The sequence below is a fragment of the Nocardioides sp. LML1-1-1.1 genome (assembly GCF_040676175.1).
Taxonomy (GTDB): Bacteria; Actinomycetota; Actinomycetes; order Propionibacteriales; family Nocardioidaceae; genus Nocardioides.
The window spans coordinates 444,966-554,406 of sequence record NZ_JBEGHK010000002.1 but is presented as its reverse complement, the minus strand read 5'-3'; the positions used below and the strand labels follow the sequence as shown (position 1 = coordinate 554,406).

117 protein-coding genes (2 of these 117 only partly in view) are annotated in these 109,441 nt (G+C 72.5%); 64 read left to right on the top strand and 53 right to left on the bottom strand.

Features of this window, described 5'->3' with window-relative positions; all coding sequences use genetic code 11:
• Together MRBLML1_RS09420 and MRBLML1_RS09415 are read right to left on the bottom strand one after the other, a co-directional pair.
• A protein-coding gene (locus MRBLML1_RS09420) for a hypothetical protein (RefSeq protein ID WP_364514734.1) crosses the window boundary here: on the bottom strand, positions 1–41 show its start. 181 nt of this gene lie to the left of the window's left edge; 41 of the gene's 222 nt are visible here — the first part of the coding sequence; it begins with the start codon at positions 39–41; its stop codon lies beyond the left edge, outside the window.
• Positions 38–817: an exodeoxyribonuclease III gene (locus tag MRBLML1_RS09415; protein ID WP_364514731.1), complete on the bottom strand. Its 780-nt coding sequence runs from the start codon at positions 815–817 to the stop codon at positions 38–40. The genes MRBLML1_RS09420 and MRBLML1_RS09415 overlap by 4 nt, the downstream gene beginning before the upstream one ends.
• Before the next feature lie 141 nt (positions 818–958).
• Here MRBLML1_RS09415 and MRBLML1_RS09410 point away from each other — a divergent pair, with 141 nt between their 5' ends.
• From MRBLML1_RS09410 to MRBLML1_RS09385, 6 genes are all read left to right on the top strand, one after another.
• On the top strand, positions 959–1,774 hold the full coding sequence (locus MRBLML1_RS09410) for a M57 family metalloprotease (RefSeq protein WP_364514728.1): 816 nt from the start codon (positions 959–961) through the stop codon (positions 1,772–1,774).
• A gap of 26 nt (positions 1,775–1,800) precedes the next feature.
• A complete protein-coding gene (locus tag MRBLML1_RS09405; protein WP_364514725.1) occupies positions 1,801–2,028 on the top strand; it encodes a hypothetical protein in 228 nt (75 codons plus the stop codon).
• A 38-nt stretch (positions 2,029–2,066) separates the two neighbouring features.
• Complete coding sequence (ychF, locus tag MRBLML1_RS09400; protein WP_364514722.1) at positions 2,067–3,140, top strand: redox-regulated ATPase YchF; 1,074 nt, start codon at positions 2,067–2,069, stop codon at positions 3,138–3,140.
• A gap of 136 nt (positions 3,141–3,276) precedes the next feature.
• Positions 3,277–3,582: a hypothetical protein gene (locus MRBLML1_RS09395; RefSeq protein WP_364514719.1), complete on the top strand. Its 306-nt coding sequence runs from the start codon at positions 3,277–3,279 to the stop codon at positions 3,580–3,582.
• A gap of 67 nt (positions 3,583–3,649) precedes the next feature.
• Positions 3,650–3,955: a DUF7677 family protein gene (locus tag MRBLML1_RS09390; protein WP_364514716.1), complete on the top strand. Its 306-nt coding sequence runs from the start codon at positions 3,650–3,652 to the stop codon at positions 3,953–3,955.
• Between the two features lie 69 nt (positions 3,956–4,024).
• Positions 4,025–4,399: a hypothetical protein gene (locus MRBLML1_RS09385; protein ID WP_364514714.1), complete on the top strand. Its 375-nt coding sequence runs from the start codon at positions 4,025–4,027 to the stop codon at positions 4,397–4,399.
• Here the strand turns inward: MRBLML1_RS09385 and MRBLML1_RS09380 are convergent.
• Positions 4,363–4,758 (bottom strand): hypothetical protein, encoded by a 396-nt coding sequence (locus MRBLML1_RS09380; RefSeq protein ID WP_364514711.1) that lies wholly within the window; start codon positions 4,756–4,758, stop codon positions 4,363–4,365. The genes MRBLML1_RS09385 and MRBLML1_RS09380 overlap by 37 nt on opposite strands.
• 22 nt (positions 4,759–4,780) lie before the next feature.
• On the opposite strand from MRBLML1_RS09380, the gene MRBLML1_RS09375 reads away from it, so the two are divergent.
• Positions 4,781–5,398, top strand: coding sequence for a VOC family protein (locus MRBLML1_RS09375; protein ID WP_364514708.1), 618 nt, complete (start codon positions 4,781–4,783; stop codon positions 5,396–5,398).
• Between the two features lie 15 nt (positions 5,399–5,413).
• Here the strand turns inward: MRBLML1_RS09375 and MRBLML1_RS09370 are convergent, their stop codons facing one another.
• From MRBLML1_RS09370 to MRBLML1_RS09350, 5 genes are read right to left on the bottom strand one after another with little or no spacing between them, the layout of a single operon-like run.
• Positions 5,414–5,665, bottom strand: coding sequence for a cytochrome C oxidase subunit IV family protein (locus MRBLML1_RS09370; RefSeq protein WP_364514705.1), 252 nt, complete (start codon positions 5,663–5,665; stop codon positions 5,414–5,416).
• Positions 5,666–5,676: 11 nt separating this feature from the next.
• Complete coding sequence (locus MRBLML1_RS09365) at positions 5,677–6,243, bottom strand: cytochrome c oxidase subunit 3 (protein WP_364514702.1); 567 nt, start codon at positions 6,241–6,243, stop codon at positions 5,677–5,679.
• A complete protein-coding gene (locus tag MRBLML1_RS09360) occupies positions 6,240–6,938 on the bottom strand; it encodes a hypothetical protein (RefSeq protein ID WP_364514699.1) in 699 nt (232 codons plus the stop codon). The genes MRBLML1_RS09365 and MRBLML1_RS09360 overlap by 4 nt, the downstream gene beginning before the upstream one ends.
• Before the next feature lie 47 nt (positions 6,939–6,985).
• Positions 6,986–7,600 carry a TetR/AcrR family transcriptional regulator gene (locus tag MRBLML1_RS09355; protein ID WP_364514696.1) on the bottom strand — a complete coding sequence of 205 codons (615 nt, stop codon included), beginning with the start codon at positions 7,598–7,600 and terminating at the stop codon, positions 6,986–6,988.
• Between the two features lie 20 nt (positions 7,601–7,620).
• Complete coding sequence (locus tag MRBLML1_RS09350) at positions 7,621–8,235, bottom strand: LysE/ArgO family amino acid transporter (protein ID WP_364514693.1); 615 nt, start codon at positions 8,233–8,235, stop codon at positions 7,621–7,623.
• A 78-nt stretch (positions 8,236–8,313) separates the two neighbouring features.
• Between MRBLML1_RS09350 and MRBLML1_RS09345 the strand changes: the two genes are divergently transcribed.
• From MRBLML1_RS09345 to MRBLML1_RS09335, 3 genes are read left to right on the top strand one after another with little or no spacing between them, the layout of a single operon-like run.
• Positions 8,314–9,210 (top strand): ArgP/LysG family DNA-binding transcriptional regulator, encoded by an 897-nt coding sequence (locus MRBLML1_RS09345; RefSeq protein ID WP_364514690.1) that lies wholly within the window; start codon positions 8,314–8,316, stop codon positions 9,208–9,210.
• A gap of 9 nt (positions 9,211–9,219) precedes the next feature.
• On the top strand, positions 9,220–9,846 hold the full coding sequence (locus tag MRBLML1_RS09340) for a maleylpyruvate isomerase family mycothiol-dependent enzyme (RefSeq protein WP_364514687.1): 627 nt from the start codon (positions 9,220–9,222) through the stop codon (positions 9,844–9,846).
• A 16-nt stretch (positions 9,847–9,862) separates the two neighbouring features.
• The gene (locus MRBLML1_RS09335; protein WP_364514684.1) at positions 9,863–10,207 is read left to right on the top strand and encodes a VOC family protein; all 345 of its coding nucleotides are present in this window, start codon (positions 9,863–9,865) and stop codon (positions 10,205–10,207) included.
• A 145-nt stretch (positions 10,208–10,352) separates the two neighbouring features.
• On the opposite strand, the gene MRBLML1_RS09330 is transcribed toward MRBLML1_RS09335, so the two are convergent.
• Positions 10,353–10,679 carry a hypothetical protein gene (locus MRBLML1_RS09330; RefSeq protein ID WP_364514682.1) on the bottom strand — a complete coding sequence of 109 codons (327 nt, stop codon included), beginning with the start codon at positions 10,677–10,679 and terminating at the stop codon, positions 10,353–10,355.
• 54 nt (positions 10,680–10,733) lie between these two features.
• Here MRBLML1_RS09330 and MRBLML1_RS09325 point away from each other — a divergent pair, with 54 nt between their 5' ends.
• Both MRBLML1_RS09325 and MRBLML1_RS09320 read left to right on the top strand, forming a co-directional pair.
• On the top strand, positions 10,734–11,723 hold the full coding sequence (locus MRBLML1_RS09325; RefSeq protein WP_364514680.1) for an SDR family NAD(P)-dependent oxidoreductase: 990 nt from the start codon (positions 10,734–10,736) through the stop codon (positions 11,721–11,723).
• Between the two features lie 55 nt (positions 11,724–11,778).
• Entirely contained in the window at positions 11,779–12,429 is a 651-nt protein-coding gene (locus MRBLML1_RS09320) for a LysE family translocator (RefSeq protein ID WP_364514677.1), read from the top strand.
• A 29-nt stretch (positions 12,430–12,458) separates the two neighbouring features.
• Here MRBLML1_RS09320 and MRBLML1_RS09315 read toward each other — a convergent pair whose 3' ends face one another.
• From MRBLML1_RS09315 to MRBLML1_RS09300, 4 genes are read right to left on the bottom strand one after another with little or no spacing between them, the layout of a single operon-like run.
• A complete protein-coding gene (locus MRBLML1_RS09315; RefSeq protein ID WP_364514675.1) occupies positions 12,459–13,271 on the bottom strand; it encodes an ABC transporter permease in 813 nt (270 codons plus the stop codon).
• Positions 13,268–14,077, bottom strand: a complete 810-nt coding sequence (locus tag MRBLML1_RS09310) for an ABC transporter permease (RefSeq protein WP_364514672.1) — start codon at positions 14,075–14,077, stop codon at positions 13,268–13,270. The genes MRBLML1_RS09315 and MRBLML1_RS09310 overlap by 4 nt, the downstream gene beginning before the upstream one ends.
• The gene (locus tag MRBLML1_RS09305) at positions 14,074–14,859 is read right to left on the bottom strand and encodes an ABC transporter ATP-binding protein (protein ID WP_364514670.1); all 786 of its coding nucleotides are present in this window, start codon (positions 14,857–14,859) and stop codon (positions 14,074–14,076) included. The genes MRBLML1_RS09310 and MRBLML1_RS09305 overlap by 4 nt, the downstream gene beginning before the upstream one ends.
• A gap of 26 nt (positions 14,860–14,885) precedes the next feature.
• Positions 14,886–15,989: an ABC transporter substrate-binding protein gene (locus MRBLML1_RS09300; RefSeq protein ID WP_364514667.1), complete on the bottom strand. Its 1,104-nt coding sequence runs from the start codon at positions 15,987–15,989 to the stop codon at positions 14,886–14,888.
• A 165-nt stretch (positions 15,990–16,154) separates the two neighbouring features.
• Here MRBLML1_RS09300 and MRBLML1_RS09295 point away from each other — a divergent pair, with 165 nt between their 5' ends.
• The 6 genes from MRBLML1_RS09295 to MRBLML1_RS09270 all read left to right on the top strand — a co-directional run bounded on the left by MRBLML1_RS09295 (position 16,155) and on the right by MRBLML1_RS09270 (position 23,972).
• The gene (locus MRBLML1_RS09295) at positions 16,155–17,534 is read left to right on the top strand and encodes a xanthine dehydrogenase small subunit (protein WP_364514665.1); all 1,380 of its coding nucleotides are present in this window, start codon (positions 16,155–16,157) and stop codon (positions 17,532–17,534) included.
• Positions 17,531–19,795 (top strand): xanthine dehydrogenase molybdopterin binding subunit, encoded by a 2,265-nt coding sequence (locus MRBLML1_RS09290; protein ID WP_364514662.1) that lies wholly within the window; start codon positions 17,531–17,533, stop codon positions 19,793–19,795. The genes MRBLML1_RS09295 and MRBLML1_RS09290 overlap by 4 nt, the downstream gene beginning before the upstream one ends.
• On the top strand, positions 19,795–20,607 hold the full coding sequence (xdhC, locus tag MRBLML1_RS09285; protein WP_364514660.1) for a xanthine dehydrogenase accessory protein XdhC: 813 nt from the start codon (positions 19,795–19,797) through the stop codon (positions 20,605–20,607). Before MRBLML1_RS09290 ends, xdhC begins: the two co-directional genes overlap by 1 nt.
• Before the next feature lie 86 nt (positions 20,608–20,693).
• Positions 20,694–21,311: a hypothetical protein gene (locus MRBLML1_RS09280; RefSeq protein ID WP_364514658.1), complete on the top strand. Its 618-nt coding sequence runs from the start codon at positions 20,694–20,696 to the stop codon at positions 21,309–21,311.
• Between the two features lie 71 nt (positions 21,312–21,382).
• Positions 21,383–23,410 carry a transglutaminase domain-containing protein gene (locus tag MRBLML1_RS09275; RefSeq protein WP_364514655.1) on the top strand — a complete coding sequence of 676 codons (2,028 nt, stop codon included), beginning with the start codon at positions 21,383–21,385 and terminating at the stop codon, positions 23,408–23,410.
• 19 nt (positions 23,411–23,429) lie between these two features.
• The gene (locus MRBLML1_RS09270; RefSeq protein WP_364514652.1) at positions 23,430–23,972 is read left to right on the top strand and encodes a hypothetical protein; all 543 of its coding nucleotides are present in this window, start codon (positions 23,430–23,432) and stop codon (positions 23,970–23,972) included.
• Between the two features lie 20 nt (positions 23,973–23,992).
• On the opposite strand, the gene MRBLML1_RS09265 is transcribed toward MRBLML1_RS09270, so the two are convergent.
• The 11 genes from MRBLML1_RS09265 to MRBLML1_RS09215 all read right to left on the bottom strand — a co-directional run bounded on the left by MRBLML1_RS09265 (position 23,993) and on the right by MRBLML1_RS09215 (position 34,104).
• Positions 23,993–24,463: a nucleoside deaminase gene (locus MRBLML1_RS09265; RefSeq protein WP_364514649.1), complete on the bottom strand. Its 471-nt coding sequence runs from the start codon at positions 24,461–24,463 to the stop codon at positions 23,993–23,995.
• Positions 24,460–25,266, bottom strand: a complete 807-nt coding sequence (locus tag MRBLML1_RS09260; protein ID WP_364514647.1) for a MurR/RpiR family transcriptional regulator — start codon at positions 25,264–25,266, stop codon at positions 24,460–24,462. Before MRBLML1_RS09260 ends, MRBLML1_RS09265 begins: the two co-directional genes overlap by 4 nt.
• Positions 25,263–26,498, bottom strand: coding sequence for an allantoate amidohydrolase (locus tag MRBLML1_RS09255; protein ID WP_364514644.1), 1,236 nt, complete (start codon positions 26,496–26,498; stop codon positions 25,263–25,265). Before MRBLML1_RS09255 ends, MRBLML1_RS09260 begins: the two co-directional genes overlap by 4 nt.
• Entirely contained in the window at positions 26,495–27,712 is a 1,218-nt protein-coding gene (locus tag MRBLML1_RS09250; protein WP_364514642.1) for a pyridoxal-phosphate-dependent aminotransferase family protein, read from the bottom strand. Before MRBLML1_RS09250 ends, MRBLML1_RS09255 begins: the two co-directional genes overlap by 4 nt.
• Complete coding sequence (allB, locus tag MRBLML1_RS09245) at positions 27,712–29,022, bottom strand: allantoinase AllB (protein ID WP_364514639.1); 1,311 nt, start codon at positions 29,020–29,022, stop codon at positions 27,712–27,714. The genes MRBLML1_RS09250 and allB overlap by 1 nt, the downstream gene beginning before the upstream one ends.
• On the bottom strand, positions 29,019–29,894 hold the full coding sequence (gene pucL / locus MRBLML1_RS09240; protein ID WP_364514636.1) for a factor-independent urate hydroxylase: 876 nt from the start codon (positions 29,892–29,894) through the stop codon (positions 29,019–29,021). Before pucL ends, allB begins: the two co-directional genes overlap by 4 nt.
• Positions 29,894–30,211, bottom strand: coding sequence for a hydroxyisourate hydrolase (gene uraH / locus MRBLML1_RS09235; protein WP_364514633.1), 318 nt, complete (start codon positions 30,209–30,211; stop codon positions 29,894–29,896). Before uraH ends, pucL begins: the two co-directional genes overlap by 1 nt.
• On the bottom strand, positions 30,208–30,723 hold the full coding sequence (gene uraD / locus MRBLML1_RS09230; protein ID WP_364514630.1) for a 2-oxo-4-hydroxy-4-carboxy-5-ureidoimidazoline decarboxylase: 516 nt from the start codon (positions 30,721–30,723) through the stop codon (positions 30,208–30,210). Before uraD ends, uraH begins: the two co-directional genes overlap by 4 nt.
• A gap of 69 nt (positions 30,724–30,792) precedes the next feature.
• Complete coding sequence (locus tag MRBLML1_RS09225) at positions 30,793–31,941, bottom strand: amidase (protein ID WP_364514627.1); 1,149 nt, start codon at positions 31,939–31,941, stop codon at positions 30,793–30,795.
• Positions 31,938–33,011: an acetamidase/formamidase family protein gene (locus MRBLML1_RS09220; RefSeq protein WP_364514624.1), complete on the bottom strand. Its 1,074-nt coding sequence runs from the start codon at positions 33,009–33,011 to the stop codon at positions 31,938–31,940. Before MRBLML1_RS09220 ends, MRBLML1_RS09225 begins: the two co-directional genes overlap by 4 nt.
• A gap of 52 nt (positions 33,012–33,063) precedes the next feature.
• A complete protein-coding gene (locus tag MRBLML1_RS09215) occupies positions 33,064–34,104 on the bottom strand; it encodes a hypothetical protein (protein ID WP_364514621.1) in 1,041 nt (346 codons plus the stop codon).
• A 50-nt stretch (positions 34,105–34,154) separates the two neighbouring features.
• Here MRBLML1_RS09215 and MRBLML1_RS09210 point away from each other — a divergent pair, with 50 nt between their 5' ends.
• A complete protein-coding gene (locus MRBLML1_RS09210) occupies positions 34,155–34,439 on the top strand; it encodes a hypothetical protein (RefSeq protein ID WP_364514618.1) in 285 nt (94 codons plus the stop codon).
• Here the strand turns inward: MRBLML1_RS09210 and MRBLML1_RS09205 are convergent.
• The gene (locus MRBLML1_RS09205; RefSeq protein WP_364514615.1) at positions 34,436–35,389 is read right to left on the bottom strand and encodes a hypothetical protein; all 954 of its coding nucleotides are present in this window, start codon (positions 35,387–35,389) and stop codon (positions 34,436–34,438) included. The genes MRBLML1_RS09210 and MRBLML1_RS09205 overlap by 4 nt on opposite strands.
• A gap of 25 nt (positions 35,390–35,414) precedes the next feature.
• On the opposite strand from MRBLML1_RS09205, the gene mshB reads away from it, so the two are divergent.
• Entirely contained in the window at positions 35,415–36,338 is a 924-nt protein-coding gene (mshB, locus tag MRBLML1_RS09200) for an N-acetyl-1-D-myo-inositol-2-amino-2-deoxy-alpha-D-glucopyranoside deacetylase (protein WP_364514612.1), read from the top strand.
• A 13-nt stretch (positions 36,339–36,351) separates the two neighbouring features.
• Complete coding sequence (locus tag MRBLML1_RS09195) at positions 36,352–36,699, top strand: hypothetical protein (protein WP_364514610.1); 348 nt, start codon at positions 36,352–36,354, stop codon at positions 36,697–36,699.
• Positions 36,700–36,709: 10 nt separating this feature from the next.
• On the opposite strand, the gene MRBLML1_RS09190 is transcribed toward MRBLML1_RS09195, so the two are convergent.
• Together MRBLML1_RS09190 and MRBLML1_RS09185 are read right to left on the bottom strand one after the other, a co-directional pair.
• Positions 36,710–38,125, bottom strand: a complete 1,416-nt coding sequence (locus tag MRBLML1_RS09190) for a M28 family metallopeptidase (RefSeq protein ID WP_364514607.1) — start codon at positions 38,123–38,125, stop codon at positions 36,710–36,712.
• A gap of 122 nt (positions 38,126–38,247) precedes the next feature.
• Complete coding sequence (locus MRBLML1_RS09185; protein WP_364514605.1) at positions 38,248–38,751, bottom strand: SRPBCC family protein; 504 nt, start codon at positions 38,749–38,751, stop codon at positions 38,248–38,250.
• A 106-nt stretch (positions 38,752–38,857) separates the two neighbouring features.
• Here MRBLML1_RS09185 and MRBLML1_RS09180 point away from each other — a divergent pair, with 106 nt between their 5' ends.
• From MRBLML1_RS09180 to MRBLML1_RS09160, 5 genes are read left to right on the top strand one after another with little or no spacing between them, the layout of a single operon-like run.
• Positions 38,858–40,648 (top strand): VanW family protein, encoded by a 1,791-nt coding sequence (locus tag MRBLML1_RS09180; RefSeq protein WP_364515628.1) that lies wholly within the window; start codon positions 38,858–38,860, stop codon positions 40,646–40,648.
• Positions 40,649–40,702: 54 nt separating this feature from the next.
• Positions 40,703–41,533 carry an esterase/lipase family protein gene (locus MRBLML1_RS09175; protein ID WP_364514602.1) on the top strand — a complete coding sequence of 277 codons (831 nt, stop codon included), beginning with the start codon at positions 40,703–40,705 and terminating at the stop codon, positions 41,531–41,533.
• Positions 41,534–41,565: 32 nt separating this feature from the next.
• Entirely contained in the window at positions 41,566–42,003 is a 438-nt protein-coding gene (locus tag MRBLML1_RS09170) for a Zn-ribbon domain-containing OB-fold protein (protein WP_364514599.1), read from the top strand.
• On the top strand, positions 42,000–43,184 hold the full coding sequence (locus MRBLML1_RS09165; protein ID WP_364514596.1) for a lipid-transfer protein: 1,185 nt from the start codon (positions 42,000–42,002) through the stop codon (positions 43,182–43,184). Before MRBLML1_RS09170 ends, MRBLML1_RS09165 begins: the two co-directional genes overlap by 4 nt.
• 8 nt (positions 43,185–43,192) lie before the next feature.
• Positions 43,193–44,554, top strand: a complete 1,362-nt coding sequence (locus tag MRBLML1_RS09160) for a serine hydrolase domain-containing protein (protein WP_364514593.1) — start codon at positions 43,193–43,195, stop codon at positions 44,552–44,554.
• Here MRBLML1_RS09160 and MRBLML1_RS09155 read toward each other — a convergent pair.
• Positions 44,551–45,381: an adenylate/guanylate cyclase domain-containing protein gene (locus MRBLML1_RS09155; protein ID WP_364514591.1), complete on the bottom strand. Its 831-nt coding sequence runs from the start codon at positions 45,379–45,381 to the stop codon at positions 44,551–44,553. The genes MRBLML1_RS09160 and MRBLML1_RS09155 overlap by 4 nt on opposite strands.
• Before the next feature lie 54 nt (positions 45,382–45,435).
• On the opposite strand from MRBLML1_RS09155, the gene MRBLML1_RS09150 reads away from it, so the two are divergent.
• Genes MRBLML1_RS09150 through MRBLML1_RS09125 form a run of 6 tightly spaced genes read left to right on the top strand, consistent with a single transcriptional unit; the run spans position 45,436 to position 51,288 of the window.
• Entirely contained in the window at positions 45,436–46,848 is a 1,413-nt protein-coding gene (locus MRBLML1_RS09150) for a magnesium chelatase (RefSeq protein ID WP_364514589.1), read from the top strand.
• A complete protein-coding gene (locus MRBLML1_RS09145) occupies positions 46,845–48,854 on the top strand; it encodes a vWA domain-containing protein (RefSeq protein WP_364514587.1) in 2,010 nt (669 codons plus the stop codon). The genes MRBLML1_RS09150 and MRBLML1_RS09145 overlap by 4 nt, the downstream gene beginning before the upstream one ends.
• A 50-nt stretch (positions 48,855–48,904) precedes the next feature.
• A complete protein-coding gene (locus MRBLML1_RS09140) occupies positions 48,905–49,684 on the top strand; it encodes a TSUP family transporter (RefSeq protein ID WP_364514584.1) in 780 nt (259 codons plus the stop codon).
• Between the two features lie 16 nt (positions 49,685–49,700).
• A complete protein-coding gene (locus MRBLML1_RS09135; protein ID WP_364514581.1) occupies positions 49,701–50,078 on the top strand; it encodes a pyridoxamine 5'-phosphate oxidase in 378 nt (125 codons plus the stop codon).
• Positions 50,075–50,803: a VOC family protein gene (locus MRBLML1_RS09130; RefSeq protein WP_364514578.1), complete on the top strand. Its 729-nt coding sequence runs from the start codon at positions 50,075–50,077 to the stop codon at positions 50,801–50,803. Before MRBLML1_RS09135 ends, MRBLML1_RS09130 begins: the two co-directional genes overlap by 4 nt.
• Positions 50,800–51,288, top strand: coding sequence for a DinB family protein (locus tag MRBLML1_RS09125; protein ID WP_364514575.1), 489 nt, complete (start codon positions 50,800–50,802; stop codon positions 51,286–51,288). Before MRBLML1_RS09130 ends, MRBLML1_RS09125 begins: the two co-directional genes overlap by 4 nt.
• Here MRBLML1_RS09125 and MRBLML1_RS09120 read toward each other — a convergent pair.
• Both MRBLML1_RS09120 and MRBLML1_RS09115 read right to left on the bottom strand, forming a co-directional pair.
• Positions 51,285–52,619 carry an ABC1 kinase family protein gene (locus MRBLML1_RS09120; RefSeq protein WP_364514572.1) on the bottom strand — a complete coding sequence of 445 codons (1,335 nt, stop codon included), beginning with the start codon at positions 52,617–52,619 and terminating at the stop codon, positions 51,285–51,287. The two genes, MRBLML1_RS09125 and MRBLML1_RS09120, sit on opposite strands and share 4 nt — an antisense overlap.
• Positions 52,620–52,661: 42 nt before the next feature.
• Positions 52,662–52,889, bottom strand: coding sequence for a YiaA/YiaB family inner membrane protein (locus MRBLML1_RS09115; RefSeq protein WP_364514569.1), 228 nt, complete (start codon positions 52,887–52,889; stop codon positions 52,662–52,664).
• Between the two features lie 72 nt (positions 52,890–52,961).
• Here MRBLML1_RS09115 and MRBLML1_RS09110 point away from each other — a divergent pair, with 72 nt between their 5' ends.
• Together MRBLML1_RS09110 and MRBLML1_RS09105 are read left to right on the top strand one after the other, a co-directional pair.
• Complete coding sequence (locus MRBLML1_RS09110; protein WP_364514566.1) at positions 52,962–54,227, top strand: low temperature requirement protein A; 1,266 nt, start codon at positions 52,962–52,964, stop codon at positions 54,225–54,227.
• On the top strand, positions 54,224–54,439 hold the full coding sequence (locus MRBLML1_RS09105) for a hypothetical protein (RefSeq protein WP_364514563.1): 216 nt from the start codon (positions 54,224–54,226) through the stop codon (positions 54,437–54,439). Before MRBLML1_RS09110 ends, MRBLML1_RS09105 begins: the two co-directional genes overlap by 4 nt.
• Positions 54,440–54,461: 22 nt before the next feature.
• Here the strand turns inward: MRBLML1_RS09105 and msrA are convergent, their stop codons facing one another.
• The gene (msrA, locus tag MRBLML1_RS09100) at positions 54,462–55,106 is read right to left on the bottom strand and encodes a peptide-methionine (S)-S-oxide reductase MsrA (protein WP_364514560.1); all 645 of its coding nucleotides are present in this window, start codon (positions 55,104–55,106) and stop codon (positions 54,462–54,464) included.
• Positions 55,107–55,137: 31 nt separating this feature from the next.
• Positions 55,138–56,079 (bottom strand): DUF5995 family protein, encoded by a 942-nt coding sequence (locus MRBLML1_RS09095; protein WP_364514557.1) that lies wholly within the window; start codon positions 56,077–56,079, stop codon positions 55,138–55,140.
• A gap of 101 nt (positions 56,080–56,180) precedes the next feature.
• On the opposite strand from MRBLML1_RS09095, the gene MRBLML1_RS09090 reads away from it, so the two are divergent.
• Together MRBLML1_RS09090 and MRBLML1_RS09085 are read left to right on the top strand one after the other, a co-directional pair.
• On the top strand, positions 56,181–57,350 hold the full coding sequence (locus MRBLML1_RS09090; RefSeq protein ID WP_364514554.1) for a cystathionine gamma-synthase: 1,170 nt from the start codon (positions 56,181–56,183) through the stop codon (positions 57,348–57,350).
• A 22-nt stretch (positions 57,351–57,372) separates the two neighbouring features.
• Entirely contained in the window at positions 57,373–58,728 is a 1,356-nt protein-coding gene (locus MRBLML1_RS09085; RefSeq protein WP_364514551.1) for an AI-2E family transporter, read from the top strand.
• Here MRBLML1_RS09085 and greA read toward each other — a convergent pair.
• Positions 58,716–59,222, bottom strand: coding sequence for a transcription elongation factor GreA (gene greA / locus MRBLML1_RS09080; protein ID WP_364514548.1), 507 nt, complete (start codon positions 59,220–59,222; stop codon positions 58,716–58,718). The two genes, MRBLML1_RS09085 and greA, sit on opposite strands and share 13 nt — an antisense overlap.
• Positions 59,223–59,279: 57 nt before the next feature.
• Positions 59,280–59,690, bottom strand: coding sequence for a DUF4307 domain-containing protein (locus tag MRBLML1_RS09075; protein WP_364514545.1), 411 nt, complete (start codon positions 59,688–59,690; stop codon positions 59,280–59,282).
• Positions 59,691–59,731: 41 nt separating this feature from the next.
• Between MRBLML1_RS09075 and mca the strand changes: the two genes are divergently transcribed.
• From mca to MRBLML1_RS09060, 3 genes are read left to right on the top strand one after another with little or no spacing between them, the layout of a single operon-like run.
• Positions 59,732–60,631: a mycothiol conjugate amidase Mca gene (gene mca / locus MRBLML1_RS09070; RefSeq protein ID WP_364514542.1), complete on the top strand. Its 900-nt coding sequence runs from the start codon at positions 59,732–59,734 to the stop codon at positions 60,629–60,631.
• Positions 60,632–60,656: 25 nt separating this feature from the next.
• Positions 60,657–60,887: a hypothetical protein gene (locus MRBLML1_RS09065; RefSeq protein ID WP_364514539.1), complete on the top strand. Its 231-nt coding sequence runs from the start codon at positions 60,657–60,659 to the stop codon at positions 60,885–60,887.
• A 4-nt stretch (positions 60,888–60,891) separates the two neighbouring features.
• A complete protein-coding gene (locus tag MRBLML1_RS09060; RefSeq protein WP_364514536.1) occupies positions 60,892–61,533 on the top strand; it encodes a LysE family translocator in 642 nt (213 codons plus the stop codon).
• A gap of 188 nt (positions 61,534–61,721) precedes the next feature.
• Here the strand turns inward: MRBLML1_RS09060 and MRBLML1_RS09055 are convergent, their stop codons facing one another.
• Positions 61,722–62,315 carry a TetR/AcrR family transcriptional regulator gene (locus tag MRBLML1_RS09055; protein ID WP_364514533.1) on the bottom strand — a complete coding sequence of 198 codons (594 nt, stop codon included), beginning with the start codon at positions 62,313–62,315 and terminating at the stop codon, positions 61,722–61,724.
• Between the two features lie 60 nt (positions 62,316–62,375).
• Between MRBLML1_RS09055 and MRBLML1_RS09050 the strand changes: the two genes are divergently transcribed.
• Positions 62,376–63,632, top strand: a complete 1,257-nt coding sequence (locus MRBLML1_RS09050; protein WP_364514530.1) for an oxygenase MpaB family protein — start codon at positions 62,376–62,378, stop codon at positions 63,630–63,632.
• Here MRBLML1_RS09050 and MRBLML1_RS09045 read toward each other — a convergent pair.
• From MRBLML1_RS09045 to MRBLML1_RS09030, 4 genes are read right to left on the bottom strand one after another with little or no spacing between them, the layout of a single operon-like run.
• Positions 63,622–64,599, bottom strand: a complete 978-nt coding sequence (locus MRBLML1_RS09045; RefSeq protein WP_364514527.1) for a hypothetical protein — start codon at positions 64,597–64,599, stop codon at positions 63,622–63,624. The genes MRBLML1_RS09050 and MRBLML1_RS09045 overlap by 11 nt on opposite strands.
• A complete protein-coding gene (locus MRBLML1_RS09040; RefSeq protein ID WP_364514524.1) occupies positions 64,592–65,119 on the bottom strand; it encodes a SigE family RNA polymerase sigma factor in 528 nt (175 codons plus the stop codon). The genes MRBLML1_RS09045 and MRBLML1_RS09040 overlap by 8 nt, the downstream gene beginning before the upstream one ends.
• Before the next feature lie 51 nt (positions 65,120–65,170).
• Positions 65,171–65,698: a hypothetical protein gene (locus MRBLML1_RS09035; protein ID WP_364514521.1), complete on the bottom strand. Its 528-nt coding sequence runs from the start codon at positions 65,696–65,698 to the stop codon at positions 65,171–65,173.
• A complete protein-coding gene (locus tag MRBLML1_RS09030; RefSeq protein ID WP_364514518.1) occupies positions 65,695–65,910 on the bottom strand; it encodes a hypothetical protein in 216 nt (71 codons plus the stop codon). Before MRBLML1_RS09030 ends, MRBLML1_RS09035 begins: the two co-directional genes overlap by 4 nt.
• Positions 65,911–65,995: 85 nt before the next feature.
• On the opposite strand from MRBLML1_RS09030, the gene MRBLML1_RS09025 reads away from it, so the two are divergent.
• Positions 65,996–66,379, top strand: coding sequence for an MmcQ/YjbR family DNA-binding protein (locus MRBLML1_RS09025; protein WP_364514515.1), 384 nt, complete (start codon positions 65,996–65,998; stop codon positions 66,377–66,379).
• 20 nt (positions 66,380–66,399) lie between these two features.
• Positions 66,400–67,164, top strand: a complete 765-nt coding sequence (locus MRBLML1_RS09020; protein WP_364514512.1) for an enoyl-CoA hydratase-related protein — start codon at positions 66,400–66,402, stop codon at positions 67,162–67,164.
• Here the strand turns inward: MRBLML1_RS09020 and MRBLML1_RS09015 are convergent.
• Positions 67,161–68,036 carry an alpha/beta hydrolase fold domain-containing protein gene (locus MRBLML1_RS09015; protein WP_364514509.1) on the bottom strand — a complete coding sequence of 292 codons (876 nt, stop codon included), beginning with the start codon at positions 68,034–68,036 and terminating at the stop codon, positions 67,161–67,163. The two genes, MRBLML1_RS09020 and MRBLML1_RS09015, sit on opposite strands and share 4 nt — an antisense overlap.
• Before the next feature lie 54 nt (positions 68,037–68,090).
• Here MRBLML1_RS09015 and MRBLML1_RS09010 point away from each other — a divergent pair, with 54 nt between their 5' ends.
• Complete coding sequence (locus MRBLML1_RS09010) at positions 68,091–68,720, top strand: hypothetical protein (RefSeq protein WP_364514507.1); 630 nt, start codon at positions 68,091–68,093, stop codon at positions 68,718–68,720.
• 15 nt (positions 68,721–68,735) lie between these two features.
• On the opposite strand, the gene MRBLML1_RS09005 is transcribed toward MRBLML1_RS09010, so the two are convergent.
• Positions 68,736–69,071 (bottom strand): TraR/DksA family transcriptional regulator, encoded by a 336-nt coding sequence (locus MRBLML1_RS09005; protein ID WP_364514504.1) that lies wholly within the window; start codon positions 69,069–69,071, stop codon positions 68,736–68,738.
• A gap of 81 nt (positions 69,072–69,152) precedes the next feature.
• Between MRBLML1_RS09005 and MRBLML1_RS09000 the strand changes: the two genes are divergently transcribed.
• Entirely contained in the window at positions 69,153–69,635 is a 483-nt protein-coding gene (locus tag MRBLML1_RS09000; protein WP_364514501.1) for a nuclear transport factor 2 family protein, read from the top strand.
• 168 nt (positions 69,636–69,803) lie between these two features.
• On the opposite strand, the gene MRBLML1_RS08990 is transcribed toward MRBLML1_RS09000, so the two are convergent.
• Complete coding sequence (locus MRBLML1_RS08990; RefSeq protein WP_364514495.1) at positions 69,804–70,202, bottom strand: carboxymuconolactone decarboxylase family protein; 399 nt, start codon at positions 70,200–70,202, stop codon at positions 69,804–69,806.
• Positions 70,203–70,245: 43 nt separating this feature from the next.
• Entirely contained in the window at positions 70,246–72,423 is a 2,178-nt protein-coding gene (locus tag MRBLML1_RS08985; protein ID WP_364514493.1) for an MMPL family transporter, read from the bottom strand.
• A 128-nt stretch (positions 72,424–72,551) separates the two neighbouring features.
• Between MRBLML1_RS08985 and MRBLML1_RS08980 the strand changes: the two genes are divergently transcribed.
• The gene (locus tag MRBLML1_RS08980; protein ID WP_364514490.1) at positions 72,552–72,950 is read left to right on the top strand and encodes a DUF302 domain-containing protein; all 399 of its coding nucleotides are present in this window, start codon (positions 72,552–72,554) and stop codon (positions 72,948–72,950) included.
• Position 72,951: 1 nt separating this feature from the next.
• Positions 72,952–73,212, top strand: coding sequence for a metal-sensitive transcriptional regulator (locus MRBLML1_RS08975; RefSeq protein WP_364514487.1), 261 nt, complete (start codon positions 72,952–72,954; stop codon positions 73,210–73,212).
• Positions 73,213–73,257: 45 nt separating this feature from the next.
• On the opposite strand, the gene MRBLML1_RS08970 is transcribed toward MRBLML1_RS08975, so the two are convergent.
• Positions 73,258–76,782, bottom strand: a complete 3,525-nt coding sequence (locus MRBLML1_RS08970) for an indolepyruvate ferredoxin oxidoreductase family protein (RefSeq protein WP_364514484.1) — start codon at positions 76,780–76,782, stop codon at positions 73,258–73,260.
• Between the two features lie 169 nt (positions 76,783–76,951).
• Here MRBLML1_RS08970 and MRBLML1_RS08965 point away from each other — a divergent pair, with 169 nt between their 5' ends.
• Entirely contained in the window at positions 76,952–77,401 is a 450-nt protein-coding gene (locus MRBLML1_RS08965) for an Lrp/AsnC family transcriptional regulator (protein ID WP_364514481.1), read from the top strand.
• A 469-nt stretch (positions 77,402–77,870) separates the two neighbouring features.
• Here the strand turns inward: MRBLML1_RS08965 and MRBLML1_RS08960 are convergent, their stop codons facing one another.
• Together MRBLML1_RS08960 and MRBLML1_RS08955 are read right to left on the bottom strand one after the other, a co-directional pair.
• Positions 77,871–78,428, bottom strand: a complete 558-nt coding sequence (locus MRBLML1_RS08960) for a hypothetical protein (RefSeq protein WP_364514478.1) — start codon at positions 78,426–78,428, stop codon at positions 77,871–77,873.
• Positions 78,429–78,737: 309 nt separating this feature from the next.
• Entirely contained in the window at positions 78,738–79,742 is a 1,005-nt protein-coding gene (locus MRBLML1_RS08955) for an abortive infection family protein (protein WP_364514476.1), read from the bottom strand.
• A 249-nt stretch (positions 79,743–79,991) separates the two neighbouring features.
• Here MRBLML1_RS08955 and MRBLML1_RS08950 point away from each other — a divergent pair, with 249 nt between their 5' ends.
• Positions 79,992–81,224, top strand: coding sequence for a DUF5677 domain-containing protein (locus MRBLML1_RS08950; RefSeq protein WP_364514473.1), 1,233 nt, complete (start codon positions 79,992–79,994; stop codon positions 81,222–81,224).
• A gap of 565 nt (positions 81,225–81,789) precedes the next feature.
• On the opposite strand, the gene MRBLML1_RS08945 is transcribed toward MRBLML1_RS08950, so the two are convergent.
• Positions 81,790–82,614: an AbiV family abortive infection protein gene (locus MRBLML1_RS08945; RefSeq protein ID WP_364514470.1), complete on the bottom strand. Its 825-nt coding sequence runs from the start codon at positions 82,612–82,614 to the stop codon at positions 81,790–81,792.
• Between the two features lie 654 nt (positions 82,615–83,268).
• Between MRBLML1_RS08945 and MRBLML1_RS08940 the strand changes: the two genes are divergently transcribed.
• The 4 genes from MRBLML1_RS08940 to MRBLML1_RS08925 are packed head-to-tail and all read left to right on the top strand — an operon-like array spanning position 83,269 to position 88,461.
• Entirely contained in the window at positions 83,269–85,296 is a 2,028-nt protein-coding gene (locus MRBLML1_RS08940) for a thioredoxin domain-containing protein (RefSeq protein ID WP_364514469.1), read from the top strand.
• On the top strand, positions 85,289–86,038 hold the full coding sequence (locus MRBLML1_RS08935) for a matrixin family metalloprotease (protein WP_364514466.1): 750 nt from the start codon (positions 85,289–85,291) through the stop codon (positions 86,036–86,038). The genes MRBLML1_RS08940 and MRBLML1_RS08935 overlap by 8 nt, the downstream gene beginning before the upstream one ends.
• 17 nt (positions 86,039–86,055) lie before the next feature.
• Entirely contained in the window at positions 86,056–86,949 is an 894-nt protein-coding gene (locus MRBLML1_RS08930; RefSeq protein ID WP_364514464.1) for a DUF1353 domain-containing protein, read from the top strand.
• A 27-nt stretch (positions 86,950–86,976) separates the two neighbouring features.
• Entirely contained in the window at positions 86,977–88,461 is a 1,485-nt protein-coding gene (locus MRBLML1_RS08925) for an aldehyde dehydrogenase family protein (protein WP_364514461.1), read from the top strand.
• Here the strand turns inward: MRBLML1_RS08925 and MRBLML1_RS08920 are convergent.
• Complete coding sequence (locus MRBLML1_RS08920) at positions 88,418–89,353, bottom strand: DMT family transporter (protein ID WP_364514458.1); 936 nt, start codon at positions 89,351–89,353, stop codon at positions 88,418–88,420. The genes MRBLML1_RS08925 and MRBLML1_RS08920 overlap by 44 nt on opposite strands.
• On the opposite strand from MRBLML1_RS08920, the gene MRBLML1_RS08915 reads away from it, so the two are divergent.
• Positions 89,352–90,773, top strand: coding sequence for a PLP-dependent aminotransferase family protein (locus tag MRBLML1_RS08915; protein WP_364514455.1), 1,422 nt, complete (start codon positions 89,352–89,354; stop codon positions 90,771–90,773). The genes MRBLML1_RS08920 and MRBLML1_RS08915 overlap by 2 nt on opposite strands.
• Here MRBLML1_RS08915 and MRBLML1_RS08910 read toward each other — a convergent pair.
• From MRBLML1_RS08910 to MRBLML1_RS08900, 3 genes are all read right to left on the bottom strand, one after another.
• On the bottom strand, positions 90,759–92,033 hold the full coding sequence (locus tag MRBLML1_RS08910) for a cation:proton antiporter (protein ID WP_364514453.1): 1,275 nt from the start codon (positions 92,031–92,033) through the stop codon (positions 90,759–90,761). The genes MRBLML1_RS08915 and MRBLML1_RS08910 overlap by 15 nt on opposite strands.
• Before the next feature lie 71 nt (positions 92,034–92,104).
• Positions 92,105–93,043, bottom strand: coding sequence for a hypothetical protein (locus MRBLML1_RS08905; RefSeq protein ID WP_364514450.1), 939 nt, complete (start codon positions 93,041–93,043; stop codon positions 92,105–92,107).
• An 85-nt stretch (positions 93,044–93,128) separates the two neighbouring features.
• Positions 93,129–93,854, bottom strand: a complete 726-nt coding sequence (locus MRBLML1_RS08900; RefSeq protein WP_364514447.1) for a hypothetical protein — start codon at positions 93,852–93,854, stop codon at positions 93,129–93,131.
• A gap of 25 nt (positions 93,855–93,879) precedes the next feature.
• Here MRBLML1_RS08900 and rlmC point away from each other — a divergent pair, with 25 nt between their 5' ends.
• Positions 93,880–95,061 carry a 23S rRNA (uracil(747)-C(5))-methyltransferase RlmC gene (gene rlmC, locus MRBLML1_RS08895; RefSeq protein WP_364514444.1) on the top strand — a complete coding sequence of 394 codons (1,182 nt, stop codon included), beginning with the start codon at positions 93,880–93,882 and terminating at the stop codon, positions 95,059–95,061.
• Here rlmC and trhA read toward each other — a convergent pair.
• Positions 95,046–95,786 carry a PAQR family membrane homeostasis protein TrhA gene (trhA, locus tag MRBLML1_RS08890; protein ID WP_364514442.1) on the bottom strand — a complete coding sequence of 247 codons (741 nt, stop codon included), beginning with the start codon at positions 95,784–95,786 and terminating at the stop codon, positions 95,046–95,048. The genes rlmC and trhA overlap by 16 nt on opposite strands.
• Positions 95,787–95,886: 100 nt before the next feature.
• Positions 95,887–96,894: an AIM24 family protein gene (locus MRBLML1_RS08885; protein ID WP_364514439.1), complete on the bottom strand. Its 1,008-nt coding sequence runs from the start codon at positions 96,892–96,894 to the stop codon at positions 95,887–95,889.
• A gap of 156 nt (positions 96,895–97,050) precedes the next feature.
• Between MRBLML1_RS08885 and MRBLML1_RS08880 the strand changes: the two genes are divergently transcribed.
• From MRBLML1_RS08880 to MRBLML1_RS08835, 10 genes are all read left to right on the top strand, one after another.
• Positions 97,051–97,824, top strand: coding sequence for an isoprenyl transferase (locus MRBLML1_RS08880; protein ID WP_364514436.1), 774 nt, complete (start codon positions 97,051–97,053; stop codon positions 97,822–97,824).
• A gap of 15 nt (positions 97,825–97,839) precedes the next feature.
• Entirely contained in the window at positions 97,840–98,601 is a 762-nt protein-coding gene (locus MRBLML1_RS08875; protein ID WP_364514434.1) for a siderophore-interacting protein, read from the top strand.
• Positions 98,598–99,047 carry a DUF3817 domain-containing protein gene (locus MRBLML1_RS08870; protein WP_364514431.1) on the top strand — a complete coding sequence of 150 codons (450 nt, stop codon included), beginning with the start codon at positions 98,598–98,600 and terminating at the stop codon, positions 99,045–99,047. The genes MRBLML1_RS08875 and MRBLML1_RS08870 overlap by 4 nt, the downstream gene beginning before the upstream one ends.
• Positions 99,048–99,082: 35 nt before the next feature.
• A complete protein-coding gene (locus MRBLML1_RS08865) occupies positions 99,083–100,402 on the top strand; it encodes a serpin family protein (RefSeq protein WP_364514428.1) in 1,320 nt (439 codons plus the stop codon).
• Between the two features lie 258 nt (positions 100,403–100,660).
• The gene (gene pstC / locus MRBLML1_RS08860; RefSeq protein ID WP_364514425.1) at positions 100,661–101,584 is read left to right on the top strand and encodes a phosphate ABC transporter permease subunit PstC; all 924 of its coding nucleotides are present in this window, start codon (positions 100,661–100,663) and stop codon (positions 101,582–101,584) included.
• Positions 101,581–102,774, top strand: a complete 1,194-nt coding sequence (gene pstA / locus MRBLML1_RS08855) for a phosphate ABC transporter permease PstA (RefSeq protein WP_364514422.1) — start codon at positions 101,581–101,583, stop codon at positions 102,772–102,774. The genes pstC and pstA overlap by 4 nt, the downstream gene beginning before the upstream one ends.
• A complete protein-coding gene (locus tag MRBLML1_RS08850; RefSeq protein ID WP_364514419.1) occupies positions 102,774–104,396 on the top strand; it encodes a phosphate ABC transporter substrate-binding protein PstS in 1,623 nt (540 codons plus the stop codon). Before pstA ends, MRBLML1_RS08850 begins: the two co-directional genes overlap by 1 nt.
• On the top strand, positions 104,393–106,984 hold the full coding sequence (locus MRBLML1_RS08845; RefSeq protein WP_364514417.1) for a hypothetical protein: 2,592 nt from the start codon (positions 104,393–104,395) through the stop codon (positions 106,982–106,984). Before MRBLML1_RS08850 ends, MRBLML1_RS08845 begins: the two co-directional genes overlap by 4 nt.
• A complete protein-coding gene (locus MRBLML1_RS08840; RefSeq protein WP_364514414.1) occupies positions 106,984–107,931 on the top strand; it encodes a class E sortase in 948 nt (315 codons plus the stop codon). Before MRBLML1_RS08845 ends, MRBLML1_RS08840 begins: the two co-directional genes overlap by 1 nt.
• Positions 107,932–107,993: 62 nt before the next feature.
• On the top strand, positions 107,994–109,441 hold the 5' portion of the coding sequence (locus tag MRBLML1_RS08835) for a substrate-binding domain-containing protein (RefSeq protein WP_364514412.1). It continues 1,276 nt past the right edge of the window; 1,448 of the gene's 2,724 nt are visible here — the first part of the coding sequence; it begins with the start codon at positions 107,994–107,996; its stop codon lies off the right edge, out of view.

Here is a 109,441-nt window from a genome sequence, read left to right as displayed (position 1 = left end):
CCGGCGGCGGCCTGCCCCGCGGTGGGGGTGCTCGCGCTCATCGGGGCGCGTCCGTCAGGTCGACGACGACCGGCGCGTGGTCGGACGCGCCCTGGCCGGCACGCTCGTCACGGTCGATGAACGCACCGGTGACCCGCTCGGCGAGGCCCGCCGAGCCGAGCACGAAGTCGATCTTCAGCCCGCGGTCGCGCTCGAAGCGCTGCCGGTAGTAGTCCCAGTAGGTGTAGCCCGGCGCGTGCGCCCGGGTCACCTCTGCCCAGCCGTCGTCGAGGAAGCGCTGGAAGGCGGCCCGCTCGGGTGGCGTGACGTGGGTGGAGCTCTTGAACTGCGCCACGTCGAAGACGTCGTCGTCGGTGGGGCAGATGTTCCAGTCGCCGACGAGCGCGGTCGGGGTGTCCAGCCACTGCGCCGAGGCCTCCCTCAGCCGGGAGAGCCAGTCGAGCTTGTAGACGTAGTGCGGGTCGTCGGGCTTGCGGCCGTTGGGCACGTAGAGGCTCCAGATCCGGATCCCGCCGCAGGTGGCGCCCAGTGCCCGCGCCTCCACCACGCCGGGATCGCCCCAGCCCGGCTGCCCGGGGAAGCCGACGCTCACGTCCTCCAGCCCGACCCGGCTGATGAGCGCCACGCCGTTCCACTGGTCGAGGCCGTGGGCCGCGACGTCGTACCCGCGCGCCTGCAGGCCCATCAACGGCAGCTGGTCCTCACGGGCCTTGGTCTCCTGCACCGCGAGCACGTCGACGTCGTGGCGTTCGAGGAAGGCCTCGACGCGGTCGATCCGTGAGCGCAGCGAGTTCACGTTCCAGGTGGCGATCCGCACCCGAAGAGGCTAGAGGGCCTGCCTTCCTCATGTTCATGCAGCCTCCAGAGGTGCGGATTTGTGAGCCGCAAGATCTCTTGTCGACCACCTTCTGGTGCCACTTCGATATGACGAACCCGGTCTCCGATGAAAGGTTCTTGAATGTTGTCCTCCAAGACCAGCAGGATCTCTGTGGGCGTCGCGTGCCTGGTGGCGGCGATCGCCGGCGCCAGCGCCTCGGCTGTGGCGGCCGAGAGCGACACCGCGGTCCCGTCGTACCAGGAGTTCAAGGCGTCGACCTACCAGGACGTCGACGGCGCCTACGTCGTCAACGGCGACGAGATCGTCTCCGGCAACAAGCAGCTCAAGGAGTTCTACGACAAGGTCGTGGCCCCCCAGTCGATGCACGACGGCCTCATCGTCAACACCGTCGGCGGCGTCGACGACAAGTGGAGCGCCTCGCAGGTCGCCAACCTGACCTACTGCGTCAGCACCAAGTTCGGCACCCGGCACGACGACATCGTGGCCGCGATGGCGACCGGTGGCGGGCTCTGGGAGGCCGCGTCGTCGAAGGTCAACTTCGTCTACGTCCCCGCTCAGGACGGCAAGTGCACCACCCGCAACAAGAACGTGCTCTTCTCCGTCGAGCCGGTGCAGACCACGCAGTACATCGCGCGGGCGTTCTTCCCCAGCAGCCCGAAGAGCCAGCGCAACGTCCTCGTCGACGACTCGATCTGGTCCTCGGGCAGCTGGACGCCCGGTGACGTGCTGGGCCACGAGCTCGGCCACACGCTCGGCTTCCGCCATGAGCACACCCGCCCGGAGTCGGGCACCTGCTTCGAGGACAACAACTGGCGCCCGCTCACGCCGTACGACTCCTCCTCGATCATGCACTACCCGCAGTGCAACGGCGGCTCGGCCAACCTGAAGTTCCAGGCCTCCGACGCCGAGGGAGTGCGCGCGCTCTACGGTTCGTGACGATCCCGGCGGGGTAGTCGTCCCCTGTGGCGCCCTCCCACCCCGTCGCCAGCGCGCTGGCGACCACGCTCCTCGTCGTGGTCGTCAGCGCGCAGCTCTTCCTGCTCGCCGCCGTGCTGGGCGCGGTGCTCGGACCCGAGTCGCGCGACCCGCACGGCTACACGGCCATCTTCGGCGTCGTCCTGATCGTGGTGCTCAGCCCGGCGACGCTCCTCCTGCTCGCCGTACGACGCTGGGCGCGGGCCCGGCGCTGATTCGGGCCGCCCGTCGTACGGACCTAGACTCAGCGCCCGTGGCACTCACCATCGGCATCGTCGGTCTCCCCAACGCGGGCAAGTCGACGCTCTTCAACGCGCTCACCAAGAACGACGTCCTCGCGGCGAACTACCCGTTCGCCACCATCGAGCCGAACGTCGGCGTGGTCGGCGTGCCCGACCCGCGGCTCGCGCAGCTCGCCGAGATCTTCTCCTCCGAGCGGCAGCTGCCCGCGACCGTCGAGTTCGTCGACATCGCCGGCATCGTCCGCGGCGCCTCCCAGGGTGAGGGCCTCGGCAACAAGTTCCTCGCGCACATCCGCGAGTCCGCCGCGATCTGCCAGGTGACGCGCGTCTTCCGCGACGAGGACGTCACCCACGTCGACGGTGAGGTCAACCCCGGCAACGACATCTCGACCATCCAGACCGAGCTGATCCTCGCCGACCTGGAGACCGTCGAGAAGGCCGCCGTACGGCTGGAGAAGGAGGCGCGCAAGAACAAGGAGCTCGCCGCCAACCTCGACGCCGCCAAGGAGGCCAAGGAGGCGCTCGAGGCCGGTACGCCGATCATCGCCACCTCGATCGACCGCTCCCTCCTGCGCGAGCTCTCCCTGCTGACCGCCAAGCCGTTCATCTACGTCTTCAACTGCGACGCCGACGAGCTCCACGACGACGAGCTCAAGGCCAAGATGAGCGAGCTCGTCGCGCCCGCCGAGGCGATCTTCCTCGACGCCAAGTTCGAGTCCGAGCTGATCGAGCTCGACGACGACGAGGCCGCCGAGTTCCTCGCCGAGGCCGGCGTCACCGAGCCCGGCCTGGAGGTGCTGGCCCGGGTCGGCTTCGCCACCCTCGGCCTGCAGACCTACCTCACCGCCGGCCCCAAGGAGTCGCGCGCCTGGACCATCCCGCAGGGCGCCACCGCCCCGCAGGCCGCCGGCGTCATCCACACCGACTTCGAGAAGGGCTTCATCAAGGCCGAGATCGTCTCCTTCGACGACCTCCTCGCCGCCGGCTCGATGGCGAAGGCCAAGGAGGCCGGGAAGGTGCGGATGGAGGGCAAGGACTACGTCATGGCCGACGGTGACGTGGTGGAGTTCCGCTTCAACGTCTGAGACCGGCCGCCGCGCGAGTCGACCTCAACCCGGAGCAATCGGTCAGTCGCTCTGGTGTGATGGTGTCGTGCGCTCTCTCTTTGTCTTTCCGGCTCTGGATCACAGCGAGGCGTTGCGGCGGCTAGCGGTCTCCAACGTGAGCACGGATCGCCCCATCGGCGTCAACGAGCCTCATCAGCGGGTTCTGGTCTGGGCCGAACTGATCGAGCACCTTCATGCGGCCGACTTCACGTCCGAGGACATCGACGAGCTGGAGCTCGTTGCGGGCTGCCGTCCGGAGTGGGGCATCGAGATCGCCATCTCAGGGCACTTCGAGGACGAGCGGCAGCGTGACTTGCGAACGCTCACGACTTGGCTTCTCTCGGAGGGCGGGTGCGCGACGTCCATCGAGCTGGATGAGTTCAAGACCGCGGAACAATGGGGCGCGCAGTGGGCTGGCTGACCCCTTGCCCATGGCCCTTCGGGACGGAGCCCGGTGCGGTTCCGCTTCAACGTCAGAGGAGCGAACGTTGACCGAGCTCGGTGCGGGGGCGTCCGGAGCCCTGCGAAGGTTTGCGGGTTGGGTCGCCCGTGGCTCGCTCGGGTATCCCCTTCTTGAGGGCATTGACTACTGGGACGACCTCCGGGAGTCGCCGTCCCAGATGGAGACGCTCTTCGCGATCTTCGCCAACAACCTGCGTCTGGACGACTCGGGAGAACCGACGAACGAGAAGTACGCCGAACGGCGGGCGGCGCTCTGGTTGCACGAGTACTGCACTGGCTCTCCGGTCGCGGGCGAGCCCCCGTTGGAGCCCTGGGAGATCGAGCTCTACTGATGGACCTCCGAAACGGCCAACGCCGGGAAGCGCTCGCCCGGCGTGGCGGCGCGCTGAGATGATCCGGCCATGGCCTGGTTCGCGGTACGCAGCATCTTCCTCTTCGACGCCCGTGCCGAGGGTGAGGACGACACGTACGAGGAGCGGGTGCGTCTGTTCGACGCCGCCGACGCGGACGCCGCGATCGCGCGGTCCGAGGTCGAGGCGGCGGAGTACGCCGCCGACCACGACGACTGCACGGCGCTCGGCTTCCACCAGTCCTTCCACCTCTTCGACCAGCCCGGCGACGGCGCCGAGGTGTTCTCGCTGATGCGGGACAGCGACCTGGAGCCGGACGGACCGGTTCTTCGACACCGGGGCCGAGCGGGAGCGCCGGGCCGAGTGAGCCGGCCTCCTCCGCGCCGCGCTCAGACAGCGGTGCGCAGGTGCGCGGTGGGCAGGTAGTCGATCTTCCAGTCGGCGTAGCAGCCAAGGTTCCCGTCGGTGGTGCAGCGCAGGCCGAGGTAGACCCAGCGGACCTCGCCGTCCGCGTGGTCGGCGAAGCCGACGGCGACCTCGAAGACCTCCCCGCCGCAGGGGCACTCTGCGGGCTCGAGGTCGGCCTCGTCGGCGTACTCGGCGGAGTCGAGCATCAGCACGACGGCGCCGCAGGCGACGCAGGTGCGCTCGGCGCAGCCCTCCTCGTCGTCGACCCGGAGGCGGAAGGCGGCGCCGCCGCAGGAGCAGCGGGCATGCACGACGGAGGTGACCGGGTAGCCATCCGCGCTGAAGTGGGCGAGCGCGCCGTCGATGTCGGTGACCACGGGCACAGCGTAGGGTCGCCGCGTGCCCGTGACCATCGCCGAGATCCTGGTCGCCGATCCGCCCGAGGCGTGGCGGGCGGCGGGGTTCGCCGTGGACGACGACGGCGGGTGCCGCATCGGCACGGTCCGGATCGGGCTCGGGGTCGAGGGCAGGGGCGTGGTGGGCTGGAGCCTCCGCGACCTCCCGGCCGGTACGACGGACCTCGACGGCGTCCCCACGACCGGCTCCGCGGACCAGCCGGCTGAGCCCGCGAGGCACCCGAACGGCACCACCCACGTCGACCACGTCGTGCTGCTCACCCCGCACCTCGCGCGGACGGTCGCGGCGCTGGAATCGATCGGTCTCGACGTACGACGGGAGCGGGACGGCGCGCTGGGTGGGGCGCCGATGCGCCAGGTGTTCTTCCGCCTCGGCGAGGTGGTCCTGGAGGTCGTGGGCTCGCCGGACGCGACGGGTGAGGGGCCGGCGAGCATCTGGGGGCTGACCCATGCGGTGGCCGACATCGACGCGGCGGCGGCGCTGCTCGGCGAGCACACGACGCCGGTCAAGGACGCCGTCCAGCCGGGTCGGCGGATCACCACCGTGCGCACGCGGGAGCTGGGGATCTCGGTGCGCACTGCCCTGATCTCGCAGCGCTGATCTCGCAGCGCTGAGTCAGGCCGTCAGCAGCACGGCCAGCCCGCCGAAGGTGACGACCAGCCACCCGCAGCAGACGGCGCGCAGCCACGTCGGTGCGTTCCCGACCTCCATGTAGACGCCGATCACGAGCGCCGCCTTGACCGCGGCCAGGGCGAGCAGGCCGAGGGTGGCGGCGGTGCCCGAGACGGAGCCGTCGGCGAAGGCGGCCAGGGTGGCGGCGACGAGGGCGGCCCAGACGAGCCAGGTACGGCGGAGCGTGGTCTCCACGGGAGGCCTCCTCAGGCGAGGTACAGCAGGACGAAGAGCACGATCCAGAGCAGGTCGACGAGGTGCCAGTAGACGCCGAGTCCCTCCAGCAGCCGCTCGGACGGCTCGTCCCACCGCGCGGCGAGGCCGCAGCGCCGGGCGGCGACCGCGAGGCAGACCAGGCCGGCGAGGACGTGGGCGAGGTGGATGCCGGTGAAGACGTAGTAGTACGAGAGGAACTCGTCGACGGGCTCGCCCGCGTGACCGGCGTACTCGACGGCCTTGACCGCCACGAAGCCCAGCCCGCAGGCGATGGCGAGCAGGTAGCCACCGCGCGCGGCCACCCAGTGCCCGGCGCGGGCGCGGGTGAGCGCGCTCGCGACGAGCGCCGACCCGGTGAGCAGGAGCAGCGTGTTGAGCAGGCCGAGCCCGGTGGCGAGCCCGGCCTGCCCGTCGGCGTACGACGCCGGGTGGGTGTGGTGCTGCCAGCCGAGCACCCCGAAGAACACCGTGAACACGGCCAGGTCGCCGAGGACCAGGATCCAGAGCTCGGCCTCGCCGGGGACGTGCCGGCGTCGTACGACGGCCGTGGTGGTCATGCGAGGAAGTGGCGCCGGACGACCGGACGCAGCACGAACGGGCTGGCCAGGAAGAAGGCGATGAAGAGGATCGCCGGGATCCAGAAGCCGATCAGGCCGTCCCAGGCGAAGACGCCGTCGTCGAAGAAGAAGACGAGCAGCTCGGGCAGGTAGAGCACGGCGATCCAGAGGTTGGCGTAGCCGACCCAGCGCGGCAGCACCGGGTCCTCGCGGGAGTCGGTGACGAGGACCGCGTACGCGAGCAGGACCCACGCCATGAGGAACATCGGGATCCCGCCCATGAACTGCAGGAAGCCCCAGTCGTTCGCGTACTGCACGAGGTCGGGGGCGCGATCGCTGCGGAAGGCCGCCGTGGCGAAGGAGAAGCCGGAGTAGAAGTTCAGCACCAGGAAGGTCGCGAGGGTGAAGCCCATCATCAGCGTCAGCATCCCGGCACCGCGCTCGATCAGCGCGACGATCCGCACCAGGAGAGCGGAGACGGGCAGCGCGGCGACCGTGGACACCATGATGCAGACGGCGGCCAGCATCAGGGTCAGGTGGTGCTCGCGGTAGCGCTCGGCAACGGCGGCGGCGTCGGCGGAGGGCTCGATCGGCGGGAAGAAGTGCGCGAGGACGAGCCAGCCGGTGCCGAACACCAGCAGGTAGGCCAGCCCGGACCAGGCGCCGGCGCGCAGGAGGAAGCGGTCTTCGTTCATGCGGGGAGGCTAACCCCGAATATGACCGACTGGTTATATGTCCTTCGTCACGGTCCGAGAGGTACGCCGAAGACGGCGCCGATCACGCGACCGGTCCGTGCCGTCATCTCCTCCACCGAGCGCTCGGGGTGCTCGATCCACCAGCCCACGGTGGCGGCGACCGCGTGCATCCAGATCCGGGCGAGCACCTCGAGGTCGTCGGGACCGTCCAGCGCGTTCAGGCCCGCGGCCAGGCCGACGCCGCGCCCCGCCTGCTCGGCGATCCGGTTCCGCGCGGCCCGCGCCGCAGCCCGCGCCGGTCCCTCCGGGGCCGAGCGGTCGACGAGCAGGTTCCAGTCGTAGGGGCGATCGCGCAGCGCCGTGAAGATCGCCGACAGGGTCGCCTGGGCCATCGCCGGCGCCGTGCCGGCGCGGGCCAGGACCGGTTCGATGTGCTCGGCCAGGTTGCGCCCGGCCTCCTCGGCACAGGCGGCGAAGAGCTCCTCCTTGGAGCGGAAGTAGCTCAGCACCATCGCCTTGGAGATCCCCGACTGCTCGGCGATCCGGGCCAGCGACGCGGCGGCGAAGCCGGCCCGACCGAACTCGGTCGCGGCGACCGCCAGCACCTCGCGCTCGCGCTGCTCGCGCGGCATCCGCTTGGTCCCTCGCCCCGCACTCGCCACGGGCCCATCCTAGGGAGGACTCAGCCGAGCGCGAGCTTGACCGCGACGAGGACCATCGTGGCCGCCACCGCGACCTCCACCACCTGCCAGGCGCGCGGCCGGGCCAGCAGGGGAGCAAGCATGCGGGCGCCGAAGCCCAGGCTGGTGAACCACAGGACGCTGCCCAGCGCCGCGCCCACGCCGAACCACCACCGTCCGGCCACCGCGCCGCCGTCGTGGGCCGCGGCCACCGAGCCGATCAGCAGCACGGTGTCGAGGTAGACGTGGGGGTTGAGCCAGGTGAGCGCGACCGTGCGGGCCAGCACGCTCCGACGGGACTCGGCGGGCAGGCCGTCCTCCGGCGCGAGCGACGCGGGGTGCCACACGCGGCGCAGGGACAGGGCGGCGTACCCGAGCAGGAAGACGACCCCCAGCCAGCGCACCACCTCGATCACCCAGCCGGCGCGGTCGACGAGCGTGCCGATGCCCGCGATGCCCGCGGCGATGAGCACGGCGTCGGACAGGGCGCACACGGCGACGACCGGACCCACGTGGGAGCGCAGCAGGCCCTGGCGCAGGACGAAGGCGTTCTGCGCGCCGATGGCGACGATGAGGGAGAGCGCGGTCAGCAGACCCGCCACGGCCGGGGCGAACACGGGTCAACGCTAGAGGTGGCACGGGGTGTAGAACAGCGAATGTTCCTTCAGAAGGTGAAGCAGTGCTTAACTCACGTCGTGCGCTTCGATCCCAGCCAGCTGGAGACCCTGCTCGCGATCAGCGAGGAGGGCACCTTCGACGCCGCCGCGCGCCGGCTGCACCTGACGCCGAGCGCCGTGAGCCAGCGGGTCAGGGCGCTGGAGCAGGCGGCGGGCCAGGTGCTCGTCCGTCGTACGGCGCCCGCGGTCGTCACACCCGCCGGCGAGCCGTTGCTGCGCCTGGGCCGGCAGCTGCGGCTGCTCGCCGCCGAGGCGGCCGTCTCGCTCGGCGAGCCGGAGGTGGCCGAGCTCGCCGTGGCGGTCAACGCCGACACGCTCGCCACCTGGTTCCGTCCGGTGCTCGACGCCGTCGCCTCCCGGCCCGGTACGGCGCTGCGGCTCCACGTGGAGGACCAGGCCTACTCCCACGACCTGCTCCGCCGCGGCGACGTCCTCGCGGCGGTCACCAGCGAACCGCGGCCGGTGCAGGGCTGCGTCGTCGAGCCGCTCGGCTGCCTGCGCTACAACCCGGCGGCCGCGCCGGGCTTCGTCGAGGCCCACCGGCGCGGCCGCGGGCTGGCCTGGGACCGTGCACCGATGGTGGTCTTCAACGAGAAGGACCACCTGCAGGACGAGGTGCTCGCCGCGCACGGCGCGACCCGGCCGCCGGTCGTGCACCGGGTGCCCAGCACGGCCGACTTCCACGAGGCGGTACGACGTGGCCTGGGCTGGGGGATGATCCTCGACGCCCAGCTCGGGCCGGACCTGGCCGCGGGCGCGCTGGTGCGCCTGCCGGGCTCGCGCCCGGTCGACGTACCGCTCCACTGGCAGCGGTGGCGCCTCGACAGCCCGGTCCTCGCGGCTCTCACCGCGGACGTCCGGCGCGAGGCCCGGGCGCTGCGGCGGATGCGGCCCGCTGTCGGGGCCGTCCGGTAGGAAGGGCGCATGAGCGATGTGTGGCCCTTCGTGCACGCCGAGCGCCGCGCCCTGGTCGAGGACCTGGCGCCGCTGAGCGACGAGCAGTGGCGCACCCCCTCCCTCTGCGCGGGCTGGACCGTCGAGGACGTGGTCGCGCACGTCGTGGACACCGCGCGCACCTCGCGGCTGCGCTTCGCGCGGGAGATGCTGCGCCACCGCTTCGACTTCGACCGGCAGAACGAGCGTGGGATGCAGCGCTTCCGCGGCACCACGCCCGCCGAGACCCTCGACGGCCTGCGCGCCGCCGTCGACCTGCGGCTCACCCCGCCCGCGCCGCTGGACACCCGGCTGGTCGAGGCGATCGTCCACGGCGAGGACGTACGACGCCCGCTCGGCCTGGTCCGCGACTACGACACCGAGGCGGTGGTCGCGGCCTTCCGGTGGCAGGCCCGCACGTCGCCCGCGATGGGCGGGGCGAAGGCGTGGTTCGAGGGGCTGAGCCTGCGGGCGACCGACGCGGACCTCGTCCACGGCTCCGGGCCGGAGGTCGCCGGACCGGCGCTGGAGCTGCTGCTCGCCTCCTGCGGGCGGGCCGTCGCGCTGGACGCGCTGTCGGGCCCCGGGGTCGCGACCCTGGCCGAACGGATCGCCTGAGACCTATCGTCAGGGCATGGTCGACCTCTTCGCCGGCATCCCGGTCACCGACCACGACCGGGCGCTGGCCTGGTACGAGCAGCTCCTCGGCGAGCCGCCGTCGTTCCTGCCCAACGACGTCGAGGCGGTCTGGGAGCTGGCCGAGCACCGCTACGTCTTCACCGAGCTGCTGCCCGAGCACGCCGGCCACGCGCGGCACACGCTCTTCGTCGACGACCTCGACGCCTGGGTCAGCTCGATCGAGGCGCGGGGGATCGAGCCCGCCGACGACGAGACCTACGGCAACGGGGTGCGCAAGGTGACCTACCGCGACCCGGACGGCAACGAGATCGGGTTCGGGGGAGAGCAGCTCTCCGCCTGATCGCCGCGCTCTCCGGCGCCTGTCGCGGGTGGCCGGTCCCGTGGCGCGCGACGCCGCTCCGGGCATCTACCGGGTGTTGTGGCCTCTACCCGGGTGGTCTACCACCCTGGTAGAGGTCTGGACACGTAGTTACAAGTGCGCTGCGCTACGACGCCGAGCGGGCGTGCGCCTCGCGGACCAGGTCCACCACCGAGCGGTCGACGGTGGTGCCGAGCCGGCCCTGGCGGTCCATCCACATCGCGGCGTCGAGGGCGTCGGTGGCCAGGTGGCGCAGCTCGTCGGCGCCGAGCTCGCCGGCCTCGTCCAGCGCGTCGACGAGGGTGGCGCTGAAGACCGGTGCGGGCCCGTCGAGGTACCAGGTCCGGAGCAGGCCGAAGGTGGGGCCTTCGTGCAGCCAGGCGCCGGCGTCGTCGTACTCGTGCTCGGCGGCGCTGGTCACGCACCACGGCGGGCAGGGGTGCGGTTCCTCCATGCCCGTCCCATCGGCAGGCGGAGCGGCTTGCTGAACGGCTCTAGGGTCGGGTCCATGGGAATCGGTACGACGCTCGCGCGCGCGGTGGACGCGTCCATCGACCGCACCGTGGTGCTCGGCTACACCCGACTCGGCAGCGGGCTCCGCGCCCGGTGGTGGCCCGCCGACCCCGAGCCCGGCGCGCTGGCCGGGCGGCGGGTGCTGGTCACCGGCGCGACCTCGGGCATCGGCACGGCAGCGGTCGAGGGTTACCTCCGCCTGGGGGCCGCGGTCCACGTGCTGGGGCGGAACGAGGCCAAGGTGGCCGCGACGGTCGACCAGGCTCGCTCCCTGGTGCCCGGTGGGGAGGTCGTGGGGGAGACCTGCGACGTCGGCGACCTGGCCGCCGTACGGCGGTGGGCGGCCGGCTTCGGTGAGCGGTGCGACCGCCTCGACGCGGTCCTGCACAACGCCGGCACGATGACCGGGGAGCGGCGCGAGACGAGCCCGCAGGGCCACGAGCTGACGCTCGCCGTGCACGTGCTCGGCCCCCACCTGATGACGGCGCTCCTCGGCGACGCGCTCCGGGCCGCCCCGGCCCCGAGCGTGGTCTGGATGAGCTCCGGCGGCATGTACGGCGCGCGGCTGCACGCGGACGACGCCGACGACATCGAGTACCGCCGGGGGACCTACGACGGCGTGCGCGCCTACGCCCGGACCAAGCGGATGCAGGTGGTCCTCGCACAGGAGTGGGCCCGGTGCGACAGCACGGGGCGCGCGCTCGTGGCGAGCATGCACCCCGGCTGGGTGGCCACGCCCGGGGTCCAGGAGCACCTCCCGCGTTTCGAGCGGCTGACCCGGCCGCTGCTGCGCCGCGAGGACGACGGTGCCGACACGGCGGTGTGGCTCGTCGCGACCCGGCCGGAGTCGCGGGCGCCGCACTTCTGGCACGACCGGGCCCAGCGGCCGGTGACCCTCCCCGGCCAGCGGGAGCCCTCGGCCGAGGCCGTGACGCGGCTGGTCGACCACGTCGTGAAGGCGACGGGCGCCGGCATCGGGCTCTGATCCCGCGGGTCGAATCCGCTCGCGCGGGGGCCGGTCGCTGCCGGATACTGCCCCCATGCCGTCGACCAGCCAGCTCGCCGCCTTCGCGGTCGCCTCGTTCCTGTTCATCCAGGTGCCGGGCCCCAGCCTGCTGTTCACGATCGGCCGTGCCCTGACCGTCGGTCGCCGGGACGCGCTGCTGTCGGTCGTGGGCAACGGTCTCGGCCTGGTCGCCCAGGTCGTCCTCGTCGCCGTGGGCCTCGGTGCGGTCGTGGCCGCGTCGGCGACCGCGTTCACCGTGCTCAAGATCGCCGGGGCGGCCTACGTCGCCTACCTCGGGATCCAGGCGATCCGCCACCGCGGCGACGCCCGCGCCGCGCTGGCCGCCTCCGACGCGGGCGGTGACGCTCCCGCGCGCAGCGGCCTGGCGTCGGTCCGGACCGGCTTCCTCGTCGGCGCGACCAACCCGAAGACGATCGTGTTCTTCGTCGCCTTCCTGCCGCAGTTCATCGACGACGGTGCGGCGGCCGCCCCCCAGCTGCTGCTGCTCGGCGTGCTCTTCGGTGTGATGGCCGTGTGCTCCGACGCCTGCTGGGCGCTGGTCGCCGGCCGGGCGCGGGACTGGTTCGCCCGCAAGCCGCAGCGCCTCGACGGCCTCGGCGCGGCCGGCGGCGGGATGATGGTCGGCCTCGGCGTCACGCTGGTGACCGCCGGCAACACCCACTGAGCAGTCCGCGGACGGCGGCGCCGACCTGGTCAGGCCTGCTGCTGGGTCATCCCCATCCGGGCCAGTACGACGTTCTCCAGCAGCTGGACGAGGTTGTAGAGCAACAGCGTGATCGCGGTGATGATCGCGACCGAGGCCCACAGGTCGTCGAAGCGCGCCGCCGCGCTGAACTTCTGGATCGACCCGCCGATGCCCTTGCCCGTCGAGAGCCACTCGGCGAGCAGAGCACCGGTGACCGCGCCGGGGACCGAGACCCGGGCCGCCGCGAAGAGCGAGGGCAGGGCACCCGGGACCGCGACCTTGCGCAGGGCCATGGCGCTGCCGCCGCCGTAGACGCGGACCAGGTCGAGGCTCTCCCGGCTGGCCCGCCCCAGCCCGAACAGCGCGGAGGCGAGTGCGGGGAACAGCACGACGATGCTGCCGATCACCGCGACCGACGCGGTGGTGCCGCGCCCGGTGATCAGGATGATGACCGGGGAGATCGAGACCAGGGGGACGCTGCGCAGCAGCAGGGCCAGGGGCAGCACCCCGGCCTCGACCGTCTTCGACAGCGAGAACGCCAGGGCGAGCAGGACGGCGATCGTCAGGCCGACGGCGAACCCGAGCCCGGCGTCCTGCAGGGTCTGCACAGTCAGCGGCCGCAGCGCCGCCCGGTGGTCGGCGGCCAGCCGCCCGGCCGCCGCCCCGGCGTCGTCGACGAAGAGGAACCGGAAGACGTCGGCGGGTCCCTTGGCGACGTACGGCGAGACGCCGGCGAAGCTCACCACCGCCTGCCACAGGCCGAGCACGACCAGCAGGGTGAGGAGCGCGTTGAGCAGCGAGCGCCCGATCGCGCGGCTCATGCGGCGCTCCGGCCCGAGACCCACGGAGTGACCAGGCGGGCGAGCAGCCCGAAGACGGCGTAGCCGGCCAGGGCCACCAGCGCGCACAGCAGGAACACCGCCCACACCCGCACCGAGTCGAGCTGGCCCTGCAACCGGATCAGCGTGATCCCGACGCTGCGGTCGGTGGCGCCCATGTACTCGCCCAGCACCGCACCGAGCAGGGAGGTGGGCACCGCGACCTGGAGCGCGTTGAGGATCGCCGGCAGCGCCGCCACCAGGCGCACGGTGAACAGCTGGCGGACCCGGCCGCCGCCGAAGACCCGCACCACGTCGAGGCTCGCCCTGTCGGCCGCCTTGAAGCCGAGCAGAGCCCCCACCACGGTGGTGAAGAAGACCGACAGGGCCGCCAGGAAGACGGCCGTCGCCGACGGGTCGCCGGGCTCGGTGGCGCCGCCGAGCGCGACGATCGAGATGCCACCGACCGCGACGAGGGGCAGGCAGTAGGTCACCACCGCCACCTGCACCACCACCGGCTCGAGGCGCGGGGCGAGCAGCACCGTCGCGGCCAGCAGCAGGGCCAGCCCGTTGCCCCAGGCGAAGCCGATCACGGCCTCGTGGATGGTGACGGAGAAGAAGTCCCAGTAGGCCGAGAAGCCGTCGTCGAGGATCTGGCGACCGACCGCGAGCGGCGAGGGCACCGGGTCGTACGTCGTGCCGGGGTCCGGCCGGAAGGCGAGCACCGAGAACAGCCACCAGGCCAGGACCAGGCCGGCCGTGCCGAGGAGGCCCGCCAGCCAGGCCGGGACGCGGCGCGCCGGGCTCACGACTCGGCGTCCGCGCGGCCGTCGGCGCCGAACAGCAGCTCGGACGCCCGGTCCACCAGGGCGTGGAACTCCGGGGTGCGCATCAGGTCCGGCGTTCGCGGACGGGGCAGGTCCACGTCGATGACCGCCTTGATCCGGCCCGGTCGCGGCGACATCACCGCCACCTGGTCGGAGAGGAAGATCGCCTCCGAGATGCCGTGGGTGACGAGCAGCGTCGTGGCCGGCTTCTCGGTCCAGATCCGCAGCAGCTCCAGGTTGAGGTTCTGCCGGGTCATGTCGTCGAGGGCGCCGAAGGGCTCGTCGAGCAGCAGCACCGACGGCTTCAGCGCCAGCGCCCGGGCGATCGAGACCCGCTGCCGCATGCCGCCGGAGAGCTGGGCCGGCTTGCTGTCCTCGAAGCCGCGCAGGCCGACCAGGTCGATCAGCTCCTCGACGTACTCCTTGTCGACGGGGCGGCCCGCGACCTCGAAGGGGAGCCGGATGTTCCTGGTGACGCTGCGCCACGGCAGCAGGGCGTGGTCCTGGAAGGCGATGCCCAGCTCGCTGTCGCGGCGCAGCTGTGCCGGGGTGCGGCCGTCGACCAGGGCGGTGCCGGAGGAGGGGTGCTCCAGGTCGGCGAGGATCCGCAGGATGGTCGACTTGCCGCACCCCGAGGGGCCCAGCAGGGCGAGGAACGAGCCCTGCGTGCTGTGCAGGTCCGTGTCCTCCAGGGCGGTCACCGAGCGACCGCGACCCGCCGAGAAGGTCTTGGTCAGCCCGGTGACCTGGATGCCGGTGCTCATGCCCGTGCTCATGCCCGTGCTCACCGTCAGGGGAGGTAGTCCTTGAGGTCCGGCTGCTCCTGGTAGATCTCGTCGATGATGCTGGTGTCGAACAGGTCGTCGACGCTGACCTCCCAGCCCGCTGCCTTCAGCGAGGCGACGGTCTGCTCCTTGAGCTCGTCGGTGATCGTGAAGAGCCCGTTGGCCTCGGTGTCCGGGGTGGAGATGAGCTTCTTCTCCGCCTCCAGGCCCAGGCCGGTCTTCTTCGGGTCGAGTGCGCCGAAGGTCGCCTCCAGGCCGTCGCTGTTGTCGGAGGCGGCCTTGTTGTAGAACTTCGTGATCAGGCCGACCGTGTCGTCGGCGCTGTTCTTGAAGACGTCGGTCCAGCCCTTGATCTCGGCGACGAGGAAGTCCTTGAGGAGCTCCTTGTTCTCGGCGAGGTACTGGTCGGTGACCGAGAAGGTCTCGGCGACGTAGGGAACGCCGTTGTCGGCGTAGGGCAGGTTGGTGACCTCGTGCCCGGCCAGCTCCACGGTGATCGCCTCGTTGGTCAGGTAGGCCATGAAGCCGTCGACCTTGCCCTCCATGAGCGGGGTGGGGTCGAAGTCGACCGGGACGATCTCGACGTCGTCCTTGGAGATCCCGTTGGCGTTGAGGATCGCCTCGAAGACGCTGGCGTTGGAGTCCTGGACGCCGATCTTCTTGCCCTTGAGGTCCGCCGGCGTCTTGATGTCCGCGCCGTCCTTGAGGGAGAGGATGGTGAAGGGGTTCTTCTGGAAGGTCGCGCCGATGATCTTCAGGGGCGCCTCCTCGTTGGCGATGGCGGCACCGATCGAGGCGGCGTCGCTGAGCGCGACCTGGACCGAGCCGCTGAGCAGCTTGGCGACCCCGGTGTCCGGGCCGGAGATGCCGTTGACCTTCGTGAAGCCCGCCTCGTCGTAGTAGCCCTTGTCCTCGGCGTAGAACTCTCCGGCGAACTCCTCGTTCTTGATCCAGGAGTACTGCACGCTGATCGTGCCGTGGCCGCTGCCGCCGTCGTCCCCGGCGTCGTCGCTGCCGCAGGCGGTCAGGCCGAGCAGGCCGACGGAGGTGGCCAGGCCGGCGGCGGCGAGGCGGAGCCCGCGGCGAGGTCGGTGGGAGGCGTGGGTCATCGGGTCTCCTGGTGCACGGATGTCGGTGGCTCCGAGACGCAACGGGCGTTGCTGGACGGCGACGCTATGAGACCGGCGTTTCAGGGGCGGGTCGCTCGGTTTCCACCTCGTTAATTCCGCGCGGACGCTCCCGGAAGGCCGGTGAGCAGGCCTACGGTGGCGGTGATGAGCACCTCTCCGGACCTCGAACCGACCGCCGTCGTCAACGGCTCCGCGCGCTCGCTGGCGGGCGTCCGGGCCGAGGACAACGCGCTGGACTGGCTGCGTGCCAGCGGCCTGACCGGTGCGAAGGAGGGCTGCGCGGAGGGAGAGTGCGGCGCCTGCTCGGTCCTGCTGGCGCGGCCCGGCACCGGCACCGCCACGGAGTGGACCGCCCTCAACGCCTGCCTCCTCCCGGCCGCCGCACTGGCCGGTCAGGAGGTCGTCACGGCCGAAGGACTCGGCACGGCCGAGGGCCTGCACCCGGTGCAGGAGGAGCTGGCCGTGCGCGGCGGCTCGCAGTGCGGCTTCTGCACGCCCGGCTTCGTGTGCAGCATGGCCGCGGAGTACTACCGGCCCGGGCGCACGTCGTTCGACCACCACGCGCTGTCGGGCAACCTGTGCCGCTGCACGGGATACCGTCCGATCCTGGAGGCGGCCCAGGCGCTCGGGACGCCGGCCGCCGACGACCCCCTCGCCGCCCGTACGACGGCCCCTGCGCCGCCCCAGGTCCCGCGTCGCGCCGACCGCTGGCTCCGCCCCGCCTCGCTCGACGAGGCGCTCGCCGCGCTCGGCGAGCCCGGCGCGGTCGCCGTCGCCGGCTCGACCGACCTCGGCGTCGAGGCCAACCTGCGCGGCACCCGCCCGGCGCTGCGCGTCGCGATCGACCGGCTGCCCGAGCTGCGCTCGCTCGACGTGGAGGAGAGCGCGGTGGAGATCGGTGCGGCGCTGACCCTCACCGAGGTCGAGCGTCTGATGGCGGGCCGGATCCCCTTGCTGGACGCGGTGTTCCCGCAGTTCGCCTCGCGGCTGATCCGCAACGGCGCGACCATCGGCGGCAACCTCGGCACCGGCTCGCCGATCGGGGACCTGGCGCCCGCACTGCTCGCGCTCGACGCCACCGTCGTGCTGGTCTCGGTCACGGGGGAGCGCGAGGTCGCGCTCACCGACTACTTCACCGGCTATCGCGAGAGCGTGCGCGCGCCCGGCGAGCTGATCGGCCGAGTGCGGGTGCCGCTCCCGCTCGCCGGCACCACCGCCTTCCACAAGATCGCCAAGCGCCGCTTCGACGACATCTCCTCGGTGGCGCTCGCCTTCGCGGCGGAGGTGGACGACGGCGTGGTGACGCGGGCGGCGATCGGCCTCGGCGGGGTGGCGGCGACACCGCTGCGCGCCACCGCGGCCGAGGACCTGCTCACCGGCGCCGCCTGGACGACCGCCGGCGTCGCGCCCGCCGCCGAGGCGTTGGCCGCGACCGGGACGCCGATCGACGACCACCGCGCCAGTGCCGCCTACCGGCGGGCCATGCTCGGCCAGGCCCTGCCCCGACTGGTGGCCGGACGATGAGCGGCCTGGCCCGCCGCCCCGCCCACGCCGACGTCGGCCGGGCGAGGCCGCACGAGGCCGCGGCGCTGCACGTCACCGGGCGCGCCCTCTACACCGACGACGTCGCGCTGCGCACGCCCGGCCTGCTGCACGCGCACCCGGTGGCGTCTCCGCACGCCCACGCCCGGGTCGTCGCGCTCGACCCCCGGCCGGCGTACGACGTCCCGGGGGTGGTGCGGGTGCTGACGGCCGCCGACGTGCCGGGCGTCAACGACGCCGGGGTGAAGCACGACGAGCCGCTGTTCCCCGGCGAGGCGATGTTCCACGGGCACGCGGTGGCCTGGGTGCTGGGGGAGACCCTCGAGGCCGCCCGGCTCGGGGCCGCCGCCGTCTCCGTGTCCTGGGAGCCGCTGCCGTCGGTGCTCACGCTGACCGAGGCGATCGCGCAGGGGAGCTTCCAGGGGGCCCGGCCGCGGCTGCAGCGGGGATCGGTCGACGACGGCTTCGCCGCGTCCACCCGGGTCGTCGAGGGCGAGCTCGAGATGGCCGGTCAGGAGCACTTCTACCTGGAGACGCACGCCTCGCTGGCCCTGGTGGAGGACGACGGCCAGGTGTTCGTCCAGTGCAGCACCCAGCACCCCACCGAGACCCAGGAGATCGTGGCGCACGTGCTGGGCCTCGACAGCCACCAGGTCACCGTGCAGTGCCTGCGGATGGGCGGCGGCTTCGGCGGCAAGGAGATGCAGCCGCACGGCTTCGCCGCGGTGGCGGCGCTCGGGGCCCGGCTGACCGGGCGGCCGGTGCGGGTGCGGCTCACCCGGCAGCAGGACATGGCGATGACCGGCAAGCGGCACGGCTTCCACGCGGTGTGGAGGGCCGGCTTCGACGACGACGGCAGGATCCAGGCGCTCGAGGCCACGCTCACCGCCGACGGCGGCTGGAGCCTCGACCTCTCCGAGCCGGTGCTCTCCCGGGCGCTGTGCCACGTCGACAACGCCTACTGGATCCCGCACCTCGCCGTCGCGGGCCGGATCGCGCGGACCCACAAGACCTCGCAGACCGCCTTCCGGGGCTTCGGCGGTCCGCAGGGGATGCTCGTCATCGAGGACATCCTCGGCCGGTGCGCACCCCTGCTCGGGCTGCCCGCCGAGGAGCTGCGGCGGCGGAACCTCTACGTCGAGGGCCAGGCCACGCCGTACGGCCAGCCGGTGCGCCACGCCGAGCGGCTGCACCGCGCCTGGCAGCAGGTCCTCGACTCCTCCGACTTCGCCGCCCGCCGGGCCGCGGTCACCGCCGCCAACGCCGGGGACCCGCACCGCAAGCGGGGCCTGGCGATCACGCCGGTGAAGTTCGGCATCTCCTTCAACTTCACCGCCTTCAACCAGGCCGGCGCGCTCGTGCACGTCTACAAGGACGGCTCCGTGCTCGTCAACCACGGCGGCACCGAGATGGGGCAGGGCCTGCACACGAAGATGCTGCAGGTCGCCGCGACCGCGCTGGGGCTGCCGATCGAGCGGGTGCGGCTCGCGCCCACCCGCACCGACAAGGTGCCCAACACCTCCGCGACCGCGGCCAGCTCGGGAGCCGACCTCAACGGCGCCGCGGTCAAGGACGCCTGCGACCAGGTCCTCGCCCGGCTGGCGCCGGTGCGGGAGCGGCTCGGCGAGGGAGCGTCCTGGGAGGAGGTCGTCCGGGCGGCGTACCTCGATCGGGTGCAGCTGTGGGCCGCCGGCTTCTACCGCACCGAGGGACTCAGCTGGGACGCCGCCGCGATGCGCGGCAGCCCGTTCAAGTACTTCGCCTACGGCGTCGCCGCCGCCGAGGTCGAGGTCGACGGCTTCACCGGGGCCTACGACGTCACCCGGGTCGACATCGTCCACGACGTCGGCGACAGCCTCTCGCCGATGATCGACATCGGGCAGGTGGAGGGCGGCTTCGTGCAGGGCATGGGCTGGCTGACCCTGGAGGACCTGCGCTGGGACCAATCGGACGGCGCGACGCGCGGCCGCCTGGCGACGGCGTCCGCGTCGACGTACAAGATCCCGAGCCTGTCGGAGCTGCCCGGCACGATGCGGATCGCGCTGCTGGAGCAGGCCGGTGAGGACGGCGTCGTCTACGGCTCGAAGGCCGTCGGAGAGCCGCCGTTGATGCTGGCGTTCTCGGTGCGCGAGGCGATCCGCGAGGCCGTCGCGGCGTTCGGCCCGGCCGGCCACGTCGTCGACCTGCCCTCGCCCGCGACGCCGGAGGCCGTGTGGTGGGCCGTCGAGGAGGCACGAGGCTGATGGACTGGCTCCGGGCGCTGCAGCACCTGCGCGCGAACCGCGCACCGGCGGTGCTCGTCACGGTCGCCGAGGTGGCCGGCCACGCCCCCCGCGAGGCCGGCGCGAAGCTGGTCGTGGGCGCCGACGAGGTCTGGGGAAGCGTGGGTGGCGGCAACCTCGAGGAGTCCGCCGTACGACGGGCGCGGGCCCTGCTGGGCGAGGGCGCCACCGCCGCGGTGACCGAGCGGCACGACCTGTCCGACAGGGCGCCCGCCGAGCACGGCGTGCAGTGCTGCGGCGGCCGGGTGACGCTGCTGTACGAGCCCCAGCCCGTGCGTCCGGCGATCGCGGTGTTCGGGCTCGGCCACGTGGGATTCGAGCTGGCCCTGCTGCTGAGCCGGCACGACCTCGACCTCCACCTCGTCGACTCGCGCGCCGACCAGCTCGGCGACGACCGGCTCGCGCCCCTGCTGAGCGGCCCGGCCGTCGTACGGGTGCACCGCGAGCCGGTCCTGCCGGAGCTGGCGATCGCCGCGCTCCCCGCCGGCGTGCAGGCGTTGGTCCTCACCCACGACCACGCCGAGGACCTTGCCCTGCTCGACGCGCTGCTCCGCTCCGGCGTACCGGGGTCGGTGGGGGTGATCGGCTCCTCCGCCAAGTGGACCCGCTTCCGCGCCCGGCTCGCCGAGCTCGGGCACCGGCCGGAAGCGATCGACCGGGTGCGCACACCGATCGGCGATCCCGCCGTCACCGGCCTGGCCGGCAAGCAGCCCGCCGCGATCGCGCTGTCGGTGGCCGTAGAGCTGCTCGGTGTGACGACCGCGCGCGTTTGAATCCTCGGGCAGTGGCTAGGTTCCTGGCCTGAGACGGCTCGCCAAGACTGCGAGCGCGCCCGCCGAACGTGAGGAACCACCCCCTGATGAGCCAGCCCCCGCCACCGCCCGCGCCGCCGCCGTACCCCCAGGGCTGGCCGGCACCCGTGGGCCCGCCCCCGCCGCGGCGTCGTACCGGGCTGACGCTCGCGCTGCTCGGGGCCGGGCTCGTCGTGGTCCTCATGGTCATCGGCCTCGTCGCGCTGTTCGTGAACGAGGGGTCGGAGAAGCCGGACGACAAGGCCGGCGGCGCCCACGAGGCGTCGTGCCAGGTCTACGCCGACGTGGTGCTGAGCAGCGAGCTGTGGTCGGCCACCGAGTTCGACCCCGACAAGCTCCAGGAGATGTACGACGCCGCGCTCGCCGACATCACCGACGACGAGGTCGGCGGACTCGTGGAGAAGGAGTCCGCGGCCGTCGTGTCCTACTACCGCGCGCTGGCCGCGTGGAAGCAGTCGGTGGACGACGCGGTGGCTCGGGGTGAGTACCCCGACAGCGCGATCCCGGCGGAGGTCACCGCGCAGCGGGCCGAGATCCCCCGCACCCAGGCCGCCGTCGCCGAGGCCTGCTCGGACGTCCTGCCCGGGCGCGGCGACGAGCCCGCCCCGAGCATCACCGCGCCCACGCTGCAGAGCCCGTCGCCGTCCGGGCTGGGCGCCCCGTGAGGACAGGTCCGCGCCGCCCTTTCCCGTGGCTGGCGGTCGGAGGGTCGCTCGCCCTGGCACTGATCCTCGTCGTGGGCGTCGTCTCCGTGCTGGTCCTGGGCGGCGACGAGGCTCCCGAGGAGCGGCCTAGCAAGGCCGACGAGGTCCGGGAGAAGCTGCTCGGCGAGGGACGGTCCGAGCTGCCCACGACCGCTGACGTCGAGGAGGCCGTGCCCGGCTACGACTACACGAGCGTCGTGACCGGCGTCGGGACCGACGACGACCTGACGATCCCGGCGACCTACGACGCCGACGTCTCCGATCCCTGGCGGGGAGCCCCCGGGGTGATCGAGGTCTACGCCGACGCGGCCCTCACCCGGCCCGTGCCGTTCTCCCTCCTGCCGGACCCGGCCGCGCCCGCCTCGGACCCGCGCCTCGCCCTCATGCCGGTGAAGGTCCGTCGCACCCACGTCACGCGCGAGGGCGGACAGGTCAAGGGGACGCTTGCCGACCTGGGCACCTACTGGAACCTCAGCCCCCATGTCTACGTCGTCCAGCACCTCACCCCCGACGGGACCAAGCGGCCGCGCCCGCTCGTCACCCAGGTCGACTTCGCGGCCGCGACGCCCGCGCCGGCCCAGGTCTCCTCGTCGGTGAGCGCCGACGGCGACGCGCTGCTGGAGTGGTCGCCGGTCGAGGGCGCGAGCGAGTACCTGGTGGTCCTGCAGCAGCGTCGCGACAGCCTCGATGACACCGTCCGTGTCGTCGGGCGCACCACCGAGCCGACCTGGTCGTCGGCCGCCACGGCGCGCTGCCACCGCGCCGCGTGCACGCAGAACGACGCGATGAGGCTGACCACCGTGGACGCCTCGCTGATGGCCTCGCTGCCCCGGCTGACGTCCCGGAAGGTCGATGCCCGTCTCGGCGTGATCGCCGTCGCCGACCGGAAGGCGTCGGTCATGACGCCGATCGGCTTCACCGGCCTGGAGACCCTTCCCGTGCGCTCGGACCGGAAGTGGGACGCGGGCGCCGACCTCGCGGGCAGCGGGCTGGCGGCGCTGCCGAGCCGCTTCCTCTTCGTCTCCGTCGACGGATCGACCCGGGCGACCGGCGCCTTCGTCGATCGCCAGGAGGTACGCCGCCAGGGGGCCAGCTGGGTGGTGCCGTTGCGCGGGCAGGGGACCCGACTGGTGGACCCCGTGCGCGTCCCCGTCGCCGCGGTCGACGACATCGACGCGGCGGTCGCAGCGTTCAACGAGAGGGCGAAGCGGGACTACCCGGCCGCCGGGCTGCTCGACACCGAGGTCGTGATCGACGTGGACGCGCCGCAGCAGCCGAGCCCCGAGCTGCCGCCGCCCGACTACCCGGTCTTCGGCAGCAACGAGCTGACGAGGTTCATCGCCGGGCAGCTGATCGCGGGCTCCACCGCGATCGACGTCTCCGATCTCGCCGAGCGCCCGGGTCTTCCCGAGGTCGGCGACGCCCTGGACGAGGCCGTCTACCAGAACCCCTACGCCGTCGCGTACTTCGACCGCTTCTCCATCGACGGCGGTGTCATCCACGTGCAGTCGGCGTTCTCCCTCGCCGAGAAGCGGGCGCACCAGAAGGCCGTCGCGGACGCCGCCGAGGCGGCGGTCGCGGAGGTGGTCACGGGCGGGATGAGCGTGGCCGAGAAGGTCAGCGCTCTCAACCGCTACCTGGTCGACCGCGCCGACTACGACCACGACGCGCTCGACTCGTCGAAGGGGGAGTACCGCTCGGACATTCCCGCGAGGTTCCGCTACGCCTGGGAGACCCACGGCATCCTGGTGGACCGCCGCGGCGTGTGCATGAGCTATGCCTATGCCTTCCAGGCGGTCGCCGAGGAGGCCGGTCTCGAGACCGTCGTGGTCACCGGCGAGCTCGCCGACGGCGGCGGGCACGCGTGGAACAAGGTGCGGACCGGCGGCAGCTGGCGCGCGGTGGACGTGACGTGGAACGACCCACGCGGCGCGTGGACGTCAGCGACGGGCACGCGGTACCTGATGATCCGGGACTCCGGGTTCACCGGCAACGCGCTGCGCTCGGAGCGCGACGACTGGATGTCCGACGCCTACCTCAGCCGGTACGCCACCCGCTGATGCCGATCCGGAGGCGATGATGAGCAGTCCGTACGCCGCGCGCTGGCAGGCACGCGGCGCCTTCCAGGGGTACTGGACGCCGCCGGGTGCCGGCGGCGCCGTGCCCGTCCGGCTGGTCGTCGAGGACGGCGTGGTCGCGCTGCTCGCGCCAGGACAGGGGCCGGCCGGCCACGTCGACGTCTTCCGGGTCCCGGTCCACCAGGTGACGGTCTCCTCGGCCGCCCAGCGGATCACCGTGACCGCGGCCGGCCGGTCGCATGTGGTGCTGGCCCGCCCGATCGGACCGGTGATCGGCCCGGCGCTCGGCATAGCCGGCACTGCGGCCCACCTCGCCGGGGCCGAGGGTCTCCGGGTGGCCGGGACCGCCGCGCGCGCCGGCAACGTCGCGGCCGATGCCTCCGCGTTCGCTCGGCAGGGCGGACCGGCCTTCCTCGCCGCGGCCCGACAGGCGGGGGTGCGCGTGCGCCGGGTCGGCTACGGAGCGCTGCTGGGCGTGGGCTTCGCGATCGGCCTGCTGGTCGTGCTGCTGGTCACGGTCGTCACGGTCGCCGTCCTGGCCTGAGGGCACGCCGGGGCGGTGCGTCAGTAGGCCGTCCGGGCCCCGTTCGCGAGCCAGGTGTCGAAGGGGTGGGCGGAGGAGTCGAGGCGGAGGTTCTCGATCGCCATCGACCACTCCGAGCGGGGTCGCTCGAAGAGCTCGTAGAAGGCGCGGTCGTCGAACCCGCCGCGGGCGGCGTCCTCGCGGTCGGCGGCGTAGACGACCCGGTCGAGACGGGCCCACAGGGCCGAGGACAGGCACAGCGGGCAGGGCTCGCAGGAGGTGTAGAGCGTGCACCCCGCGAGGCTGAAGTCGCCGGCCTCCCGGCAGGCCGCCCGGATCGCCACCACCTCGGCGTGGGCGGTGGGGTCCAGGTCGCGGGTGACCCGGTTCTGCCCGGTGGCCAGCAGGGCGTCGTCGCGCACGATCACCGCGCCGAAGGGCCCGCCTCCGTCGGCCACGTTGGCACTCGCCAGGTCGACGGCCCGGCCCAGCCAGGTGCTGTCGTCGCTCACTCGACTTCTCCCAGTCGCTCGTAGGTCTCGGTGATGGCGCGCACCCGCGCCGGGCCGCGTCGCCGGTGGGTCGCCAGCACGCCGTCGGCGAGCAGGCTCACCAACGCCATCGGCGCGGCATAGCTGTCGAAGGCCAGCGTGTGCTGCAGGGGGCACTCGACCCACACGCTCGCCCGCGAGGCGTGGGCGACGGCGCTCGGGTCGCCGATGAGCACCACGCTCGCCCCGGTCGCGCGGGCGGCGTCGAGGAAGGCGCCGAGGTGGGCGGGCCGGCGCCGGAAGGCGACCACCACGATCACGTCGTCGGCGCCCAGTCCGACCAGCTCCTCGCCGGTGGTCTGGCCCGGCACCGGCGCGATCCGTACGTCGTCGCGGGCCTGGGCGAGCTGTCCGCGCAGGTGCAGCGCGACGGGATAGCTGTTGCGCCAGCCCACGACGAGGACCCGCTGGGCGAGCGCGAGGAGGCCGGCCACCTCCGGCAGGCGCGGGTGCTCCAGCGCCCGCACGATCGAGGCGTGCTCGGCGGCGGCCAGGGTCTCGACGTCCGGGGCACCGTCGACGCGGCGCGGCTCGCCGGTGCCGCGCAGGCCGCGCAGGTGCTCGCGCACCTCGTCGAAGTCCTCGAAGCCCAGGCTGCGGAACAGCCGGCTCATGGTCGCCCGGGAGACCCCGGCGAGGTCGGCCAGCTCCGCCGCACGGTACGTCGCCAGGTCGTCCAGGTGCTCCAGCAGCGTCGCCGCCGCCCGCCGCTCCTGGGGTGTCAGCGAGTCGTGGTGGGCGGCGATCCGCTCGTCGATCCTCATGCCGGTGCCACCGCCGTGCGCCGGGCGACCTCGAGCACCGCCTGCTCGAAGGCGTCGAGCCCCCGAGCGACGTCGATCTCACGCACGGACTCCTCGGGGTGGTGGCTGATGCCGTCGTGGCAGCGCACGAAGAGCATCGCGACGTCGGTGACCTCGGCCATCGCCATCGCGTCGTGCCCGGCGCGGCTCCACAGCCCGCGCGGTCGGTCGTCCCCGCTCGCGCGGATCCCGGCGACGACCGCCTCGGTGAGCCCGTCGGCACAGTGCGCGGCCGCGGCCCGGTGCGTCTCGACCACGTCGAGGTGCAGGTCGCGGGTCTCGCAGACGGTGAGCAGGGCGCGCTCGATCTCCTGCCAGGACCGGTCGCGCTCGGCGTCGGTCGCGGCCCGCAGGTCGAGGGTGAGGTCGGCCCGGCCGGCGATCACGTTGACCGCACCTGGCTGCACCTCGATCCGGCCGACGGTCGCGATGGTGCCGGCCGCGCGAGCCAGCCGCTCGACGGCGACGACCATCTCGGCGGCGCCCAGCAGCGCGTCCCGCCGGCGCTCGTACGGCGTGCCGCCGGCGTGGCGCGCCTCGCCGGTCACCGTCAGCCGGAACCGGCGGGCGCCCGCGATGGTGGTGACGTAGCCGAGCGAGGCGTCGGCCGCCTCGAGGTAGGGACCCTGCTCGATGTGTGCCTCCAGGTAACCGGCCAGCTCCTCGGGCCGGCGGGCGGCCTCGCCCACCCGCCGCGGGTCGAGCCCGAACGCCTCGAACGCCTCCAGCAGGCTGATGTCGTCGCGGTCGCGCAGGCTCCACCAGTGCTCGTCCCACGAGCCCGCCACGGCCTGGCTGCCGAGCAGCGCCTTGCCGAAGCGGGCACCCTCCTCGTCGCCGAAGCCGATCACCTCCAGGGCGAAGGGCAGCGCCCTCTCGCTCAGCCGCTCGGCGACGGCGATCGCCATGAGCACGCCGAGCATCCCGTCGTAGGCACCGGCGTCCGGCACGGTGTCGAGGTGGGAGCCGAGCAGCAGCGCGGGCAGACCGGGCGTGCGGCCCTCGCGCCGGCCGCAGATGTTGCCGGCGGCGTCCTGCCACACCCGCAGCCCGGCCTCCTCCATCCACGCGCCCGCGAGGGCGTTGGCCCGCCGGTGCTCGGGCGTGAGGTGGGTGCGCTCCAGCCAGGTCGGCGAGGCGGAGACGGTGGCGAGCTCGGCACAGCGGGCCAGCACGACCGCGGCGCTCGTCATGCGTAGACCTCCTGGGCGGCGGCGACGCCCCCGCCCGCCGGCACCCGTACGCCGGCCGCCCGCAGCACCTGCTCCAGGGCCGCCAGCGTCGTCAGCACCGCGTCCTTGCGGGCGTTGTGGCCCATCGTGCCGATCCGCCAGACCTTGCCGTGCAGCGGGCCGAAGGAGGTGCCGATCTCGATGGCGAAGTCGTCCAGCAGACGTGCGCGGACGGCGTCCCCGCCGGCCGCGCCGAGCTGCTCGGGGATCTCGACCGCCACGACGTTGTTCATCTTGTGCGCGAGGTCGCCGAAGACGCCGAGGCCGAGGCCCTGCACGCCCCGCAGCATCGCCCGGCCGTGCACCTCGTGCCGGGCCACGGCGTGGTCGAGCCCCTCGGCGCCGAGCAGGCGGGCGCACTCGCGGGCGGCGTACAGCATCGAGGTGGCCTCGGTGTGGTGGTTGAGCCGGCGCGGACCCCAGTAGTCCATGACCATGGCGAGGTCGAGGTAGTTGGACGCGATCACCCGCCCGGTGGGCTCGTCGCCGTCCTCGCGGATGCCCTGCTCGACGTGGCGGCGGCCGCGGATCACGTCCACCGCGCGCGGTGACAGCGTGATCGGCGCGGACCCGGACGGCCCGCCGAGGCACTTCTGCAGCCCGGCGGTGGCGATGTCGAGGTGCCAGGCGTCGGCGCGGAACTCGTTGCCGCCCAGCGAGGCGGTGGCGTCGCAGTAGAACAGGACGTCGTGCTCGCGGCACAGCGCGCCGATCTCGGCCAGCGGCTGGCACATGGTGGTGGAAGTGTCGCCCTGCACGCAGGCCAGCACCTTCGGCCGGACCTCGCGGATCGCGGCCTCGACCCGCCCGGGGTCGACGACCTGGCCCCAGGGCACCTCGACGGTGTGCACCTCGGCGCCGCAGCGGGTGGCGATCTCGGTGAGCAGGTGCCCGAAGCGCCCGAACACCGGCACCAGCACCCGGTCGCCGGGCTCGACCAGCGACACCAGCGCCGCCTCGATGCCGGCCCGGGCGGTGCCGTCGACCACGAAGGTCTGCTCGTTGCCGGTGTCGAAGACCTCGCGATAGAGCGCCATCACCTCGTTCATGGTGGCGGTCATGAACGGGTCGAACTGGCCCACCAGGGGTGCCGCCATCGCCCGCAGCACCCGCGGGTCGACGCTGATCGGGCCGGGGCCCATCAGCAGGCGCGGCGGTGGTGCGATCTCGTCCATCAGGTCGTCCTCTCCAGCAGCACGCCACGTCGCGTGCCCTCCTCGACCGGCTCCCCGCGGAGCAGGGTGTGGGTGACCGAGCCCGCGAGCCTCCGGCCGTCGTACGCCGAGCCGGGGTTGCGGTGCGCGAGCCGGCTCGCGTCCACCGACAGCGGCACGGCGGTGTCGTAGGCGACCAGGTCGGCGTCCGCACCGACCGCGATCCGGCCCTTCGCGGCGAGCCCGACGAGGTCCGCGGTGCCGGTGGCCATCCAGGCGGCAACCCGCTCCAGGCCGTGGCCGCGGCGCAGCGCCTCGTCGGCGACGGCGGCGAAGCCCACCTGCAGTCCGGCGATCCCGCCCCAGGCCTGCTGGAGGTCGCCGCCGGCTCCCTTCATCGCCGGCGTCGTGGGGGAGTGGTCGCTCACCACCACGTCGATCACGCCGTCGGCGAGGCCCTCCCACAGCGCGGACCGGTTGCCCTCGTCGCGGATGGGCGGGCAGCACTTGAACTCCGGGGCCGCGTCGGGGATCTCCTCGGCCGCCAGGCACAGGTAGTGCGGGCAGGTCTCCACCGTCACGGGCAGTCCCTCGGCGCGGGCGTCGGCGATCAGGTCGAGCGCCCGCGCGCTCGACAGGTGCAGCACGTGCACGCGGCAACCTGTCTCCCGGGCGCCGTCGAGCAGCCGGCGGATCGCCGCCAGCTCGGCCTCGTCGGGACGGCTGACCAGGAAGTCGGCGTAGGACCGGCTCGGCGGGTGCGGCGCCGCGTCGAGCACGGCGGCGTCCTCGGCGTGCACGATGAGCAGACCGCCGAAGGAGGCGACCTCCTTCAGCGCGGCGCCCAGCTGGACGGGGTCGAGGGCGGGGAACTCCTCCACCCCGCTCGGGGACAGGAAGCACTTGAAGCCGAACACCCCCGCCTCCCACAGCCGTTCCAGGCCGCCCAGGCTGTCGGGCACCGCGCCGCCCCAGAAGCCGACGTCCACCGCGGCCTGCGTGGCAGCGGCCGAGCGCTTGCTCGCCAGGGCCTCGACGGTGGTCGTCGGCGGCACGGAGTTCAGCGGCATGTCGACGAGCGTGGTGACCCCGCCGAGCGCCGCGGCCCGGGTCGCGGTCGCGAAGCCCTCCCACTCCGTGCGGCCGGGCTCGTTGACGTGGACGTGGGTGTCCACCACCCCCGGCAGCAGGTACGACGTGTCGGGCAGCACCAGCGCGGCGCCGGCGTCGTACGGGGCGATCGCGGTGATGGTGCCGTCCGCGAGGTGCAGGGTGGCCGGCGCGAGGACGCCCTCGACGAGCACCCGGCGCGCGGCGACGGTCGCGGTCATGGGGCGATCCCGGCCCACGCCTGCGGCGCCGCGGGGACCCCGGCGCGGGAGATCGTCGCGGAGATCAGCCCGTAGGGCCGGTCGGCGGCGACGAACACCTCACCGGGGTTGTCGAGCCCGAAGGGGGTGAGGTCGACGAGGAAGTGGTGCTTGTTGGGACAGGAGATGCGGATCTCCACGGCCTCGGGGCAGGCGTCGAGCGCGGCCTCGCCCATGGCGTGGATGGTCTGCTGGAGCGCGAGGCTGTGGGTGCGCGCGAAGGCGTCGACGAGGGCGTCGCGCACGGTCTCGTGCCGAGCGTCCCAGTCGCCGCCCGTGTCGGCGTAGCGCCAGGTGGCGGTGACGCTGGTCGCCAGGATCCGGTCGTGGGTCTCGCCGAGCGTGGTGTAGCGGTCGCGGGGGAAGCCGTGGAACTCGCTGCCGGTGCTCTTGAGGAGCACCAGGTCGCGCACGCCCGCCAGGACGTGGGTCTCCTCGCCCCACGTCTGCACCCAGGCCGTGCGGTGCGCGCCGCCGCCACGGGCGAAGGAGTGGTCGTTGGCGGGCAGCCGGTCCCAGGCGTGCTGCTCGGCGGCGAACCAGCTGCCGGTGACCCACTCCTGCGCGCGCCAGTGGCCGGCCAGGGCCAGCAGGAAGTCCTCGGTCGTCCGCACGCCGTGCTCGCGGGCGAGCGCGAAGACGGTGTTCTTCTGGGTGTCGGTGGCGTGCACGTGGCTGTTGTCGCCGTCGGTGTAGGCCGCGGCGAAGTCGCCGCGCAGCTGCGTGCTCACCGTGAGGTCGCGCAGGACGTGGCCGGCGGTGCCGCGCTCGACGGTGACCAGCCGGCACTCGGCCTTGCCGTGCTGGAGGCCGGACAGCTCGTAGTCGCTCATCACGACCCCCGGTAGGTGGTGTAGGAGAACGGGCTGAGGAGCAGCGCCACGTGGTGGTGCTCCCCGTCGGTCACCCCGAAGCTGATCTCCACCCGCGGGTGGAAGGACGCCCGGTCCTGGGCGGCGAACCACGCCCCGGTCGCGAAGGACAGCCGGTGCTCGCCCGCGGCGAGCTCGGCCGCGAAGCGGACCCGGCCGTCGGCGTCGGTCACGGCCTCCTCGATCGGTACGCCGGAGGCGGAGCCGAGGACGACCCCGACGCCCGCCGCGGGCCGGCCCAGCACCGCGTCGAGCACGTGGGTGGAGGCCGTGCTCATCGCAGCACCTCCGCGTCCGCGTCCACCAGGTCGGCCAGCCGCAGCAGGGCGATCTCGCCGAGCTGCTGCCGGGTCACCTCGAGCTCGGTGGCGGGGTCGTTGCCGAGCCGCTGGTCCAGGAGGGCGAGCAGCTCGTGCCCGTCACGGCCCTTGGCCCGGACCAGGTAGATCCGGCCGAACCGCTGCTCGTAGGCCGCGTTGCCGGCGGCGAGCCGGGTGGCGAGGTCGGCGTCGGCCGGGTCCACGCCCTGCTGCTCGCGGCGCGAGTGCGCGGCCGTCGTACCGGTGCCGGCGGGGCGCTCCCCGATCCGCGGGTGGTCGGCGAGCGCTCCCTCGACGTCGGCGGGCGTCCATCGCGCCACCTGCGCGCGAGCGGCGGCGAGCAGGCTCTCGGCCGAGGCGTGGGGCCGTCCGCCGGCCAGTGCGCTCACCCACCCCTCGATCGCGACGCAGGCCCGCAGCGCCGCTGCCGCCTCCGCCTCCGGCAGGGCGTTGAACTCCTCGATCAGCACGGGGCCTCCTCGCTCAGGGCTCTGAAACTAGATCCTCCCTGTGAAGCGAGATCGAAACAATCGTTTCAGTCAGGTCAATTCGCGCGCGAGGTCCAGCAGGTCGTGGTCGCGTCCGGGGGCGGCGAGCAGGCACACCCCGCAGGGCAGCCCGGAGGAGGTGCGCAGCGGGACGGTCACGGCCGGGAGGCCGCCGATGCTGGCGACGCAGGTCAGCGCCAGGGTCGCCTCCCGGGTCGCCTGGAGCCGGGCGGCGAGCCCGTCCCCGAGCAGTGGGGCGACCGTGGGCGCCGCGGGCAGGACGAGGACCTGGTCGTCCACGAGCGCGCGGATCGTCTCCCGGGCGGCGACGACCACGGCCCGGGCGGTCGCCGCCTCCTCCTCGCCGACCGCGCCGGCCCGCTCGAAGCGGGCCCGCACGTCGGCGCCCAGCGTGTCGAGGCGGTCCGCCAGCCACCCGCCGTGCGCCTGCCAGGCCTCCCACGCCTGGAGGGTGACGAAGGCGTCGCGCCAGCTCGCGAGCTCGTCCACCGGCCACGTGCGTGGTCGCGGCGTCCGCGGCTGCCAGCCGGCGACCGCCGCGGCCACCTCCACGTCGGCCAGCTCCAGCAGCGCGGGCACGGTCACCAGGCGCCGATCGGCGGAGGTCGTGGTGCCCGGCACCAGGACGGCGCCGACCCGCGCGAGCAGGTCCGCGTCGCGGGTCAGCCAGCCCACGGCGTCGAAGCTCGGCGCCAACGGCAGCACGCCGTCGCGCGCCACCAGGCCGTGGCTGGTGCGGATGCCGAACAGCCCCTGGTACGCCGCCGGCACCCGGATCGAGCCGCCCGTGTCGGTGCCCAGGCCGATCGAGGCCTCGCCCAGTGCCACCGCCGCCGCCGACCCCGAGGAGGAGCCGCCGCTGATCCGGCCCGGCGCCGCGGGATTCGGCGGCGTCCCGTGGTGGGCGTTGGTGCCGGCCAGCGAGTAGGCGAACTCGTCGGTCTGGGCGATCCCGCGCAGCGACGCCCCGGCGGCGAGCAGCGCGGCCACGACGGGAGCGTCCGCGTCGGCCGGGGTGGTGGCGGCCAGCCGCGCCGGGTTGCCGGCGCCGACGGAGAGCCCGGCGACGTCGTAGAGGTCCTTGACGGCGACGCTCTCACCCGCCAGCGGACCGGTCGGGCTGCCGTGCAGCAGCGGGTCGCCGAGCAGCTGCCAGACCCGCTCGTCCCAGCGGCTCACGGCCCGGCCGGGAAGTCGCTCTTGCGGATCCGCGCGTGCACGCCCTTGACCACGTCGACGACCTGGGAGATGTCGAAGTCGGTGGCCGCGCTGAGGTAGGCGTAGGCCAGGTGCGGCGCCATGTCGTAGCGGGCGCCGAGCAGCCCGATCGCCGCGCGCACGCAGTTCTGCACCGCCACGTCGAGGTCGGGGTCGAGCCCGGTCGGCACGAGGTGCTCGGCGGTCTCCGCCAACGGCCCGGCGAGCTCGCCGAAGCGGCGCACGGCGTCCTCCCGGGGGACCACGTCGAGCCGGACCGTCGCACGGAGGGAGGCCTCCAGTGCGGTCAGCGAGACCTCGCCGTCACCCTGCGCGAAGTGCGGGTCGCCGACGTAGGCCAGCGCTCCGTCGACCTGGACCGGCAGGTAGAGGGTGGCGCCGGCCGTCAGCAGGTTGATGTCGAGGTTGCCGCCGAATGGTCCGGGAGGCACCGAGTGCGGGCGCTCGGACGCCGCGCTCGCCACGCCCATGATCCCGAGGAACGGCGCCAGCGGGAAGGACACCACCGGCTCGCCACCCTCGCGCAGCGGGAGCCGGGCGTGCGTCCCGTCCTCGGTCACCGCCGCGAACACCGAGACCGTGCGCCCGTCGGCCGGCAGCTCGCCGGGCAGCGCGCCCTTGCCGTGACGGTTGGACACGACGCCGTACCGCACCCGGGGGAGGGTCTCCACGACGGTCATCGCGAGCAGGTCGCCGGCGCGGGCGCCGCGCACCCGCACCGGGCGGGACACGACGTGCGGCCCGTCCACCCCGAGCGTGCGCGGCAGCGGGGACGCCGCGAGCGCCACCGCGTCGTCGAGCACCTCCTCGGCCGGCACGCCGTGCCGGCGGAAGAAGGCGCGCGGGTCGCGGCCCTGGTCCTCCAGGATCCCCTCGTGGCTGACCGTGTCGAAGGTGACCTCCGTGCCCGGGTCGACGCTCAGCACCGGGGCGTCGGCGGCGCAGGGCAGGCGGCCCCAGTGCACCGTGCCGGGCTCGGCCGGCAGGTACGTCGCCGACCGGATCGGACCGGTCCCGGGCTGCAGGATCACCCCGCGCAGCCTAGGAGCGGCATGCGTCGGGCGTGTTACGTCCCGGTTCGGGTCAGGAACCGAGTCCGGAGCGGCGCATCCCGAAGATCCAGCGCCGGCGCGGGTGCTCGGTGACCGACCACAGCGACTCGGTCTCCGGCCACCAGACCAGGTCCTCGGGGCCGATCGGGGTGGCCCAGCGGTGCTCGCGGAAGCCGCCGGGCGTGCCGACGTACATCGAGCCGGGGTAGACCGGCGTGCGCGAGGCGGTCGCGTAGAACCGGCCGTCGACGACGGCGACGCCCTGCATCCGGGCCTGGCCGCGGTCGTCGATCTCCGGGACGTAGCGGCCCTCGGTGTCGCCGGTCAGCAGCGCGGTCGCCGGGTCGATCTCGAAGCGCGCGAAGCGCCGGGTCTGCTTGAGCGAGCCGTACTCGCCGACCACCAGCGCCGGCTCGCCCCGGCTGCGGTCGATGGTGAAGAACGAGAACCGCAGCCGCGCGGTGCCCTCGTCGCTCACGCCCTGGTAGATGAAGCGGACCGGCAGCACGTAGCGGTGTCCCCAGGTCTCGTACGACGAGCCGGCCGGCACCCGCAGCAGGTCGTCCCACCGGCAGGTGTAGAGCCCCTTGCCGGTGCCGCCGACGTGCAGGTAGTCGCCGTGCCACACGATGCCGCCCGCGTGCACCTTGAGCGGGCGGAGCCCCGGCACGCCGTCCTTCAGCGTCGGGGTGACCAGCAGGACGTGGCCGTAGCGGCGGCGGGCCACGTCGACGACGCTGATCCGCGCGCCGGAGCCCTGCTTGGAGTACCACGACGTCGCCAGCACGTCGTGGCCGTGCCGGTCGCGGAAGCCGGTCTCGGCCGAGGTGGTGATGCCCTGCGGCATCCAGGTGGGGTCCCGGCGGTCGGGCGCGTCCCAGGTGTAGGCCGCGGTGACCTTGCGGCCGAGCAGCCGCGGGCTGGGCGCCCATGTGCGGCGCAGGCGGCGGACCAGGTCCGGGACCATGCCGTCGATGCCGACCCGGCCGCCCCCGTCGGCCGCGAGCGCCGCCGCGAGGGCGTCGATCTCCGCGACGTTCTCCTCGGTGCGGGTCAGGTGCAGTCCGGCCACGGCCGTCACCGTAGCCGACGCCCCGAGCGGGGCTGGGTCAGAATGGAGCCGTGAGGGGCATCTTCTTCGACGAGGAGCACGCGCGCTCGGCGGCGCTCGCGCTGGTGCGCGGCGGCTACCAGGCCGAGGTCGTCCGCGAGCGGCTGGCCGGCGAGGACGACGACGAGGACCACCCGTGGGCGGTGGTGACCGACGCCCCGGAGGTCCAGCTCGACCTGCTGGTGGAGATGTACGACGGCTGGCTGGACGACGAGAGCGACGACGGCCCCGCGCCGGTGCAGCCGTTGGTGCTGCCGGACCGGCCGCTGCGGGTCAAGCGGCCGGATCGGCCCTAGCCCGCAGCGCAGGCGAACGGGCCCTCGCCGCGCGCCCAGGCGGCGACCAGCTGCTGCCGGTCCGACCAGGGCGCCTCGGCCTCGACCACGTCACCGTCGCGGGAGACGTCGAGGTCGGCGTCGAACCCGGTCCGCGGCGCGCTCTCCTCCAGGTAGTCCGCGAGCGCCTTCTCGTCCGCCTCGGCGCCGTCGCCGTCGAACAGCCGGACCGCGGCCACCGGTTGGTCCGGACGGACGAACAGCGCCATCGCGTCCGGCGTGCCGAGGTCGCCGGAGAGCTCCTCGGCCTGCGCGGGGCTGGTCCGGGCGCCCGCGCCGCACAGCGGCTGGGTGGAGACGGCGGCGTACGCGAGGTCGTCCTGGTCCTCGGCCCGGTCGAGCAGGTCGCCGAAGGCACCTTCGTCGGCGAGGGAGTCGGCGTCGTCGGTGCTCGCCCTCGCCGCCGCCTCGGCGTCGCCGCCGGTGAGGATGACGGACTCGTCGGGCACCAGGGCGATGTCGAGCAGCTGGGCGGGGTAGCGCCCGCCGACGAGGCCGTTCGGGTCGGCCTTCTCGAGGTCGGCGTGGAAGACCAGCCGGTCGTCGGGGCCGCTGCGCTCGTAGCCCGCGTCGAGGAGGTCCTCGGCGACCTCGTCGAAGTCGAGGTCGCGCTTCATCCGCCAGACGCGGGCCAGCCCGCCCTCGCCGGTGCCGGTGGCCTCCCACTCGATGTCGTCGTCGCCGAAGGCGGCCCCGTCCATGGCGCGGTCCCACACGGTGAGGGCGGTGCCGAAGTCGTCGCCTGCCTTCGCGCGGTCGACGAAGGTGACCGAGGTGGTGCCCGCGGGCAGGTACTCCAGCGCCTTCTCCACCCGTGAGCTGCCGTCGAGCAGGCCGCAGCCGGCGAGCCCGGAGGCGAGCAGGGCGAGAGCGGCTGCGGGCACCACGCGCCGCCCGAGGGTGTGCGTCATGGGACTCATCATTACGCTCCAGATCATGAGCGAAACCGCGGCCCACCGTCTGCTGCTCGTCCACGCCCACCCCGACGACGAGTCGATCGGCCAGGGCGCGACCATGGCCAGGTACGCCGCCGAGGGTCGCGGGGTCACCCTCGTCACCTGCACGGCGGGCGAGATGGGCGAGATCCTGGTGCCCGAGCTGGAGCACCTGGCCGCTGACAAGGAGGACCGGCTCGGCGAGCACCGGCGCGGCGAGCTCGACGCGGCGATGGCCGCGCTCGGCGTGACGGACCACCGCTTCCTGGGCGGCTTCGGCACCTACCGCGACTCCGGGATGAAGTGGCACGAGGACGGCCACGCGATCGCCGCCGACGACATCCACGACAACGCCTTCTGGCACGCCGACCTCACCCAGGCCGCGACCCACCTGGTGGAGATCATCCGCGAGGTGCGCCCGCAGGTGCTGGTGACCTACGACGAGTTCGGCGGCTACGGCCACCCGGACCACATCCAGGCCCACCGGGTCGCGATGTACGGCGCTCAGCTGGCCGCCGCGCCGTCGTACCGCCGGGATCTGGGGGAGGCCTGGGAGATCGACAAGATCTACTGGGGCGCCATCTCGGAGAGCCGCATCCGCGAGGGGCTGCGCCGGATCCGCGCGTCCGGCGACACCACGACCTTCGAGGGCATGGACCCCGACGGCGACCTGCCGCCGATGTTCCGCCCCGACGAGGACATCTCGTGCGAGGTCGACGCGAGCGCGTACGTCGAGCAGAAGCTCGCCGCGCTGCGGGCGCACGCCACCCAGATCACCACCGACGGGCCCTTCTTCGCGCTGTCCAACAACCAGGGCGCGGAGGCCTTCGGGCGCGAGCAGTACCGCCTGGTCAAGGGCGTCGCCGGGGACACCGACGGCGACAACGGGTGGGAGACCGACCTGTTTGCCGGCATCCCCGGCTGACCGGTACGACGCGATGACGCTGCTGGCACGCGGCGGGCTCGTCGTGCCCGCGCTCCTCGCCGGTGCGGCGGTCTCGGTGTGCACCGTCCTGCTGCACGGCTACACCTGGGGCCTGGTCCTGGGCACGGCGACCACGCTCGCCGCCCTGGTCGCGCTGCCGCCGGGCTGGTGGGCCCGGCTGCCGTTCGCGCTCGGCTGGGTCGTCGTGCTCTGGCTGGGCACCACCCGCCGGGCGGAGGGGGACTACCTGGTGGCCTCCGACACGCGCGGCTACGCGCTCCTGGTCGTCGGGATGCTGGTGCTGGCCGGTGGCTTCGTCGGCCTGGTCCGCCGGGGTCCGGCGGACCAGGCCGAGTCCTGAGCCCGCGTCGTCAGAAGCTGGTGGCGACGTCGTCGATGACGAAGCTCGTCTGGAGGCTGGAGTCCTCCGTCGCGGCGAGCCGCAGGGTGATCGTCGTGCCCTTGTAGGCGCTGAGGTCGATCGTCTTCTGCGACCAGGTCGACTTCGGCGTGGAGGCGTTGGAGTAGGAGTGCTTCGTGGTGCCGTTGACCTGCACCGTCGCCTTGTCGTAGACCGTGCTCCCGCTCTCGGCGGTGTCGATGCGGATCCAGTAGGTCAACGTCGGGCTGGCGGCGTCGGCCGGCACGGCGAAGGACTGGGAGACCTCCTCGCTCGTGGTCGTGCCGTGGCTGCCGAGCCAGAGCTTCCAGGAGCCGGTGTGGGCGGGGCGGCCGGTGCTGTTGGTGATCCGGCTGACCGATCCGGTCCACGCCGTCGCACCTGACTCGAAGCCGCCGTTGGCGAGCGGGCCGCCGACGGGCGTCGTACCGCCGCCATCGACCGCGGTGTGCCAGATCGTGTAGGCGAGGCCGTCGGCGGAGCGGTCGAGCCCGGTGACGTTGATGTTCGAGGGGTACTTGTCGCACGCCGAGTGGTAGCAGGGGTCGTACGCCGAGCCGGCGGTGCCGCCCCACTTGCTCGCCTGCGCCGAGGTCTTCCGGGCGCTCGCGCCCATCGCGTAGCCGGACGTGGGGATGCCGTAGTTCTCGAACGAGTAGTCGTCGGAGCGGCCCGCGCCCTCGACGTTCTCCTCCGGCTGGAGGCCCAGGGAGTCCCAGTAGGCCTTCATCGGAGCCGCCGCGGCGGTGGTGATGTGGTTGATGAAGTAGCCGCCGTTGGTGGAGGCGACCATGTCGAAGTTGTAGTAGGCCTTGATCTGGCCGCGCTGCGCGCTGGTGAGGCTCTTGACGTAGTGGGCCGAGCCGTTGAGGCCCTGCTCCTCGTCGGTCCACCACGCGAAGCGCACGTGCCCGGTCAGTGTCGGGTTCGCCTTGGCGAGCTGCAGCGCGTTCTCCAGCAGGATCGCCGAGCCCGAGCCGTTGTCGTTGATGCCCGGTCCGGCCGAGACGCTGTCGAGGTGGGCGCCGAACATGTAGGTCTTGCTGGCGTCGCCGCCCGGCCAGTCGGCCACGACGTTGTCGGAGGGGTAGTCGCAGGTCGTGCAGCGCTGGAGGGTGACGGTGTAGCCGGCCGCCTCCAGGGTGCTCTTCACGTAGCTCGTCGACGCGGTGTAGCCGGCGCTGCCGGCGCGCCGGTTGCCGTTGTTGGCCGTCGCGATGTCCTGCAGCTTCTGCAGGTGCGCCTGGACGTTGGCGACCGGTACATCGGGCGCCGCGGCCGCCACGGTGGGCGCCTGTGCCCCGGCGGTCGGCGAGGAGAGGGTGAGCAGGGAGATCGCCGATGCGACGGCGAGCGCCGCCGTACGGCGACGGGGAGTGTGGTTCATCCCGAGAAACTTCCTTCCGGTGGGCGTGCGACGACAGCAATGAATCGACGTCCGATGTCCCCGGGCAGGAAATTCTTATCGGATGAGGGGCCTCCGGCGGAAGGGCTGGCAGGGAATCCCTGTCAGGCGTCGGCGGCGCCGAAGTGCGCGAGGGTGTCGCGCCGCAGCCCCGCGACGGTGTGCGCGACCATCCGCGCGGCGAGCCGCTGGGCGGTGACCGGGCCGTTCGGCTCGATGACGAACTCCCAGGTGAAGGTGCTCGACCCCGGGCCCGGCACCACGGTGTAGCGCTCGGCGAGCCGCCGGAAGAGCGGCACCGTGGCGGACTCGACGACGAAGGCGTTGACGTAGCCGCGCTGGGGGTCCTCCTCCCACCGGAAGTAGCGCTCGTTGATCGTCACCCGGTTGGCGAGGGTGACCGTGCGGGTGGTGCCGACACCGAACGGCTCGGGGGAGGTCCACCGCACCTCGTGCAGGCCCTTGCACCAGCGCAGCGGCCGCTCGCCGTGCAGGTCCGCCCAGACCTCGGCCGCCGGCCGTGCGGTGGTCAGGGTGAAGACGTAGTAGTGCGGGTTCTCGTCGTCGAACGGGTTCTCGCCGAGAGGCTGCAGTGCGAAGGACGCCACGAAGGTCTCCTGGGCTGGGGGTGCTCGCATCCTAGGGAATCCGCGGTCCCGGCCACCCGCGATTCCGGGGCATTCGGGAGGGCTCCTTAGGATGGCGCGCGTGACGATGTGGCAAGGGATCTCGGGCGACGGCTCCGAGAAGCGCGAACGCCCCGGCGGCAAGGCCGTCGTCGCGGTCGTCGTCGTGCTCCTGCTGCTCGTCGTCGGTGGGTACGCCGCCGCGCACGCCGTCGCGGGCGACAAGCTCCCGCGGGGTGCGAAGGTCTCCGGCGTCGACGTCGGGGGGATGACCCGGTCCGCCGCGCTCGAGGAGCTCGAGCGCGAGCTGGGCCCGCGCGCCGACGCACCGGTCAAGGTGCGGGTGGAGCACGCGCTCCCCGGCCGCGACGCCGCGGACGACACCACCGTGAAGCCGTCCGCGATCGGGATGAGCATCGACTACGCCGCCTCGGTGGACGCCGCCGGTGCCGGCGCGAGCTGGAGCCCGAAGCGGCAGTGGGACTACTTCGCCGGCGGCGAGGACACCGACGCCGTCGTCCGGGTGGACGAGGACCGGTTCGACACCCAGCTCACCGCGCTCTCGAAGGGCCTCGGCACGCCGCCGAAGGACGGCCAGGTCCGGTTCACCGCGCAGGGCGTGGAGACGGTGCCGCCGGTGGCCGGTGAGGCGATCGACGCCGACGCCGCCCGCGAGACGCTCGCCGACGCCTTCCTGTCCGGCACCGACGAGGTGACCCTGGAGGTCACCAAGGCCCAGCCCGAGGTGGACGCCGCCGAGGTCGCGGAGGCCGTGAAGTCCTTCGCCGAGCCGGCGATGGCCGCCCCGGTCACCCTCGCCTTCGGCAAGAACAACGTCGTCCTGGCGCCGGCGAGGTTCGCCGCCGCGCTGTCGATGAAGCCCGAGAACGGCGCCCTGGTCCCGGTCGTCGACCAGGCGGTGGTGACCAAGCTGGTCGCCAGCGCGACCTCCGACGGTAAGCCGGTCGACGCGACCGTGCGCCTGGTGAAGGGCAAGCCGCGCGTGGTGCCGGCCAAGCCGGGGGTCGAGTTCGACCCGGCCCAGGTGGTCGAGGTCTTCCAGGGCCTGCTCACCCAGCCCGCCGGCAAGCGCAGCGGCACGGTCGACGCGAAGGTCAAGGAGGCGGCGTTCACGACCGAGGACGCCACGAACCTCAAGATCGTCGAGAAGGTCTCGGAGTTCTCCACGCACTACCCGCACGCCGACTACCGCAACACCAACATCGGCCGCGCGGCGAAGCTGATCGACGGCACGGTGCTCAAGCCGGGCGAGGAGTTCTCCCTCAACAAGATCGTGGGGGAGCGCACCGCCGAGAACGGCTTCACCGAGGGCTACGTGATCAGCAACGGCATCCTCAAGCTCGACCTCGGCGGCGGCGTCTCGCAGATGGCGACCACCACCTTCAACGCGATGTTCTTCGCGGGCCTGAAGGACATCCAGCACAAGCCGCACTCGTTCTACATCGACCGCTACCCGGTCGGCCGCGAGGCCACGGTCGCCTGGCCGACGGTCGACCTGCGTTTCGAGAACGACACCGACCACGGTGTGCTGATCCATGCCTGGGTCGAGCCGAGCAGCTACTCGCGCCAGGGCACGGTGACCGTGCAGATGTGGTCCACCAAGGTCTGGGACATCGACTCGAAGACCTCCGAGCGCTACGCGTACGTCGGTCCGGCCACCCGCACGCTGACCACCTCCGACTGCGAGCCGCACACCGGCTCGTCCGGCTTCCAGGTCGACGTCACCCGGATCTTCCGCAAGCACGGTTCCTCGACCGTCGACCACACCGAGAAGTTCCACACCAACTACACGCCGGCCGACACGGTGATCTGCAAGAAGCCCGGCCCGCCGCCGAAGCAGCAGCCGGGCGACGACTGAGCCGGTCGCGGACCGAGGGGTGACACCGGTCACGTTCGCGCGTTGAATGCTGACGTGCGCTCCCTCCTGGTCTCCCTGCTCGTCGTCCTCGGCGTCCTCACCGCGGCCCCAGCGGCGCGGGCCGACACGATCCTGCCGACGCTGCCCACCGCGCCCGAGGGCGACATCCCGGGCACCAACGACTGGTCCTGCCGGCCGACCGCGGCCCGGCCCACGCCGGTCGTGCTCGTGCACGGCACCTTCGGCGACCGCCGCCACCTGCTCGAGCCGCTCGCCAAGGCGATCAAGGCCCAGGGGTTCTGCGTCTTCTCCCTCGACTACGGCAACCGGGGCACCGGCGACATCGTGACCTCGGCCGGGGAGCTGAAGGCCTACGTCGCCAAGGTGCGCGCCGCCACCGGCGCCGCCAGAGTGTCCCTGGTCGGGCACTCCCAGGGCGGGATGATGCCGCGCTACTACATCAAGCTCCTCGGTGGCGCGTCCTTCGTCGACGACCTGGTCGGCATCGCGCCGTCCAACCACGGCACGATGCTGATCCCGGCGCTCAACCCGATCGCCGGCCTGCTGCCCGGCGCGGTCTGCGTCTCCTGCAACCAGCAGGCCTGGGGCTCGGCGTTCCTGGCGAACCTCAACGCGGGCGACGAGACGCCGGGCGCGGTGAGCTACACCCAGATCACCACCCGGTACGACGAGGTGGTCGTCCCGCACACGTCCGGCTACCTCGTCGCCGGCCCGCTGACCACCAACCTCACGATCCAGGCGAGGTGCCCGCTCGCGATCGCCGACCACCTGCTCGTGCCGACCAACCGCACGACCATCGCGCTCACCCTGGACGCGCTGACGCACAGCGGGCCGGCCCGCGCGTCGTACCAGCCGCCTTGCTAGGGTGTAGAACACGTTCTAGTTCAGGAGGCTCCGTGAGCGCCACCCCGGTCGTCGAGGGCTGGTTCACCACCGGCGCGGAGCCCACGCTCCTCGCCTCCCGGTGCACCACGTGCAGCAACGTCGTGTTCCCGCCGGTCGCGGACGACGCCGTGTCCTTCTGCCGCAACCCCGCCTGCGCGGGGGAGGAGCACACCTCGGTGCCGCTCGCCCGGCGCGGGACGGTGTGGTCCTACACCGACGCGCAGTACCAGCCCCCGGCGCCGTACGTCCCGGCCACGGAGCCCTACGTGCCGTTCGCGCTGGCCGCCGTCGAACTGCCCGAGGGCCTCGTCGTGCTCGGCCAGGTCGCCGACGGCTACGGCGTCGCGGACCTGCGGGTCGGCGCCGAGGTCGAGCTGGTCGTGGAGACGCTGAACGCCGACGAGTCCGGCGAGCGCACCATCTACCGCTGGAAGCCGGTGGCCGCATGAGCGTCGCGATCGCCGGGGTGGGCATGCACCCGTGGGGCAAGTGGGGCCGCAACTTCACCGAGTACGGCGTGCACGCGGCCCGGGCCGCGCTGTCCGACGCCGGCATCGCGTGGTCCGACGTCGACCTCGTCGTGGGCGGCGAGACCGTCCGCAACGGCTACGCCGGCTACGTCGCCGGCTCGACCTTCGCCCAGGCGCTCGGCTGGAACGGCGCGCGGATCGCGACGTCGTACGCCGCCTGCGCGACCGGTGCCCAGGCCATCGACACCGCCCGGGCGCGGATCCTGGCCGGGCTGTCCGAGGTGGCGCTGGTCGTCGGCGCGGACACCACGCCCAAGGGCTTCCTCGCGCCGAACGCCGGCGAGCGCTGGAACGACCCGGACTGGCTCCGCTTCCGCCTGCTCGGCATGACCAACCCGGCGTACTTCGCGCTCTACGCGCGCCGGCGGATGGACCTCTACGGCGCCACCAACGAGGACTTCGCGCAGGTGAAGGTCAAGAACGCCCGGCACGGCCTGGCCAACCCCAACGCCCGCTTCCGCAAGGAGGCGAGCGTCGCGGACGTGCTCGCCTCGCCGGTGGTCTCCGACCCGCTGCACCTGCTCGACATCTGCGCGACGTCCGACGGCGCCGCCGCCGTGGTGCTGTGCAGCGAGGAGTACGCGCGCAAGCACGGCATCGCGCAGCCGGTGCGGGTCGCGGCGGTCTCCACGGTCACCCCGACCTTCCCCAACACGGTGATCGACATGCCGCTGCTGTCGACCGACTCGTCCGCGGTGACCGGCGTGCCGGAGCGGACGTTCAAGGAGGCGATCGGCCAGGCGGCGTACGACGAGGCGGGGATCGGGCCCGAGGACGTCGACGTCGCCGAGGTCTACGACCTGTCCACCGCGCTGGAGCTCGACTGGATCGAGGACCTGCAGCTGTGCAAGCGCGGGGAGGCCGAGGTGCTGCTCCGCGCGGGCGAGACCACGATCGGTGGCCGGATCCCGGTCAACCCCTCAGGTGGACTGGCCTGCTTCGGCGAGGCCGTCCCGGCCCAGGCGATCGCGCAGGTCTGCGAGCTCACCTGGCAGCTGCGCGGACAGGCGACCGGGCGCCAGGTCGAGGGCGCGAAGGTCGGGATCACCGCCAACCAGGGACTCTTCGGGCACGGGTCGTCGGTGCTGCTCTCCGTATGATCGACTGAATGGCACGTCTCGACGCGCACCGTCTCGGGCGCCGGCTCGCCGAGCTGGTGGCGACCTACGACGTCCCGGGGGCGTCGGTCGCGGTGCTCGCCGACGACGAGGTGGTCGAGGCGGCCGCGGGTGTCGTCAACCTGCGCACCGGGGTGGCCACGACGCCGGACTCGCCCTTCCAGGTCCAGTCGGTGACGAAGCTGTGGACCGCCACCCTGGTGCTCCAGCTCGTCGACGAGGGCAAGATCTCCCTCGACGACCCGGTCCGCCGCCACCTGCCGCGGTTCCGCACGTCCGACGAGGAGCAGAGCGCGGCGATCACCGTGCGCCACCTGCTCACCCACACCGGCGGCTTCGAGGGCGACCTGTGGCCCGACGTCCGCGACGACCGCCGCCGGCTCGGCGAGCTCGTCGACAAGCACGTCGCGAACGCGCCGCAGCACCTGCCGCCCGGGCACCTGTACTCCTACTGCAGCGCCGGGATGGGAGTGCTCGGCCGGCTGGTCGAGGTGACCCTCGGGCTGTCCTACGACGCCGCGCTGCGCCGCCGCCTGGCCGAGCCGCTCGGCGTGCGCGGCCTGGCCGTCGACGCCGGCGAGGCGCTGGCCCACCGCAGCGCGATCGGCCACCTGGACGCCCGGGCCGGACAGCCCGCGCGGCCGTTGCGCACCTGGTCGCCGATGCCCGCCTCCAACCCGGCGGCCGGCAACACGCTCGCGATGCCGGCGAGCGGGCTGGTCGCGCTGGCCCGGATGCACCTCGCCGACGGGATCGGGCCGGGCGGGCTGCGCCTGCTGTCGCGGGAGAGCGCCCGGCTGATGCGCACCCCGCACGTCGCCGTCCCGGCGAGCGAGGGCGCCCGGCAGGGGCTGGGCTGGCGGCTGCCGGTCACCGGGGTCGCCGAGCACGGCGGGGACGCGATCGGCTGCGGCGCGATGCTGCGCACCGTCCCGGACGCCGGGGTGGCGGTGGCCGTGCTGGTCAACGGTGGGGCGATGGCCGCGCTGGTGTCGATCCTGTGCGCGGAGCTGCTCGACGACCTGGTCACGCTGCCGGGGCCGCCGGAGGTGCCGGCGACGACCGGGGCCGACCCGGCGTCGTACGTCGGGAGGTACGCGCTGCGCAACGAGGTCTCCGAGGTCACCACGGATGCCGCCGGGCGGCTCTGGCTGACCCGCACCGAGCGCGACGAGGCGGTCGCGACGGCGACGCGCGCCGGCGAGGTGCTCACGCCGGTGACCGTCGAGCTGCGGCGGCTGGCGGGCGAGCAGTTCGTCCGGGTGGACGCGAACGGGGACGCGGCCGGACGGGTGGAGTTCGTCGAGGGCGGCCGCTTCCTGCACAGCGGGCGGGCCGCGCCCCGGGTCTAGGACTTGCGGAGGATCTCCCACACGACGTGCTCGCCGGGCAGGCCCTTCAGCTCGACGGCGTCCCGCTCGACGAGCACGACGGCCGCGTCGTCGTCCAGCGCCTCGCGGACCGCGTCGCTGGCGAGCACCTCACCGCCCTTGGCCAGGTCGGCGACGCGGGCCGCCATGGCGACGTTGCGCCCGAAGTAGTCGCCGTCGCGCGCCACCACCTGGCCGGTGTGGATGCCGATCCGCACCTGGATCGGGCCGTGCCGGCGCAGCGTCGGGTCGCGCGGCAGGTCGCGCTGGATGCCGAGCGCCGCCCGGCAGGCGGCCTCCGCGTCGCGGAAGGCGACCATGAAGCCATCGCCTGCGGTCTTGACCACCTGGCCGCGGTACTTCTCGATCTGCGCGCGCAGCACCCGGTCGTGCGCGGCGAGCACCTTCACCCAGGTGCTGTCGCCGAGCCGGTCGTTGAGCGGGGTGGAGTCTTCGATGTCGGAGAAGAACAAGGTGACCGTGCCGTCGGAGGCGGCCATGTTGAGGATGTCCGCGCGCTCCTCGGTGGCCCAGCTCTGCAGGTCCTCGACCGTGCTCTGGATCAGCCCGGCGATGCCGCGCTCGCGGACCCGGGAGGCGGTGCGCAGCATGCGGCGCATCGCCCGCTCGGCCGAGGTCGAGGGCGGCGGCGGGCGCAGCGCGGCGTCCAGGTCGGACTCCAGCTGGGTGATGTGCGCGCCCAGCGCGACCAGCTCGGCCTGCAGCCGGGCCCGGTCGCGGGCGAACAGCACGACGAGCACGACGAGCGCCACGCAGAGCGCTCCCAGCACGATCGCCACGGCCGTCACGATCGAAAGCGTAGAGCGACGACAGCCGTTGTGTGAGCGCAGTAGCGTGAGACGGTGACCACTTCGGCTCCCGGAATCTCCACCCTCGGCGCCCTCCGCGCCTCCGGCCACCAGCAGAAGTCGCTGCGGGCCGAGCTGCGCGCCAACCTCCTCGACAAGCTCGCCCGTGGCGAGGACCCGTGGCCCGGGCTGCACGGCCTGCAGGACACGGTGATCCCGCAGCTGGAGCGGGCGATCATCGCGGGCCACGACCTGGTGCTGCTCGGCGAGCGCGGCCAGGGCAAGACCCGGCTGCTGCGCTCGCTCGTCGGGCTGCTCGACGAGTGGACGCCCGTCATCTCCGGCTCCGAGCTGGGGGAGCACCCCTACGAGCCGATCACGGTGGCGTCGAAGGCCGCCGCGGCGTCGTACGGCGAGGACCTGCGGGTGTCCTGGCGCCACCGCGACGAGCGGTACGCCGAGAAGCTCGCCACCCCGGACACCTCGGTCGCCGACCTGATCGGCGACGTCGACCCGATGAAGGTGGCCGAGGGCCGCTCCCTCGGTGACCCCGAGACCATCCACTTCGGCCTGATCCCGCGCTCGCACCGCGGCATCGTCGCCATCAACGAGCTGCCCGACCTCGCCGAGCGGATCCAGGTCGCGATGCTCAACGTGATGGAGGAGCGCGACATCCAGATCCGCGGCTACGTCCTGCGGCTGCCGCTCGACGTGTTCGTGGTCGCCTCGGCCAACCCGGAGGACTACACCAACCGCGGGCGCATCATCACCCCGCTCAAGGACCGTTTCGGCGCCGAGATCCGCACCCACTACCCGCGGGCCCTGGACGCGGAGATCGCCGTCGTGCGCCAGGAGGCCGACCTGCTGGACGGGCAGGTCGACGTGCCCGACTTCCTGGTCGAGATCCTCGCCCGCTTCACCCGCAACCTGCGCGAGTCCAGCGCCGTCGACCAGCGCTCCGGTGTCTCCGCCCGGTTCGCGATCGCGGGCGCCGAGACGATCGCCGCGGCGGCGCTGCGGCGGGCGACGATCGCGGGGGAGGACCGGGCGGTGGCCCGGGTCGTCGACTTGGAGACGGCGGTCGACGTGCTGGGCGGGAAGATCGAGTTCGAGTCCGGCGAGGAGGGCCGTGAGGCCGAGGTCCTCACCCACCTGCTGCGCACGGCGACCGCCGAGACCGTCCGCGAGCGTTTCCGCGGGCTCGACTTCGCGCTGCTCGTCGAGGCGGTCGAGGACGGCGCCACGATCACCACCGGCGCCGCGGTCACCGCTCGCGACGTGCTCGCCGGGCTGCCCGTGCTGGGCGAGTCCGACCTCTACGACCAGGTCTGCGAGCGGGTCTTCGGCCCCGGTGGCGGTGCCTCCGACGGTGAGCGCGCGGCCGCGATCGAGCTCTCCCTGGAGGGGCTCTTCCTCGCCCGCCGGATCGGCAAGGACAGCGACGGTTCCGAGACGGTCTACGGATGAGCCGCTACCGCCGCTACGACGGCGGCGACCCGCTCGCCCCGCCCGTCGACATCGCCGAGGCGCTGGACGCCATCGGCGAGGACGTGATGGCCGGCTACAGCCCCGAGCGGGCGATGCGGGAGTTCCTGCGCCGCGGCGGCCAGGACCAGGCCGGGCTCGACGACCTCGCCCGGCGGGTCGCCGAGCGGCGCCGTGAGCTGCTCCAGCAGCACAACCTCGACGGCACACTCAACGAGGTGCGCGAGCTGCTCGACAAGGCCGTGCTGGAGGAGCGCAAGCAGCTGGCCCGCGACGCGATGATGGACGACGGCGACCGCGCCTTCCGTGAGATGCGGATGGAGAACCTGCCGGACTCGCCGGCCGCTGCAGTGACCGAGCTCGGCGACTACGACTGGCAGTCGAGCGAGGCCCGCGAGGCCTTCGAGCAGATCAAGGACCTGCTCGGCCGCGAGCTGCTGGACCAGCGCTTCGCCGGCATGAAGCAGGCCCTGGAGAACGCCACCGACGAGGACCGGCAGGCGATCAACGAGATGCTCTCCGACCTCAACGACCTGCTGGAGAAGCACGCCCGCGGCGCGGACACCCCCGAGGACTTCGCGGAGTTCATGGCCAAGCACGGCCAGCACTTCCCGGAGGACCCGCAGGACATCGACGAGCTGCTCGACGCGCTCGCCCAGCGCTCGGCGGCGGCACAGCGGATGCTCAATTCGATGAGCCCGGAGCAGCGCGCCGAGCTGATGCAGCTCTCCGCGCAGGCCTTCGGCTCACCCGCGCTGATGGACCAGCTCGCGCGCCTGGACCAGAACCTCATGGGCCTGCGCCCGGGCGAGGACTGGGGCGGCTCCGAGCAGTTCGGCGGGGGCGAGGGGCTGGGCCTCGGCGACGGCACCGGCGTCCTGCAGGACCTCGCCGACCTCGACAGCCTCGCCGACCAGCTCGCCCAGTCCTACGGCGGCGCGAGGCTCGACGACATCGACCTCGACAAGCTCGCCAAGCAGCTCGGCAACGAGGCCGCCGTCGACGCCCGCACCCTGCAGGAGCTCGAGCAGGCGCTGCGCGAGTCCGGGGCGATGGAGCGCGGCTTCGACGGCGAGCTCCGGCTCACCCCCAAGGCCATGCGCCAGCTCGGCAAGGCCCTGCTGCGCGACGTCGCGGAGAAGATGTCGGGGCGCCAGGGGCAGCGCGACCTGCGCCAGGCCGGTGCGGCCGGCGACCTGTCGGGCGCGACCCGGGCCTGGGAGTTCGGCGACACCGAGCCGTGGGACCTGCCGCGGACCATCCTCAACGGCGTGCTGCGGCGGGCCGGCGATCCCGAGGGCCGCCTGCTCGCGATCGACGACGTCGAGGTCGCCGAGACCGAGGCGCGCACCCAGGCCGCGGTGGCACTGTGCGTCGACACGTCGTTCTCGATGGCGATGGACGGGCGCTGGGTGCCGATGAAGCAGACCGCGCTCGCGCTGCACACCCTGATCGGGCAGCGCTTCCGCGGCGACAGCCTGGAGCTGATCGGCTTCGGCCGGCACGCCCAGAGCATGCGGATCGAGGAGCTGACCGCCCTCGACGCGCGCTGGGCAAAGGGCACGAACCTGCACCACGCGCTGCTGCTGGCCAACCGCCACTTCCGCAAGCACCCCAACGCCCAGCCGGTCCTGCTCATCGTGACCGACGGCGAGCCGACCTCGCACCTGGAGTCGAGCGGTGAGGTCTTCTTCTCCTACCCGCCGCACCCGGTGACCATCGCGCTCGCCGTCCGCGAGCTCGACAACGCCCGCCGGATCGGCGCCCACACCACCTTCTTCCGGCTCGGCGACGACCCGGGACTGGCCCGGTTCATCGACTCGATGGCCCGGCGGGTGGACGGCTCGGTGGTGGCCCCCGAGGCCGGCGACCTCGGCGCCGCGGTCGTCGGGTCCTACCTCGGCTCGCGCCGGGGCGGGCGACCAGGCTCCGGTGGTCCGGGCTCCTACGGCGACTTCTTCGGCTCGCGGGGCTTCTGGGTGGGCTGACGCCCGCCGGAAGTGGCCTCCGCGGGCCGCCGGACGCGAGAATCGCGACGATGTCCGACCTCGCTCCGAGCGTCCTCGCGCTCCTGGCCCTGGCCGCGGTGACGGCCGGCTTCGTCGACGCCGTGGTCGGTGGGGGCGGGCTGGTCCAGCTGCCGGCCCTCCTGCTCGCCCTGCCCGGTGCCACCCCGGTGCAGGTCCTGGCGACCAACAAGATCGCGGCGGTGTGCGGGACGGCGGCGAGCTCGGCGACCTACTACCGCCGGATCCGCCCCGACCCGCGCACCTTCGTCCCCCTCATGGCGCTCGCCCTGGCCGGCGCCTTCACGGGCGCGCTCGCCGCGTCCCGGATCCCGCGCGAGGCGTTCGAGCCGATCGTGCTGGTGGCCCTCGTCCTCGTCGGCGGGTACGTCGTGCTCCGCCCCCGCCTCGGCGAGGGCACCGAGCTGCGCTTCTCCGGCCACCGGCACCTGGCGGCCGCGATGGCGGTCGGCTTCGTGATCGGCCTCTACGACGGCATCCTCGGCCCCGGCACCGGCAGCTTCTTCGTCTTCGCGCTGGTCGGCCTGCTCGGCTACGACTTCCTGCAGGCCAGCGCCAAGGCGCGGCTGGCCAACCTCGCCACCAACCTCGGCGCGCTGCTGCTCTTCGTCCCCAGCGGCGCCGTGCTGTGGGACGTGGGCCTGCTGATGGGCGCCTGCAACCTGCTCGGCGGCTACCTCGGCGCGCGCACCGCGGTGGCCCGCGGGGCCCGCTTCGTGCGGGTCTTCTTCATCCTCGTGGTGAGCGCGTTCGTCGTACGGATCGGGGGCGGTGTGCTGGGGCTCTGGTGAGCCGTAGGCTCCTGACGTGAGCATCCCCGTCGACCCCGCCGACCTCCGCACCGCGCTCGCCGGCTTCGCCAGCGGCTACCTCCTCACCACGGCCTCTCCCCGGGTCAAGGTCGTCACGGTCGACCCCGTCGTCGACGACGCCGGCCGGCTGCGGATCGCCGGCCCCGGCCGGGGCACGCTGGCCAACCTCGCCGCCAACCCCGAGGTCACCGTCGTCCTCCCGCCCGTCGAGCGGCACGGCCACACGCTGCTCGTCGACGGCACCGGCGCGGTCGAGGGCGAGGACGTCGTCGTGACGGCCACCGCGGCGGTGCTGCACCGCCCGGCGGCGCACGCCGACGGCCCGCTGCCCGGCGACGGCTGCGGCCACGACTGCGCGCCGGTGACCGGATGAGCCCGTTCTGGGTCTCCGCCTTCCTCGACAGCGCGCCCGAGCACCACCAGGAGGGCGTCGGCTTCTGGCAGGCCGCGACCGGCTACGCCATCTCGGCCCCGCGCGGCGAGGACGGTGAGTTCGCGACCCTGGTGCCGCCCGACGGCGACGACTTCCTGCGCGTCCAGCGGCTCCGGCACGGCCCGGACCGGGTGCACCTGGACCTGCACGTCACCGACCCGCGCGCGGCCGCGGACGCGGCGGTGACGGCCGGTGCGGTCGAGCTCGTCGACCGGGGGTACGTCGTGCTCGCCTCGCCCGGCGGCCTGGTGTTCTGCTTCGTGGACCACCCGGCGGCGCGCCGGCCCGCCGCGACGAGCCACGCCGACGGGTCGGCCTCGCGGGTGCGCCAGGTCGCCATCGACGTCCCCCGCGCGGCATACGACGTGGAGTGGAGGTTCTGGGCGGCGCTCACCGGCTGGGAGCACCGAGTGTCGACGATCTCCGAGGCGTTCCGCGTCTTCGACGCGCCGGGGGGCCAGCCGCTCGGCCTGCTGGTCCAGCGCCTCGACGAGGAGGACGGCCCGGCCCGCGCCCACCTCGACTGGGGTACGACGGACCGCGCCGCCGAGACCGAGCGGCACCTCGCGCTGGGCGCCCGGGTGCTCGCCCAGCACTCCCACTGGACGGTCCTGAGCGACCCGGTGGGCCGCACCTACTGCCTGACCGACGGAGACCCGGCATGACCGAGCTGACCGACCTGCGCGCCTTCCTCGATGCGCAGCGGGCGACGCTGCGGCGCCAGGTCGCGGGGCTCGACGCCGACCAGCTCGCCCAGCGGCTCGCGCCCTCCACGATGACGCTGGGCGGGATGCTCAAGCACCTCGCCTACGTCGAGGACTTCTGGCTGCACGTGATCCTGCTGGACCAGCCGCCCACGCCGCCGTTCGAGGCGGTCGACTGGGCGCGCAACCGCGACTGGGACTGGGACAGTGCCGCCGAGGACAGCCCGGAGGAGCTGCACGCTCTCTTCGAGGCGGCCGTGGCCCGCTCCGACGCGGCCCTGGCCGCGGTGGACGGACCGGAGGCGCGGGCCGCGCGCGGGCGACGTCGTACCTCCGAGCCGCCGACGGTGCGCTGGCTGCTGCTGCACATGCTGGAGGAGTACGCCCGCCACTGCGGGCACGCCGACCTCATCCGGGAGAGCATCGACGGCGCGACCGACCTCTAGGCGGGCGTGAAGCCGGGCAGGAACTCCTGCAGCAGCGCCCGGAACGGCGCCTCGGCCTCCAGCTGGCTGAGCACGCCGACCCCGCCGAGCCAGGTCCGGTGGATCAGCACGTACGACGGCGGCAGGTTCAGCTTGATGCTCACCGTGTACGCCGGGTCCTTCGGGTTGTTGATCCGCTGGAACTGCTCGCGCATCCACACCCGGCTGAACCGGAAGCGCTCCACGAGCGTGGGGTCCACGAAGGGCGAGAGGTAGTCCATCAGCAGCTGCGGCTCGATCCGGATCCGGTCCTTGAGGAAGCCCTCCTCGCGCAGGCCCTGGATGAGCGCGTCGCCGTCGCCGGCCGCGCACAGCGTGATCAGCCGGCCCATCGGCTCGGGGAGCCCGCGCTGCGGCAGGCGCGCAACGGCGCCGTAGTCGAGCACGCCGATCCGCCCCGGCGTGCCGTCCTCGTTCGGGATCACCCGGAAGTTGCCCGGGTGCGGGTCGGCGTGCAGCAGCCCGGTGCGTGCGGGGCCGCTGAACAGGAACCGGGTGAAGATCTCGCCGTAGTGGTCGCGCTCGGCCTGCGTGCCGTTGGCGATGATCGTCGCCAGCGAGCCCGCCGAGTCGAGCCACTCGGTGACCAGGACCCGGGGGCCGACTGCCACGACGTCCGGTACGACGATGAAGGGGTCGTCGCGGAAGGCCGCCGCGAACTCGCGCTGGGCCTCGGCCTCGAGCTGATAGTCCAGCTCCTCCTTCGCGCGGGCCTGGACCTCCTCGACCAGCGGCTTCATGTCGACGCCGGGGATGAGTGGCCCGATCGCCCGGGCGGCCCGGGCCAGGGTGCGCAGGTCGGCCATCAGGGCCTCGCCCGCGTTGGGGTACTGCACCTTCACCGCGACCCGGCGGCCGTCGTGCCACCGGCCCTCGTGGACCTGCCCGATCGACGCGGCGGCCGTGGGCGCCCCGTCGAGCCAGGTCAGCTGGTCCTTCCAGGCCGCGCCCAGGTCCTCGGCGAGGATGTCGCGCACGGTCTGGGTGGGCATCGGGGGAGCGGAGTCCTGGAGCTTGGTGAGCTGCTCGCGGTAGGGCGCCGCCATCTCCTCCGGCAGCGCCGACTCCAGCACCGAGAGCGCCTGGCCGAACTTCATCGCCCCGCCCTTGAGCTCCCCGAGGGTGCGGAAGAGCTGCTCGGCGGTGCGCTGCTGGATCTCGCTCATCACCGCCTCGGCGGGGGCTCCGCCGAGCCGCTTGCCGAACCCGACGGCGGTCCGGCCGGCGTACCCGAGCGGGAGCGCCGCGAGCCGCGCGGTGCGCGCGGCCGCCTTGCGGGGGAGATCAGCCATGGGTCCATTGTCGCGGCGACCGCAAGCCGGTGGCGTCCGGTGTCACCGGTAGGCCTCGACGCGGACCTCGCCGGCCCGCAGCTCCTGCTGGTCGCGCACGCACTTGGCGAGGGCGAAGGAGGAGTTCACCAGGAAGAGGGCGCCCAGGCAGAGGAAGGCGCGGATCCACCCGTCGACCGGGAGGAAGTAGATGCCGCCGACCATGAAGATCAGCGCGGCGGCGAAGGAGATCGCGGACTGGAGGTAGAAGGCGTAGGTCGTCTTGGTCATGCCGAGAAGGTTGTCGCGTCGCGGGGTGGCGGTGCCTGAGTCGGGCTACTCAACCGGCATAGCATGCGGCACGTGACGACCCCTGAGCCCGCGGCCGCCGAGGCCGAGCACGAGGTGCACGCCAGCTGGCCCGAGCTGTTCTTCGACCTCGTGGCCGTCGCCGGCGTCTCCGCGCTCGCACACGTCCTGGTCGGCGATCTGTCGCTGGAGGGCCTGGGGCTCTACCTGGTCATGTTCCTGGCGTTCTGGATGGCCTGGACGTCGTTCATGCTCTACGGCAACGTCCGCGGCGAGCAGGCCCTCGCGCTGCGCCTGCTGCTCGGGATGTTCGGGATCGGGGTGATGTCCGCCTGCGTGCCCGGGATCGCCCACGGTGTGCTCGAGGGGCACCGGCCCGAGCAGATGACGGTCTTCGCGGCGGCGTACGTCGCGGTGCGGGTCGTCGGCTCCAAGGCCTTCGACCGGCAGGTGGTCCTCGACTTCCCCGTCGTGCAGCAGAGCCTCAGCACCGTGCCCTGGCTGGTCTCGATCTGGGTCGACGACCTGCACGTCGTCATCGCGCTGTGGGTCGCCGGCCTCGCCATCGACGCGCTCGGCGTCGTGATGGTCTCCAGCGACGAGATGCTGGAGAAGGCCGAGGAGCGCTACCGCGAGGTCGAGCGACGGGTCTCCCGGCGCCCCGGTCGGGACGAGGGCCGGTCCCAGGAGCTGCTCGACCGCTTCCGGCTGGTGCCGGTCAGCGGCTCGCCCGAGCACCTGGCCGAGCGGATGGGGTTGTTCATCATCATCGTGCTCGGCGAGGGCGTGGTCCAGGTCGTGCACGCCGCCTCCGAGGCCGAGCCCGCGCGCGGGCTGCTCCTGAGCGGTGGGCTCGCCTTCGCGCTGCTGTCCGGGCTGTTCGGGCTCTCGGTGCGCTACGGCTACGCCGGCGTCCCGCACCTGCGCCCCGGCGTCCTCCCGGTCCGCTTCGCCCTCGGCGTCCACGGGCTCGTCTCGGCGCTCCTCGCCGCCGTGGCGGTCGCGCTCGCCGGGGTGGTCGAGCACGGCCACGAGCCGCTCGGCGACGACCAGCGCTGGCTGCTGTGCGCCTGCGTGGCGGCGTACTTCGTGATCGGCCTGGCCGCCGCGCTCGGCGCCCGCGGCACCCGGCCGAGCTGGTCGCTGGTGTGGCTGGTCACCGGGGTGGTGCTGCCGCTGGTGCTCGGCCTCGTGGGCGGGGAGCTGGGAGCCACCGCGCTGACGGGGATGCTCCTGGTCGCCGTGCTCGCGCACGTGGTGGCGGAGGCCCGGCTGGAGGCCCGTGTCGCCCCGGCGCCGCCGGGTAACGCAGGTCCATGACCGACCAGAACCGCATCGAAGCGATCCAGGCCGTCGTCGACCGCGTCACCTCGTGGCAGGACGGCGCCACCGAGGGGACCGTGGCCGAGGAGCTGCGCAAGGGCGCGGACGAGGTCGGCGTCGACCTCTCCGACGACGACGTCCGCAAGCTGGCCGACGCGATCGAGGACGAGCACGCCACGGTCGACGCACAGGCCGTGCTCGGCGCCTAGCCCGAGGCGCGGACCCTCCGGCTCAGTCCGTCGCGGGGAAGGCCACGCCCGTGTTGGCGTGGCAGCGGTAGCCGTGCGGCACCTTGTGCAGGTACTGCTGGTGGTGCGGCTCGGCGTAGTAGTACGCCCCCGCCGGCGCGATCTCCGTGGTGATCGGGTCGAGCCCGCGCCGGGCCAGCTCGTCGCCGTAGATCTTCGTCAGCTCGCGTGCGGTCGTCTCCTGCTCGGGGGAGTGGAAGTAGATCGCGGAGCGGTACTGCGAGCCGATGTCGTTGCCCTGGCGCATGCCCTGGGTGGGGTCGTGGACCTCGAAGAACTGCTTGACGAGGTCGGCGTACGACACCTTGGCGGGGTCGAAGACGATCCGCACCGCCTCGGTGTGGCCGGTGCGCCCGCTGCACACCTCCTCGTACGTCGGGTGCGGGGTCGTGCCGCCGGAGTAGCCCACCGACGTGGACCACACCCCGGGCACCTGCCAGTAGATCTCCTCGGCGCCCCAGAAGCAGCCGAGGCCGAACTCGGCGACCTCGAGGCCGTCGGGGACCTCGTCGGTGACGAGCGGGGTGTGCAGGACCTCGTGCTCCGCGGGGAGCGGGAACGCGGGGGTGGCGCGGCCGGGCAGTGCCTCGGCGGGGTCGACCAGCTCGGTCTTGCGGCGGGAGAACATGCCTCCATTGTCTCCCTGCGAGCAAGTCCCCTCAGCCGGCACCGTGCGTGGCGCACCAGGCGTCGCGCTGCGCGGGCCGGGCGACGAAGAACGTGCGGATCAGCTGGGCCTGCAGGGCGGAGTAGACCTCGATCTCCTTCTCCACGAGGGTGCGCTGGGCGGGCGTCCTGGCGAGGGTCAGTGCCTCCGCGTGCCGCCACACCATCTCCCGCCACCCGCGCATGATCACCCCGGCGACGGTCTCCTCGGCGGTGCCGGCGTCGATGTCGTCGAAGGTGGGGTCGAAGCGGGCCGCCTCCTCGGCGAAGACGGGTGAGTACAGCGTGTCGAGCCGGTTGTTGTAGCGGTTGTGGTCGGCCTTGTGGCTGCCGTCCGGCCCGGTCAGCCCGACGGTCGCGAGGACGTGCGGGAAGTCGCTGTTGATGTGGGCGTTCATCGCGAGCAGGAAGTTCCCCAGCCCGCTCATCGCCCGGTCGTCCTCGGCCTGCAGCGCGATCTGCCACGCCTTCGGCAGTCCGGCGCGCTGCCCGGCAGCCCACTTGCTGGTCGTGTCGAAGTACATCTCCGCGAACACCGCGTCGACCCGGTTCAGCCAGGCCCGGTCCTCGAAGTAGCCGCTGCGGACCGCGTCGCGCACGTTCTCGGTCACCCGCAGGTAGGCCAGCGAGAACACCGCGCTGTGCGAGCAGCTCGCCACCAGCCCGTCGAGCCGGCTCTCCATCCGGGCCACCACGTCGTCGATGCAGGCGTCGGCGCCGCTGACGCACACGTTCCCGGTGTACGGCGTCGCCGGGACCGGCAGCGGAGCGAGCAGCGCCACCAGCGCGTCGACCGGCGGGAGCAGCAGCCCGCGCAGCGGGTCCGGGTCGCCGGGCACCGCGGAGGCAGGTGCGGCGGGCACGGCCAGCGCCGCGGTGGCGGCGGTGGCGACGAGGGTGGCGAGGGTGGCGAGGGCGCGGGTGAGGCGGGTCACACGAGAGAAACGAGCGGGGGCTCGCGTTGTCACGCAGGCGGACCTGTGGAAAGCCCGCAGGGCCGGCCACCTTCGGTGGTCCGGCTGAGTAGGCTCGAACGGTGAGCGACAACCACCTCGACGCAGCAGGGTTCGAGACCCGCGCCATCCACGCCGGCTACCGACCCGACCCCACGACCGGTGCGGTGATCCCGCCCATCTACGCGACCTCGACGTACGCCCAGGACGGCGTCGGCGGGCTGCGCAACGGCTACGAGTACAGCCGTTCGGCCAACCCGACCCGGACCGCGCTGGAGTCGACGCTGGCGGCGTTGGAGGGCGGCGCGCACGGCTTCGCCTTCGCCTCCGGGCTCGCGGCCGAGGACACCCTGATCCGGGCGCTGTGCCGCCCGGGCGACCACGTGGTCCTGCCGAACGACGCCTACGGCGGCACCTTCCGGCTCTTCGACAAGGTCGCGACCAATTGGGGACTGGAGCACAGCCCGGCGCCGGTGACCGACCCAGACGCCGTCCGGGCGGCCATCCAGCCCGGCCGCACCAAGCTGGTGTGGCTGGAGACGCCGACCAACCCGCTGCTCTCGATCGGTGACATCGAGGCGCTGGCCGCGGTGGCGCACGACGCCGGCGCACGCCTCGTCGTCGACAACACCTTCGCCTCCTCCTACCTCCAGCAGCCGTTGGCGCTGGGCGCCGACATCGTCGTTCACTCGACGACCAAGTACGCCGGCGGGCACTCCGACGTCGTCGGTGGCGCGCTCGTGGTCGACGACGCCGAGCTGGCCGAGACGATCACCTTCCACCAGAACTCCATCGGCGGCGTGGCCGGCCCGTTCGACTCCTGGCTGGTGCTGCGCGGCCTCAAGACGCTCGCGCTGCGCATGGAGCGGCACAGCGACAACGCGGAGAGGATCGCGGAGTTCCTCGGCAGCCACCCGGCCGTGAGCCAGGTGATCTACCCCGGTCTCGCCGAGCACCCCGGGCACGCGGTGGCCGCGCGCCAGATGAAGCGGTACGGCGGCATGGTGTCCTTCCGCGTCAAGGGCGGCGAGGAGCAGGCGCTCGCCATCTGCGCGGCGACCGAGGTGTTCACCCTGGGTGAGTCGCTGGGTGGGGTCGAGTCGCTGATCGAGCACCCCGGCCGGATGACCCACGCCAGCGTCGCCGGCACCGACCTGGAGGTCCCCGCGGACCTGGTCCGGCTCAGCGTCGGCATCGAGACCTCCGAGGACCAGCTCGCCGATCTCGACCGCGCCCTGTCCGTCACCGGCTGATCCGGGGGTTAGGGTCGGGCAGGTGAGCAGCGACGGCCCCACCGAGCCCGACCCGACCGAGCCCCTGCGGGCCCAGCCCACGCCGGAGCGGGAGGAGCCCGAGCCCGAGGCGATGCAGGACCCGCCGGCCGGGCCGGACACCGACGAGCGCGAGGAGCGGCTGTTCCGGCGCTTCGCGCACCAGTGGTCGCAGCTGCGCGAGGAGCGGCGGCACGAGGTGGCGCCGGGCTTCGCCACCGGCCCGTCGAACTTCCGCCGCGCCGAGGTGCCCTTCGGGCTCGACCTCGCCGCGGGCTGGGCCTGGCGGCTGCTGCTGATCGCCGCGGCGGGCTACGTGCTGCTGTGGCTGATCGGCTACTTCGCCGTGGTCACCGTGCCGATCGCCGTCGCGCTGCTGATCAGCGCCCTGGCAGCACCGTTCGTCACCTTCCTGACCCGGATCGGCGTGCCACGGGGGATCTCGGCGCTGCTCGTCGTGATCACCGGCTTCGTCGTCGTGGGCGCGCTGCTCACCTTCGCCGGCAACCAGGTCGCCGACGGCGCCCAGGACCTCGCGGACTCCGCGGTCAAGGGCCTGCAGGAGATCCGCAACTGGCTGCGCGACGGGCCGCTGCACGCCAGCGACTCGCAGATCAACCACTACATCGAGCAGGCACAGAAGTTCATCCAGGAGCGCTCCCAGGGCGGTGACGTGCTCACCCAGGTCACCGAGGTCGGCGCGGCCCTCGGCCACGTCGTCGCGGGCTTCTTCATCGCCCTGTTCGCCACCTACTTCTTCCTCGCCGACGGCGGCCGGATCTGGGCCTGGCTGGTCCGGATCGCCCCGCGGGCCGCGCGCGAGCGGGTCGACAGCTCGGGCCGGGTGGCCTGGATCTCGCTGGTCCAGTTCGTCCGGGCCACCGTGCTGGTGGCGCTCGTCGACGCGGCCGGGATCGCGATCGGCGCGGCCGTCCTCGATGTGCCCTTCGTGCTCGCGATCGGCGTGCTGGTCTTCCTCGGCGCCTTCGTGCCGATGATCGGTGCCACCATCGCCGGCAGCGTGGCGATCCTGGTCGCGCTCGTCGACCAGGGGCCGTGGACCGCCGTGCTCATGCTCGCCGTGGTGATCGGCGTGCAGCAGCTGGAGGGCCACATCCTGCAGCCGTTCCTGCTCGGCCGCTGGGTCTCGGTGCACCCGCTCGGCGTGATCCTGGCGATCGCCTGCGGTGTCCTGGTCGCGGGCGTGGCGGGCGCGCTGGTCGCCGTACCGGTCGCGGCGGCGGCGAACGCCGTGGTGCTGCACCTGGCGGAGCTGGCCGAGATGCCCGCGGAAGAGCAAGAGCCGCCGGCCCCCGAGGAGGGGACCGGCGGCTCAGCGGAAGAACCTCAGCCGGTGTAGGGCCGTGCGTCGAGGATGATGACGGTCTGCGACTTGCCGTTGACCTCGTAGGAGACCGTCTCACCCTTGCTGCGGCCGTTGATGGCCTGGCCGAGCGGCGACTGCGGGGAGTAGACGGTGAGTCCCTCGGGCTCGATCTCGCGGGCGCCGAGCAGGAAGCTCTCCGCCTCGTCGTCGTCATCGCCCTCGAACTTGTAGGTGACGACCATGCCCGGCTCGACGACGCCGTCGTCCGGCGGGGTCTCGCCGATCTCGGCGCGGCGGAGCATGTCCTCGAGCTGGAGGATCTTGGCCTCGTTCTTGCCCTGCTCCTCGCGCGCGGCGTGGTAGCCGCCGTTCTCCTTCAGGTCGCCCTCGTCGCGGGCCGCGCTGATCTCGGCCACGATCTCGGCACGGCGCGGGCCCTTGAGCTGGTCCAGCTCCGCCTTGAGCTTGTCGTAGGCGTCCTGGGTCAGCCAGACGGTGTTGCCGCTGGTCTGCTCGGTCTGAGACATGAAAGAAGAACTCCTGTGCTGCTCGTCGCGTACCCGCAGGTACATGAACGGATCAGTTTAGCGGTAGCGCGGCTGTCCGTCGGCTTTGCAGCCGAGCCACTCCACGGTGGTGGCACGGCGGTCGGTGCGCACCTCGATGTCCTGCACCTGGCCCTTGCCCGGGTCGGGGACGTACGTCGTCTCGCCCACCACGGCCTTGTCGTGCGAGATCGCCCGCAGCGAGCACCTCGGGTCCTTCAGGTCCTCGTCCATCTGGATGCGGACCTGGATCGTGGCGGTGTGGTCGTCGATGATCTCGTGCCCGATCTCCTCCGAGGAGATCTCCGGGTTGGAGTGGAAGAGGATCGCCCAGCCCAGCCAGCCCAGGAAGGCGACCACGACGCCCACCGCCAGCGCGAGGCGCCCGACGCGTCGTACGCGTGAGGGGGCGCCGTACCGCGCGGCCAGGGAATCGTCGGTCGTGCTCACCGGTTCATGGTCCCACGATGGCTTTTTCTACGATGGGCGGCATGCCCTCCTCGCACGCGCCCCTGGTCGACCGCTCCGGGCTGCGGTTGATGCACGTCCACGCCCACCCCGACGACGAGTCGAGCAAGGGTGCCGCGTCCACCGCGCGGTACGTCGCCGAGGGCGCCGACGTGCGCGTGGTGACCTGCACCGGCGGTGAGCGGGGCTCGATCCTGAACCCGAAGATGGACCGGCCGGAGATCCTCGAGAACATCACCGAGGTCCGCCGCCAGGAGATGGAGCGGGCCCGCGACATCCTCGGCATCAGCCAGTCCTGGCTGGGCTTCATCGACTCCGGGTGGCCCGACGGCGACCCGAAGCCGCCGCTGCCGGAGGGCTGCTTCGGGCTGGTGCCGCTGGAGGAGGCGACCGAGCGGCTGGTGCGCCTGGTGCGGGAGTTCCGCCCCCACGTCATGACGACGTACGACGAGCGCGGCGGCTACCCCCACCCCGACCACATCCGCTGCCACGAGGTGAGCGTCGCGGCCTTCGAGGCCGCCGGCGACCCCGAGCGCTTCCCCGACGCGGGCGAGCCGTGGCAGCCGCTGAAGCTCTACTACCACCACTCGTTCAACCGGCCCCGGATGGAGGCGCTGCACGAGGCGATGCTCGCGCACGGCCTGGAGTCGCCGTGGGAGGAGCGCCTGCGCGAGTGGAAGCCGGAGCCCGAGTGGGACGCCCGGATCACCACGAAGGTGCCGTGCGCGGACTGGTTCGGCGTACGGGACCAGGCGCTGCTGGCCCACGCGACCCAGATCGACCCCGACGGCTTCTGGTTCGCGGTGCCGCGCGAGATCCAGGAGAACGTCTGGCCGACCGAGGACTACGAGCTGGTGACCAGCCACGTGGAGTCGTCGCTGCCGGAGGACGACCTGTTCGCCGGGGTCACCCCGGACGCCTGAGCGCGCGGCCTGCGACACTGGAGCCATGCACGCCCTCTCCGTCTCCGTCGTCAACGCCCTCGTCCTCGCCGAGGACAAGAAGCCCGAGGACAACGACGTGGTCGCCGGCTGGACGGCGTTCTGGATCTTCATCGGCCTGATCGTCGCGGTCGTGGTGATCGGCTTCGCCCTGACCCGCAGCCTGCGCACCGCGCAGAAGGCCAAGGACGCAGGCGTCTACGGCGACCAGCCCGAGCCCGCCGACAAGCCCGAGTAGCACGATGATCGGGCTCGACCAGCTGCTCGGGTTCGGGCTCGCGGCGGTGGTGCTCATCGTGATCCCCGGGCCGAGCGTGGTGTTCGTGGTGGGCCGCGCGGTCTCCTACGGCCAGCGGGTGGCGCTGGCGAGCGTGCTCGGCAACACCGCGGGGCTGTTCTGCGTGATGGCGCTGGTGTGCGCCGGGCTGGGCGCGGTCGTCGCTGAGTCGCAGCTGGTCTTCACCGTCATCAAGCTGGCCGGCGCGGCGTTCCTCGTCTGGCTGGGCGTCCAGGCGCTGCGCCACCGCGGCGAGCTGCGCCTCGGCGCGGAGGGCGCCGTCCCGGTCGCTGGCCGGCGCGCCTTCCGGCAGGGCTTCGTCGTCGGGGTGAGCAACCCCAAGGGCTTCCTGATCTTCGCGGCCATGCTGCCGCCCTTCGTCGACCGTACGGCGGGCGCGGCCGCCGTACCGGTGCAGATGCTGGAGCTCGGCACGCTCGCCGTCCTGATCGGCCTGGTGTGCGACACCACGTGGGCGCTCGCCGCCGGCCGGGCCCGGGACTGGTTCGTCGCCTCGGAGCGGCGCGGCAGCGTGCTCGGCGCGATCGGCGGCACGTCCATGATCGGCCTCGGCGTCGGCATGGCGCTGACCGGCCACCACGACTGACCCGGTCGAGTGGGGGTTTCCCACCGCCGAGTTGGGGTTTCCCACCGTTGAGTTGGGGTTTCCCACCGCCGACGTGGCGGTCTGCGACGGTGGGAAGTGCCAACTCAAGGGTGGAAAGCCCCAACTCGCGGGTGGGAAGTGCCAAGTCAACGGTGGGAAGTGCCAACTCGCGGGTGGGAAACCCCAAGTCACGCCGAGAGGTAGCCGCCCACCAGCGCGACCATCTCGTCGAGCAGCTGGTCGCGGCTGACCGCGGGAGGCTGGTCGAGCACCCAGCGCAGCGCCAGGTTCTCCACCGCCAGTACGACGACCCACGCCGCCACCGCGGGGGAGGGCCGGCTGCTGGACTCCGGGCGCGCGGCGAGCAGCGTGGTGGCGAGCTCGCGCACCCGCCGCTCCAGCGCGGCCCGGCGGTCCCGGTTGCGGCCGATCGGCAGCTCCTCGGCGACCACGCGCAGCACGACCGGGTCCGCCTCCAGCGCGCCGACCAGGGCGTCGGCGGTGTCGCGGACCATGGCCGGGCCGAGGTCGCCGATCCGGTCGGCGAGCGAGGCGGCGACGTTCTCGGCGACCTCGCTCCAGTAGCGGTCGATGACGACGTCGAGGATCGCGGCCTTGTCGGGGAAGTACTGGTAGAGCGAGCCCGGGCTCACCCCGGCGGCGGCCGCGACCCGGTTGGTGGAGAAGGCGTCGTAGCCGGAGGCGACGAGGACCTCGCGCCCGGCGCCGACGATCCGCTCGACCATGTCGCGGGAGCGGGCCTGCTGGGGAGACTTGCGCATCGGGGCCCCTCGGTGGTTCGCGAGTTGAATGCGAGTGATAACTCGCGTCACGATGATGGCATGACCGCAGACCTCGCCGCCACCCCTGGTACGTCGCCCGCGCCGTCGTACCCTCGCCGCTTCCGGGCCGGCGCCGACCGCAACCGCCGCATGGGCCGCCCGCTCAAGGTCGTGGGCCGGGTCAAGGACCTCGACGAGGCGCTGATGGACCGGATCGGCCGGGCGATGTCCGAGCGCGACGAGCTCGGCGCACGCCTCGCGGACGCGATCCGGTTGCGAGCGGGCACGCCCGGCAAGGTCGAGATGAGCCAGCTGCGCCAGGCGCTCGCCCACGGGATCGCGAGCGTCCCGGACGCCCCGCCCGCGCTCGCGGCGTTCTTCGCCGAGGTCGAGGCCGAGCCCGCGTGGGTCGACCGCGCCCAGGTCGAGGAGGGGGCCCGGGTCTTCCGCCGGCTCGGGCAGAACGCCCAGGACGTGCTGCTCCAGCTCTCGCTCGTCGGTGGCTACCGGTTCGGCGGGCCGACCGACCTGCTCGTCGCGACCGGCGGCCTCACCGGCGGCCAGACCCGGCGCCGGCTCGCGGAGACCCAGAAGTGGGGCGCCGCGCTGACCGACCCCGGCTCGCTGCTCCCGGTCACCGGCGAGGGCTGGCGGCTGACGGTGCACGTGCGCGCGATGCACGCCCTCGTCAACGCCACGTTCGAGGACCGCTGGGACACCGAGCAGTGGGGGCTGCCCATCAACCAGGCCGACCAGGCCTCCACGCTCGGGCTCTTCGACGGGGTGCTGATCATCGGCTCCCGGGCGCTCGGCGTGCCGATCAGCGGCCGGGAGTCGCGCGCCCTCATGCACCTGTGGCGCTACGTCGGCTGGCTGATGGGCGTCCACGAGGACTTCCTCGTCGACGACGAGTGGGAGCGGCACCGCATCGACTACCACGTGCTGCTCGCGCAGGGCCCGCTCACCGAGGCCGGCCCACAGCTCGCACAGGCGGTCGTCGCGGCCCAGGCGGAGCGCCACTACCCGGGCTGGCCGCGCCCGCTCCAGGGCCTTCGCGCCCGCTACGAGCGCGAGCGCCTGCTCTCGATGCTCACCGTCTTCCTCGGCCCCGAGAGCATGCGCGAGCTCGGCCTGCCGATGCGCCCGCCGTGGGCGCACGCCTACCTGGTCGCGCTGAACACCTGGCGCTACCGCGTCCTGCGTCGCCTGCCCGGCGGCGCGGAGCGGCTCGAGCGCTGGGGCACCCGGCGGGCGCAGTGGCTGCTGGACAGCTACTTCCAGGGTGAGCGGGAGGACGTCGGCGCGCTCACGCCCTGACGCCGAGCCGCTGCAGGCTCGTGGGCAGGGTCGCCGACTCGTCGAGGTCGCCACGCCAGACCAGCTCGCCGCACGAGCTCTGCTCCAGCACGACCAGGTCGCCCTGGTCGGTGACCGCTCCCAGGTAGAGCGGGCTGGTCGTGCACCCGTCGCCGTCGTCGAGCGCACCGGGCCGCTGCCAGGCCTCGTCGAGCGCGGCCACCTGGTCGTCGTCGAGCGCGGTGCCGGCGCCGTTCGGCCCGCACTTCACGGCGGCCACGAGGTGTCCGCGACCCGGCTGCGCGGGGGTGGGCACCTTCAGCGAGGTCTCGCAGACCGGCTGCCGCCGTCGCGGGGGCGAGCTGGGCCGCGCCTCACGCTGGGCCCGCAGCGCGAGCAGGTAGCGGTCGACGATCGCTCCGGGATCGACCTCCCGCCCGGCCACCCGGACGGGGAGGCACGAGCGCATCGGCACCACCTCGGTGCGACCGTCGGCGTGCTCGACCTGGAGGGCCTGGCGCTCGTCCACCGGCGAGTCCGGCCCGCAGCGCACGACGTACCGGTCGAGGCGGGCGAGCCGGTCGCCGAGGTCGTCGATCCCGGTCACCAGCGCGTCCATCCCGGACAGCACCGCGCGAGCCGTCCCCTGGTCGTCGATCATCGACAGGTCCGGGCACAGGCGCACGCTGGCCACGTCGCCGAGGTCGAGCGTCGGGGTGGCCGTGCCGGGCGGGGGCAGGGTGACGGGGCACGTCGGCGCGCCGTACGGGTCGGGGGCGGAGTCGTCGGCGACGTGGTCGGACCGGTCGCGGCCCACCGTCGTGGCGAGGGCGCCGCCGGCCACCAGCACCAGGGCCACGACCGCCCCGGTCAGCGCCCGGCCCCGTCGGCGGGCCCGCCGGGCGGCGGCCACGACGGCGCGCGGGTCGAGGCTGGGGGCGTCGTCGGGGACGGCCTCCCGGAGCAGGTCGTGCAGTCGTTCACTCATCGCTCGCCTCCAGGAGTCCCGAGGTGCGGAGCGCGCGCAGGGCGCGCGCGGACTGGCTCTTCACGGTGCCGACGCTGATCCCGAGGGTCGCGGCGGTCTGGGTCTCGGTGAGGTCGTCGAAGTAGCGCAGCACCACGACGGCCCGCTGCCCGCGGGGGAGCGTGGCGAGCGCGGCCAGCACGTCGCGTCGTACGCCGAGGTCGGGTGGGTCGACCACCCCGTCGGGCATCCGCTCGGTGGGCACCTCGCCGTTCCACCGCCGCCGCCGCCAGTCGGTGTACGTCGTCACCATGGTCCGGCGCACGTAGGCCTCGATGGCGCCGGGGTCCTCGATCCGGTGCCAGCGCCGCCAGCACTTCATCAAGGCGGTCTGGACCAGGTCCTCGGCGCGGTGCCGGTCGCCGGTCAGCAGCCAGGCGCTGCGCCACAGCGCGGGGCTGCGCGCGGCGACGTACTCCTCGAAGGGTGGGACGCCGGCCGTCCCCTCCGCACTCCCGAGCACGGCCCCAGCCTCGTGCATGCACGCACCTCCCGGAGGGAGGACGTGGTGGTGGCGTCGGATGGTTGTCGGTCAGCCGGTGATTTCCTGTGCGGAGTCCTCGGCGACCGGTCGACCGGTGTCGCGCACCAGGTAGACCCACGGGAAGGCGCGGCAGCCGACCTGCCAGCCCTCGCGGGCGTACCGGGTCGAGGAGCCGCTCCACACGACCCGCTTGTGCTCCCACTGGGTGGCGGTGCGGACCATCCGGTGGCGCAGCAGGCCGGCTCCGACGGTGTGCCAGCCGAGCCGGCCGGCGAGGGCCAGCTCGTCCATCTCGTCGAAGGCCGTGACCGGGCCGAGCCAGCGCTCCTCGGCGCCGGCCGGCTCGGGGGCCTCGTCCTTGCCGAACCGCTGCTGCGCGGCCTGTCGGGTCAGGCCGAGCACGTCGCCGATCGCCTGCCAGCTGTGCCCCCCGGAGCGGGCCGAGGCGACGGAGCGGTGCAGGAGCGCGCCCGCGGCCCGGTCGGCGTCGGCGGCGCGGCGGACCAGGGCGAGCGCGTCGTCGGGGTCGGCGCCGGCGAGGATCGCGCGGCCGATCGCCTCGTCGAGGTCGCTCACCGCTTGTCCTCGTCGCGGCTCGGCAGCCACAGGTCGCCGTCGTGGCGGGCGCCCTTCCTGGCCTGCGCGGCGACCACGGCCACGCCGATCAGGAGCAGGGCCACACCGACGCCCTGGACGACGATCCGGGCGGCTCCGTCGAGGGCCGCGCTGACGGCCATGGTCAGGCAGACGCCGACGGCGAGGACGATCGCGCTCTTCTGGGCTTCCATGTGTCAATCCTGTGTTGACACCTCCGAGATGTCAAGGTCGGGTTGACGCGTCGCGGTTGTCGGCGGGCTGTGCGAGATTCCTCCCGTGGCCCGTCCGACCCGACCCGACGTCCCGGGTGAGCACGTCGCGCGCCTCCGTGCGCTCTTCGCCCGCCTCCCGGAGTGCCGCGAGGAGGACGCCTGGGTCGGGGTGCGGTGGCGGGTCGCCGGGACGACCGCCACCGTCGCGCACGTCTTCGGCGGGGAGGACCAGCTGTTCCGGATCGTGTTCCGCGCCGAGCCGGACGAGGTGATGGCCTTCCAGCACCTCGGCCCGCCGTACTTCCGCGCCGAGTGGGGCGGCAACGTCGTCGGGATGATCATCGACGAGGACACCGACTGGGACGAGCTGGGCGAGCTGCTCACCGACTCGTTCTGCCTGCAGGCCCCGCAGCGGCTGGTCGACCTCGTCGACCGGCCCGGCGGCTGAGCGCCGCTAGGTTGGTCGGCGTGACCGACGAGGAGATCGCCGTCCGGACCATCCGCCACGACCGGGTGCTGATCATCGGGCTGGACCGGCCCGCCAAGCGCAACGCGATCAACGCCGCCGTCACCCGGGGCCTCGACGAGGCGCTCAACCTGCTCGAGGACGACGACTCCCTGTGGTGCGGCGTGCTGGCCGGCGGGCCCGAGGTGTTCTGCGCCGGGGCCGACCTGGCCGAGGGGCCCGGGCAGCCGACCGAGCGGGGCGGCATCGCCGGGATCATGTCGCGGGTGCGGCCCAAGCCGCTCGTCGCGGCGGTCGAGGGCCTCGCGCTCGGCGGCGGCTTCGAGCTGGTGCTGGCCTGCGACCTGGTCGTCGCCTCGCGGGCCGCGTGCTTCGGCTTCCCGGAGGTGAAGCGGGGGCTGCTGCCGGACTTCGGCGGCGTCTTCCGGGCGCCCCGCGTGCTGCCCGCGAACGTCGCCCGCGAGATGCTGCTGACCGGCGACCCGATCGACGCCGAGCGCGCCGAGCGGCTCGGCCTGGTCAACCGGCTCGTCGAGCCCGGCGCCGCGCTCGACGTCGCCCTCGGCGTGGCGTCGCGGATCTGCGCGAACGCCCCGCTTGCCGTCCGCGAGTCCCTGGCCCTGGCCCAGCGCGAGATCAACGGCGACGAGAGCGCGGACTGGGCCGCCAGCCACGCCGCCCTCGACCGGCTGCTCGTCACCGAGGACCTCGCCGAGGGCGTGCAGGCGTTCTTCGACCGGCGCGACCCGGTCTGGCGCGGACGCTAGCCGCGCAGGCCGCGGCCGAGCCGCTGCACGACCTCGGTCGCCTCGCGCACCATCCCCGCGAACAGGTGGGTCACGTGCCAGTGCCCCTCCAGCCGCTCGTAGGCCACCTCGACGCCCGCCGCCCGGGCGGCGGCCACGAAGCGCTCCACGTCGGTGCGGAACATCTCCTCGCTCGCGGCCTGGACCACCAGCCGGGGCAGGCCGGCCAGGTCGGCGCGCAGCGGGGAGACCTCGGGGTTGGCGACGTCCCCGCCGGCGTACGACGACGCGCCGAGCTCGAGCCAGCCGCGGCTGAGCAGCGGGTCGTCCACCGTCTCGTCCAGCCCGTCGAGACCCAGGTCGACCCATGGCGAGACCAGCCCGATCGCGCTCGACTGGGCGAGGCCCTCGGCGCGCAGCCGGAGGGCGAGCGCCAGGGCGAGCCCGCCACCCGCCGAGTCGCCGGCGACGACGACGTCCACGCCGGTCGCGAGCAGCGCCCGGTACGCCGCGAGCGCGTCCTCGACCGCCGCGGGATAGGGGTGCTCGGGCGCGAGGCGGTAGTCGAGCACGTAGCCGACCGTGCCGGCCGCGTGGCCCAGGTGCGCGGCGGCCGCGCGGTGGGTGCGCGGGGAGCCGACGAGGTAGGCGCCGCCGTGCAGGTAGAGCAGTGCCCGTCCCGGGTTGCTCGCCGCGGTGACGACCCGCTCGGCCGGGACGCCGCCGAGGTCGACGACGTCGACCCGGGTGCCCTTCGGCAGGATCGGGAAGCGCATCAGGGCGTCGATGGCCTGGCGCTGGCGCTGCGGGCTGAGCCGGGTGCCGAGCACAGGCTTCACCACGCGGCGGACGAGGAGGCGGGCGAGGGGGAGCGGGACCTGCACGAGCGCCATCCAACCAGTCCGCGCAGCCGCTACAGTCGGCGCTCGCTCTGAGAGAGGATGTCGATGGTGCTCTACCTGTCGCTGGCGGGCGCGTCGTCCGCCGACAAGGGACCGTGGTGGTTCGCCGGTGCGGTGGGGCTGGCAGGCATCCTGCTCGGCTTGCTCATCAAGACCGTGGTCGAGGTGTTCCGTCAGCGCAGCCGGGACCGTCGCGACGATCGGCTCCGTTTCATCCAGGACAAGCGCGTGGCGTACGCCGACTTCCTGGCTGCCTGCACCGAGGTTGCGGACATCGAGCACGAGAACCGGCTCCTTGCGGCCCGCAGGCGGCGCTTGGACGACGCCGACTCGTGGGACGACGAGGATGTGCGGGAGTACAACGCCGACCGAGAGCGGATCCGGGGGCGGCAGGACGAGGGCTACGTGGCGGTGACCCGGGCCCACTCGGTCCTCGAGCTGATCGCACCACGGGACGTCGTCGCCGCGGCGGACCTGGTGCAGTCCCGGTGCCATCACCCGCATCTCTTCCCGAGCCGAGTTGCTGCCGAGCGGGCATACATCGCCGCCGTACGCAGCGAGCTGGGCTACCCGTCGACGAACGACCTCCCGTACACCACGGCCGAGCCGTACATCGACTACGACAGTGCTGACAGTGGCATCGAGCCCACGGAGTGGACGACAGCTCCGCACTGAGTGAAAGTCGCGGGGTCAGGTCGCGCAGGTGATGCAGTGCCGGGCCACCGGTCGCGCCTCGAGGCGGCCCTCCGCGATCGGCTGGCCGCACCGCTCGCAGGTGCCGTAGGTGCCGGCGTCCAGGCGGCGCTCGGCCGCGTCGACCTCCTCCAGGTGGTGCCGCGCCTGGCGCACCAGGGCACCGACCTGGGAGCGCTCGAAGGCGATCGTTGCGCCCTCCGGGTCGTGCTCGTCGTCGGCGTTGGTGTCGCGCGAGGCGGCGACGACCGCGCCGTAGTCGTCGGTGAGGTCCGCCAGGCGGCGCAGCGTCTGCGCGCGCTCGGCGTCCAAGCGGCGTCGTACGGCGTCCATGGGGACATGCTCGCGCCGTCCACCGACATCGGATCGGCGAAGTCCTGGCCGGATGGTTAGAACACGTTCTACTCTCGGCGCATGGACCTTGTCGCGATCGAGGAGATCAAGCGCCTCAAGCACCGCTACTTCCGCACCCTCGACCTCAAGCTCTGGGACGAGTTCGCCGACTGCCTGGCCGAGGACGTCACCGCCCGCTACGGCACCCAGGCGATGAGCGAGCCGCTGCACTACGACAACCGTGCCGACGTGGTCGCCTTCATGGCCGAGAACCTCGGTGGCGGGATCATCACCATCCACATCGCCAACCACCCCGAGATCGACGTGGACGGCGACACCGCCACCGGGTCCTGGGCGTTCGAGGACACGGTGGTGGTGCCGGACTTCAAGGTGCAGATCCGCGGCGGCGGCTACTACCGCGACACCTACCGCCGCGACCCGGACGGGAAGTGGCGGATCGCCTCGACCCAGTACGAGCGGATCTACGAGGCGATGACCTCGCTCGAGGACACGCCCAGCTTCCAGCTCATCGCCAACCGCTGGGACCCCTCCTCGAAGCACTGAGCCGCGTCAGGCGGCGCAGCCAGCTCGGTGCGTCGCGATCGTCGTGTCCCGCGCACCACTGACCGGGTGGTACGGCGGCCCGGACCTGTGCCACGTGGGCCCCGCAGCCGGCCCAGGTGGTCCGCCCGCAGGTGCGGCACCGCACTGCTCGGCACATCGGCCGGCTCCTCAGGCCGGCGCCGTGGTGGCGTCGGCGAACTCGCAGAAGGCGTCGTAGGCGCGGGGGCCGTGGATCGTGGCCGGCCCGCCCTTCATCAAGAAGGTGACGCCGATGGCCTCCGCGGCCTCCTGGCGCGAGGCGCCCGCCCGGACCGCGGCCTGGGCGTGCGAGGCGATGCAGCCGTCGCAGCCCTCGACGACGCCGATCGCCAGCGCGATCAGCTCCTTGGTCTTCACGTCGAGCTCGCCGGCCGTGAAGGCGGCCTTGTGCAGCTCGCCGAAGCCCTTGTAGACGTCCGGGATGCTGCGCCGCAGCTCGCGGTGCAGCGGGGAGAGCTCGTCGAGGACGCTCTTGCCGTGCCCTGGTGCCGGGCTGGTGCCGGCGGTGTTCTCGGTGGTGGTGCTCATGGTGTCTCCTTCGGTGCGGGGTGGTGGGCTCGGGGTGGCGTGCTCAGTCGTGGGCGAAGGTGATCCGCGGCAGGATCCGGCGCAGCCAGGCGGGCGTCCACCACGCGGCGCGCCCGGTCAGGCGGAGCAGGACGGGCAGCAGGACCAGGCGGACCAGGAAGGTGTCCAGGAGGACGGCGACGCCCAGGATGACGCCCATCTCCTTGGGGGGCAGCGGGCCGGACAGCGAGAAGGTGAAGAACACCGCGACCATGACCGCGCCGGCGGCGAACACCACGCGCCCGGAGTGGGCCACCGCGCCGACCATGGCCTCGCGCGGATCACCGCTGCGCTCGTGGTGCTCCTTGGCCGAGGACAGCAGGAAGACGGTGTAGTCCATCGCGATCGCGAAGATCATGGCGAAGAAGAACACCGGCGCCCAGGCGTCGAGGAAGCCCTGCGACTCGAAGCCGAGGAGACCGGCACCCCAGCCCTCCTGGAAGACCAGGCGAGCGACGCCGAAGGCGGCGGCGGTCGAGAGCAGGCTGACGACGGTGCCGAGCAGGGCGACGAGCGGTGCCTGCAGGGCCACGAGGAGCAGGAGGAACCCGAGGGCCAGGATCACCGCGATGACGAGCGGGGTGGACGTGTCGAGCTGGGCCTTCAGGTCGAGGTTCTCCACGGCGGCGCCACCGACCAGGGCGTCGCCGGGCAGGTCCTCCCGCAGCCGGTCGACGGTCCGCGCCAGGGCGGGGTCGGACGGGTCGACCGAGGGCACGGCCTGGATCATCGCGAGCGGGCTGCCGTCGGGAGCGTCCGCGGGCGGCGAGGCGACGGCGATGCCCGGGTCGGCGGCGAGCACGGCGGCTGCCTCGTCGGCCTGCGCGCTCGGTACGACGACCTGCAGCGTGCCGGGAGCGCCGTCGCCGAACGCGTCCTTGACCTGGTCGTAGCCGATCCGCGCCGTGGAGTCCTCGGGCAGGACCTTGATCGAGGGCATCGCCGTCCGCAGGCCGAGGACCGGCGCGGCGAGCGCGACCAGCACCACCGATGCGCCCAGGCCCCAGGCCAGGGGGCGCCGCCACAGTCGCTCTCCCCACGCGGCGAACCGTGGCGAGCGGTGCTCGCCGGCACGCGCCCAGGGCAGCGCCAGGCGGTCGATGCGGTCGCCGAGCTGGAACAGCACGAGGGGGAGCAGGGTCAACGTGGCGGCGAGGACGAAGACCACCGCCAGCATGATCCCGCCGGCCATCGACCGGAACGACGGCGAGGGCACCAGCATCACGGCGGAGAGCGAGATGAGCACGGTCGCCCCGGACAGCAGGACGGCCTTGCCCGCGGTGTCCATCGTCCGGGCGATCGCCGTGTGCGGCGAGCCCGGCGCGCTCGCCCGGGCGGCGCGGTAGCGGACGACCAGGAAGAGGGCGTAGTCGATGCCGAGGGCGAGCGCGAACATCATCGCGAAGTTCATCGCCCAGATCGAGACCGGGACGAGCTCGTTGATGAGCACGAGCGAGCCGGCGGAGGCGACGAGCCCGGCCAGGGTCAGGACGAGTGGCAGCCCGGCCGCCACGAGCGCGCCGAAGGCCAGGACGAGGATCGCCAGGGTCACCGGCCAGGAGAGCATCTCGGAGGTGAGCATGGCGTCGAGGTTCGCCTCGTTGAAGTCCGACCACAGCAGGGAGGCGCCGGTCGGGTTGACGCTCACCCCGCCCGTGGAGAGGTCGGCGAGCGGCCCCTTGAGGTCGTCGGCGGCGCGGACCATCTCGTCGGTGCTCGCTGCGGCGCCGGCCAGCAGCACGGCGGTACGACCGTCCTTGCTCAGGCTCGCGCCGGGCTGGGGTGCGAGGACGGCGGCGATCCGCGGGTCGGCCTCCAGGAGGGAGGTCGCCCTGGCCAGGACCTCGGCACCGGCGCCCTCGGTGACCGGGCCGTCCTCGGAGTGGACGACGACCTGGAGGCCGGAGCTGGCGTTGCCGCCGAAGTGCTCGACGGCGAGCTCGCGGGCGGCGACGGAGTCGGAGCCGTCGGCCTGCCACCCCGCCCCCGACAAGGAGCTCTCGACGCGCGGCGCGAAGGCGCCGAGGCCGACGATCAGGAGCAGCCAGACGACGGCGGTCAGGCGGCGGCGACGGGTGACGCCGACGCCGAGACGGCCGAGGGGGCCGGGCCGGTAGTCGGTCGCGGGTCCGTCGGCGGGAGCCGCGGGAGAGGTCGAGGCAGAGGAGGTGGACGAGGACATGGCTTCCTTCGGGGAGGGGGACGGCCGATACCCTAGGGGGTATAGTTGGATCAGTCAAAACACCCCGGGGGGTATACGGGCCGCCGGGTCGAGACGGCCCTCCGCGGCCGAGGAGGAGCAGGCACACGATGAGCACCTACACCCTGAGCACGACCGTTCCCGGTCCCTTCGAGACGGTCGTCGAGCGCGTACGAGCCGGGCTGGCCGAGGTCGGCTTCGGCGTGATCAGCGAGATCGACATGGCGGCCACCCTGAAGGCCAAGCTCGGGGTGGACATCCCCCCGCAGCTGATCCTCGGGGCCTGCCGGCCCACGCTCGCTCACCAGGCGCTGCAGGCCGATCCGTCGGTCGCGGCGCTGCTCCCGTGCAACGTGGTGGTGCGCGCGGTGGACGACGGGCTCACCCTGGTCGAGTCCCTCGATCCGTCGGTCATGGCTACGCTGGCCGGCGACGCACTGCGCGGGGTCGCCGACGACGCGGGCGAGCGCCTGCACGCCCTGAGGGCGTCGCTGACCGAGGAGATCTGAGATGCAGCTCGAGACCGAGTCCATGAAGCCGGTGGTCAACCGGATCAAGCGTGCGCAGGGTCAGCTGGCCGGCGTGGTGCGGATGCTGGAGGAGGGCCGGGACTGCGAGGAGGTGGTGACCCAGCTCGCCGCCGTCTCGAAGGCGCTCGACCGCGCCGGGTTCGCGATCGTCGCCGCGGGCCTCCAGCAGTGCATCGTGGAGGGTGGCCCGGACAGCCTGGACACCAAGAAGATGGAGAAGATCTTCCTCACGCTCGCGTGAGGCCGTGTCCCGGCGGCACCCGCCGCCGGGACCGCGTGGTCCGTGTCAGGCGCTGAGGTCGCCGACCTCCGGGGTGCTCGCGCCCAGGGCGCGCAGCGCCTCGACGTACCGCTCGACGTTGCCGAGCTTGACGTGCTCGTAGCCCCGGACCATGTCCGGCAGACCGGCGATCTCGACCGCGCGGTCGTAGCCCTCGACGCTCAGGTCGCGGGCCAGCTCGCTGACCAGCGCGCGGTAGTGGTCGCGCAGCTCGCGCTCGACCTTGCGCACGTGGGCGTAGCCGAAGACGTCGGCGCGGGTGCCGCGCAGGCGCTTCATCCGGGCCAGCGCCCGCAGCGAGCCGTGGCTGCGCGGGCCGAACGAGATCTTCTTGTCGCGGCCCATCGCGCGCAGCATCGGCGGGTGCAGCTTGAACGCCACGGTGCCGCCGGGGAAGGCGTCCCCGGTGGAGGCGAGGAAGGCCGGGTCGGTGAGCAGGCGGGCGACCTCGTACTCGTCCTTGTACGCCGTCAGCTTGAACAGGTGGCGTGCCACCGACTCGCTGAAGCGGGTCTCGGTGGTCACCGCGCGCTCGGCGGCGGCGACCTCGCGGACCAGGGCGACGTAGGAGTCGGCGAGCTGCTCGTCCTGGTAGGCGACCAGGTCGGCGGCGCGCTGGCTCACCAGGCGCAGCAGCTCACCCTCCAGGCCGGAGGCCGCGACCGAGGCGGGCGGTACGACGACCGCCGGCTCGTGCATCGCGGCCGCCGTGCCGGCCGCGCGGAAGGCGGCGGGGTCGGCCACCGCGGCGCGGCCCCAGCGGAAGGCGGCGATGTTCGACGCGACCGCGGTGCCGTTGATCTCGATGGCCTCCTCGATCGCGGCCGCCGGCAGCAGCAGGGCGCCGGCCTGGTGGGCGGCGCCGACGAGCAGGAAGTTCGCGGCGAGGGTGTTGCCGAAGATCCGCTCGGCCGCCTCCAGGGCGTCGAAGTCGAACAGCGCCAGGCTCGCGGTGCGGACCCGCTCCAGCAGGCCCGCCTCGTCCGGGTGCTGCACGGCGGGGTCGTTGACCATGGCGCCCGTGGGGGTGCGGCTGGTGGAGACCACCGTGCGGGTGCGCGAGGCGCTGCCGTAGGTCAGGTTGCGGTCCTCGGCCAGCGTCAGCAGGTCGAAGCCCAGGAAGCAGTCCGCCGAGCCCGGGGTGAGCCGGTTGGCGGGCTCCAGGTCGCCGGCCGCGAACCGCAGGTGACCGACGACCGGCCCCGCCTTCTGGCTCATGCCCGTCTGGTCGAGCGACTCCACGGCGTACCCGGCCCGCAGTGCCGCGGTCGCCAGCACCTGGTTGACCGTGACGATGCCGGTGCCGCCGATGCCGACCATGAAGACGTTCTGGGTCGTGGCGACCCGCTCCTCCGCCGGGCTGGCGGCGACCGGCGGCGGCGTCGGGATGCTCTTGCGGGCGGGCTTGGTGGTCTTGCTCTTGTCCTTCTTGGCGCGACGCTTGCGGGGCGCCGTCTCCACGGCGACGAACGACGGGCAGTCGCCGTCGAGGCAGCTGTAGTCGGTGTTGCAGGAGGTCTGGTCGATCCGGGTCTTGCGGCCGTACTCCGTCTCGACCGGCTGCACCGAGAGGCAGTTGGACTTCATGCCGCAGTCGCCGCAGCCCTCGCAGACCGCCTCGTTGATGACGATCCGCTGGGTGCGCTGGGGGAGCGCGCCGCGCTTGCGCTGGCGGCGGGCGTCGGCGGCGCAGTGCTGGTCGTAGATCAGCACGGTCACGCCGGGGACGTCGCGCAGCAGCCGCTGGGCCTCGTCGAGCCGGTCGCGGTCCCACAGCAGGGTGCCGGCGGCGAGCTCGCGGCGCCGGTAGCGGCCCGGCTCGTCGGCGCACACGATGATCTTCTTGACGCCCTCGGTGGTCAGCTTGTGCGTCAGCTGCGGCACCGTGAGCGCGCCCTCGGCGTCCTGCGCGCCGGTCATCGCGACGACGTCGTTGTGCAGGATCTTGTAGGTGATGTTCACCCCGGCCGCGACGCAGGCCTGGACGGCGAGCTGGGCGGAGTGGAAGAAGGTGCCGTCGCCGACGTTCTGGAACATGTGGTCGGCGTCGGTGAACCAGGCCTGCCCGATCCACTGCGCGCCCTCGCCGCCCATCTGGGTCACACCGGTCACGGCGCTCTCGGGGCGGTCGGAGATGGTGACCATGACGTGGCAGCCGATGCCGCCGCCGCCCATCGAGCCCTCGGGCAGGACGGTGGAGCGGTTGTGCGGGCAGCCGGAGCAGAAGTACGCCGAGCGGCTGGCCGAGAGCAGCGGCAGGACCGTGCGCGGGCGCTGCGGCGGAGCCACCGTCACCCAGCCCTCCAGCGCGTGGCGCAGCGGCGCGAGCAGGCGGCCCGCGGTGAGCTCGCCGTCGGCCGGGACGAGCAGCTGGCCGCTCGCGTCCTTCTTGCCGAGGATGCGCGGCGCGTGCTCCGTGCCGTAGAGCAGGTCCCGGATCTGGGTCTCCATGAAGGACGTCTTGTCCTCGATGACGACGATCTCCTCCAGGCCCTGGGCGAAGCGTCGTACGGCCTCGGGCTCGACGGGGCTCATCATGCCGAGCCGCATCACCCGGACGCCGGCGTCGACGAGCGCCTCGTCGCTCACGCCGAGGTCGGTGAGCGCCTGGCGCAGCGAGTCGAAGCAGGAGCCGGACGCGACCAGGCCGAACCGGGCCCCGGGGGTGTCGACCTCGGTGACGCTGAGGTCGTTGCGCGCGGAGTACTCGTGCACCAGCGCCGTCCGCGGGCCGACCAGCTCGGCCTCCGCGCCGATGATCATCGCCGGGCGCAGCACGATCGGGCTCTGCGTGTAGGCGTAGGGGTTGCCGTTCCAGTCGATCGCGGGGGCGATCGGGTTGACCTGCAGGTCCTTGCTGTCGACGACCCACGCACCGTCCGCGACGTCCGCGACGATCTTCAGCGCGACCACGCAGCCGGTCGCGCGCGACATCTCGATGGCGTGCAGGCCCAGCGTCACGATCTCGGTCGCGTTGCGCGGGAAGAGCACCGGGATGCCCAGCGCAGCGAGCGAGCGCTCGCTGACCGCCGGCACCGTCGAGGACTTCGACGCCGGGTCGTCACCGACGAGGAGCACGGCCCCGCCACGGCGGTTGACGCCGTACATGTTGGCGTGGCGCAGCGCGTCCGTCGCCCGGTCGACGCCGGGGCCCTTGCCGTACCAGAAGCCGGTCACGCCGTCGTACTTCGCCGGGGCGGCGGGCAGGTCGATCTGGCTGCCCCACACCGCCGTCGCCGCGAGCTCCTCGTTGAGCCCCGGCACGAACCGGATGTCGTTGGCGTCGAGCACGTCGCGCATGTCGCCGAGCATCTTGTCGAGGCCGCCGAGCGGGCTGCCCTGGTAGCCCGACACGAAGCTCGCGGTCTTGAGCCCGCGCCGCCGGTCGAGCGCCCGGTGCTCCACCAGCAGCCGCGCGATCGCCTGGACGCCGGTCAGCAGCATCGGCGGGGCGTCCGTGCGGAACCGGTCTGCCAGGTCGTACGGCGTCGCCGGCTCCGGCGTGGTCGGGCGGTTGAGCAGCTCGGTCATGCGGGGCTCTCCTCGTGCGTGCGCGTACGTGCGGGTGCGCGAGAAGCGTCTCTGCTGCGTGCTCCGGGTCACAAGGTTGGCCGTCCAGTTGAGCGAAGATCCGCAACCATCCGGCTGTTTTGTGTCTCCCTTGAGCAACGATTGCGGTGTGTCGCTTATCGTTTGTTGCGTGACCGACGCCGCCGTCATCGACGCCACCGACCGCGCCATCCTCGACCTCCTGCGCGAGAACGCCCGCCGTCCGCTGCGCGAGATCGCCCAGTCCGTCGGCCTCACCGTCGCTCCCGTCCAACGCCGCATCGCCCGGCTGGAGAAGCTCGGCGTGATCGAGCGCTACACGGTCCAGATCAACCACGGCCGGATCGCCACCGGCATCGAGGCCGTCATGGAGCTGCGCTTCTCCGACGACCTGGACCTGGCTCAGGTGCTGGAGTTCGTGGCTGGTGTGCCTGAAGTCGAGGAAGTGCTCACGTTGGCCGGTGACCCGGACGCGCTCGTGCGGATCCGGGTGGAGGGCGTGGAGGACCTACGGCGGGTGGTGAGCTCGCTGCGGTCGGGCGGGGCGGTCGCCAGCACCAAGACGCTCGTCGTATTGGAAGGGTGGACGCGGTTCGGATGAGGGTCGCTTGTCAGCTGCCTCTCAAGAGGCGCGTCGTTTGTTGGTGCTGCGGCTTGTGTCGCAGCTATCGCTTCGCATAGGTGAAGCCACCCCGCCAACCCCCGTCGGATTTACGACCGTCGCGATGGCGCCTCGTAGTCACTTAGCGCGCGGAGGGCCGGGCGCTTTCCGCTCTTCTGTGCCTGCCTCGACAAGCGCCTGATGACTTCCTGTCAGCTGAGGTCGCGCAGTGCCGCATGGCGATCGAGATACTTTCGTGCTAGGCGACGCTCTGAGCTACCTCCGTAGCGGCGATGGTCTCGGCGCCAGTCACAACTTCGCTCCGGCTTCGCACGGTCGTTGCCCGCTCAGTGCGACCAACACTAGCCCTCGCCTTGAGGGCGTCCGGCCGATTGTCAATGACTGACCTGTCGTACGTCGAACCGCATGCACGCCCGTCGACGCGTTGTTCCCCCTCCCGACTGCTGGGCTACCCGCGCTCGTTGAGCCCTGACACGGGATTCCAGACCCATTTTCGCTTGTGCATGGTGAAGCGGAGGCTTGTCTGCCCGCGAATCAGTTCACGGGCTCGATCGCCGTCTCTAGGAATCTGCGCTGCAGGTTTGATGGTCGGGGTCTGGACTTCTCGCGACGCTGGCTCCAGCACAATCCAGTTCCTCTTGAGGCCGATCTCAGGGACTTCCAGCACAACGTCTGTGGCGGCTGAAGTCGAGCGGTTGAGGAGGGTAGCCTTCACCGAGTTCAGCGCTCGGGTTTCATCATCCACGACCTCAGACGCGAACACGGTAACGGTCGCTGTAACGAGCTCAGCATCCGCGCGCTCGAGCCGGCGCACGGCGGCCTCCGCTTCATCCGCGGCTTTTCGCTCGTTGTACTGCTGAATCTGCTGAGCGTGCTGATCCGCTTTACGGGCAGCAGCCTCCGTCCGGTGCACGATGTAGGCGAGCACTAGAGCGCCGATGGTGACGAATGTTCCTGCCCATGTGCCCAGCGCCTCGAACTCCGACGAAGTGAGGTCGTTCGTCATCGCTCGTCCCGTCAGGAGGCCCAAGACGGTGCCCATTACTAGGAAAGCGCAGGCCCACACCACGGGGTGTCGTTGGATGCCTGCGGGATGCCCCTTCGTAGGATCTGAGCTCATGGCGAGTGATGTTGCCATGCGGCGCGGCCAGATGAACCGGACGCGCGGCTCCGTTTGCGTCCTCCGCCACTGACTGCTTTGCAGCTTCGCATTGCGCGGCATTCCGCCGCAACCGACCATCTAGGCACTTGGGCCGCACGCACCCTGCGTTCGTAACCGACTGTTGACCTCACCCCTACCGCATGCGCCTGATCGTCAATCTTCGCGGGCTCTTAGCCGCTGGGTGAGCCGCTCGGCAAGCGTCGACAGCGCGGTCGCATGCTTTGAGCCAACCCGTGATGATGCACTACCTATCACCTCAACGACCGCCTCGGCTTCGCGTCTCCTGCTACGCCAATGCGGTGTCCAGGTGGCCAAGCTCAGCTTCGCGGTGAGCTCTTCAAGGACGGAGGCGGCGTCTTCCACCGGTACCGGCTCCACGACCTCGACCAGAGCCTTCGCCGTAGATAGGTTCAGATCGATCTGACCAGCCCAGTTGAGCAAGAAGCCTTCGGCGAGACCGAGCCGGTACGCCGACGGCCAGTCGTCGAGGCGGGGGTCGTCCAGTGCGGGATTCACGGTGACCGCCCAAGCGTTGCCGAACCCGCCGCCTGCTCGCTGCCCGACGACGACGCCCATGCTGCGCTGCGCCAGCGGAAGCTGGGTCGGCAGGTCCACGGACCGCAGCGCCTTCACGAGACCGGAACGGGAGATAGCGCTACTGACAGCCTCGATGAAGACGCCTGCCGAGCCAGCCAGCACCGGGTCCAGAAGGCGAAGCGCCCAGGCAGACCAGAGCATGGCCGCGTCGACCGCGGCGCGTTCGGCCGCATCGGTAACCTCAGGCATCCGTGCGCGACCGTGACCTGTGCCGACGTCGTTGCGCAACTCATTCACACGCTTGACCATCGTCGCTGCCGACTGTGCGATCGCTCGGACCGCCTGGTCATTCCCGAGGTCAACGGGCCGCATCCCGAGTTGCTTTTGAGCAGCGTCCACTACGGCAGGGAACTTGGCCTCGTCGCCCAGCGTCGCGCCGGTCGCCTCCAAAACCACGCGCGCGATGCATTCGACAAGCTCCTTCGAAGCGCCGACGGCTGCAGGCCGATCCGTTGCTTCGAGCGCCCGCACAAGCCGGTCGCGATGCGCGATAACCACATCCCAAGACTCCTGATCAAGATTTTCTGGCTTCCACAACTCAGCAATGTCGCGTGGTGGCACAGGGCAAGCCTGCCATCCTCGATACCGCGGTCGTCACCACTCAGCCTGACGGCCCGATGCTCCGACTGCCCCACAGCATGCAATTGTCGGACGCTACAAGGTGTGATCGAGCAAGGGCGAGGCCGTCATGCCGCCGCGTTCCGGCCGGGCAGGCGACAGCGCGCGCCGGCTACGTCTCGCGAAGCACGTGCACTTCCGTGGCCGGGCCGACGTCGCGCCCGCAGAGACCATGACGTGGACAATGGCCAAGTGGAAATCAAAAAGGGCCTTAGTCATTGGGCGACAGCAGCGATCTCTTGGTTGCGCAGCCACACTCCGCTCTGGCTCAGCGGCTTGGTGAGAAGAGGGCTCCGAGCCGCGGCAGAGGCCCCGCAACTCGATCGGCTTGATCGCGCTGCAGCAACCGCTTTCGACCGCGTGTTCTGCGAGGGCATGGCAAAGGACCCTGAGGGCTTCCCAGCGAAGTGGCAGAAGCTGCTCGACGAGGGAGCCTTCGATGACCTTTATGACAGCGCCGCCGAAGAGATGGCCACGAAGGTCTACGGCTCGCTGCGCGAGTCGGCCCCCCGGCTCGCGAGGAATCTGCGCCGCGACGAGCTGCGACTCGCGAGAAGGATGAGGCGGGTGTGGGGTCGCGCCGACATAGCGTTCCAAGCCAACAACTACCTCGGCTACGAGTTGGGCGCACATATTGCACGCTCCGGCAAGCAGCACAGCCCGAAGATGGTGGCACTCCTCGGCGCGCACGGCAGAGCGCTGCGCACCGCTAGCGAGGTTCGCCAGCTTGCCATGTCTGGCTTCCACGCAGGGGCGACCGCGAGATGGCGTTCGCTCCACGAGCTATCCGTGCTCGTTTGTGTGCTGAACCAAGCTGATGAAGTGATTTCCGAGCGCTACCTCGCTTACGCCCGAATCGAACAGCTTCGCGACCTCAAGCACTTCCAGCAGCACGCCGAAGCTCTCAAGCGGAGGCCATTCGGACCTGACGAAGTCGAGTTGACCGAGCAACAAGCAGCCGAAACGGTGGAACGCTGGGGGCCCGAGATGAAAAAAGAGAACGGATGGGCGTTCCCATTGTTTATTGGACAGAAGCGAGTGACTTTCGTCGATCTAGAGTCGCTCGCCGGCCTCAGTTATCTTCGTCCCTTTTACCGTCTCGGAAGCAACCACATTCACTCCGGCTCCCGCGCCAGCGAGCTGAACCTGACCGATCTAACTCCACACGGAACGCCAGCAATCACGGTGGGCGCATCGGTGTTCGGCGACATCGCAGAAACGTGCCACGGGGCGATGATTAGCGTCCATCAGGCGACTGAGGCACTCGTCAGCGGCTTCTTGAACGAGTCAACCGATGGCGGACTGGACCTTCTAGTGGGCTTGAAAGCGCAGTCTCGCTTCATCGACGAATCGGGCGAACTCTGGGGGTATGCTGCCGATGAGGCGCGGGCACGTGGATGGTTCAGTCATGGGCCAGACGACTAGAGGGCGCACCTCAGGACTGGTCCAGTGAGCTCCCACTCTGGCTCGGCGCCAAGACAGCTGCACCTAACCGCCGCCTACGCGCTCGGATCAGAATCCTGACGTCGCCACGGGAAATTATCGGAATCCGGCCGTCACGATGATGCAGAACGTTGGTCCCTGCAAAGTTGGCGCAGCGCCTCCAACTCGTGACACCGCCCGAGTTCGTGCACAGCGAATAGCTCGATCTCCTGCCCGGCCGCGGTTGTCAACAAGTCCTCGGCGGTGTCGGGCATCGCGATCGCCGTCGAACTCAAACAGATCATCGTCGGGCACCGCCGCGACCCAGACCCTATGACGAGACCGGAGGTAGCGGGCCCGTTGCGGCCGTGGGGGACGAACACGCCGGCAAGTCTGAAGAGTGCATAGCCGGAGCTCCGCGCGAAGGGCGCGCAGCCGACCGCGAGTCGTCGGTGAGTTCGCTACGGACTCACCTGCGTCGTACCGCCACTAGTGCGGCGAAAGGATACAGCACGCGAGCGAGAACCGTGCTCGGGTGATCGCGGCGGCGCTTTGACACTGCCGGGCCCTAGGGCCCCGACTGGTCCTGCTCCTCGCGCTTGTCGATTTCCTCCGACAGCCAGATCAGTTCTCGCGTCTCGGCCTCGTAGCCCGGCTTGCCGACGTTCTCGAACGGGTTGCTTTCACGCCCGGGTAAGTGCAGTCGATAGGCGTCGTTGTGCAACTCACGGCCCTCCTTGCCGCGACGCTGGGCGTCGAGGATGGTCTCCAGGACCTCGGGCTCCGCGCCACGGAACAACTTGCGTGTCTCCTCCAACGCTTCCTCGGTGGCGGGCGGAATCTCCTCCGCCCACCGGGCCTGCTGCTTCGCCTCAATGTGCTCGCCGAGCCGTAGCTGCCAGCCAATCTGGTGAACGTGCCGGATGACGTCTGCGAGCGACTCCTCCTCGGCGATCTCTTGCGGGGCGACCGCATCGCCGTTGTCATCAAGGTCGACGTAGAGGCCCTGCTGTTTCAGAATGTTGTGCTTCTCGGTCCACTGTTCGATGGTCCCCAGATAAGCGGCGGTCTCGTCGCGGTCGGGCTCGATGGTGTCGAACCAGTACGGCTCGTTCACCAGGAATCTGTGGACGAGCCGAAGCTTCTTCGGGTGGCTGGCCCACAACTGATTTAGCTGCTCCGTCACGAACGGCTCGCCCTCGGGGGCGTAGGCCATCTCGACCCGTCGCTCATGGATCGCAATGGCCTTCCCAGACTCCTCCATGCCGAGGATTGCGAGAGACCGAGCAAGCCCTAAACTTCCAAGGTCGAGCACCGCGAGGGCGGCATTGAGCAGCCGATCCGCGTTGGCAAGCAGGGCGTCCTCCACCGCGACCACCTGCTCCGGCGACATGTCAGGGAGCTGCTTCCGTTTAGACACGGGCACAGTCTGTCCTGCAGCTCCGACGCCCCACACGGAGATCTATTAGGGGCTCTCCCGCCGCGAGCGATGGGAGTCCTCCGTCAAGGCCGAGGGTCGATGCCGCGTTCGAACGATGGTCGACGATGAAGTCGGCCTGCCCATCAGACAGTTGGGCTCGCCAGATGCCCCCGGTCGTCAATCGTGCGTCAGATCGCCGCGATCCGCCCAGCTGATAAGGCCATCCGGTGCCGGAAGTAAGTCTGCGGTTGGCTTACAGCCGCGTGATGCACGCGAGCGGGCGCAGACTCGTCGATTGCTTCTGGGACCTCCGAGACGATGCCCACGATCACCCTGATCGATGGCGAGGCATCACCGCTGAGGGATGTTCCAGCGGTTGGCGGAGTGTGTCGAGGCTGCGGAAGACGGGAGTGATTCGATCGATTGGCGCCGAGACGTCACCGATCAGCTAATCGCTTGGCGTGTGAGCGAGAGGGACGGCGGGTCAGCCCCCTGAACTCACACGCGGAGCGCGCGCCAAAGCCCACTGCCTCCTGCGACGGCGGAGCTTTCGATGGCTCTGTGCCAGCCGGATCTATGGACTGAACGTCCAGGTGTGCGCAGCGCCTACCGTGAGAACGTTGTCTCGTGAACCGCCTCGGCTCCGCCACGTCCCCCTACCTCCTCCAGCACGCGGACAACCCGGTCGACTGGTGGGAGTGGGGGCCGGAGGCGTTTGCTGAGGCCAAGCGCCGCAACGTCCCGATCCTCCTCAGCGTCGGGTACGCCGCCTGCCACTGGTGCCACGTGATGGCGCATGAGTCCTTCGAGGACCAGGCGACGGCGGACTACCTGAACGAGCACTACGTGAGCATCAAGGTCGACCGCGAGGAGCGGCCGGACGTGGATGCCGTCTACATGCAGGCGACCACGGCGATGACCGGCCAGGGTGGGTGGCCGATGACGGTGGTGATGGACCACGAGGGGGCGCCGTTCTTCGCGGGGACCTACCTGCCGGACCAGCCGCGACACGGGTCGCCGTCGTTCACGCAGGTGCTGCGGGCGCTGAGCAACGCGTGGGAGACCAAGGGCGAGGACGTCCGTACGACGGCGAGCAACGTCGCCGAGCACCTACGGCGGGAGGCGAGCCTGCCGTCGTACGCCGTCACCGGTGAGCGGATCGAGGCTGCGGTGGCGACGCTGGCCAGCGAGTTCGACGCGATGGCGGGTGGGTTCGGGAACGCACCGAAGTTCCCGCCGACGATGGTGCTGGAGTTCCTGCGGAGGGTCTCGACAGGCTCGACCAACGGGGTCTCGACAGGCTCGACCAGCGGGGGCTCGACCAGCGGGGACTCGCGCCACATGCTGGCCCGTACGACGGCCGCGATGGCCGGGAGCGGGATGTACGACCAGGTGGGCGGCGGGTTCGCGCGGTACGCCGTGGACCGCGGCTGGGTGGTGCCGCACTTCGAGAAGATGCTCTACGACAACGCCCAGCTGGTCGGTCTCTACGCGCGCCTTGGCACCGAGCAGGGCGACCGGGTCGCGACCGAGACCGCCGACTTCCTGCTCCGCGAGCTGCGCACCGAGCAGGGCGGGTTCGCCTCGGCGCTCGACGCGGACAGCCCGATCGAGGCGGGCGGGCACGCGGAGGAGGGCCTGTTCTACGTGTGGACGCCGACGCAGCTCGTCGCCGAGCTCGGGCCGGACGAGGGGGCGTGGGCGGCGGAGCTGTTCGGGGTGACGGCGGAGGGCACCTTCGAGCACGGTACGTCGACCCTCCAGCTCCGCCACTACCCGGCGGACGACGACGGCCGACAGCGCCTGGCCGACGTCCGCCAGGTGCTGTACGCCGCCCGCGAGAAGCGTCCGCGCCCGGCCCGCGACGACAAGGTGGTCGCGGCGTGGAACGGCCTGGCGATCAGTGGGCTCGTGGACGCGGCCCGCCGCCTCGGCCGCCCCGGCTACCTCACCGCCGCCCAGGAGGCGGGCGAGCTCCTGCTGCGCCTCCACCTCGACGGGACCAGGCTGCTGCGCGTCTCCCGGGACGGCGTGGCCGGTGCACACGCGGGTGTCCTGGAGGACTACGGGTGCGTGGCCTCGGGCTTCCTGGCCCTCGCCCAGGCCACGGCCGACCCGCGGTGGCTCACCGCCGCGACGAGCCTGATCGACACCGCGCTCGACGGATTCACGGCCGAGGACGGCGGGTTCTTCGACACCCACCGCGACGCCGAGACCCTGGTGACCCGGCCGCGCGACCCGGGCGACAACGCCAGCCCGAGCGGGCTCAGCGCCCTGGTGCACGCGCTCGTCGAGGCGCACGCGGTGACGGGGGAGGGCCGCTACCGCGACGCCGCGGAGGCGGCGGTCAGCACCGTCGCGGTGCTCGCCGAGAAGGCGCCGCGCTTCGCGGGCTGGTCGCTGGCGGCGGCGGTGACGATGCTCGACGGACCGCTCGAGGTCGCGGTCGTCGGTCCGGCCGGAGCCGAGCGCGACGCCCTGGAGCGCAAGGCCCTCACGATCCCCGGCGCGGTCGTGGTCGCCGCCGAGGGGCCGGTCGAGGGCATCCCCCTGCTCGACGCCCGTACGACGGTCGAGGGCCGCCCGGCGGCGTACGTCTGCCGGGGCTTCGTGTGCGAGCGCCCGGTGACGACGCCGGAGGAGATCAGTGTCTGAGCGCTGGCGCAGCGGCCTGGTGCTGCTGATCAGCACGGTCGTGCTCGCGGCCATGGTCTTCGTCGGCCCCGGCGACGAGCTGGCGGCGTTCCGGCGGGTGTTCGGGATCGGGCAGGACCCGTTGGGCGACCCAGCCGACGTCCCACCCGGCGGGACCTACGCCTTCCTGCAGACCCAGCGCGGCGACGCGGACGAGCCCGTCGCGTGGAGCCCGTGCCGTGAGATCCGCTACCAGGTCAACCCCGACGGCGCCCCCGGCAGCGCGAACGACGCCGAGGAGCTCGTCGCCGACGCGGTCGCCGACGTCTCCCAGATCACCGGCCTGCGCTTCGACTACCTCGGCCGCACCGACCGCCGTCCCTCCTGGAAGGCCGACCTGGTGCCGATGGGGCGCAAGGAGCCGGTGCTCATCGCGTGGGCGGACGAGGACGAGGTCGAGGAGCTGGAGGGCAACGTCGCCGGCGTCGGTGGCGCGGTCGCGCAGTCGAGCGGCGCGGACGGCTGGTTCCGCTACGTCACCGGGCAGGTCACCCTCGACTCCGAGGTCTACGACGACCTGGACGACGAGCGCGGCGGCGAGGAGCAGATGCGCGCGATCCTGCTCCACGAGCTGGGCCACCTGGTGGGCCTCGACCACGTCGACTCCCCGGCCGAGCTGATGTACGCCGACAACGTCGGCCAGCCCGACTTCGCCACCGGCGACCGCAACGGCCTGGTCGCGCTCGGGCGGGGCCGCTGCTGATGCGCGTCCCTTCGGGCATGGCGCCGATCGCCATCCAGCCGGACCGCTTCCACGACGGCGGCACCGACACCGAGCCCGCGGACCCCTCGAGCCCGCCGCGGATCGTGCTGGAGCGGGTCCTGGTCGGCGACGTGCACCGGCGCACGGAGAGCTTCCGGATGCTGCGCCGGATCGCCTACCGCGACCGCGAGCACGGCGTCCTGCTCGTCCCCAAGGACCTCGGCACCTTCGAGACCGACCTGACCTCGGTGCCGACGCTCTTCACCTGGCTGGTGCCGCGCACCGGGCGCCACCTCCCGCCGGCCCTGCTGCACGACGGCCTGGTGCACGGGCGCCACGAGGAGCCGACGTACGTCGCGACGGCGGGCGACGTCATCGACCGGGTCGAGGCCGACCGGGTGTTCCGTGCCGCGATGCGCGACACCGACACCGGTCTGGTCCGCTCGTGGCTGATCTGGTCGGCGGTCACCCTCGGCACGATCCGTGCCGGTTCGACCGCCTGGTCGCGGGCCACCCACCTGCGCTATCTGCTCGCCGCGGCGGCCTCCCTGCTGGTCGTCGCGGTGCTCGGCGTGCTCGCGACGCTGGACCTGTTCGACGTCGTCGACCCGCTGCCGTGGATGGGGGAGCGCTCGACGGGGACCGAGCTCGTGGGCGGGCTGGCGGGGGCGGTCGTCGTGCCGCTGCTGCTGGGGCTGACCTGGGGCCGCTTCGCCGTCGCGGGTGCGATCAGCGGGATCGCGCTGGCGGTGCTGCTGCACGTCACCGTGGTGCTCGCGCTGCTCACCGCGGCCTACCAGGGCGCGGAGTGGCTGGCGCGCCGCCGCCCGCTCGCGGCGGGCGCCGCGGCAGCGGCCGTCGTGTTCGCGCTGTTCGTGCTCGTGGTCCTGCTGGTGGGACCGTTCCGCTAGGGGTAGGTCGCGCAGTACCGTCGGCAGGTGACCAGCACCGAGGCCCCGGCCGCCACGACGTTCGAATCGCTCGACCCCGCCACCGGTGAGGTCGTCGGCACCCATCCGATCCACAGCGTCGCCGACGTCGAGGCAGCCGTCGCGACCGCGCGCAAGGAAGCCGAGCGCTGGCGTGCCCTCGGCTTCGACGGCCGCAAGAAGGCGCTGGTGAAGTGGCGCAAGGTGATCGCCCGCCGGATGGACGAGCTCGCCGCGCTGATGGCCCGCGAGACCGGTAAGCCGACCGGTGACGCGCTCCTGGAGACCGCGCTCGCGATCGACCACCTCGCCTGGGCGGCCGGCCACGCGGAGAAGGTGCTCAAGCGGCGCAGCGTCTCCCCGGGCCTGCTGATGGTCAACCAGGCCGCGAGCGTGGAGTACCGACCGCTCGGCGTGGTCGGCGTCATCGGCCCCTGGAACTACCCCGTCTTCACCCCGATGGGCTCGATCGCCTACGCCCTCGCGGCCGGCAACACGGTCGTCTTCAAACCCTCGGAGTACACCCCCGGCGTCGGTGAGTGGCTCGCCGCCACCTTCCGCGAGGCCGTCGGTCACCCGGTGTTCCAGGTCGTCACCGGCTACGGCGAGACCGGCGCCGCGCTGACCACCGCCGGCGTCGACAAGGTCGCCTTCACCGGCTCGACCGCCACCGGCAAGCGAGTCATGGCCGCCTGCGCGCAGACCCTGACGCCGGTCGTCATCGAGGCCGGCGGCAAGGACGCGCTCCTCGTCGCCGAGGACGCCGACCTCGACGAGGCCGCCGAGGCCGCGCTGTGGGGCGCCGCCGCCAACGCCGGGCAGACCTGCGCCGGCGTCGAGCGGGTCTACGTCCACGACCGGGTCTACGACGCCTTCCTCGACCGCCTCGTCGTGGAGGCCCGCAAGCTCAAGGCCGAGCCCGGTGGCCAGGTCGGCCCGATCACCATGCCCTCGCAGGTCGACATCATCCGCCGCCACATCGACGACGCGCTCGCCCGAGGCGGGCGCGCCCTGGTCGGCGGCCCGGTGCCCGAGGGCGCCCGCTTCGTGCAGCCGACCGTGCTCGTCGACGTACCGGAGGACTCCTCGGCGGTGCAGGAGGAGACCTTCGGCCCGACCGTCACGGTCAGCCGGGTGGCGAACATGGACGAGGCGATCGAGCGCGCCAACGGCACCCGCTACGCGCTCGGCTCGACGGTGTTCTCCAAGGAGCACGGCATGGAGATCGCCGAGCGGCTGCGCGCCGGGATGACCGCGATCAACGGGGTGATCTCCTTCGCCGGCATCCCGACGCTGCCCTTCGGCGGCGTCGGCGACTCCGGCTTCGGCCGCATCCACGGGCCGGACGGGCTGCGCGAGTTCACCTACCCGCACGCGATCGCGCGGCAGCGGTTCAAGCCGGCGATCGCGCTGACCACCTTCCGTCGTACGGCGAAGGAGGAGCAGCAGCTCACGAAGGTGGTGCGGGGGCTCTACGGCCGCGGGAAGAAGTAGCCCCACCGGCGAGACAGATCACCACGAGGCCACCCACCACCGTGGCCACGCCGATGTGCTCGCCCAGCAGGAGCCCGGCCCACAGCAGGCTGAGCACCGGCTGGCCGAGCTGCACCTGGCTGACCTGGGCCATCGGGCCGAGCGCGAGCCCGCGGTACCACGCGAAGAAGCCGAGGTACATGCTCACCACCGCCAGGTAGGCGAAGCACGCCCACGCGGTCGGTGAGCCCGTCGGCGGCTCGCGTACGACGCTGACCAGGGTCAGGGTCGCCATCACCGGGCTCGCCACGACGAGCGCCCAGGAGATGGTCTGCCAGGAGCCGAGCTCGCGGGTGAGCAGCCCGCCCTCGGCGTAGCCCATCGCGCAGACCAGCACCGCCGCGAACAGCAGCAGGTCCGCCCGGTGCAGCTGGTCGATGCCGCCGCCCTGGGCGACGGCGAAGCCGACGGCCGCGAGCGCGCCGAGGGCGGAGAACACCCAGAACGCACGCACCGGCCGCTCGCCCGTGCGCAGGACCGCGAGCACGGCGGTCGCTGCCGGCAGCAGGGCGATGACGACGACGCCGTGGCTGGCCGGCACCTCGGTGAGGGCGTACGTCGTCAGGAGCGGGAAGCCCGCCACCACGCCGGTCGCGACCACGGCCAGGCGCAGCCACTGGCAGCCGCGGGGGAGCGCCTGGCGGGTGAGGGCGAGCGCGAGCCCGGCGAGGGCCGCGGCGACGACGGCGCGACCGGCGCCGATGAACAGCGGCGAGAGGTCGGCGACCGCGAGCCGGCTCAGCGGCACGGTGAAGGAGAAGGCGGCGACACCGAGGACGCCCCAGCCGAGGCCGGCCGGGAGGCTGGATAGCAGGTGCCGTCGATGGACGTTAGCGCTACTCTGTGCTGACATGAGCAACGATAGCAGTGATCGGATCCTCGCAGAGCTGCGGACCTGGATCCGGGACGCGCCGACCGGCGCCCAGCTGCCGTCGAGCCGCGCCCTCGTCAGGGAGCACGCCGCCAGCCCGGTCACCGTGCAGAAGGCGCTGCGCCGGCTGGTGGCCGAGGGACTGGTGGAGTCCCGGCCGGGGGTCGGCTCCTTCGTGCGCGCCGTGCGCCCTAGCCGCGGCGCTGACTTCGGCTGGCAGACCGCCGCCCTGCGCACGCCGCGCGCCCGGCTCACCGCGCTCGCCGGCCCGCTGCGGGAGGCGCCGGCCGGCGCCATCGCCCTGCACGCGGGCTATCCCGGGCCGGACCTGCTGCCCGAGCGACTGGTCCGCACCGCACTGGTGCGCGCCGCGCGCAGTGCCGCGGCGACCGGCCGCGCTCCCGCCGCGGGGCTGCCGGAGCTGCGGGCCTGGTTCGCCACCGAGCTCGCCGACGCGACCCCGAGCCACCTCGCGGCGGTCACCGCGGCCGACGTCGTCGTCGCGCCCGGCAGCCAGAGCGCGCTGTCCTCGATCTTCCGGGCCCTGGTCGCGCCGGGCCGGCCGCTGCTGGTCGAGTCGCCGACGTACTGGGGTGCGATCCAGGCCGCCCAGCAGGCGGGCGTCGAGGTGGTGCCCGTGCCGGCGGGGCCCGACGGGCCCGACCCCGACGACCTGGACCGGGCGTTCCGGGAGACCGGGGCGCGGGCGTTCTACGCCCAGCCGTCCTTCGCCAACCCGACCGGCGTGCAGTGGAGCACCGCCCGCGCGGAGGAGGTGCTCGCGGTCGTGCGCCACCACGGCGCCTTCCTCGTCGACGACGACTGGGCGCACGACTTCGGCATCGACAGCGACCCGCGCCCGGTCGCCGCGCTCGACGACGCCGGGCACGTGGTCTACCTGCGCACGCTGACCAAGAGCGTCTCGCCAGCGGTGCGGGTCGCCGCCGTGATCGCGCGGGGACCGGCGCGGGAGCGGATCCTGGGCGACCGGGCGGCGGAGTCGATGTACGTCAGCGGGCTGCTCCAGCAGGCCGCGCTGGAGGTGGTCAGCGACCCCGGCTGGCGCAGCCACCTGCGCCGGCTGCGGGTGCAGCTGCGCGAGCGGCGGGCGCTGCTGCTGGACGCGGTGCGCTCCGTGCCGGGGGTGAGCGTGGACGTCGTACCGCCGGGAGGACTGCACCTGTGGGCACGGCTGCCCGACGGCACCGACGTCGACCGGCTGGCGCGCGACTGCGCGGCCCGGGGGGTGTGGGTCTCCGGGGGCGACGAGTGGTTCCCGGCGGAGCCGTCCGGGGCCTTCCTGCGGCTCACCTTCACCGGCCCGGAGCCGGCCGGCTATCCGGAGGCGGCCCGGGTGATCGGCGACGCGTTGGCGGCCGACCCGGGCTCAGCGCGCACCTAGGGGGTCCAGGGCACCGGCACGCTTGAGGAGCGGCGCGCCGAGGGTGCCGTGGACGAGGACCGAGGCGGCGATGGTGAAGCCGACCGTCGACCACATCCAGTCCGAGACGAGCGTGGGCGCCTCGCCGGCGGCGTAGGCGAGGTAGTAGACCGACCCGATCCCGCGGACCCCGAAGAACGCCGCCGCCCAGCGCTGCGGGCGCTCGAGGCGGGTGTCGCGCACCAGTGCCAGCACCCCGGCCGCGGGCCGGACGATGAGGATGAGCGCCAGGCCGGCGGCGACCCCGCGCGCGTCGAGGTCGGCGAGCAGGCCGCGGCTGATCGCGATGCCGAGGACCAGCAGGAGCAGCAGCGTCAGCAGGCGCTCCAGCCGCTCGACGACCTCGTGCATGGCGGCGTGGTAGTCGTGGCTGCGCTCGGCCGAGCGGAAGGTCATCGCACAGGCGAAGACGGCGAGAAAGCCGTAGCCGTGGGCGACCTCGGCCGCGCCGTACGCCGTGACGAGGGCGGCGAGCGCGGTCAGCGACTCGCCCCGCTCGGCCACCCGGAGCGAGGCGACCCGCGAGCGGAAGGCGACCCGGGCCAGGGTGTGGCCGACCGCGATCCCGATCGCGACGCCGACGACGACCTTGCCGACGCCCTGCCACGCGAGCCAGGCGGCCCACTCGGCGGGGCTGGTGTGCCCGAGCGCGACGAAGATCGCGGCGTACACGAACGGGAAGGCGAGTGCGTCATTCAGCCCGGCCTCGCTGGTCAGGGTGAAGCGCAGCTCGTCGGGCTCCTCGATCTCGTGCTCGTCGGAGGTCTGCGGCCCCGCGACCTGGACGTCGGAGGCGAGGACCGGGTCGGTGGGTGCCAGCGCGGACCCCAGCAGCAGCGCGGCGCCGAGCCCGAGGCCCAGGGTCAGCCCCAGCACCGTCATCGCGGCGATCGTCAGCGGCATCGCGATGCCGAGCATCCGCCAGGTCGAGCCCCACGCACGCCACGTGCCCGGCCGGCGCAGGCTCAACGGCCGGTCGAGGGCGAGGCCCACCCCCATCAGCGACACGATCACGGCGAGCTCGGTGGTGTGCTCGATGACGCCCCGGTTGGCGGCCGGGTCGAGCGGCAACCCGTCGGGCAGGGGCGTCAGCCCGATGACGAGGCCCACCGTCAGCAGCACCATCGGCGCCGAGACCGCCCAGCGGTGCAGGAGCGCGGGCAGCACGATGGCCAGCAGCAGGCTGAAGCCGGCGACGAGGTAGACGACGTCGGCCGTCACGGGCGGCCCCTCGGGGGCGTTCGGTCGTGGGTCATGGACGGGCGTTACCCGCCCGCGCTCACCTCACCTGCTCAGACGGTGTAGCTCTTGAAGACGTGCACGCCGTCGTGGGCGCCGGACGAGCTGGCCCGGTTGGTGTTGAAGTAGAGCCGGCCGCCGCTGAGCCCGACGCCCTCGATCTCGAACTTGGAGTACGCCGAGGAGGTGATCCGGAAGGACAGGTCCTTGTCGGACGTGGCGGTCGTGGTCCGTGCCGACGTGATCGAGCGGTAGACGAGCACGATGCTGCGGTTGTCCTTCGTCAGCGGGACGTAGAGCGTCTGGTTCGCCGCGTCGTAGTAGACGCCCTGGTGGGAGAACGAGCCGAGGTCGGACACCGTCGCACCGTTGACGAGGGCGCCCTCGACGTCGAGCAGGAACGCCTTGGTGATCGCGATCGTCCCGCTGTCGGCCCGCAGCGGCAGCGTGCCGTTGTAGACCTGGCGGCCGGACTTGAAGAAGAACCGGATGGTCGTGCTGCTCACCGCGACCCGGGTGACGCCCGACGGCGCGGCGACCGCTCCGTCGAGGGTGATCTTGTAGGAGCCGACCTTGTAGTAGGTCGTGCCGTCGTAGCGCAGCTTCACCAGCTGGGCGCCGGTCTTCTCCATGGTGACCACGAAGAAGTGGTGCTTGCCGTCGATGTCGACGATCGTCATGTCGTTGGCGTGGCCGAGCCAGGTGTTGTAGGCCCGCTTGTCGGTGCCGTTGGTCATCACGACCCGGTCGCCGGTCGACTTGTTCACGCGGTAGATCACCGCGCGCCCGTCGTCGCTCGTCCGGTTCTTCACCGAGTAGAGGTACGTCGAGCCGGCCGCGAAGGCCTGGGCGCCCGTCGTGTCGCTGGTGTCGGGCGTGGCAGCGACGTCGTCGTAGGTGTTGTAGTAGGCCGCGTGGGCGGGGGAGCCGGGGAGGACGGCGAGACCCGCGACGAGCGCGACGAGGGCGATGACCCGAGACAGGATGCGCATGGCAGTGCTGCTGCCCCGTGCGGGTCGGGCTCAAACGGTCTCGACCGGCTCGACCGGCGGGGCCGGCTCGACCGGCGGGGCCGGGTCAGGCGGCGCCGCTCGGCCCGCGGCCGGCGTTCAGGATCGAGATCTTCTGCCAGATCTTCCGCTCCAGCGACACCGTCAGCGTCTCGACCGTGCTCACCGTGTCGAGCACGATCGCGTCGCGCGACTCCTCCGCGCACAGCGCCGCGGCCTTGCCGATCAGGCTGAGCGCCTCCGAGCAGTAGTCGAGGTAGTGCTCCAGCTCGTCGGGGTCCAGGTCCATCGGCACGCTGCGCTCGGTCGGGCTGAACGACGAGCGCAGCCGCTCGGGGTCCTTGGTGAGCTGGTGCATGTCCACGATGTGCGCCATCGAGCGCAGCCGGTGCAGGAGGTCGAGCAGGCCGGCGCGCTGCAGCCGCTCAGGGACGGAGTAGAGGAACCAGATCGCGAGCGCCGCGAACACCAGGTCGTTGACGCCGCTCTCCAGCAGCGGCACCCACTCCAGGCCCTGGTCGGGCGCGTCGGCGACGGCCGCGCGCACCGCGAGGACGAGCAGCGCGAGAGTGGCCGCGAGGACGGCGAGGATGCCGATCCGCGACGCCGGCCGCAGCCAGGAGCGGCGCCCCCGCGCGCTCTCGGTCGAGGAGGCGACCTCGGAGACCAGGTCGGCGAGCTGGCCGACCACGCGGTGCAGCCCGCGGCCGGGGAAGCGCGCCTCGATCCGCTGCTCCAGGCGCTGCACGGTGGCCAGGACCGGGGCGGCCTGCACCTTCTCCAGGGACGACACGAGGCGTAAGCCTACGATGGATCTCATGGCTCTCGCCGTGCTCGACTGCGCCCACTTCACGGCGGGGGAGTGCCGGTCCTGCACCTGGCTCGGGCGCCGGTACGACGACCAGCTCCTCGCCAAGGACGCCGCCGCCCGCGCGCTGGTCGACGCCCCCGGCCTGGCCTGGGAGAGCCCGCTCACCAGTCGCCCGCACGGCTTCCGCAACAAGGCGAAGATGGTCGTCGGCGGCACCGCCACGGCGCCCACGCTCGGCATCCTCGACCCGACCGGTGCGGGCGTCGACCTGCGCGACTGCGCCCTGCACACGCCCGGCATCGAGGCGGCACTGCCGGTGCTGGCCGAGCTCGTCACGCGCGCGGACCTGACGCCGTACGACGTGGGCTCGGCGCTGCCGGTCAGCCGGCGCGGCGAGCTCAAGCACGTGCTGGTGACCGAGTCCCCGGACGGCGAGCTGATGGTGCGCCTGGTGCTCCGCTCGACGGCCACCGAGGCGCGGGTGCGCAAGCACCTGCCGTGGCTGCGCGAGCGGCTGCCGCAGCTGCGGGTGCTCACCCTCAACATCCAGCCCGAGCACCGTGCGGTGCTCGAGGGCGAGCGCGAGGTCGTGCTCACCGAGGCCGAGACGCTGCCGATGCGGCTGGGCGGGCCGGACGGGATCGTGCTGCACCTGCGCCCGCGCAGCTTCTTCCAGACCAACACCGACGTGGCCGCCGCGCTCTACGGGCTGGCCGTGACGTGGACCGCCGACCTGGCACCGCGGCGCGTGGTGGACCTCTACTGCGGGGTCGGCGGCTTCGCGCTGCACCTGGCCGCGCCGGGCCGCAGGGTCACCGGGATCGAGATCAGTGCCGACGCGATCGCGAGTGCCGAGCGCTCCCGCGACGAGGCGGGCCTGCCGGGCGAGATCACCTTCGCCACGGGCGATGCGACCTCGCCCGAGCACGCGGCGCTGGTCGCGGACGCCGACCTGGTCGTGGTCAACCCGCCCCGGCGCGGGCTCGGCCCCGCGCTGGCCCGCCGCCTGGAGGAGTCGGGTGTGCGGCACGTGCTCTACTCCAGCTGCAACCCGGAGACGCTGGCGCGCGACCTGGCCGACCTGGCGTCGTACGTCCCGGTCCGGGGACGCCTGCTCGACATGTTCCCGCAGACCCCGCACGCGGAGGTGCTGGTCTTGCTGCAGCGGGTGGGTCAGCGCAGCGAGTAGGTCGCGAGCGAGACCCCGACGTAGTGCACCGTGAACGCGGCGATGGTGAAGCCGTGGAAGATCTCGTGGAAGCCGAACACCCGCGGCGACGGGTTCGGCCACTTGAAGCCATAGACCAGGCCGCCCACCGTGTAGAGCGCGCCGCCGACGACGATCAGCACGAAGATCGCGATCCCGATGCCGAGACCGAGCGCGGTCGCGCCGTCGAAGAAGGCGGGGATGAAGAAGATCGCCGCCCAGCCGAGCGCGATGTAGATCGGCGCCGAGAGCCAGCGGGGCGCGCCCGGCCAGAACAGCTTGAACGCGACGCCCAGCAGGGCCCCGGACCACACCACCGAGAGCATGATCACCCGCGCCGGGCCGTCGAGCAGGATCAGCGCGAACGGCGTGTAGGAACCGGCGATGAACAAGAAGATGTTCGAGTGGTCGAAGCGGTTGAGCACCTGCCAGACCTTCGGCGACCAGGTGCCGCGGTGGTAGAGCGCGGAGGTGCCGAAGAGCAGGAGCGCGGAGCCGGCGTAGAGCGCCGAGCCGACCTTGGTGGTCGCGGTCGGCGAGAGGCAGATGAGCACGATGCCGGCGGCGAGGACGAGCGGGGTGGACACGAGGTGGATCCAGCCCCGGAGCTTCGGCTTGATCTCCGCGAGGGTCTCGCTGATCTGCTCGCCGAGGTCGTCCAGCCGGGCGCGGACCTTGTCGTTCGCGTGGTGGATGGCCTGGTTCATGTCACGAGGGTACCGGCGTCCGGGAAGCGGCACGCCGGCCGGACGAGCGTGATCTCGCGCTCATCCGGCCGGCGTGGTCCGACCGATCGGAGGTGGTGCGTCAGTGCGTGTGCGGGGGCACGGTCGCGCCCTCGGACGGCTGCACGATGACGAAGCCCTGACCCTGGAAGGCGACCTGGAAGGCCTCGCCCGAGCCGCGGCCGATCAGCGAGCCCGCGGTGAAGGTGGAGCGGATCGAGGTCTGCAGGTGGGTCGACCAGGCGACCAGCGCCTGCGCATCGGCGAACGTGGGCGCCTCGGCCGGGTTGAGGACGACCGGGTCGCCGTCGGTGGTGATGGCCACCCAGCCGGTGCCGCGCAGCGTGGTGTTGAACAACCCGCCCGCGGCGATGCTGCCGCCCTTGACCCGCTCGACGTTCCAGTCGAGGCCGGCGGAGAAGGCGAGCACGTTCTTGCCGTTGACCGACAGGCCGCTGTTCTGCAGCTGCAGGATGTGCACCTCGTCGGCGGCGTCGGCGAGGAAGACGTCGCCCTGGCCCTCGACCCGCATCAGCGACAGGCCCTCGCCGGTGAAGGCCTTCTTGAGGAACTTGGCCGCGCCGCCGCCCTGGTAGGCGAAGTTGACGTTGCCCTGGTAGGCCACCATCGCGCCCTGCTTGGCCATGAACGGCTCGGTGATCCGCACCCGCAGCAGGCGCTTGTTCTGCAGCACGGCGCCGGCGCCCTCGACCTCGGTGAAGCGGCCGTCGATCAGGCTGCCGGAGATGCCGGCGAAGGCGTCGGCCGGCACCTGCACGTTGGCCGGCCCGCCGAACGACGGCGCGGGCTGCTGCTGCGCCCACGGCTGCTCGGCCGGCTGGCCCTGCGGCTGGCCCTGCGGCTGGCCCTGGGGCGCGAACTGCGCCTGCGTCGGGGCCTGCTCGGCCTGGGGGGCCGCGTCCTCGCCCTGCACCTGCCCGGCGTCGTCGGCGCCCGCGGCCGGGTCGCCGCTCAGCGGCGAGGTCGACTGGACCCCGCTGTCGGACACGTGGTCGGTCCACTGGGAGCCGTCCCAGTAGCGGAGCTCGTGGCGGCCGGTGGGGTCCGGATGCCAGGCAGCTGCGGTCATCGTCGTCGTACCTCTCTGGTTGTGGTGCCGGTCGGGCGCGACACAGCGCGTCCGTTCGGCTCATCGTGTCAGCCCGGTGGTCGCCCTGGAAGGGCGCGGGCACCGGATCCGGTTCGGCGCACCACGACGGCGGCCCGGGTGGCCTACGATCGAGAGGTGGCGGACTGGAAGCGGGGTCTACGGCGGGTTCTCTACCCCGCCTACGAGGCGCGCATGCTTCGCCGGATGCCCGACAGCCTCCCGCAGCACATCGGGGTGATGCTCGACGGCAACCGCCGGTGGGCCAAGGCGGTCGGCCGGGACACGGCGCACGGGCACCGGGCCGGCGCCGCCAACATCGAGCCGCTGCTGACCTGGTGCGACGAGGTCGGCATCAAGGTGGTCACCCTCTGGCTGCTCTCGACCGACAACCTCAACCGGCCGGCCCGCGAGCTGGAGCCGCTGCTGGAGATCATCGTCGAGGCGGTCGACTCCCTCGCCGACCAGCGCCGCTGGCGGCTGCACCCGGTGGGCGCCCTCGACCTGCTGCCCTCCTCGGCCGCCAAGCGGCTCAAGGCCGCGGCGGAGGCCACCGCCGACGTCGAGGGGATGATCGTCAACGTCGCCGTGGCCTACGGCGGGCGCCGCGAGATCGCCGACGCCGTCCGCTCCCTGCTCTCCGAGCACGCCGCGAAGGGCACCCCGCTCGACGAGCTCGCCCAGGTCATCGACATCGAGCACATCGAGGACCACCTCTACACCAAGGGCCAGCCCGACCCCGACCTCGTCATCCGTACGTCGGGGGAGCAGCGCCTCGGCGGCTTCCTGCTGTGGCAGAGCGCGAAGTCGGAGTTCTACTTCTGCGAGGCCTACTGGCCCGACTTCCGCCGGGTCGACTTCCTCCGCGCGATCCGGGCCTATGCCCAGCGCGAGCGCCGCTTCGGCTCCTAGATACGCTCGGGAGTCGTGAGCAAGCCGATCACCGAGCTGACCGTCGTCCGCAAGGAGCAGCTGACCCCGGGCATGGTCCGGATCCACTTCTCCGGCGACCTCGCCGCCTTCGCCGGCAGCGACTTCACCGACCGCTACGTCAAGCTCGTGTTCGGCGACCCCGCCGAGCTGGAGACCGGCGGCCGCCCGACCCTGCGCACCTACACCGCGCTGTCGCCCGACGTCGCCGCCGGCACCCTGGCCATCGACTTCGTCGTGCACGGTGACGAGGGCGTCGCCGGCCCCTGGGCGGCGTCCGCCGAGCCGGGCGACACGATCCCGGTCCGCGGTCCCGGTGGCGCCTACGCGCCCGACCCGGCTGCCGACTGGCACCTGCTCGCCGGTGACGAGGCCGCGATCCCGGCCATCCGCCAGGCGCTGGCGGCGCTGCCGTCCGACGCGCAGGGCTACGTCGTGCTGCAGGTCGACGCCGCGTCGTACCAGCAGGAGGTGGCGGCGCCCGCCGGTGTCGAGCTGACCTGGCTGCACCGCTCCGACCCCGCGCACCCGTCGCTGTCCGAGGCCGTGCGCGCGCTGCCGTGGCGCGAGGGCCGGGTGCACGCGTTCGTGCACGGCGAGGGCCAGGCCGTGATGCGCGAGATCCGCCCGTACCTGCTCAAGGAGCGTGCCGTCCCCCGCGACGACGTCTCCGTCTCGGCGTACTGGAAGCAGGGCCGCACCGAGGAGACCTTCCGCGAGTGGAAGTCCGCGCTGGCCGCAGAGGAGAGCACCGCATGACCAGCCCCACCCGTCTGTTCCGGACGGTCGCGATCGCCGAGGCGATCACCTGGACCGGCCTGCTGGTCGGCATGTTCTTGAAGTACGTCACCGAGACCACCGAGATGGGCGTGCGCGTCTTCGGGATGCTGCACGGCGTCGTCTTCGTCGCCTACGTCGTCACGACCGCCGTCGTGTGGGTGGACCGGCGCTGGTCCGCCGGCCGCGGGCTGCTCGCGCTGGTCGCGGCCGTCCCGCCGCTGGCGACCCTGCCGCTGGAGTGGTGGGCGGTGCGCAAGGGCTGGCTCGGCGACACCTGGCGGCTGCCGGCCGGGGCCGGCACCTCGGCGCCCGACCGCTCGGTCGCCTGGCTGCTGCGCAACCCGCTGCGCGGGCTGGCCGTGGCGGTGGCCGTCGTGGCCGTGCTGACCGGAGCCGCGCTGGTCGTGGGCCCGCCCGGCTCCTGACGGAACCGATCCCGCGCAGGCGTCGTCGCAGGAGCATGATCGATCGCCGCGACGCCCTGCGCCTGGCCCTGCTCGCCCTCGGCGCGACCGCGCTGACCTCCTGCTCGGGCGGTGGTGGCGGCAGGCCCGCGCCGCGGACCGCTGACGCCATCGAGCTGGTCTCCTCCGACGTACGACGCGCGGCGGGCGACCCCACCCTGGTCGCCCCGGTGGTCGCCGGGCTCGACGGCCTCGCCGCCGGCCTGTACGACGACCTGCGGGCCACCGGCGCCAACGTGGTCCTCTCGCCGTACTCCGTCCTGGTCGCGCTGGGCATGACCCTCGCCGGCGCGGCCGGCACCACGGCGACGGAGATGCGCCAGGTCGTCGGGGCCGGCGCTCTCGGCGAGCGCTGGCACAAGGGCGTCAACGCGCTCACCGCCACGATCGACGGGCTGGCGGGGAAGCAGGAGCGTGGCGACGGCTCGAAGGCCGAGCTCGCCCTCGCCACCGCCAACCAGCTGTTCGGCCAGCGTGGGGTGGCCTGGGAGGCGGACTTCGTGGACCTCCTGGGCAAGGAGTACGGCGCCGCGCTGCGCGGCGTCGACTTCGAGGGCGCCACCGAGCGGGCACGCACCGCGATCAACGACTGGGTCGAGCAGCAGACCGCGGACCGGATCGTCGACCTGGTCCCCGCCGGCGCGCTCGACCCGCGCACGCGGCTGGTGCTGGTCAACGCGATCTACCTCAAGGCTCCGTGGGAGGAGCCCTTCGAGAAGGGGCTGACCGAGCAGGGCGAGTTCCACCGCGCGGACGGCTCGCCGGTCACCGCCGACCTGATGCGCAACCCGTCGGCCTCCGGCACGCTCCGGACCGGCCCCGGCTGGCGCGCCCTCACCCTGCCGTACGCCGGGCGCCGCACCGCGATGACGATCGTGCTGCCCGACCCGGGCCGGTTCGCGGCGGTCGAGCAGGAGGCGGCGCGGCACGGCTTCGCGGCGTTCACGGCCGGCGGGACGCGCACCGCGATCGACCTGACCCTGCCGCGCTGGACCTTCCGCACGGCGGCCTCGCTCGTCGCCAGCCTGCAGGCGCTGGGGATGCGGGCCGCCTTCACCGACGCCGCGGACTTCACCCCGATGACGGAGGAGGAGCTCCCGCTCACCGTGTCCGACGTGCTGCACCAGGCCTTCGTCGCCGTCGACGAGGAGGGCACCGAGGCCGCGGCCGCGACGGCGGTGGTCATGGAGGCGACGGCGGTGCCGATCACCGAGGAATTCCGGGTGGACCGGCCCTTCCTCTTCACGATCCACGACACCGAGCACGGCACGCCGCTGTTCGTCGGCCGCGTGACCGACCCCACCTCCACGACGTAGCGGACACCGCGCCCGGCCTCATTTCAGCGAAAGCCGGGTTTACGTTCCCCGGCCGTTCACCTGAGTCCACCCGGCCGGTCTTCCACCGCGGTCACCGTTCCGGAGGTCGCGCTGCCCAGCGTGCCATCGCAACAGGCCCACTCGGGGTGCCACGACTGAGGACGACGTGTGACGAGCCTGCCCCTTTCGGATCCGAGCGCGCCCGAAGCCTCCCCGCGCCGGATCTCGCGGAGGCCGTCGGGTGGCGACGCGGTCTTCGTGAACCTCTTCCGCGTCGTCGGCGCCTCCATGCTGGTGATCACCGGTGGCGTCGGCATCTTCCTGGCCGCGCAGACGGTGCCGACCTTCCGCCACTACGGCATCCAGTTCCTCACCACCGCCCGGTGGCAGCCGGAGTTCGACCTGCTCGGCATCGCCGGCGTCCTGGTCGGCACCGTGACGATCGCGCTGCTCGCGATGTCGGCGGCCTTCCCGCTGGCGCTGCTGACCGCGCTGTTCATCACCGAGTACGCCCCGATGAAGACCAAGGGATTCCTGGTCTCCCTCGTCGACCTGATGGCGGCGGTGCCGTCGATCGTCTACGGCCTGTGGGGCTTCTTCCTGATGATGCCGCACGTCGCGGAGCTGTCGTACTGGTTGCAGCGCAACTTCGGCTGGGTCCCCTTCTTCGACGTCAGCGGCACCGATCCCGACAGCCCGGTCTGGCTGCCGTCGCGGTACGTCGCGAGCTCGCTCTGCGCGGCCGTGCCGGTCGCCATGATGGTGCTGCCGATGGCCTGCGCGATCATGCGGCAGGTCTTCTCGCAGACCCCGCCGGGGGAGCGCGAGGCCGCGCTGGCGCTCGGCGCGACCCGCTGGGGCGTGATCACCTCGGTGGTGCTGCCGTTCGGTCGCGGCGGCATCATCGGCGGCACGATGCTCGGCCTGGGCCGCGCGCTCGGTGAGACCATCGCGGTCGCGCTGATCATCTCCCCGGCCTTCGAGATCAAGTGGCACGTCCTGGAGGTCGGCGCGATCTCGGTCAGCTCGCTGATCGCGATCCAGTTCAGCGAGGCCAGCCCGTCGCAGCTCTCGGCCCTGCTGGCCGCCGGTTTCGTGCTCTTCCTGCTGACCCTGGTCGTCAACACCTGCGCGGCGATGATCGTCAACCGCAGCCGGTCCGGAGCGGACGCCGACGCATGAGCACCACGACGACGCACACGACCCACACCGGCACGACCGGCACGACGCACCTGCCCGTCCGCGACGACGACGCACCGCCCGCCGTACCGCGGCTGGCGATCGGCTCGCCCAACGCCGACGAGCTCTACGTCCGCGTCGGCGCCTGGGTCGCGGCCGCGGCCATCGCCTGGCTGATCACCCAGCGCTTCCTGCCGCTGGCGGGCGTGCCGTGGTTCGTCATCGTCCTCTTCGTCACCGGAGTGGCGATGACGGCGCTGCTGACCACGATGACCGGCACCTGGGTCGAGGTGAAGGACCGGGTCGCCGGCACGATCGTGACCGGCGCGGCCCTCCTCGTCGGCGCTGCGCTGGTCTCGACCATCGTGTTCGTGCTGCTCCGGGGCCGCCACGCGCTGCCGCACCCCAGCTTCTTCCTCGACGACATGGCCGGCGTCGACCCCAAGGCCGGCTTCGACCAGGGCGGGGTGGCGCACGCGATCACCGGCTCGCTCATCCAGCTCGGCATCGCCCTGCTCGTCACCCTCCCGCTCGGCATCGGCACGGCGGTCTTCATGACCGAGGTCGGCGGCCGGTTCGCCCGGATCGTGCGCACCGTCGTGGAGGCGATGACGGCGCTGCCCTCGATCGTTGCGGGCCTGTTCATCTACGCGGTGCTGATCCTCACCCTGGACGTCCCGCCGTCGGGTTTCGCTGCCGGCATGGCGATCTCGGTGATGATGCTGCCGATCATCGCCCGCGCCGCCGACGTGGTGCTGCGGGTCGTCCCGGGCACGCTGCGCGAGGCCAGCCTGGCGCTCGGCGCCAGCCGCTGGCGCACCGTGTGGCACGTCGTCCTGCCGACGGCCCGCCCCGGCCTCGCCACCGCGGTGATCCTCGGCGTGGCCCGCGGCATCGGCGAGACGAGCCCGGTGCTGCTCACCTCGGGTGCCGCCAACTTCATGGTGACCAACCCGTTCGGCGGGGCGATGAACTCGCTTCCGCTCTACATCTACAACGGCGCCCGCAGCGGCGAGCCGGCGCTCATCGACCGGGCCTTCGGGGCCGCGGCGGTGCTGATGCTGCTCGTGCTGGTGCTGTTCGTCATCGCCCGTCTCGTCGCCCGTCCCGCCGGCAACCGCACTGGCCCCGGCCTGCTCAAGCGGGCCTTCCGTGCCGCCACCGCACCCCTGACCAACCGGAGCAGCTCATGATGTCCGCCCGCCGCACGACGCTCGCGATCCTCGCCGCCGTCGGGCTCCTCACCGTCCTCTCCGGCCCGGCCGGGACCAGCGCGAGCGGCGCGCCCGGCCAGCGGGCCGCGGCGTACGCCACCATCGAGGGCAAGGGCTCGACCTGGTCCAAGCTGATGGTCGACAAGTGGATCGGCGACGTCGACAGCAAGGGCATCCGGGTCGTCTACAGCGGCGTCGGCTCCAGCGCCGGCCGCAAGGCCTTCGCCGACGGAACCGTCGACTACGCCATCTCCGAGATCCCCTACCAGGGCAACGACGAGAAGAGCGGCCAGGCCGACAAGAGCGACCGTCCCTACGCCTACCTGCCGATCGTCGCGGGCGGCACGTCGTTCACCTACCAGCTCAAGATCGGCACCCAGCAGGTCCGCAACCTGCGCCTGTCGGGGGAGACGATCACCAAGATCTTCACCAACCAGGTCACCAACTGGTCGGACCCGGCGATCAGCAAGGACAACAACGGGCGGAAGTTCCCGAGCATGCCGATCACGCCCGTGGTCCGCTCCGACGGCTCCGGCACCACGGCCCAGTTCACCCGCTGGATGGACGCGGAGTACCCCTCGATCTGGCGCCCCTACTTCGGCAAGTCCGGGCTCACGTCGTACTTCCCCAAGAAGGGCAGCCAGATCGCCCAGGCCGGCTCCGACCAGGTGATGAACACGATCAAGGGCTTCGCCGGCAACGGCAGCATCGGCTACGTCGAGTACGCCTACCCCAAGAGCGCCGGCTCGCCGGTGGTGAAGGTGCTCAACAAGGGTGGGTTCTACGTCGAGCCGACGACCTACAACGTCGCGGTGGCGCTCACGAAGGCCACCATCGACAAGACCACGCTGACCCAGCAGCTGGACGGGGTCTACCGCAACCCCGACCCGCGGGCCTACCCGCTGTCGTCGTACTCCTACATGATCATCCCGACCGGCGCCGCGGACCCGCGGATGTCGACCGCGAAGCGCCAGACGCTGGCGGACTTCCTCTACCACTCGCTGTGCCAGGGCCAGGGCGACGCCGGTGACTACGGCTACTCGCCGCTGACGCTCAACCTGGTCTCCGCCGGCTTCGACCAGGTCAAGAAGCTCAAGGCCGCCGACGGCGGCGTGGTGCTCACCAACCGCGACGTGAAGTCGTGCAACAACCCGACCTTCGACGGCAAGAACCTCTCCCACAACGTGCTGACCGACAAGGCGCCGCAGCCGGCCGCCTGCGACAAGGTCGGCCAGGGCCCCTGCACGACCGGCACCGGCACCGGCGCTCCGTCGACCGACGACAAGAACGGCCCCGGCACGTCGGGCGGCACCGGTGGTGGCGCGACCGGCGGCACCGGGACAGCCGGGACAGGCGGCCCGGCGACCGGCACCGCGCCGGTCGTCGACCCCGAGACCGGTGAGGTCGTCGCGGGCGGCGGGACGGCCACCGGGACCTCCGGCGAGCCGGCGTACGCCAACCCGCTGCTGGTCTCCGACCGGCCCGCGGACAGCCGCACCTTCGGCTGGCTCGCGGTGATCGAGCTGATCGCCCTCGTGGTCCTGCCCGGGCTCTTCGTGTCCGTCCTGCGCCGACGCCGCGCGGCCGGAGCGGCCCGATGAGCGCCCGCCGCCGGGTCCTTGGCGTGCTCGCCGGCGCCGCGGTCGCGCTCGCCGTGCTGCCGGGCGCGCCCTCCGCCGAGGCCGGCGCGACGCCGTCGACCTCCGTCGCCGCCGCGGCCGGTGGTGCCTACAGCCGGACCAAGACGGTGACCCGCGACGTGCTCGACGTCAACGGCAACCCCGACGCCGGGCTGTCCTCGTCGTACGCCATGACGGTGAAGGCGGACCGCACCACCGACCTGCGCGGCCGCGAGCGGGTGCACCTCTCCTGGAGCGGCGCCCGGCCCAGCGCCGGCCGCGCCAGCAACCCGTACGGCGAGAAGGGGCTCCAGCAGGAGTACCCCGTCGTGGTCATGCAGTGCCGCGGGCGCGACGACGCCGACCTGCCGCTCAAGGACCGGGTCCGCCCGGAGACCTGCTGGACCTCCTCGGTCGCGCAGCGCAGCCAGCGGCTGACCTCGCGCGCGGAGTCGACCTGGCTCGCCGACCGGTACGCCGACCCGGCGAACCGGCAGCCGCTGTCCGGCATCGACCCCTTCCCCTCCGCGGACTGCAAGGGCCTCGACGTACCGGTCGCCAACAGCCACCTCACCGCCTTCGTCGCCAAGAACGGCAAGTCCTACCCGGCCTGCGCCGCGGACAAAATGCCGCCGGAGGCGGCGGTCGACGCGGCCTTCCCGCCGTCGGAGCTGGCCGCGTTCACCGACCTCCAGGGCAACGGCTCGGTCCAGTTCGAGGTGCGCTCCGAGGTCGAGAACGAGTCGCTCGGCTGCTCCTACGAGGTCGCCTGCTCGATCGTCGTCGTGCCGATCCTCGGGATCAGCTGCGACAAGCCGGCCGGCACCACGCTGACCTCGCTGGACCGCGCCTGCCGCAAGAGCGGCCGGATGCCCGCGGGCTCCAGCAACTTCGCCGAGGAGGGCGTCGACCAGGCCGTCTCGCCCGCGCTGTGGTGGTCGGAGTCGAACTGGCGCAACCGGTTCAGCATCCCGGTCACCTTCGGCCTCCCGGCCGGCGTGTGCGACGTGCTCGACCCGCGCGCGCCCACCAAGTTCTTCGGCTCCGAGCTGATGGCCCAGGCCGCGCTCCAGTGGGCGCCGGCGTACTGCCTGCGCCAGGACCGGTTCAACTTCGCGCTCAGCCAGATGCCCGACAACGCGGGCTGGGAGAACATGGAGAACGACTCCGGGCCCGCCGCGTTCGTCTCCTCCGAGCACGCGCAGCAGGGCCCCGACCCGGTCGGCTACGCGCCGACGGCGATCACCGGCTTCAGCGTGGGCTACACGATCGACCGGCCGGACAACGGCGGCGACTACGACCGGCTGCGGCTCAACGCGCGGCTGCTCGCCAAGCTGCTCACCCAGAGCTACCTGGGCTCCGACCTCGGACGCGGGCACCCCGGGATGTCCGGCAACCCGCTGGCGCTGATGGCCGACCCGGAGTTCATCGCGCTCAACAAGGGCCTGAGCCGCAACGAGCAGGAGGCCGGCGCGACCCTGCTGTCGCTGTCGGTCTCCTCGGACCTGATCCGCCAGATCACGTCGTACATCGCCCAGGACGCCGACGCGATGGACTTCGTGGCCGGCAAGCCGGACCCCTGGGGGATGAAGATCAACCCGTCGTACCAGGGCCTGGACCTGCCGCGCGACGAGTGGCCGCTGCTCGACACCTTCATCCCGCAGACGCAGAGCGACTGCATGAAGCAGAACCCGACGGTCTACTTCACCCAGCTCGCCTCGCCGGTCTCCAACCTGCGCACCATCGCCGACGCGATCATCGACTCCTGGCCCAACGTGCAGACCCGCTGCGACTACGACACCGCGACGAAGACCTACAAGCTGGGCCGCAAGGACCGCCAGAACTACGGCACCCGCTTCATGCTCGGCCTGGTCAGCCTCGGTGACGCCGACCGGTTCGGCATGCGCTCGGCCGCGCTGCAGACGACGCCCGGCCGGTACGTCGCCCCGAGCCAGGGCACGCTGGCGAAGGCCGTCTCGCTGATGCGCCAGGGTGGGAGGTACCAGCCCTTCGCGGTCTCCCAGAAGGACGTGGTCGCCGCCGGCACCGCCTACCCGGGCACGATGGTCGTCTACACGACCGCGCGGATGCGCAACCTGGACAAGACCCAGGCCCGCCAGGTCGCGGACTTCATCCGGATCGCGACGTCCGAGGGCCAGGTGCCCGGTCGCGGCAACGGCGACCTGCCGGGCGGCTACCTCCCGCTGCGCAAGACCGGCGTGACCGCGCCGCTGTGGCGCGCGGCCCAGGAGACCGCTGCCGCCATCCAGGCGCAGAAGGTGCCCGGCACCGCGAAGCCCCCGACCACGACGCCGGGCGGTGCGAAGAACCCGAGCACCGGTACGCCGCCCGCGGGTGCCGCGGGAGAGGCGCCGGCCGCCGGCGGCGACCCGGCCAAGACCCCGGCCGGCACGCCGGCCACCACCGACGAGCTGGTCCCGACCGCGGCGACCTCGCGCACGAGGTCGACGCTCGGCAACGCCCTGCTGCCCGCCCTGTTCGTGGTGGGCGCGCTCGCCATCGCCAGCTCGGTCGTGTCCCAGCTCGTCGGCCGCCGACGAGGTGCCTGATGACCGCGACCGTGACGCCCCCGGAGACCCCGGAGGAGACGAGCCCGCGCCGGGCCCGGCCCGCTCGCCGGGCCGAGCGCCCGCCGCGGGCGCCGCGAGCCCCCCGCCCGCCGGTCCAGGGCACGGCCGCGATGTGGTCGAGCGTCTCCACGATGATCGCGCTGCTGTGCGTGTGGGCACTGCTGCACGTGCTCGTGCTCGCGCAGGTCTCGCACGCGCGCGCCCAGGACCTGCTCTTCCGGGAGTTCCGGGTGCAGCTGGCCGCGGCGACGGCGCCGATCGACGGCAGCGCCGAGCCCGGCTCGCCGGTGGCGATCCTGCGCATCCCCCGCCTGGACCTGGAGCAGGTCGTCGTCGAGGGCACCGCGCCCGGTGACCTGTTCGCCGGCCCCGGGCACCGCCGCAACACCGTGCTTCCGGGCCAGGTCGGCACGTCCTTCGTCTACGGCCGCGCAGCGACCTACGGCGCACCCTTCGGCCACCTCGACGAGCTGAAGCCGGGGGACCGGGTCGAGGTCACCATGGGCCAGGGCGAGGTGGACTTCACCGTGCTCGGGCTGCGCCGCTCCGGCGACCCACGCCCCCAGCCGGCGAAGGCCGGCGCCGCCCGGCTCACCCTGGTGAGCGCCGAGGGCGCGGGCCGGCTGTCGGGGCTGCGTCCCGGCGAGGCGATCTACGTCGACGCGGAGGCCTCGAAGGGCTTCGCCTCGGCGGGCGGCACCACCTCCGCCGTACCGGAGTCCGAGGAGGTGATGGCGCGCGGCGTGGAGTCGCTGCCGTCGGTCTGCCTCGGCCTCCTCCTCCTGATCGTGCTGACGCTCGGCGTCATCGCGGCGCGGCTGCGGTGGTCGGTCGGCCTGGTGTGGGTGGTCGCCGCACCGGTCGCGATCGCGCTCGCGTGGTTCACCACGGACGCCGCCATGCGGCTGATCCCCAACCTGATCTGACCGACCGCTCCACCGCACCACCCATCCCGAGAAGCACCCAACATCCCGAGGAAGAGAAAAAGATGTCTGTACGCAGAACTGTCGCGGGCGCCCTCACCGGCGCGCTCGTGACGAGCGCGCTGCTCGCGGCGAACGCGCCCTCCGCGCACGCCGCGGACCCGGACGACACCACCTTCACCCCCGTGGCCGCCGACCTGATCGGTGTGGGTTCGGACACGAGCCAGCACGCCGTGTGGAAGCTGGCCAACGCCTGGAACGCCACGAACCCGGCGTTCAAGGTCGCGACCTACGCCGCGACCGGTGGCGGCAACATCACCCTGCCGGGTGGGTCGATCGCGCGGCCGAACGGTTCGGGTGCGGGCAAGAACCTGCTGCACGCGGGCACGAACAACGTCGACGTGGACTTCGCGCGGTCGTCGAGCTCGTTGAACGACGGGGAGAAGTCCGACGGTCTGCAGCAGTTCCCGTTCGCGGTGGACGAGCTGTCGATGGCGGTCTCGAAGAACGTCGTCTCGAACGCTCCGGCGACGTTGACGCCTGCTCAGATCGTGGGGATCTACAAGGGCGACATCACGAACTGGTCCGCGGTCGGCGGTGCGCCGGGTGTGATCGCGCCGAAGATCCCGCAGGGTGGCTCGGGCACGCGGTCGTTCTTCGTGGCGCAGCTGAAGGCGATGAACGGTGGCACCGACGTGTCGCTGGCTGCGTCGGTGGCCGAGGTGCAGGAGCACGACGACACCGCGATCAAGAACGACGCGAACGCGATCGCGCCGTTCTCGGTGGGTCGTGCCTCGCTGCTGGGTGACACGCTGCGGATCGAGGGTGGCTGGACCGCGCAGCGCGCGCTCTACAACGTCGTCCGCGGCGCCGACGTCGCGGACGCCAAGGTGCAGGCGGTCTTCGGCCCGGCGGGCTTCTTCTGCTCCGACGACGCGCGGGCGCTGATCCGGGACGCGGGCTTCAAGCAGCTCGCGACCGACGCCGACGGCGGCGTCTGCGGCGAGCAGACCCAGAACCCGACCAGCGACTTCACGGTCAACCCGGGCAACGCCGACGACACCGACTTCACGCCGGCCTCCGCCGACCTGATCGGTGTGGGTTCGGACACGAGCCAGCACGCCGTGTGGGCACTGGCGAACGCGTGGAACGCCACGACCCCGGCCCCGGCGTTCAAGATCTCCTCCTTCGCCGCGACCGGTGGCGGCAACATCACCCTGCCGGGTGGGTCGATCGCGCGGCCGAACGGTTCGGGTGCGGGCAAGAACCTGCTGCACGCGGGCACGAACAACGTCGACGTGGACTTCGCGCGGTCGTCGAGCTCGTTGAACGACGGGGAGAAGTCCGACGGTCTGCAGCAGTTCCCGTTCGCGGTGGACGAGCTGTCGATGGCGGTCTCGAAGAACGTCGTCTCGAACGCTCCGGCGACGTTGACGCCTGCTCAGATCGTGGGGATCTACAAGGGCGACATCACGAACTGGTCCGCGGTCGGCGGTGCGCCGGGTGTGATCGC

Excerpts from the sequence above, each read along its gene's own strand:
- MRBLML1_RS09410 (WP_364514728.1), top strand. The coding sequence starts at position 959 with ATGTTGTCCTCCAAGACCAGCAGGATCTCTGTGGGCGTCGCGTGCCTG.
- MRBLML1_RS09385 (WP_364514714.1), top strand. The coding sequence starts at position 4,025 with ATGGCCTGGTTCGCGGTACGCAGCATCTTCCTCTTCGACGCCCGTGCC.
- MRBLML1_RS09365 (WP_364514702.1), bottom strand. The coding sequence starts at position 6,243 with ATGACCACCACGGCCGTCGTACGACGCCGGCACGTCCCCGGCGAGGCC.
- MRBLML1_RS09360 (WP_364514699.1), bottom strand. The coding sequence starts at position 6,938 with ATGAACGAAGACCGCTTCCTCCTGCGCGCCGGCGCCTGGTCCGGGCTG.
- MRBLML1_RS09340 (WP_364514687.1), top strand. The coding sequence starts at position 9,220 with ATGAGCGATGTGTGGCCCTTCGTGCACGCCGAGCGCCGCGCCCTGGTC.
- MRBLML1_RS09335 (WP_364514684.1), top strand. The coding sequence starts at position 9,863 with ATGGTCGACCTCTTCGCCGGCATCCCGGTCACCGACCACGACCGGGCG.
- MRBLML1_RS09330 (WP_364514682.1), bottom strand. The coding sequence starts at position 10,679 with ATGGAGGAACCGCACCCCTGCCCGCCGTGGTGCGTGACCAGCGCCGCC.
- MRBLML1_RS09325 (WP_364514680.1), top strand. The coding sequence starts at position 10,734 with ATGGGAATCGGTACGACGCTCGCGCGCGCGGTGGACGCGTCCATCGAC.
- MRBLML1_RS09320 (WP_364514677.1), top strand. The coding sequence starts at position 11,779 with ATGCCGTCGACCAGCCAGCTCGCCGCCTTCGCGGTCGCCTCGTTCCTG.
- MRBLML1_RS09315 (WP_364514675.1), bottom strand. The coding sequence starts at position 13,271 with ATGAGCCGCGCGATCGGGCGCTCGCTGCTCAACGCGCTCCTCACCCTG.
- MRBLML1_RS09305 (WP_364514670.1), bottom strand. The coding sequence starts at position 14,859 with ATGAGCACCGGCATCCAGGTCACCGGGCTGACCAAGACCTTCTCGGCG.
- MRBLML1_RS09300 (WP_364514667.1), bottom strand. The coding sequence starts at position 15,989 with ATGACCCACGCCTCCCACCGACCTCGCCGCGGGCTCCGCCTCGCCGCC.
- MRBLML1_RS09295 (WP_364514665.1), top strand. The coding sequence starts at position 16,155 with ATGAGCACCTCTCCGGACCTCGAACCGACCGCCGTCGTCAACGGCTCC.
- MRBLML1_RS09290 (WP_364514662.1), top strand. The coding sequence starts at position 17,531 with ATGAGCGGCCTGGCCCGCCGCCCCGCCCACGCCGACGTCGGCCGGGCG.
- xdhC (WP_364514660.1), top strand. The coding sequence starts at position 19,795 with ATGGACTGGCTCCGGGCGCTGCAGCACCTGCGCGCGAACCGCGCACCG.
- MRBLML1_RS09280 (WP_364514658.1), top strand. The coding sequence starts at position 20,694 with ATGAGCCAGCCCCCGCCACCGCCCGCGCCGCCGCCGTACCCCCAGGGC.
- MRBLML1_RS09270 (WP_364514652.1), top strand. The coding sequence starts at position 23,430 with ATGAGCAGTCCGTACGCCGCGCGCTGGCAGGCACGCGGCGCCTTCCAG.
- MRBLML1_RS09260 (WP_364514647.1), bottom strand. The coding sequence starts at position 25,266 with ATGAGGATCGACGAGCGGATCGCCGCCCACCACGACTCGCTGACACCC.
- MRBLML1_RS09255 (WP_364514644.1), bottom strand. The coding sequence starts at position 26,498 with ATGACGAGCGCCGCGGTCGTGCTGGCCCGCTGTGCCGAGCTCGCCACC.
- MRBLML1_RS09250 (WP_364514642.1), bottom strand. The coding sequence starts at position 27,712 with ATGGACGAGATCGCACCACCGCCGCGCCTGCTGATGGGCCCCGGCCCG.
- allB (WP_364514639.1), bottom strand. The coding sequence starts at position 29,022 with ATGACCGCGACCGTCGCCGCGCGCCGGGTGCTCGTCGAGGGCGTCCTC.
- pucL (WP_364514636.1), bottom strand. The coding sequence starts at position 29,894 with ATGAGCGACTACGAGCTGTCCGGCCTCCAGCACGGCAAGGCCGAGTGC.
- uraH (WP_364514633.1), bottom strand. The coding sequence starts at position 30,211 with ATGAGCACGGCCTCCACCCACGTGCTCGACGCGGTGCTGGGCCGGCCC.
- MRBLML1_RS09205 (WP_364514615.1), bottom strand. The coding sequence starts at position 35,389 with ATGACGCACACCCTCGGGCGGCGCGTGGTGCCCGCAGCCGCTCTCGCC.
- mshB (WP_364514612.1), top strand. The coding sequence starts at position 35,415 with ATGAGCGAAACCGCGGCCCACCGTCTGCTGCTCGTCCACGCCCACCCC.
- MRBLML1_RS09195 (WP_364514610.1), top strand. The coding sequence starts at position 36,352 with ATGACGCTGCTGGCACGCGGCGGGCTCGTCGTGCCCGCGCTCCTCGCC.
- MRBLML1_RS09190 (WP_364514607.1), bottom strand. The coding sequence starts at position 38,125 with ATGAACCACACTCCCCGTCGCCGTACGGCGGCGCTCGCCGTCGCATCG.
- MRBLML1_RS09180 (WP_364515628.1), top strand. The coding sequence starts at position 38,858 with ATGTGGCAAGGGATCTCGGGCGACGGCTCCGAGAAGCGCGAACGCCCC.
- MRBLML1_RS09165 (WP_364514596.1), top strand. The coding sequence starts at position 42,000 with ATGAGCGTCGCGATCGCCGGGGTGGGCATGCACCCGTGGGGCAAGTGG.
- MRBLML1_RS09160 (WP_364514593.1), top strand. The coding sequence starts at position 43,193 with ATGGCACGTCTCGACGCGCACCGTCTCGGGCGCCGGCTCGCCGAGCTG.
- MRBLML1_RS09145 (WP_364514587.1), top strand. The coding sequence starts at position 46,845 with ATGAGCCGCTACCGCCGCTACGACGGCGGCGACCCGCTCGCCCCGCCC.
- MRBLML1_RS09140 (WP_364514584.1), top strand. The coding sequence starts at position 48,905 with ATGTCCGACCTCGCTCCGAGCGTCCTCGCGCTCCTGGCCCTGGCCGCG.
- MRBLML1_RS09130 (WP_364514578.1), top strand. The coding sequence starts at position 50,075 with ATGAGCCCGTTCTGGGTCTCCGCCTTCCTCGACAGCGCGCCCGAGCAC.
- MRBLML1_RS09125 (WP_364514575.1), top strand. The coding sequence starts at position 50,800 with ATGACCGAGCTGACCGACCTGCGCGCCTTCCTCGATGCGCAGCGGGCG.
- MRBLML1_RS09120 (WP_364514572.1), bottom strand. The coding sequence starts at position 52,619 with ATGGCTGATCTCCCCCGCAAGGCGGCCGCGCGCACCGCGCGGCTCGCG.
- MRBLML1_RS09115 (WP_364514569.1), bottom strand. The coding sequence starts at position 52,889 with ATGACCAAGACGACCTACGCCTTCTACCTCCAGTCCGCGATCTCCTTC.
- MRBLML1_RS09105 (WP_364514563.1), top strand. The coding sequence starts at position 54,224 with ATGACCGACCAGAACCGCATCGAAGCGATCCAGGCCGTCGTCGACCGC.
- msrA (WP_364514560.1), bottom strand. The coding sequence starts at position 55,106 with ATGTTCTCCCGCCGCAAGACCGAGCTGGTCGACCCCGCCGAGGCACTG.
- greA (WP_364514548.1), bottom strand. The coding sequence starts at position 59,222 with ATGTCTCAGACCGAGCAGACCAGCGGCAACACCGTCTGGCTGACCCAG.
- mca (WP_364514542.1), top strand. The coding sequence starts at position 59,732 with ATGCCCTCCTCGCACGCGCCCCTGGTCGACCGCTCCGGGCTGCGGTTG.
- MRBLML1_RS09065 (WP_364514539.1), top strand. The coding sequence starts at position 60,657 with ATGCACGCCCTCTCCGTCTCCGTCGTCAACGCCCTCGTCCTCGCCGAG.
- MRBLML1_RS09060 (WP_364514536.1), top strand. The coding sequence starts at position 60,892 with ATGATCGGGCTCGACCAGCTGCTCGGGTTCGGGCTCGCGGCGGTGGTG.
- MRBLML1_RS09055 (WP_364514533.1), bottom strand. The coding sequence starts at position 62,315 with ATGCGCAAGTCTCCCCAGCAGGCCCGCTCCCGCGACATGGTCGAGCGG.
- MRBLML1_RS09050 (WP_364514530.1), top strand. The coding sequence starts at position 62,376 with ATGACCGCAGACCTCGCCGCCACCCCTGGTACGTCGCCCGCGCCGTCG.
- MRBLML1_RS09045 (WP_364514527.1), bottom strand. The coding sequence starts at position 64,599 with ATGAGTGAACGACTGCACGACCTGCTCCGGGAGGCCGTCCCCGACGAC.
- MRBLML1_RS09040 (WP_364514524.1), bottom strand. The coding sequence starts at position 65,119 with ATGCACGAGGCTGGGGCCGTGCTCGGGAGTGCGGAGGGGACGGCCGGC.
- MRBLML1_RS09030 (WP_364514518.1), bottom strand. The coding sequence starts at position 65,910 with ATGGAAGCCCAGAAGAGCGCGATCGTCCTCGCCGTCGGCGTCTGCCTG.
- MRBLML1_RS09015 (WP_364514509.1), bottom strand. The coding sequence starts at position 68,036 with ATGGCGCTCGTGCAGGTCCCGCTCCCCCTCGCCCGCCTCCTCGTCCGC.
- MRBLML1_RS09010 (WP_364514507.1), top strand. The coding sequence starts at position 68,091 with ATGGTGCTCTACCTGTCGCTGGCGGGCGCGTCGTCCGCCGACAAGGGA.
- MRBLML1_RS09005 (WP_364514504.1), bottom strand. The coding sequence starts at position 69,071 with ATGGACGCCGTACGACGCCGCTTGGACGCCGAGCGCGCGCAGACGCTG.
- MRBLML1_RS09000 (WP_364514501.1), top strand. The coding sequence starts at position 69,153 with ATGGACCTTGTCGCGATCGAGGAGATCAAGCGCCTCAAGCACCGCTAC.
- MRBLML1_RS08990 (WP_364514495.1), bottom strand. The coding sequence starts at position 70,202 with ATGAGCACCACCACCGAGAACACCGCCGGCACCAGCCCGGCACCAGGG.
- MRBLML1_RS08985 (WP_364514493.1), bottom strand. The coding sequence starts at position 72,423 with ATGTCCTCGTCCACCTCCTCTGCCTCGACCTCTCCCGCGGCTCCCGCC.
- MRBLML1_RS08980 (WP_364514490.1), top strand. The coding sequence starts at position 72,552 with ATGAGCACCTACACCCTGAGCACGACCGTTCCCGGTCCCTTCGAGACG.
- MRBLML1_RS08975 (WP_364514487.1), top strand. The coding sequence starts at position 72,952 with ATGCAGCTCGAGACCGAGTCCATGAAGCCGGTGGTCAACCGGATCAAG.
- MRBLML1_RS08970 (WP_364514484.1), bottom strand. The coding sequence starts at position 76,782 with ATGACCGAGCTGCTCAACCGCCCGACCACGCCGGAGCCGGCGACGCCG.
- MRBLML1_RS08960 (WP_364514478.1), bottom strand. The coding sequence starts at position 78,428 with ATGACGAACGACCTCACTTCGTCGGAGTTCGAGGCGCTGGGCACATGG.
- MRBLML1_RS08945 (WP_364514470.1), bottom strand. The coding sequence starts at position 82,614 with ATGTCGCCGGAGCAGGTGGTCGCGGTGGAGGACGCCCTGCTTGCCAAC.
- MRBLML1_RS08930 (WP_364514464.1), top strand. The coding sequence starts at position 86,056 with ATGGCGCCGATCGCCATCCAGCCGGACCGCTTCCACGACGGCGGCACC.
- MRBLML1_RS08915 (WP_364514455.1), top strand. The coding sequence starts at position 89,352 with ATGAGCAACGATAGCAGTGATCGGATCCTCGCAGAGCTGCGGACCTGG.
- MRBLML1_RS08920 (WP_364514458.1), bottom strand. The coding sequence starts at position 89,353 with ATGTCAGCACAGAGTAGCGCTAACGTCCATCGACGGCACCTGCTATCC.
- MRBLML1_RS08905 (WP_364514450.1), bottom strand. The coding sequence starts at position 93,043 with ATGCGCATCCTGTCTCGGGTCATCGCCCTCGTCGCGCTCGTCGCGGGT.
- rlmC (WP_364514444.1), top strand. The coding sequence starts at position 93,880 with ATGGCTCTCGCCGTGCTCGACTGCGCCCACTTCACGGCGGGGGAGTGC.
- trhA (WP_364514442.1), bottom strand. The coding sequence starts at position 95,786 with ATGAACCAGGCCATCCACCACGCGAACGACAAGGTCCGCGCCCGGCTG.
- MRBLML1_RS08885 (WP_364514439.1), bottom strand. The coding sequence starts at position 96,894 with ATGACCGCAGCTGCCTGGCATCCGGACCCCACCGGCCGCCACGAGCTC.
- MRBLML1_RS08870 (WP_364514431.1), top strand. The coding sequence starts at position 98,598 with ATGACCAGCCCCACCCGTCTGTTCCGGACGGTCGCGATCGCCGAGGCG.
- MRBLML1_RS08865 (WP_364514428.1), top strand. The coding sequence starts at position 99,083 with ATGATCGATCGCCGCGACGCCCTGCGCCTGGCCCTGCTCGCCCTCGGC.
- pstA (WP_364514422.1), top strand. The coding sequence starts at position 101,581 with ATGAGCACCACGACGACGCACACGACCCACACCGGCACGACCGGCACG.
- MRBLML1_RS08850 (WP_364514419.1), top strand. The coding sequence starts at position 102,774 with ATGTCCGCCCGCCGCACGACGCTCGCGATCCTCGCCGCCGTCGGGCTC.
- MRBLML1_RS08845 (WP_364514417.1), top strand. The coding sequence starts at position 104,393 with ATGAGCGCCCGCCGCCGGGTCCTTGGCGTGCTCGCCGGCGCCGCGGTC.
- MRBLML1_RS08840 (WP_364514414.1), top strand. The coding sequence starts at position 106,984 with ATGACCGCGACCGTGACGCCCCCGGAGACCCCGGAGGAGACGAGCCCG.